This window comes from Rugamonas sp. GW822-FHT03B10 (genome assembly GCF_058801745.1).
This window is the reverse complement of the sequence record NZ_JBXANP010000010.1, coordinates 1-115,343: the sequence shown is the minus strand read 5'-3', so window position 1 is coordinate 115,343 and position 115,343 is coordinate 1. Positions and strand designations below refer to the sequence as shown.

At 66.7% G+C, this 115,343-nt stretch carries 94 protein-coding genes and 1 pseudogene (1 of these 95 running past the window's edge); 55 read left to right on the top strand and 40 right to left on the bottom strand.

The features are described from left to right. Window positions 1-780, bottom strand: the 5' portion of a protein-coding gene (gene tssK / locus AC1RQG_RS17370; RefSeq protein WP_493133266.1) for a type VI secretion system baseplate subunit TssK. The gene continues 579 nt to the left of window position 1, outside the view; only the first 780 of its 1,359 coding nucleotides appear in the window; its start codon is at window positions 778-780; its stop codon lies off the left edge, out of view. Between the two features lie 311 nt (window positions 781-1,091). On the opposite strand from tssK, the gene AC1RQG_RS17365 reads away from it, so the two are divergent. Genes AC1RQG_RS17365 through tssH form a run of 8 tightly spaced genes read left to right on the top strand, consistent with a single transcriptional unit; the run spans window position 1,092 to window position 10,224 of the window. Then, a complete protein-coding gene (locus AC1RQG_RS17365) occupies window positions 1,092-1,595 on the top strand; it encodes a tetratricopeptide repeat protein (RefSeq protein ID WP_493133265.1) in 504 nt (167 codons plus the stop codon). Window positions 1,596-1,611: 16 nt separating this feature from the next. Next, complete coding sequence (tssB, locus tag AC1RQG_RS17360) at window positions 1,612-2,124, top strand: type VI secretion system contractile sheath small subunit (RefSeq protein ID WP_493133264.1); 513 nt, start codon at window positions 1,612-1,614, stop codon at window positions 2,122-2,124. Window position 2,125: 1 nt separating this feature from the next. After that, a complete protein-coding gene (tssC, locus tag AC1RQG_RS17355; RefSeq protein ID WP_493133263.1) occupies window positions 2,126-3,607 on the top strand; it encodes a type VI secretion system contractile sheath large subunit in 1,482 nt (493 codons plus the stop codon). A 49-nt stretch (window positions 3,608-3,656) separates the two neighbouring features. Then, the gene (locus AC1RQG_RS17350; protein ID WP_493133262.1) at window positions 3,657-4,148 is read left to right on the top strand and encodes an Hcp family type VI secretion system effector; all 492 of its coding nucleotides are present in this window, start codon (window positions 3,657-3,659) and stop codon (window positions 4,146-4,148) included. A gap of 6 nt (window positions 4,149-4,154) precedes the next feature. After that, window positions 4,155-4,649, top strand: a complete 495-nt coding sequence (tssE, locus tag AC1RQG_RS17345) for a type VI secretion system baseplate subunit TssE (RefSeq protein ID WP_493133261.1) — start codon at window positions 4,155-4,157, stop codon at window positions 4,647-4,649. Window positions 4,650-4,651: 2 nt separating this feature from the next. Beyond that, on the top strand, window positions 4,652-6,496 hold the full coding sequence (gene tssF, locus AC1RQG_RS17340) for a type VI secretion system baseplate subunit TssF (RefSeq protein ID WP_493133260.1): 1,845 nt from the start codon (window positions 4,652-4,654) through the stop codon (window positions 6,494-6,496). Continuing rightward, window positions 6,460-7,545, top strand: coding sequence for a type VI secretion system baseplate subunit TssG (gene tssG, locus AC1RQG_RS17335; protein WP_493133259.1), 1,086 nt, complete (start codon window positions 6,460-6,462; stop codon window positions 7,543-7,545). The genes tssF and tssG overlap by 37 nt, the downstream gene beginning before the upstream one ends. Window positions 7,546-7,560: 15 nt before the next feature. Then, window positions 7,561-10,224, top strand: coding sequence for a type VI secretion system ATPase TssH (tssH, locus tag AC1RQG_RS17330; protein WP_493133258.1), 2,664 nt, complete (start codon window positions 7,561-7,563; stop codon window positions 10,222-10,224). A gap of 60 nt (window positions 10,225-10,284) precedes the next feature. Here the strand turns inward: tssH and tssA are convergent, their stop codons facing one another. Genes tssA through AC1RQG_RS17295 form a run of 7 tightly spaced genes read right to left on the bottom strand, consistent with a single transcriptional unit; the run spans window position 10,285 to window position 19,634 of the window. Then, the gene (gene tssA, locus AC1RQG_RS17325) at window positions 10,285-11,343 is read right to left on the bottom strand and encodes a type VI secretion system protein TssA (RefSeq protein ID WP_493133257.1); all 1,059 of its coding nucleotides are present in this window, start codon (window positions 11,341-11,343) and stop codon (window positions 10,285-10,287) included. 38 nt (window positions 11,344-11,381) lie between these two features. Continuing rightward, a complete protein-coding gene (locus tag AC1RQG_RS17320; RefSeq protein WP_493133256.1) occupies window positions 11,382-12,143 on the bottom strand; it encodes an OmpA family protein in 762 nt (253 codons plus the stop codon). 3 nt (window positions 12,144-12,146) lie between these two features. Beyond that, window positions 12,147-13,133, bottom strand: coding sequence for a type VI secretion system-associated protein TagF (tagF, locus tag AC1RQG_RS17315; protein ID WP_493133255.1), 987 nt, complete (start codon window positions 13,131-13,133; stop codon window positions 12,147-12,149). Beyond that, the gene (tssM, locus tag AC1RQG_RS17310; protein ID WP_493133332.1) at window positions 13,130-17,056 is read right to left on the bottom strand and encodes a type VI secretion system membrane subunit TssM; all 3,927 of its coding nucleotides are present in this window, start codon (window positions 17,054-17,056) and stop codon (window positions 13,130-13,132) included. The genes tagF and tssM overlap by 4 nt, the downstream gene beginning before the upstream one ends. Before the next feature lie 28 nt (window positions 17,057-17,084). Next, window positions 17,085-18,518: a hypothetical protein gene (locus AC1RQG_RS17305; RefSeq protein ID WP_493133254.1), complete on the bottom strand. Its 1,434-nt coding sequence runs from the start codon at window positions 18,516-18,518 to the stop codon at window positions 17,085-17,087. 3 nt (window positions 18,519-18,521) lie between these two features. Beyond that, the gene (locus AC1RQG_RS17300; RefSeq protein ID WP_493133253.1) at window positions 18,522-18,785 is read right to left on the bottom strand and encodes a PAAR domain-containing protein; all 264 of its coding nucleotides are present in this window, start codon (window positions 18,783-18,785) and stop codon (window positions 18,522-18,524) included. A 9-nt stretch (window positions 18,786-18,794) separates the two neighbouring features. Continuing rightward, a complete protein-coding gene (locus AC1RQG_RS17295) occupies window positions 18,795-19,634 on the bottom strand; it encodes a M15 family metallopeptidase (RefSeq protein ID WP_493133252.1) in 840 nt (279 codons plus the stop codon). A 265-nt stretch (window positions 19,635-19,899) separates the two neighbouring features. On the opposite strand from AC1RQG_RS17295, the gene AC1RQG_RS17290 reads away from it, so the two are divergent. The 7 genes from AC1RQG_RS17290 to AC1RQG_RS17260 all read left to right on the top strand — a co-directional run bounded on the left by AC1RQG_RS17290 (window position 19,900) and on the right by AC1RQG_RS17260 (window position 28,207). Then, window positions 19,900-20,613 carry a hypothetical protein gene (locus tag AC1RQG_RS17290; RefSeq protein WP_493133251.1) on the top strand — a complete coding sequence of 238 codons (714 nt, stop codon included), beginning with the start codon at window positions 19,900-19,902 and terminating at the stop codon, window positions 20,611-20,613. Next, window positions 20,610-23,606 (top strand): type VI secretion system Vgr family protein, encoded by a 2,997-nt coding sequence (locus AC1RQG_RS17285; protein WP_493133250.1) that lies wholly within the window; start codon window positions 20,610-20,612, stop codon window positions 23,604-23,606. The genes AC1RQG_RS17290 and AC1RQG_RS17285 overlap by 4 nt, the downstream gene beginning before the upstream one ends. A gap of 12 nt (window positions 23,607-23,618) precedes the next feature. Continuing rightward, complete coding sequence (locus AC1RQG_RS17280) at window positions 23,619-25,346, top strand: lipase family alpha/beta hydrolase (protein WP_493133249.1); 1,728 nt, start codon at window positions 23,619-23,621, stop codon at window positions 25,344-25,346. Next, window positions 25,343-26,317 carry a T6SS immunity protein Tli4 family protein gene (locus AC1RQG_RS17275; RefSeq protein ID WP_493133248.1) on the top strand — a complete coding sequence of 325 codons (975 nt, stop codon included), beginning with the start codon at window positions 25,343-25,345 and terminating at the stop codon, window positions 26,315-26,317. The genes AC1RQG_RS17280 and AC1RQG_RS17275 overlap by 4 nt, the downstream gene beginning before the upstream one ends. A 315-nt stretch (window positions 26,318-26,632) precedes the next feature. Continuing rightward, a complete protein-coding gene (locus AC1RQG_RS17270) occupies window positions 26,633-27,082 on the top strand; it encodes a DUF3304 domain-containing protein (RefSeq protein ID WP_493133247.1) in 450 nt (149 codons plus the stop codon). 207 nt (window positions 27,083-27,289) lie between these two features. Next, window positions 27,290-27,718, top strand: a complete 429-nt coding sequence (locus AC1RQG_RS17265; protein ID WP_493133246.1) for a hypothetical protein — start codon at window positions 27,290-27,292, stop codon at window positions 27,716-27,718. A 132-nt stretch (window positions 27,719-27,850) separates the two neighbouring features. Then, window positions 27,851-28,207, top strand: a complete 357-nt coding sequence (locus AC1RQG_RS17260) for a hypothetical protein (RefSeq protein ID WP_493133245.1) — start codon at window positions 27,851-27,853, stop codon at window positions 28,205-28,207. Window positions 28,208-28,268: 61 nt separating this feature from the next. Here AC1RQG_RS17260 and AC1RQG_RS17255 read toward each other — a convergent pair whose 3' ends face one another. The 6 genes from AC1RQG_RS17255 to AC1RQG_RS17230 form a co-directional block, all read right to left on the bottom strand. Then, window positions 28,269-28,766 (bottom strand): hypothetical protein, encoded by a 498-nt coding sequence (locus AC1RQG_RS17255; RefSeq protein WP_493133244.1) that lies wholly within the window; start codon window positions 28,764-28,766, stop codon window positions 28,269-28,271. Next, window positions 28,763-29,299, bottom strand: coding sequence for a hypothetical protein (locus AC1RQG_RS17250; protein ID WP_493133243.1), 537 nt, complete (start codon window positions 29,297-29,299; stop codon window positions 28,763-28,765). Before AC1RQG_RS17250 ends, AC1RQG_RS17255 begins: the two co-directional genes overlap by 4 nt. Continuing rightward, the gene (locus tag AC1RQG_RS17245) at window positions 29,296-30,246 is read right to left on the bottom strand and encodes a hypothetical protein (protein WP_493133242.1); all 951 of its coding nucleotides are present in this window, start codon (window positions 30,244-30,246) and stop codon (window positions 29,296-29,298) included. The genes AC1RQG_RS17250 and AC1RQG_RS17245 overlap by 4 nt, the downstream gene beginning before the upstream one ends. Continuing rightward, a complete protein-coding gene (locus tag AC1RQG_RS17240; RefSeq protein ID WP_493133241.1) occupies window positions 30,243-31,625 on the bottom strand; it encodes a LysM peptidoglycan-binding domain-containing protein in 1,383 nt (460 codons plus the stop codon). Before AC1RQG_RS17240 ends, AC1RQG_RS17245 begins: the two co-directional genes overlap by 4 nt. Continuing rightward, window positions 31,615-34,638 carry a type VI secretion system Vgr family protein gene (locus tag AC1RQG_RS17235; RefSeq protein WP_493133240.1) on the bottom strand — a complete coding sequence of 1,008 codons (3,024 nt, stop codon included), beginning with the start codon at window positions 34,636-34,638 and terminating at the stop codon, window positions 31,615-31,617. The genes AC1RQG_RS17240 and AC1RQG_RS17235 overlap by 11 nt, the downstream gene beginning before the upstream one ends. A 153-nt stretch (window positions 34,639-34,791) precedes the next feature. Then, the gene (locus AC1RQG_RS17230; RefSeq protein WP_493133239.1) at window positions 34,792-35,034 is read right to left on the bottom strand and encodes a hypothetical protein; all 243 of its coding nucleotides are present in this window, start codon (window positions 35,032-35,034) and stop codon (window positions 34,792-34,794) included. A 183-nt stretch (window positions 35,035-35,217) separates the two neighbouring features. On the opposite strand from AC1RQG_RS17230, the gene AC1RQG_RS17225 reads away from it, so the two are divergent. Both AC1RQG_RS17225 and AC1RQG_RS17220 read left to right on the top strand, forming a co-directional pair. Further along, window positions 35,218-35,562, top strand: a complete 345-nt coding sequence (locus AC1RQG_RS17225; protein WP_493133238.1) for an ArsR/SmtB family transcription factor — start codon at window positions 35,218-35,220, stop codon at window positions 35,560-35,562. Next, complete coding sequence (locus tag AC1RQG_RS17220) at window positions 35,552-36,055, top strand: SRPBCC family protein (RefSeq protein ID WP_493133237.1); 504 nt, start codon at window positions 35,552-35,554, stop codon at window positions 36,053-36,055. The genes AC1RQG_RS17225 and AC1RQG_RS17220 overlap by 11 nt, the downstream gene beginning before the upstream one ends. Before the next feature lie 19 nt (window positions 36,056-36,074). Here AC1RQG_RS17220 and AC1RQG_RS17215 read toward each other — a convergent pair whose 3' ends face one another. After that, window positions 36,075-37,007: an AraC family transcriptional regulator gene (locus AC1RQG_RS17215; protein WP_493133236.1), complete on the bottom strand. Its 933-nt coding sequence runs from the start codon at window positions 37,005-37,007 to the stop codon at window positions 36,075-36,077. Between the two features lie 93 nt (window positions 37,008-37,100). On the opposite strand from AC1RQG_RS17215, the pseudogene AC1RQG_RS17210 reads away from it, so the two are divergent. From AC1RQG_RS17210 to lpdA, 6 genes and pseudogenes are all read left to right on the top strand, one after another. After that, window positions 37,101-37,850 (top strand): annotated as a pseudogene (locus AC1RQG_RS17210) (SDR family oxidoreductase); the annotation flags it as partial. Further along, complete coding sequence (locus AC1RQG_RS17205; RefSeq protein WP_493133331.1) at window positions 37,839-38,270, top strand: ester cyclase; 432 nt, start codon at window positions 37,839-37,841, stop codon at window positions 38,268-38,270. The pseudogene AC1RQG_RS17210 and the gene AC1RQG_RS17205, both read left to right, overlap by 12 nt. Before the next feature lie 224 nt (window positions 38,271-38,494). After that, entirely contained in the window at window positions 38,495-39,727 is a 1,233-nt protein-coding gene (locus tag AC1RQG_RS17200) for a 3-methyl-2-oxobutanoate dehydrogenase (2-methylpropanoyl-transferring) subunit alpha (RefSeq protein ID WP_493133235.1), read from the top strand. Between the two features lie 28 nt (window positions 39,728-39,755). Further along, window positions 39,756-40,760 (top strand): alpha-ketoacid dehydrogenase subunit beta, encoded by a 1,005-nt coding sequence (locus AC1RQG_RS17195; RefSeq protein ID WP_493133234.1) that lies wholly within the window; start codon window positions 39,756-39,758, stop codon window positions 40,758-40,760. 2 nt (window positions 40,761-40,762) lie between these two features. Then, window positions 40,763-42,157, top strand: a complete 1,395-nt coding sequence (locus tag AC1RQG_RS17190; RefSeq protein ID WP_493133233.1) for a dihydrolipoamide acetyltransferase family protein — start codon at window positions 40,763-40,765, stop codon at window positions 42,155-42,157. A gap of 3 nt (window positions 42,158-42,160) precedes the next feature. Then, the gene (gene lpdA / locus AC1RQG_RS17185; RefSeq protein WP_493133232.1) at window positions 42,161-43,555 is read left to right on the top strand and encodes a dihydrolipoyl dehydrogenase; all 1,395 of its coding nucleotides are present in this window, start codon (window positions 42,161-42,163) and stop codon (window positions 43,553-43,555) included. A gap of 35 nt (window positions 43,556-43,590) precedes the next feature. On the opposite strand, the gene AC1RQG_RS17180 is transcribed toward lpdA, so the two are convergent. The 3 genes from AC1RQG_RS17180 to AC1RQG_RS17170 all read right to left on the bottom strand — a co-directional run bounded on the left by AC1RQG_RS17180 (window position 43,591) and on the right by AC1RQG_RS17170 (window position 45,653). Beyond that, window positions 43,591-44,622, bottom strand: coding sequence for a hypothetical protein (locus tag AC1RQG_RS17180; RefSeq protein WP_493133231.1), 1,032 nt, complete (start codon window positions 44,620-44,622; stop codon window positions 43,591-43,593). 246 nt (window positions 44,623-44,868) lie between these two features. Beyond that, on the bottom strand, window positions 44,869-45,273 hold the full coding sequence (locus tag AC1RQG_RS17175; RefSeq protein WP_493133230.1) for a hypothetical protein: 405 nt from the start codon (window positions 45,271-45,273) through the stop codon (window positions 44,869-44,871). 23 nt (window positions 45,274-45,296) lie between these two features. Continuing rightward, on the bottom strand, window positions 45,297-45,653 hold the full coding sequence (locus AC1RQG_RS17170; RefSeq protein WP_493133229.1) for a thiamine pyrophosphate-dependent enzyme: 357 nt from the start codon (window positions 45,651-45,653) through the stop codon (window positions 45,297-45,299). A 224-nt stretch (window positions 45,654-45,877) separates the two neighbouring features. On the opposite strand from AC1RQG_RS17170, the gene AC1RQG_RS17165 reads away from it, so the two are divergent. Further along, window positions 45,878-47,476: a methyl-accepting chemotaxis protein gene (locus AC1RQG_RS17165; protein WP_493133228.1), complete on the top strand. Its 1,599-nt coding sequence runs from the start codon at window positions 45,878-45,880 to the stop codon at window positions 47,474-47,476. On the opposite strand, the gene AC1RQG_RS17160 is transcribed toward AC1RQG_RS17165, so the two are convergent. The 4 genes from AC1RQG_RS17160 to AC1RQG_RS17145 form a co-directional block, all read right to left on the bottom strand. Next, window positions 47,473-48,321: a substrate-binding periplasmic protein gene (locus AC1RQG_RS17160; protein WP_493133227.1), complete on the bottom strand. Its 849-nt coding sequence runs from the start codon at window positions 48,319-48,321 to the stop codon at window positions 47,473-47,475. The two genes, AC1RQG_RS17165 and AC1RQG_RS17160, sit on opposite strands and share 4 nt — an antisense overlap. Next, window positions 48,318-48,692 (bottom strand): c-type cytochrome, encoded by a 375-nt coding sequence (locus AC1RQG_RS17155; protein WP_493133226.1) that lies wholly within the window; start codon window positions 48,690-48,692, stop codon window positions 48,318-48,320. The genes AC1RQG_RS17160 and AC1RQG_RS17155 overlap by 4 nt, the downstream gene beginning before the upstream one ends. A 78-nt stretch (window positions 48,693-48,770) precedes the next feature. Beyond that, a complete protein-coding gene (locus AC1RQG_RS17150) occupies window positions 48,771-50,480 on the bottom strand; it encodes a pyrroloquinoline quinone-dependent dehydrogenase (protein WP_493133225.1) in 1,710 nt (569 codons plus the stop codon). A 58-nt stretch (window positions 50,481-50,538) separates the two neighbouring features. After that, window positions 50,539-51,759 carry a hypothetical protein gene (locus AC1RQG_RS17145; protein WP_493133224.1) on the bottom strand — a complete coding sequence of 407 codons (1,221 nt, stop codon included), beginning with the start codon at window positions 51,757-51,759 and terminating at the stop codon, window positions 50,539-50,541. Between the two features lie 498 nt (window positions 51,760-52,257). Between AC1RQG_RS17145 and AC1RQG_RS17140 the strand changes: the two genes are divergently transcribed. The 9 genes from AC1RQG_RS17140 to AC1RQG_RS17100 all read left to right on the top strand — a co-directional run bounded on the left by AC1RQG_RS17140 (window position 52,258) and on the right by AC1RQG_RS17100 (window position 61,614). Next, complete coding sequence (locus tag AC1RQG_RS17140) at window positions 52,258-53,268, top strand: thiamine pyrophosphate-dependent dehydrogenase E1 component subunit alpha (RefSeq protein ID WP_493133223.1); 1,011 nt, start codon at window positions 52,258-52,260, stop codon at window positions 53,266-53,268. Between the two features lie 24 nt (window positions 53,269-53,292). Next, complete coding sequence (locus tag AC1RQG_RS17135) at window positions 53,293-54,342, top strand: alpha-ketoacid dehydrogenase subunit beta (RefSeq protein WP_493133222.1); 1,050 nt, start codon at window positions 53,293-53,295, stop codon at window positions 54,340-54,342. Continuing rightward, entirely contained in the window at window positions 54,339-54,584 is a 246-nt protein-coding gene (locus AC1RQG_RS17130; protein ID WP_493133221.1) for a lipoyl domain-containing protein, read from the top strand. Before AC1RQG_RS17135 ends, AC1RQG_RS17130 begins: the two co-directional genes overlap by 4 nt. A 6-nt stretch (window positions 54,585-54,590) precedes the next feature. Continuing rightward, on the top strand, window positions 54,591-55,298 hold the full coding sequence (locus AC1RQG_RS17125; RefSeq protein ID WP_493133220.1) for a 2-oxo acid dehydrogenase subunit E2: 708 nt from the start codon (window positions 54,591-54,593) through the stop codon (window positions 55,296-55,298). Further along, window positions 55,298-56,080 carry a lipoate--protein ligase family protein gene (locus AC1RQG_RS17120; RefSeq protein ID WP_493133219.1) on the top strand — a complete coding sequence of 261 codons (783 nt, stop codon included), beginning with the start codon at window positions 55,298-55,300 and terminating at the stop codon, window positions 56,078-56,080. The genes AC1RQG_RS17125 and AC1RQG_RS17120 overlap by 1 nt, the downstream gene beginning before the upstream one ends. 23 nt (window positions 56,081-56,103) lie before the next feature. Further along, window positions 56,104-56,682, top strand: coding sequence for a gluconate 2-dehydrogenase subunit 3 family protein (locus AC1RQG_RS17115; RefSeq protein ID WP_493133218.1), 579 nt, complete (start codon window positions 56,104-56,106; stop codon window positions 56,680-56,682). A 40-nt stretch (window positions 56,683-56,722) separates the two neighbouring features. Next, window positions 56,723-58,300 carry a GMC family oxidoreductase gene (locus AC1RQG_RS17110; protein ID WP_493133217.1) on the top strand — a complete coding sequence of 526 codons (1,578 nt, stop codon included), beginning with the start codon at window positions 56,723-56,725 and terminating at the stop codon, window positions 58,298-58,300. A 101-nt stretch (window positions 58,301-58,401) separates the two neighbouring features. Continuing rightward, window positions 58,402-59,445, top strand: coding sequence for a lipoyl synthase (gene lipA, locus AC1RQG_RS17105; RefSeq protein WP_493133216.1), 1,044 nt, complete (start codon window positions 58,402-58,404; stop codon window positions 59,443-59,445). Between the two features lie 174 nt (window positions 59,446-59,619). Next, window positions 59,620-61,614, top strand: coding sequence for a sigma-54-dependent Fis family transcriptional regulator (locus AC1RQG_RS17100; protein WP_493133215.1), 1,995 nt, complete (start codon window positions 59,620-59,622; stop codon window positions 61,612-61,614). A 59-nt stretch (window positions 61,615-61,673) separates the two neighbouring features. Here the strand turns inward: AC1RQG_RS17100 and AC1RQG_RS17095 are convergent, their stop codons facing one another. Together AC1RQG_RS17095 and AC1RQG_RS17090 are read right to left on the bottom strand one after the other, a co-directional pair. Continuing rightward, a complete protein-coding gene (locus tag AC1RQG_RS17095; protein ID WP_493133214.1) occupies window positions 61,674-62,999 on the bottom strand; it encodes a HupE/UreJ family protein in 1,326 nt (441 codons plus the stop codon). Window positions 63,000-63,004: 5 nt separating this feature from the next. Further along, a complete protein-coding gene (locus AC1RQG_RS17090; RefSeq protein WP_493133213.1) occupies window positions 63,005-63,595 on the bottom strand; it encodes a VOC family protein in 591 nt (196 codons plus the stop codon). A 407-nt stretch (window positions 63,596-64,002) separates the two neighbouring features. Between AC1RQG_RS17090 and AC1RQG_RS17085 the strand changes: the two genes are divergently transcribed. The 3 genes from AC1RQG_RS17085 to AC1RQG_RS17075 are packed head-to-tail and all read left to right on the top strand — an operon-like array spanning window position 64,003 to window position 66,920. After that, window positions 64,003-64,512 (top strand): KGG domain-containing protein, encoded by a 510-nt coding sequence (locus tag AC1RQG_RS17085; RefSeq protein ID WP_493133212.1) that lies wholly within the window; start codon window positions 64,003-64,005, stop codon window positions 64,510-64,512. Window positions 64,513-64,539: 27 nt separating this feature from the next. Further along, complete coding sequence (locus AC1RQG_RS17080) at window positions 64,540-64,746, top strand: hypothetical protein (RefSeq protein WP_493133211.1); 207 nt, start codon at window positions 64,540-64,542, stop codon at window positions 64,744-64,746. 14 nt (window positions 64,747-64,760) lie between these two features. Continuing rightward, window positions 64,761-66,920 (top strand): catalase, encoded by a 2,160-nt coding sequence (locus AC1RQG_RS17075; RefSeq protein WP_493133210.1) that lies wholly within the window; start codon window positions 64,761-64,763, stop codon window positions 66,918-66,920. Between the two features lie 27 nt (window positions 66,921-66,947). Here the strand turns inward: AC1RQG_RS17075 and AC1RQG_RS17070 are convergent, their stop codons facing one another. Next, window positions 66,948-67,091: a hypothetical protein gene (locus AC1RQG_RS17070; RefSeq protein WP_493133209.1), complete on the bottom strand. Its 144-nt coding sequence runs from the start codon at window positions 67,089-67,091 to the stop codon at window positions 66,948-66,950. 180 nt (window positions 67,092-67,271) lie between these two features. Here AC1RQG_RS17070 and acnB point away from each other — a divergent pair, with 180 nt between their 5' ends. Further along, on the top strand, window positions 67,272-69,863 hold the full coding sequence (acnB, locus tag AC1RQG_RS17065) for a bifunctional aconitate hydratase 2/2-methylisocitrate dehydratase (RefSeq protein WP_493133208.1): 2,592 nt from the start codon (window positions 67,272-67,274) through the stop codon (window positions 69,861-69,863). A 364-nt stretch (window positions 69,864-70,227) separates the two neighbouring features. Here the strand turns inward: acnB and AC1RQG_RS17060 are convergent, their stop codons facing one another. After that, window positions 70,228-71,376 carry an acyltransferase family protein gene (locus AC1RQG_RS17060; protein ID WP_493133330.1) on the bottom strand — a complete coding sequence of 383 codons (1,149 nt, stop codon included), beginning with the start codon at window positions 71,374-71,376 and terminating at the stop codon, window positions 70,228-70,230. Between the two features lie 154 nt (window positions 71,377-71,530). On the opposite strand from AC1RQG_RS17060, the gene AC1RQG_RS17055 reads away from it, so the two are divergent. Next, window positions 71,531-72,847 carry a methyl-accepting chemotaxis protein gene (locus AC1RQG_RS17055; RefSeq protein WP_493133207.1) on the top strand — a complete coding sequence of 439 codons (1,317 nt, stop codon included), beginning with the start codon at window positions 71,531-71,533 and terminating at the stop codon, window positions 72,845-72,847. A 12-nt stretch (window positions 72,848-72,859) separates the two neighbouring features. Here the strand turns inward: AC1RQG_RS17055 and AC1RQG_RS17050 are convergent, their stop codons facing one another. Next, window positions 72,860-73,795: a LysR family transcriptional regulator gene (locus AC1RQG_RS17050; protein ID WP_493133206.1), complete on the bottom strand. Its 936-nt coding sequence runs from the start codon at window positions 73,793-73,795 to the stop codon at window positions 72,860-72,862. A gap of 172 nt (window positions 73,796-73,967) precedes the next feature. On the opposite strand from AC1RQG_RS17050, the gene AC1RQG_RS17045 reads away from it, so the two are divergent. From AC1RQG_RS17045 to AC1RQG_RS17015, 7 genes are all read left to right on the top strand, one after another. Further along, on the top strand, window positions 73,968-74,741 hold the full coding sequence (locus AC1RQG_RS17045; protein ID WP_493133205.1) for a putative hydro-lyase: 774 nt from the start codon (window positions 73,968-73,970) through the stop codon (window positions 74,739-74,741). Window positions 74,742-74,781: 40 nt separating this feature from the next. Beyond that, window positions 74,782-76,056 (top strand): MFS transporter, encoded by a 1,275-nt coding sequence (locus AC1RQG_RS17040; protein WP_493133204.1) that lies wholly within the window; start codon window positions 74,782-74,784, stop codon window positions 76,054-76,056. Window positions 76,057-76,121: 65 nt separating this feature from the next. Then, the gene (locus tag AC1RQG_RS17035; RefSeq protein ID WP_493133203.1) at window positions 76,122-79,757 is read left to right on the top strand and encodes a hydantoinase B/oxoprolinase family protein; all 3,636 of its coding nucleotides are present in this window, start codon (window positions 76,122-76,124) and stop codon (window positions 79,755-79,757) included. Between the two features lie 91 nt (window positions 79,758-79,848). Further along, window positions 79,849-80,916, top strand: a complete 1,068-nt coding sequence (locus AC1RQG_RS17030; protein WP_493133202.1) for a porin — start codon at window positions 79,849-79,851, stop codon at window positions 80,914-80,916. A gap of 44 nt (window positions 80,917-80,960) precedes the next feature. Continuing rightward, entirely contained in the window at window positions 80,961-81,437 is a 477-nt protein-coding gene (locus tag AC1RQG_RS17025; protein ID WP_493133201.1) for a cache domain-containing protein, read from the top strand. 174 nt (window positions 81,438-81,611) lie between these two features. Continuing rightward, window positions 81,612-83,714 carry an alkaline phosphatase family protein gene (locus AC1RQG_RS17020; RefSeq protein WP_493133200.1) on the top strand — a complete coding sequence of 701 codons (2,103 nt, stop codon included), beginning with the start codon at window positions 81,612-81,614 and terminating at the stop codon, window positions 83,712-83,714. Window position 83,715: 1 nt separating this feature from the next. Then, window positions 83,716-84,360 (top strand): hypothetical protein, encoded by a 645-nt coding sequence (locus tag AC1RQG_RS17015; protein ID WP_493133199.1) that lies wholly within the window; start codon window positions 83,716-83,718, stop codon window positions 84,358-84,360. Window positions 84,361-84,376: 16 nt separating this feature from the next. Here the strand turns inward: AC1RQG_RS17015 and AC1RQG_RS17010 are convergent, their stop codons facing one another. The 3 genes from AC1RQG_RS17010 to AC1RQG_RS17000 form a co-directional block, all read right to left on the bottom strand. Continuing rightward, a complete protein-coding gene (locus tag AC1RQG_RS17010) occupies window positions 84,377-86,578 on the bottom strand; it encodes an O-linked N-acetylglucosamine transferase, SPINDLY family protein (RefSeq protein WP_493133198.1) in 2,202 nt (733 codons plus the stop codon). A 155-nt stretch (window positions 86,579-86,733) separates the two neighbouring features. Further along, window positions 86,734-87,360, bottom strand: coding sequence for a protein phosphatase CheZ (locus AC1RQG_RS17005; protein WP_493133197.1), 627 nt, complete (start codon window positions 87,358-87,360; stop codon window positions 86,734-86,736). Beyond that, complete coding sequence (locus AC1RQG_RS17000) at window positions 87,357-87,764, bottom strand: response regulator (RefSeq protein ID WP_493133196.1); 408 nt, start codon at window positions 87,762-87,764, stop codon at window positions 87,357-87,359. The genes AC1RQG_RS17005 and AC1RQG_RS17000 overlap by 4 nt, the downstream gene beginning before the upstream one ends. A gap of 304 nt (window positions 87,765-88,068) precedes the next feature. Here AC1RQG_RS17000 and AC1RQG_RS16995 point away from each other — a divergent pair, with 304 nt between their 5' ends. The 4 genes from AC1RQG_RS16995 (at window position 88,069) to AC1RQG_RS16980 (ending at window position 95,275) form a co-directional block, all read left to right on the top strand. Next, window positions 88,069-90,624: an EAL domain-containing protein gene (locus AC1RQG_RS16995; protein WP_493133195.1), complete on the top strand. Its 2,556-nt coding sequence runs from the start codon at window positions 88,069-88,071 to the stop codon at window positions 90,622-90,624. Window positions 90,625-90,718: 94 nt separating this feature from the next. After that, entirely contained in the window at window positions 90,719-91,990 is a 1,272-nt protein-coding gene (locus tag AC1RQG_RS16990; RefSeq protein ID WP_493133194.1) for a hybrid sensor histidine kinase/response regulator, read from the top strand. After that, entirely contained in the window at window positions 91,987-92,604 is a 618-nt protein-coding gene (locus tag AC1RQG_RS16985; RefSeq protein ID WP_493133193.1) for a response regulator transcription factor, read from the top strand. Before AC1RQG_RS16990 ends, AC1RQG_RS16985 begins: the two co-directional genes overlap by 4 nt. A 19-nt stretch (window positions 92,605-92,623) precedes the next feature. After that, entirely contained in the window at window positions 92,624-95,275 is a 2,652-nt protein-coding gene (locus AC1RQG_RS16980) for an ATP-binding protein (protein WP_493133192.1), read from the top strand. A gap of 688 nt (window positions 95,276-95,963) precedes the next feature. On the opposite strand, the gene AC1RQG_RS16975 is transcribed toward AC1RQG_RS16980, so the two are convergent. Together AC1RQG_RS16975 and AC1RQG_RS16970 are read right to left on the bottom strand one after the other, a co-directional pair. Beyond that, window positions 95,964-97,205, bottom strand: coding sequence for a CaiB/BaiF CoA transferase family protein (locus AC1RQG_RS16975; RefSeq protein WP_493133191.1), 1,242 nt, complete (start codon window positions 97,203-97,205; stop codon window positions 95,964-95,966). Window positions 97,206-97,209: 4 nt separating this feature from the next. Beyond that, window positions 97,210-98,388: an acyl-CoA dehydrogenase gene (locus tag AC1RQG_RS16970; RefSeq protein ID WP_493133190.1), complete on the bottom strand. Its 1,179-nt coding sequence runs from the start codon at window positions 98,386-98,388 to the stop codon at window positions 97,210-97,212. 181 nt (window positions 98,389-98,569) lie between these two features. Between AC1RQG_RS16970 and AC1RQG_RS16965 the strand changes: the two genes are divergently transcribed. Beyond that, window positions 98,570-99,490, top strand: coding sequence for a LysR substrate-binding domain-containing protein (locus AC1RQG_RS16965; protein WP_493133189.1), 921 nt, complete (start codon window positions 98,570-98,572; stop codon window positions 99,488-99,490). Window positions 99,491-99,578: 88 nt separating this feature from the next. On the opposite strand, the gene AC1RQG_RS16960 is transcribed toward AC1RQG_RS16965, so the two are convergent. Together AC1RQG_RS16960 and AC1RQG_RS16955 are read right to left on the bottom strand one after the other, a co-directional pair. Continuing rightward, window positions 99,579-100,631 carry a DUF2145 domain-containing protein gene (locus AC1RQG_RS16960; RefSeq protein WP_493133329.1) on the bottom strand — a complete coding sequence of 351 codons (1,053 nt, stop codon included), beginning with the start codon at window positions 100,629-100,631 and terminating at the stop codon, window positions 99,579-99,581. Beyond that, window positions 100,628-101,083 (bottom strand): hypothetical protein, encoded by a 456-nt coding sequence (locus AC1RQG_RS16955; RefSeq protein ID WP_493133188.1) that lies wholly within the window; start codon window positions 101,081-101,083, stop codon window positions 100,628-100,630. Before AC1RQG_RS16955 ends, AC1RQG_RS16960 begins: the two co-directional genes overlap by 4 nt. A gap of 97 nt (window positions 101,084-101,180) precedes the next feature. Between AC1RQG_RS16955 and AC1RQG_RS16950 the strand changes: the two genes are divergently transcribed. The 4 genes from AC1RQG_RS16950 (at window position 101,181) to bcaP (ending at window position 105,014) form a co-directional block, all read left to right on the top strand. Beyond that, window positions 101,181-101,990 carry a ferritin-like domain-containing protein gene (locus AC1RQG_RS16950; protein WP_493133187.1) on the top strand — a complete coding sequence of 270 codons (810 nt, stop codon included), beginning with the start codon at window positions 101,181-101,183 and terminating at the stop codon, window positions 101,988-101,990. 154 nt (window positions 101,991-102,144) lie between these two features. Beyond that, entirely contained in the window at window positions 102,145-102,702 is a 558-nt protein-coding gene (locus tag AC1RQG_RS16945) for an FxDxF family PEP-CTERM protein (protein WP_493133186.1), read from the top strand. Between the two features lie 83 nt (window positions 102,703-102,785). After that, window positions 102,786-103,364 (top strand): FxDxF family PEP-CTERM protein, encoded by a 579-nt coding sequence (locus tag AC1RQG_RS16940; protein ID WP_493133185.1) that lies wholly within the window; start codon window positions 102,786-102,788, stop codon window positions 103,362-103,364. Window positions 103,365-103,610: 246 nt separating this feature from the next. After that, complete coding sequence (gene bcaP, locus AC1RQG_RS16935) at window positions 103,611-105,014, top strand: branched-chain amino acid transporter BcaP (RefSeq protein ID WP_493133184.1); 1,404 nt, start codon at window positions 103,611-103,613, stop codon at window positions 105,012-105,014. 87 nt (window positions 105,015-105,101) lie between these two features. Here the strand turns inward: bcaP and AC1RQG_RS16930 are convergent, their stop codons facing one another. The 5 genes from AC1RQG_RS16930 to AC1RQG_RS16910 all read right to left on the bottom strand — a co-directional run bounded on the left by AC1RQG_RS16930 (window position 105,102) and on the right by AC1RQG_RS16910 (window position 110,826). After that, a complete protein-coding gene (locus AC1RQG_RS16930; RefSeq protein WP_493133183.1) occupies window positions 105,102-105,875 on the bottom strand; it encodes a flagellar brake protein in 774 nt (257 codons plus the stop codon). Window positions 105,876-105,998: 123 nt separating this feature from the next. Then, a complete protein-coding gene (locus AC1RQG_RS16925) occupies window positions 105,999-107,390 on the bottom strand; it encodes a multicopper oxidase family protein (RefSeq protein WP_493133182.1) in 1,392 nt (463 codons plus the stop codon). Between the two features lie 37 nt (window positions 107,391-107,427). Continuing rightward, on the bottom strand, window positions 107,428-108,804 hold the full coding sequence (locus AC1RQG_RS16920; protein WP_493133181.1) for a TolC family protein: 1,377 nt from the start codon (window positions 108,802-108,804) through the stop codon (window positions 107,428-107,430). Window positions 108,805-108,910: 106 nt separating this feature from the next. Further along, window positions 108,911-109,339, bottom strand: coding sequence for a hypothetical protein (locus AC1RQG_RS16915; RefSeq protein WP_493133180.1), 429 nt, complete (start codon window positions 109,337-109,339; stop codon window positions 108,911-108,913). 131 nt (window positions 109,340-109,470) lie between these two features. Beyond that, entirely contained in the window at window positions 109,471-110,826 is a 1,356-nt protein-coding gene (locus AC1RQG_RS16910; RefSeq protein ID WP_493133179.1) for a helix-turn-helix domain-containing protein, read from the bottom strand. Between the two features lie 356 nt (window positions 110,827-111,182). Between AC1RQG_RS16910 and AC1RQG_RS16905 the strand changes: the two genes are divergently transcribed. Next, a complete protein-coding gene (locus AC1RQG_RS16905; protein WP_493133178.1) occupies window positions 111,183-114,035 on the top strand; it encodes a TonB-dependent receptor in 2,853 nt (950 codons plus the stop codon). 96 nt (window positions 114,036-114,131) lie between these two features. Here the strand turns inward: AC1RQG_RS16905 and AC1RQG_RS16900 are convergent. After that, window positions 114,132-115,343: TonB-dependent receptor domain-containing protein (locus tag AC1RQG_RS16900; protein ID WP_493133177.1), on the bottom strand; the 1,212-nt coding region annotated here is incomplete at its 5' end.

Sequence of the window (115,343 nt, the reverse complement as noted above, 5' to 3'; positions counted from 1 at the left end):
GTAGTGCGTGAGCGCGGCGTAGGCCGAACTGGCCGTGTGCAGCAGCCAGAACGAGGACATGTCGCCCGAGCGGAACTCGATCACGTGCTTGCTCGGCTCGCGGTGATGGCCGTACAGCGCGCTGACCTTGGCCTGCAGCGCGTCGAGCAGGCGGCGCAGCTGCAGGAACAGCTGCGGCGCGCTGCGGATGGTCAGGCTGGGCGGCACGAAGGCGGCGTCCAGTTCGAAGCCGCCGGTCGCCGCGCGGCGCAGGCGCAGCAGCGGGAAGTGGGTGTAGGAGTCGCGCGGCTCGAACTCCGGTACCAGCCGCAGCGTTTTTTTCAGGTAGCTGAGCTGGGCCGGGGCGGCGTGCGTGTACAGGTCGGGCGTGTCGGCGTTGTGCTGCAGGTAGCGCACCGCGCTGGCGCCGTTGGCGGCCGGGGGGCGCTCGCTGCCGTCGCCGAAATTGCCACCGAACGATTTGAACGCGGGCAGGGCGGCGTAGTAGGTGACGCTCTGCTGCGACTGCGGCAGCTGGCCCAGGTCGACCGCGTCCGGCAGGTCGTCGGCGCCGGGGGCGTCGTAGAACTCGCCGTCCTGGAAGCGCAGCGACAGTTCCAGCAGCCGCAGGCTGTTGTTGGTCAGCGCGTCGCGGTCCACTTGCAGCTGGTTCACGCCCCAGGCATACGGATGCAGCATTTGCACGCTCTGGTGCAGCCGCTGCTCGTGGTAGCGGTCTTGCTGCTGAAAATGTTGTGGCCGGAGAAACAGTCCTTCACCCCAAAGTATCTTGCTGCTCATGCTGGTCCTTGTCCTTGTGCAGTACTTGTCTTTTGTAAAGTAGCAGAACAATAACATTTCTTTTTTTAAACCGTCGCACGGCTGTGTTCGTACCGTGCGCACGATTGAATTCAATTGAACGCGGTAAATAATAAATTTCTGATAACGTTGCGCCGTGGCAGTAAATTGTTGTTTAAATATCCTTTTTTGACATGAATTTGAGGCACCTCATGATGACCCATCATTCTCTGCGCCGGATGACCCAGTTGGCCGGTGCTGTCGCCTGCGTGGCGGCATTAAGCGCCTGTACCACTGCGCCGGTGGCGCCCCCTGTGGCCGTCAAGCCCCCGCTGCAGTCGATGCTGGCCCAGGCCGGCACCGCCTCCAGCGCCGGCCAGAAGGAGCAGGCCGTTGCTTTATGGAAAGAGGCGGCGCAAGCCTATCCGGGCGACAAGGCGCCGTGGCTGAACATCGCGCAAACCCGCTACGAGACCGGCCAGTACGGCGACGCCATCGTCAACGCGCAGGAAGTGCTGGTGCGCGATCCCAACGACACGTTGGCCAACAGCATCATCGCGATCAGCGGCCTGCGCCTGTCGACCCGCGCGCTGTCCGACCTGAGCCGCCAGAACAACCTGTCCGGGTCGCTGCGCACGGAGTCGCAGGACCTGGCCAAGCTGCTACGCGAGAGCCTGGGCGAGACCGTGCTGGTGCCGCCGCCGCCACCGCCGGCACGGCAGGCCGCCGCGCCCGCGCGTGGCAAGGCGGGCAGGAAGGTCCATGTCAAACAACGCCAAGACGACGCCAGCGCCAATCCGTTCGGCGCTTTGAAATAACCAGAGGGGAAACACCATGTCCAAAAGCACCAGTGTGCAGAAAAAGCTGCAAAAAATCCGCCCGCCGCGGGTCCAGATGACCTACGACGTCGAAATCGGCGACGCCATCGAGAACAAGGAACTGCCGTTCGTGATGGGCGTGGTCGGCGACTTCGGCGGCAACTCCGAAGTCGAGCAGAAGCGCCTCAAGGAGCGTCGCTTCGTCAACATCGACCGCGACAACTTCGACGAGGTGCTGAAGGGCGTGGAGCCGCGCGCGGCCTACCGCGTCAAGAACGAGTTGGGCGCGGAGGGCGGCGAGTTCGCCGTCGACCTGCGCTTCAAGGCCATGTCCGACTTCCGTCCGGAGGCGGTGGTGCAGCAGGTCGAGCCGCTGCGCCGCCTGCTGGAGGCGCGCACCAAGCTGGCCGACCTGCGTAACAAACTGGCCGGCAACGACAAACTGGAGGACCTCCTCAACGATGTCCTGCACAGCACCGAGAAGCTGGCCGTGCTGGGCCACCCATCCCTGGATCTGAAGGAGGAATGACATGTCGGCACAATTGATTCCGGCCGGCGCACCGGCCGCCACCGAAATGGCCTTGCTGGACCAGATCGTCGAGCAGAGCAAGGTCGCCAAGTCCAGCGTCGAGCATGAACGCGCCAAGGACCTGATCTCGGAACTGGTCAGCCAGGTGATGGACGGCACCGTGGTGGTGTCCGACAACCTGGCCGCCACCATCGACGCCCGTGTGGCGGAGCTGGACCGCATGATCTCTGCCCAGTTGTCGGCGGTGATGCACGCGCCCGAATTCCAGCGGCTGGAAAGCAGTTGGACCGGCCTGCACTACCTGGTCGGCCACAGCGCCACCGGCCACAACATGAAGATCAAGATGCTCAATGCGACCAAGAAGGAACTGGTCAAGGACTTCCAGTCGGCGCTGGAATTTGACCAGAGCACCATGTTCCGCAAGGTCTACGAGGAGGAATTCGGCACCTTCGGCGGTGCGCCGTTCGGCGCCATGATCGGCGATTTCGAGATCACCCGCCAGCCGGAGGACATGTACTTCATCGAGCAGATGTCGCACGTGGCCGCCGCCGCGCACGCGCCGTTCATCTCGGCCGCGTCGCCCGAGCTGTTCGGGCTGGAGAGCTACAGCGAACTGGGCAAGCCGCGCGACCTGTCGAAGGTGTTCGACACCGTCGAATACGCGAAGTGGAAGTCGTTCCGCGAATCGGAGGACGCGCGCTACGTCGGCCTGACCCTGCCGCGCTTCCTGGGCCGCCTGCCGTTCAACCCGGCCGATGGCGCCACCGTCGAGGGCTTCAACTTCGTCGAGGACGTGGACGGCACCGACCACCACAAATACCTGTGGTGCAACGCCGCCTATGCCTTCGGTACCAAGCTGACGGCGGCCTTCGAGGACTACGGCTGGTGCGCGGCGATCCGCGGCGTCGAGGGCGGTGGCCTGGTGGAAGACCTGCCGACCCACACCTTCAAGACCGACGAGGGCGAAGTCGCGCTCAAGTGCCCGACCGAGATCGCCATCACCGACCGCCGCGAGAAGGAACTGAGCGACCTCGGTTTCATCTCGCTGGTCCACTGCAAGAACACCGACTACGCCGCCTTCTTCGGCGCGCAATCGGCGCAGAAGGCCCGCAAGTACGCCAGCGACGCCGCCAACGCCAACGCCGTGCTGTCGGCCCAGTTGCAGTACATCTTCGCCGTGTCGCGCATCGCGCACTACATGAAGGCCATGATGCGCGACAAGATCGGCAGCTTCGCCGCCGCCGCCAACGTGGAGGACTTCCTGAACCGCTGGCTGACCCAGTACGTGCTGCTGGACGATAACGCCAGCCAGGAACAGAAGGCGCAGTTCCCGCTGCGCGAAGCCTCGGTCACGGTGGACGAGGTGCCGGGCCGCCCGGGCGTGTACCGCGCGGTGTCGTTCCTGCGCCCGCACTTCCAGCTTGATGAATTATCCGTTTCCCTCCGACTGGTCGCGGAGCTCCCCGCATCGACCAAAAACTAAGAAGTAGTGGCAGTACCCGTAAATTTACCAACTCATTGAAAGGATTAACATGGCTATCGACGTTTACCTGCAAATCGACGGCATCAAGGGCGAATCGGCCGACACCACCCACAAAGACTGGATCGAATGCCAGTCGGTCAAGTGGGAAGTGCTGCAGCCAAAATCGGCCACTGCCTCGACCGGTGGCGGCCACACGGCCGAACGCACCGAACACAAGGACATCGTCATCGGCAAGCTGGCCGACCTGGCCACGCCGCTGCTGCTGCAGAACTGCTCGTCGGGCAAAACCCTGCCGAAGGCCAAGCTGGAGTTCCTGCGCGCGGATGGCCAGGGCGATCGCGTCAAGTACTTCGAGATCGAACTGGAAAACGTGCTGATCTCCAGCGTGTCGCCAGTGGTCGCAGCGGGCAACATCCTGACCGAAGACCTGGCCCTGAAATACTCGAAGGTCAAGTGGAAGTACACGCAGCAGAAGATCGGCGGCGGTTCGGGTGGTAACACCTCGGGCGGCTGGGATCTGTCGGCCAACAAGACCGCTTAAGCTGCGATGAAGGGATTTACTCCGGGCCTGTTCGACCGCCTGATGGACGCCCCGCTGCAGGGCGGCAGCGGCACTGTGCCGCGCCTGTCGATCGAGGACCTGAAGGATGCGGTGGCGCGCGATCTCGAAGCGCTGCTGAATACGCGGGCCGTCATCCCGGAGCAGATCCTGAAACGCTTTCCCGAGTGCGGACGCTCGATCGCGACCTATGGCTTGAATGACTTTGCCGGACTGTCGCTGTCGAGCACAGATGATCGAGCCTTCATCTGCCGCAGCCTGGAGCAGGCGATCGCACGCCACGAGCCGCGCCTGCGCAATGTGCAGGCGTCGCTCGAACTGCGGGCCGATGCCGTCAACCGCCTGAACTTCAGCATCACCGCGCTGCTGGTGGTCCACAGCGCGCACGAACCGGTCAACTTCGATGCGATCCTGCAGCCCTCAAGCCTGCATTACACCATCAGCAAGGCGCGCCGCTTGAGCGCGACGCCGCTGGGAGCCTGAGATTGGAACAATTATTACCCTATTACGAGCGGGAGCTGGGATTCCTGCGCCGCTATTCGCGCGAATTCTCGGAACGCTACCCGAAGATCGCCGGCCGCCTGCTGATCGCCGGCGAGGTGTGCGAGGACCCGCACATCGAGCGCATGATCGAATCGTTCGCGCTGCTCAATTCGCGCATCGCCAAGCGTCTCGATGACGACTACCCCCAATTCACCGAAGCGCTGTTCGAAGTGCTCTATCCGCATTACCTGCGGCCTTTTCCCTCGTGCTCGATCGCGCGCATGGACTTCAGCGGCGCCGCCGCGCAGCTGACCACCGCCAGCGAGATCGCGCGCGGCACCCAGCTGACCACGCGCCCGGTGCGCGGGGCCACCTGCACCTTCCGCACCGCCTATCCGGTCACGGTGGCGCCGCTGGCGCTGACGGCCGCGCATTTCGCCGCCATCATCGCCGCGCCCGAGGCGCTGCGGCCGCCGCCGCAGGCCACCTCCAGCATCAGCCTGACCCTGGCCTGCACCGCCGACCAGGTGACGCTGGCGCAGCTGGGACTGTGCCGGCTGCGCGTGTTCATCGATGGCGAGCCGTCGTTCTGCGCCGCGCTGCGCGACGCGCTGTTCACCCGCGCGGTGGCGGCCTACGCGGAGGCCGACGGCGACGGGCGCTGGCGCGCGCTGCCCAAGGTGCCGGTCGCGCCGGCCGGCTTCGCCGACGACGAGGCGCTGATCGACTTCTCGGCCCGCTCGCACACGGCCTACCGGCTGCTGACCGAATACTTCTGCTTCCCCGAGAAATTCAACTTCTTCGACATTGACCTGGCCGCGATGGCCGCCGCGCTGCCGGCCGGCTGCAGATCGGTCACGCTGCACCTGGCGCTGTCGGGCATGCGCACCGACTCCAATCTGGCGCGCATGCTGTCCACGCTGTCGACCAACAACGTGCTGCTCGGCTGCACGCCGGTGGTCAACCTGTTCCGCCAGCGCGGCGAGCCGATACGGCTGACGCATGCGTCGGCCAGCTATCCGGTGCTGGCCGACGCGCGCCGCGCCTTCGCCTACGATGTGCAGGCCATCGAGTCGGTCAAGCTGGTGCGGCAAACCCCGCAGGGCGAATCGGTGCAGGAATTCCGCCCGTTCTATTCGCTGCGCCACGGCCAGACGCCGGATAAGAATGGCCACTACTGGGTGGCCCGGCGCGACGAGGAGATCGCCGGCAAGAGCCCCGGCTATGAGACCCGGATCTCGATCGTCGACATCGATTTCGATCCGGCCGAGGTGGAGACCGACACCCTCAGCCTGGAGCTGAGCTGCACCAACCGCGACCTGCCGGCCTCGCTGAGCTACGGGATGCGCGGCGGCGACCTGTTCCTGGAGGGCGGATCGAGCGTGCGCGCGATCAGCTTCCTGCGCAAGCCGACGCCGTCCTACCGCTTCGAGCGCGGACGCGGCGCGCACTGGCGCCTGATCTCGCACCTGTCGCTGAACCACCTGTCGCTGACCGGCGGCGGACTCGATGCCTTCCGCGAGATGCTGACGCTGTACGACCTGCCACGTTCGCCGGCGTCGCAGCGCCAGATCGGCGGCATCGTCGCCGTCTCGCACAAGGCCGCCAACACCTGGCTGCCGGGGAACCCGTTCGCCTGCCTGGTGCGCGGCATCGAGGTCACGCTGACGGTGGACGAGGAAGCCTTCGTCGGCAGCGGCATCCATGCGTTCGCGCAGATCGTCGAGCGCTTCCTCGGCCTGTACGTGCACGCCAACAGCTTCACGCAGCTGGTCATCAAGTCGGACAAGAATGGAGAGGAACTGCTGCGATGCTTGCCACGAAGCGGCGATTTGAGCCTGCTGTAATCGAGCGGCTGTTCGCGCAGCCCCAGCGTTTCGAATACTTCCAGGCGGTGCGCCTGCTGGAGCTCTGGCTCAAGCGGAACGGCGCGCCGCAGGAAGGCGCGGTCGCGAACTTCCTGCGCTTCCAGAATTCGACCTCGCTCAGCTTCCCGGCCAGCCAGTTGGAGGCGCTGCAGCCGGAACCGCGCGGCTTGCCGGCCGATGCGGCCAGCCTGGGCGCGGCGCTGCAATCGCAGCAGCTGCGCTACATCCGCATCACGCCGGCCTTCATGGGTTTCCTCGGAGGCAGCGGCACGCTGCCGGCCCATTACACCGAGCGCATCGCGGCGCACGCGCTGTACCAGAAGGACGATGGACCGCGCGCCTTCCTCGATACCTTTTCCAACCGCGCGCTGGCGCTGTTCTACGAGGCCTGGCGCAAGTACCGGCTGGAGCTGAAGTACCAGATCGACGGCAAGGACGGCTTCCTGCCGGTGCTGCTGTCGTTGGCCGGCATGCACCAGCCCTCGCTGCGGCGCCGCCTGGCCGATGACGGCGATGGGGTGCGCGATGAATCGGTGGCTTATTTCGCCACCGCGATGCGCCAGCGGCCGGCGTCGGCGGTGCAGATCGCGCGCGTGCTGGAGGAGTATTTCGGCCAGCCGGTGCGCGCCGAGCAGTTCATCGGCTGCTGGTACGACGTGCCGGCCGGCCAGCAGACCGCGCTCGGCATGGGCAACGCGGTGCTCGGTGGCGGGGCGATGGCGGGCCAGCGCGTGTGGCAGCGCGACCTGCGGCTGCGGCTGGTGATTGGGCCGCTGGACCGAAACGGTTATGAATCGTTCCTGCCGGGCGGGAAGGCGGCCAAGGCGCTGGAGAGCATGCTGACCATGTTCACCGGTGTGACGCTCGAATATGAAGTGCAGCTGGTGCTGCGCGCGGAGGACGTCGCCGGCGCCTGTCTGGAAGAAGGCGGCACCGGCGGGCGGCTGGGCTGGGACAGCTTCCTGGTCACCGAGCCGCAGCGGCACGACCGCAGCGACGTGCGCTACGAAATACACGCAGTGACTTGATAACAAGGATAAAACATGAACATCAACCTGAAAACGCTGATCGGCAAATTGAACGACAACTGCCGTGCCGCCGCGACGCGCGCCGCCAGCTTGTGCATATCGTTGGGGCACTACGAAGTCGATATCGAACACCTGCTGCTCGCGCTGCTGGAGCAGCCGGCCAGCGATCTCGCCATCATCGCGCGCCACTGCGACATCAGCCTTGGCCAGCTGGAGACGGATCTGCGCGCGGAACTGGGGCGCTTCAAGAGCGGCAATACGCGCACGCCGGTGTTCTCGCCGCGCCTGCCCAAGCTGTTTGAGAATGCCTGGCTGATCGCATCGCTCGATCTGCAGGAGCATCCACAGGCCCGCATCCGTAGCGCCCATCTGCTGCAGGCGTTGTTGACCGAGCCGGAACTGGCGCAGCTGGCGGCACGCAGCTCCAAATTATTCGCCCGCTTCGACATCGACCAGATCAAGCACCAGCTGGACCGCATCAGCGCCGGCTCGGACGAGGCGGTGATGGCTGCGCCGGCATCGCCGGCTTCGGCGGCTGGCGAGGGCGGCGATCCGGTTGGCGAACTGGCCGCACGCGCGCCCGGCAAGACGCCGGCGCTCGATCAATTCACCACCAACCTGACGCAGCGTGCGCGCGACGGCAAGGTTGATCCGGTGATTGGCCGCGACCAGGAAATCCGCCAGGCGATCGACATCCTGATGCGCCGGCGCCAGAACAATCCGATCCTGACCGGCGAGGCCGGCGTGGGCAAGACCGCCGTGGTGGAGGGCCTGGCGCTGCGTATCGCGCAAGACGACGTGCCCGATGTGCTGCGGGGCGTGGAGATCCACACGCTGGACATGGGCTTGCTGCAGGCCGGCGCCAGCGTCAAGGGCGAGTTCGAAAACCGCCTGAAGAATGTCATCGACGAAGTGAAGCGCAGCCCGCACGCCATCATCCTGTTCATCGACGAGGCGCATACCATGATCGGCGCCGGCGGACAGGCCGGCCAGAACGACGCGGCCAACCTGCTGAAGCCGGCGCTGGCGCGCGGCGAGCTGCGCACCATCGCCGCCACCACCTGGGGCGAGTACAAGAAGTATTTCGAGAAGGACGCGGCGCTGGCGCGGCGCTTCCAGGTAGTCAAAGTTGAAGAACCGAGCGAGGAACTGGCCTGTGCCATGTTGCGCGGCATGGCCCCGTTGATGGAGCGGCACTTCGGCGTGCGGGTTTACGACGAGGCCATCACCGAGGCGGTGCGTCTGTCGCATCGCTACATTATGGGCCGCCAGCTGCCGGACAAGGCGATCAGCGTGCTCGATACCGCCTGCGCCAAGGTTGCGCTGGGCCAGAACGCGACGCCGGCGCGCATCGAGCAGCTGGCGCGGCAGATTGAACGCATCGACGTGGAAGCGGCGGCGCTGGAGCGTGAGCAGAACGAGGGCGGCGCCGCGCAGAAGGCGCGCCTGCAGGAGCTGCGCGCGGCCCGCGCTGCAGCCGATGAACAGCATCGGTCGCTGGCGGCGCGCTGGGAGCAGGAAAAGGCATTGAGCGCGCAGATCATCGCGGCGCGCGCCGAAGCCTCCGCCAGCCCGACCGAGGGCGGCGGGCAGGGGCGTGACATTCAGGCCATGGTGGCCGAATTGCGTGCGCTGCAAGGCGAAACGCCGATGGTGCCGGTGCAGGTCGATGGCCACGTGGTGGCGGAAATCGTCGCCGCCTGGACTGGTATCCCGCTTGGCAAGATGGTCAAGGACGAGATCAAGACCGTGCTGGCCCTGAAGGAAACGCTGGAACAGCGCGTGCTGGGCCAGCCGCACGCCATCGAGGCGGTGGCGCAGCGCGTGCGCACGGCGCGCGCCAACCTGGACGATCCGAACAAGCCGAAGGGCGTGTTCCTGTTTGTCGGCCCGTCCGGCATCGGCAAGACCGAGACCGCGCTGGCGCTGGCCGATGTGCTGTACGGCGGTGAACGCAAACTGATCACCATCAATATGAGCGAATACCAGGAGGCGCACAGCGTCTCCGGCCTGAAAGGTTCGCCGCCGGGCTATGTGGGCTATGGCGAAGGCGGTGTGCTGACCGAGGCGGTGCGCCGCAATCCGTACAGCGTGGTGCTGCTGGACGAGGTGGAAAAAGCCCACCCGGACGTGATGGAGCTGTTCTTCCAGGTGTTCGACAAAGGCGTGATGGACGATGCCGAGGGCCGCGAGATCGACTTCAGGAACACCATCATCATCCTTACTTCTAATGTGGCGTCGGCGGCGATGATGCAGGCCTGCCTGAACCAGCCGCAGGAAGAGCTGCCATCACCGGAGGAGCTGGAACAGCTGATACGCCCGCACCTGATGAAGCAGTTCAAGCCGGCCTTCCTGGGGCGCCTGAAGGTGATTCCGTACTACCCGATTCCGGACGAAGTGCTGGTCGAGATCATCAAGCTCAAACTGGGCAGGATTGAACGCCGTATCGTCACCAACCACCAGGCGGAATTCAGTTACGACGAGGCGCTGGTCGAGGCCGTGCTGGCGCGCTGCACCGAGGTCGATTCCGGTGCGCGCAATGTGGACCACATTCTCAACGGTTCGCTGCTGCCGGAAATTGCGGAGTCGGTTCTGGCCAGGATGGCCGAAGGCGCTGCGATCAGTAAGATCAAGGTCAGCGCCAACAAGCAGGGCCAGTTCAAATACACGGTCAAATAAGCCGCATGCCGGTGCCGGGGCTGGTACCGGCACAGGGGCCGCGTTGCGCGGCCCCGCTGCTTAATTTGGTGGCTGCACGCCCAGCATCTCCTCGATGTGGGACAGCGACGATTCATCCTTGATGACGGAACGCAGCCACGTGTGCAGATCCTGTTCGCCCGCGTTGGCTGCCTTTTCGGCGAAATAGGAGACCGGGCTATGCGGCTCGGTCTCGCGGAAGAATTTCGCCACTGCGCGCAGCTGCGCGATGGCGTGCGTGCGGTTGCGGATCGGGCCGGAGGCGTTGTGTTGCACCTGCTGCTGCGCCGCGCCGATGTCGCCATCGTTGGATTGCTGCGCGATGGCGTGGCCGTCATCAAGACCATTGCCTTGCTGCGCGGCGCCATTGACTTTGGCGACCGCCGGCATCGCGTGCAGCATGCCCTGCACGGCGTCGCGCGCGGCGGCGAATCCCGGACTATCTGCCCCCAGCCTGGCATCGGCGACTTTCTCCAATTGCAGCAGGGCTTCCATGCAGTACTGCGCGTCGGCCGTGAAAGCGGCGCAGAACTGCGGCGAATTGGCGCGCTTGGCCGCCTCCATGTCGGCCAGCCTGGTCACGCCCGATTGATCGTTCTCGGCGCCGCCGTTGGCGCGCTTGCGGGCTGCCTCGAAGTCGATGGTGGAGTAGGCCGTATTGCGGCCTTCCGTCAGCGGCAGCTCGCGGATCAGCGTGCGGGTGCGCGTCAGGATCCAGCTCAGGTTACCGATGCGCTGTTCCTGGTCGCCGCCGTCGGCTTCCGGGTAGAGCCCAAGATCCCAATACTGCTCGCACAGGCCGGCCAGTAGCCGGTAGCCTTCCGCCAGGCCACGCAGATGGTGTTGCTTGGCGGCGGCCTCGGTCAGCCACACCGCCAGCCGTAGATCCTTGCTCTGTTCCGCCAACAGCGCGGTGCAGCGCTGTACGACGAAATCCCAGTCCGCCTCCTTCAATTCGGTGACCCACTCGCCCTGGTCGAGCGAGGGATCGTCAAACCGGCGTGCCTGGGCTATGGCGTCCAGCTCGGGCGAGAAGGACAGGTCCTGGCCGGCGGGCCGGCTGTCGCTGATGGGGATTAATAGCTGTTCTGCTGAAAGCATGATGTCCTCGGATGATCTTGTGGTCGTGTGCTTGCCGCTTATTGGGCCATGCGGAATTCGATGCGGCGGTTGCGTGCGCGGCCCTCGGCACTGTCGTTGCTGGCGACCGGACGGTCCGGCCCCTGGCCGCTGGCGCTCAGCAGGTCGCCGTTGATGCCATGGTTGGCCAGATAAGCCTTGACCGCCTCGGCGCGGGCCTGGCTCAGGCCCTGATTGGTGGCCCGCAGGCCGGCGCTGTCGGTGTGGCCGATGATCTCGACCTTGCGGTCCTTCAGCTTGCGCAGCGCCACCACCATTTCATCGAGGATGGCGCGGCCGGCCGGCGTCAGGTCCGCTTTGCCGCTTTCGAATTCGACGATGCGGTTGGCCAGCGCGCTATCAAGCACGCCCTGGTCGGCGGCCGACACCCGCAGGCCGTTGTTGACGGTGTAGGTCGGATTCAGGCTGGTGGCGATATTGCTGGCGATGCGCTGGCGCAGCGCCTCGTTGGCCACCTCGCCGCGCAGGCTGACGGTGCTGCCGTCTATCTTCAGCTGGCCCCGGCCGATCTGTTTCAGGTCGGCCGTGATCAATTTCTGCACGTAGTTGTTCCAGTTGGCCGGGGTGGCGACCTTGTCGACCGCGATCTGGTCGACCACCTTGTCGGCGCCGTACACCTCGCGCAGCTTGGCCAGCACGGCGGCCTTGCTGGCTTCATCGGCCACGGTGCCGGAGGCCAGCACCTGGCCGGGCTGCGGCGCGACGCCTTGCGCTTGCGCCGCACCGGCGGCCAGCAGCAGACAGAGAAGGAGAGTGCGCATGATTCAGGTTCCAATAAACGCCGCGCTGACGGAATCGCGCGCGGACTTGAGTGACAGGGATGGTTGCGACAGATAGGTGGAGAGCTTCCTGACGCCGTAGTCGCTGTCGGCCTGCTCCTCCACCCAGTCCAGATGTTCGAAGGCGATCATGCGCTCCTGCGCGGCTTGCGGATCCATGATGCCGTGCAGCGTGTGCGGCGATGCGCCGCTGAAGCCGACCAGCAGCACCGGCTGGTCCTGCAGCCGGGTCATGAACAGCGCCAGTTCGAAGTCGGCGCGCGCCAGGAAGGGCGTGATCAGGTGCATCCAGAACGCCGCTACCAGGTTGCGGTACATCGGATCCTGCGGCAGCGGCAGCAGCAGTGTCTTGTCCAGCCGGCTGGAACTGCTGGCCAGCACCGGCTGCAGCAGCATGCCCAGTGCCAGCAGCACCTGGCGCGCCGAACCCCGGAAGCCGGCTTGCGACAACAACGCATCGAGTCCGCCCACGGTCTGCAGTTCGAGGAAGTCGTCGAAGCTGGCCTGGTAAGCCGCGCCCCGCAGATCCAGTTCGATCGCCTCGCTGGCGGCCAGCTGCAGCGGCACCGCCGGATCGCCGGCGCCGACCACGTTGCTGCTCAACGCCGCCAAGCGCGTCCACAGTCGGTTGAACACCAGCGGCGCGGTGGCGACAAAGGCCGCCGGCTCCGCCACCTCGACGCTGCTCGTCATCAGGAACGGGAAGCGGCGCGACGACTGGTCGCTGCTGGCGACGATGTGGCCGGCGATCGCGTGGCGGCGGCGCGGGCCGACGAAGGCGAAATGCAGCGGCGCGACGGCGTCGTAATTGAGCTTCCAGCGCGCGTCGGCGCTCATCAGCTCCATAGCCTGGGCCAGCCAGTCGTCCAGCACCTTGATCAGGGCGGGGCTGTCTCCGCCCTTGACGAAATCGCCCCGGCCCGGCACCTTGCCGAAGTAGCCGATGTTGGCGGTGGTGGCGCCGCGGCTCATGGCTGCGCTCCCGCCGTGCGGAGCACGCCGGCCGGTGTTCGCGGCGGCGCGTTGCCCGGCGCCGCCGCCGGGGCGGGCGAGGGGGCAGGTAAGGGCGCAGGCGCGGCCGGGGCCTGCAGCGGCGTGGCGCCACTGCCGTTGGCGGCGGGCGTCACGGCGGCGGTCAGCGTGTCCGGCAGGCGCAGGCGTTTGAAGCCGTTCGACTGCGGCGCGGCCGCCTGGGCCGGCGCCGGCGTGGTGCCGACGATCTTCAGGTTGGCGGTGACGGCCACGCCGGCGTTGTCCCAGGTCAGTTCAAACGCGCCATTGTCCTTGCGTTTGCGTTTTGCGGCTTCGATCATTTTCTTCAGGCCGAAATGGCCAGGTTCGTTGAACAACACCACGCTGCGTCCCTCCGGCGTGATGGCGGTGACGCGCGCACCCGGCACACCCTGCGGATTCGGCCATGCCATGTGCACCCAGGGCTGCGGTTGGCCGCGCCAGCGCAGCGCCTGGCCGTCGATCTCGATGGTGAACTCGGTGGCGCTGACGGCGCCCAGCGCCTGCAGGTCGAAGTTGGTCTGTCCTTCGCCGCCGCTGGAGGCGGCCGCGTTGGCGACGCCGTTGGCGTTCAGCGGCGCGACCCAGCCGGGGAAGCTGGCCAGCACCGGCGGCGCCAGATTGATCCCCATGTTGGCCCAGGTCTTGGCATTGAGCGTGTCGCCGCGCCGCACCACCAGCGGCCCGACGGTGGTGTTGAAGAACTTGGCGATGGCGCCGTCCGGCCCGAACACGGTGGCGATTTCCGCGTTGCTCGCCTCCGCGCGCGATTCGGTGGCGAACGGATACTTGGTCGCCAGCGTCTGGCGGAACGGCTGCACCACCTGCGCCGCCCACACCTTGTTGATCTCATCCTCGGTCGGCTGCACGATGACGGCGAAGGTTTGCATCAGCGGGCGCACCAGCAGCGGCCGGACAGCGGCTTTTTGCGTGTCGGTCATCCCGGTCAGCATCTGCTCGTCGACATATTTGAGGGCGTCGGCCAGTTCCGAACCGCTGCCGTCCAGCGTCTGCTGCATCAACTGCTTGGCGCCCGGCCCCGGATCGCCCTGGTTCTTGATCTGGTTGAAGCGGCTGCGCAGCTTGGACAGCTGGTCGAGATAGCCGCGCATCAGCGAGGCATCCTTGTCCCTGGCCACCACCATGCGCGCCACCCCGGCGAACTCGCGGCCGACAGGGCCCAGCGGCATGGCGGCGGGCTGGGCGCCGCCGGGCGCGGGCAGGTTGACGTTGAGCTGCGACGGCTTCTGGCGCAGGATGGTCTCCCGGAACCAGCCGGCCACGCCGCGCTGCGCGCGCTGCAAACCGGCGTCGAACAGCGACGGGTTGTCCCACGAGGTTTGCTCGTAGACGGTGGTCATCAGTTTGTTCAGCGGCGACGATTGCGGATCGCCCAGGCGGTTGATGGCGCCGGCGGCCTGGTCGAAATTGTTCAGGTCACGGATGGTGACGCCCTGGATGAACTTCTGCCATTCCCGGGCGTAGTCGTTCTTGTACAGCTCCACCAGCGATTTCTGGATCTGTTCCGGGCTGCCCTCCAGCGTCAGGTCGTCGCGCGACGACGTTTTCAGCACCCAGTCCGCGCTTTGCAGTTCGCGGTTGGCGGCGTCGCGGAAGGCGTCCTGCACGAAGCCCTGCCAGGCCTGGCGGGTGAAGCTGCCGGGAACGGCGTAGCTGCCCAGCACCAGCTCCTTGTCCTGCTCGCCGACGATGGCGGCCACCGTCACCGCCGGGAAGCGGGTCGCGGCGCGCGCCTTGACGTCGGCGTACACGCGCTCGCGCGCCGGCATGCCGCGCACCACGCGGCGCAGGTTGTCGCGCGTCTGGTCGACCAGCGCCAGTCGGGTGTCGATGCGCGGCCACGAGGTATCGTTGACCTGCGCCAGGTAGAACGAGATCATGCGTTCGGCGCTGCGGATCATCTGCTCGCGTGACATGCTGCCGCGATTGGTGTCCAGCCACACGCGCCAGAAGCGGGTCAGCTGGTCGTTCAGGTGGCCGGCCTCGGCGCGCGAGCTGTCGCCCAGCATCAGGTAGGTCTTGAGCGCGTTGTAGGCGTCCTCCGCGCTGGTCGGCGAAGCGTCCTTGAACTGCTGCGCGCTGCTGTTGATGGCGGCTGCCGCCTCGGCCTGGCCGGGATTCGACGATGCCGTGCCGGCGCCCGGCGCGGCGCCGGCGGCGGCCACCGGCTTGGCCATCGGCTGCAGTTGCGCCGCGTTGTTGTTGACCTCCGCAAGGAAGGCCTCCAGCGACTGGCCGACCGGTTTCAGCATCACTTCGCGCACGCCGTTGAAGTATTCCTCGCGCAGCTTGCGGTCCAGCAGCGTGCCCTGGTACAGGCCCAGGCTGAGCGACAGCGGCCGGTGTTCTTCATATTTGTCCAGCTGCTCGATGCGGTCCTGCAGGATCTCCAGCGCGGCGAAGCGCGATTGCAGATCCATCGACTTCTCCTGCACCCTGATGGCTTGCTCCAGGTCGGCCTGCACGTTGGCCGCCAGCTGGCGGTTGTTCATGTATGACCAGCTCCAGCCGGCCAGCGCCAGGCCGGCCAGCGCGGTGGCGCCGAAGAAGGCGGCGTAGCGCATGCGGGTCTTGGCCGGACTGGCGTATTGCGCCACCAGATCGCGGTCGGCGAAGATCACCTTGCGGAACAGGTTGAGCAGGAAGTAGCCCTGCTGCTGGTGCGCCGCGTCGTGGTCGGCCGGTTGCAGCTGCAGGTCGAAGCGCTGCGCCACGCGCTGCGACGAGGCCGACACCGGCTCGCCCTCCTGCAGCGCGCTGGTGAAGTAGAAGCCGCGGAACACGGGCTTGAACTGGAACGGGTTTTCCTCGAACAGCGTGGCGATGAAGGTGCGCAGCGGCGCCTTGATCGCATTGAATTCGAGCGGGAAGGTGAACACGCCGGGCGGCATGCGTTCGCGCCATTGCAGCGCCATGTTGGCCGCGCTCTGGTCCTTCAGGCCTTCGTACAGTTCCTCGAAACGGGCGTCGAACTGGTCCAGCACCTGCTCGCTGCTGGTGCTGCGGCTGTAGGGCAGGGTGGCGCCCCAGACCCGGTCCCGCTCGGCGCGTTCGCTGTCCTGGAAAAATTCGTTGAAGCCGGTGATCAGATCGGCCTTCGTGAACACCACGTACACCGGCGCGTGCACCTCCAGCCGCTCGGTCAGTTCCTGCACGCGCTGGCGCAGATTCTTGGCCAGGTCGATGGCGAATTCGGCGCGGTTGCGGGTCAGTTCGGCCACGCTGGCGGCGATGATGATGCCGTTGATCGGCGCTTTCTTGCGGTATTTCTTCAGCAGGTCGAGGAAGCCGAACCACTCGCCACGGTCCTCGTCGACCACCGAGTAGCGTCCGGCCGTGTCGAGCAGGATGCCGTCGGTGGTGAAGAACCAGTCGCAATTGCGGGTGCCGCCCACGCCCTGCACGATCTTGCTGTCGGCGAAGGGGAATTGCAGGCCCGAGCTGGCGATGGCCGTGCTCTTGCCGGCCGCCGGGTTGCCGATCACCATGTACCACGGCAGTTCGTACAGCGCGGCGTTGCCGGAGGTCTGGCCGAGTTTGGAGTTCTTGATGGTGCCGATCGCCTCCAGCATGCGGGTGCGCAGCACCTCGGTCTCCTGGCGCTGCGCCGGATCGGCCTTGGCCGGGCGGGCCGCCTGCTGCTCCAGCATGTCGCCCAGCTGGCCGGCGGCGCGCTGGTGCCGGCGGCGGCGCCAGTACCAGAGCGCGGCGCCGAACGGCAGCGCCAGGCCCAGCACCGTCCACGGCACCGAGGCGGGCCACTGCAGCAGCGCGGCGGCGATGAACAGCAGCGCGGTGAAGGCCAGCCAGCCGATCACGGTCAGCGTGCGGCGGTGGGTCAGGAAGGACCAGAATGTTTGCATCATGATAGGACTCGGTTGCTGTGAGTGGTCAAGCCGCCAGCGCCGGGCGCAGCAGCGCGGCGTAGCGGCGGTAGGGATCTTCGTTGCCGATGCAGAGCACCGGCGCGGCGCGCTCCTGCGCTTCGGCGTCGGCCAAGGCCAGCGCGGTCAGCCAGGTGACGGCGCCGCAGCTGCCGCAGCTGGCGCCGACGCCGATCACGTCGGCGCCGGGATCGAGTTGCGGCATGGCGGCCGTCACCACCCGCATCAACTCGGTGACGCGGCTGGTGCGGTGGCCGGTGTCGGCGGTCACCATGGCGATGGCTTCCGGATTGGCCTGGCTGTCGTGCAGCACTTGGGTGGCGATGGCGGCCAGGCTGGTGTCGGTGTCGCGCTTGACGTCGTCGGCGGAGCTGGCGCGGTGGCTGGTGGCCACTGCCTGCAGCACGCTACCTGCGTCGAGACTGGCGCCGGCGGCATCGGCCAGCAGCAGGCCGGCCGCGCCTTCGCCCGGAATCAGGCCTTGCGGCCGGGCCGAGGTGAACAGCGCGTCCTGGTTCGACAGGCGGCTCACGCCTTCCTCGCTCAGGTGCGAGCCGGCCGCGATGACGATGGCCAGGCAGGGCTGGCGATCGTCGCTGCCGTGCGCCAGCAATGCGGCCAGGGCCCGGCCGGCATCGTCGTTGCTGTCCTGCTCCGGCGCGGGTGCGGCCAGCAGCGCTTGCGGCCAGCCGGCCTCGATCGCCAGATGGCGCAGCCATCGCGTGGCCAGCTGCCGTTGCGCGGGCCGCCATTCGTCCGGCCACAGCGCCTGTATCCGCAGGGCCGGTGGCGCGGGCGCCGGGACCGCGCCGGGCGGCAATCTGCCCTGCATGCGCAGCTGTTGCTGGTCCAGCCATGGGGCCAACTGCGGATGGGCGCAGGCCTGCGCGGCCAGCTCGCCCAGCACCGCGCTCGCGGCGGACAAGGCGCGCCACTGCGCAAGGTCGAAACGGGGATCGTCGAGCGCCTGCAGCCGGCGCCACTGTTCCAGCTGCTCGCGCCGGGCGGCGTGGCCGGGCTCCGGCAGGCGCGCGCTCAGGATGGGATAGCCATCGTCGTCATACAGTTCGGGATCGAGTCCGGGACGGGCGCGGTTGCCCGCCAGCGCGGCGCGCAGTTCCGCCACCGAGTCGCCATGCGGGGCCCGCACCGCTGTCGCGGCGATGGCCAGCGCCACTGGCGGCGGTGCTGCGGCCGGCGGCTCGGCGGCGGCCGGCTGCGGCGTGGCTGCGCCGCCCATCGTCGCCGGCATGCTGACGCGGTCCCAGGCCTTGCGGCCCAGCCACCACGCGGTCAGCAGGGCCAGCGGCAGCACCAGCATGGTCAGCGCCAGTTCGCTGGTGGCCGGCATGCGGTTGGTTTCGCGCCAGTACCAGATCGCGCCGCCCCAGCTTCCGCCGAAGGCAACGCCGGTCAGGGCGAGGTTGCGCAATACGGTCATCGTCTACACCTGGTCCAGGGTGGCCTGCTGGGCCGCGATCAGGGTCGCGCCGCAGGAGGTCTTGTCGCCATGGCGTGCGACCGGCTTGCCGTCGACCAGCATGCTCGGATCGCCGCTGCTGATGGTGCCGTCGCCGTGGCGCGGGCAGGTGATCTTGTCGCCAACGCGGGCAATGCCTTTGCCGCCGCTGTCGCTCATTTGTGAAGCCTCGACCACGGTGCCGTGGTGCGATGTCTTGTCGCCTAATACGATGACTGGTCCAGCCATGCTGCTCTCCTATTTTTTCATGACGCCGGCGCGGCGCAGTTCCGTGTGCCCGAAGTCCATCAATTTCCAGCGGCCGCCCCAGGTCAGGCCCAGCGACTCGGCCACCTCGCCATACAGCTGGTAGCCGCGCATGGCCCACGGGTCGCGCTCGGAAATCACCAGCTTGCCGTCGCGCAGGAAGGCGCAATCGGCCGCCATGCCGTACTGGTGCCAGCTCTGGAACGCGGCCGCGTTGGTGACGCCGCTGCCCAGCGCCGCCAGACGGTCCTGGCGCTCGGGGCTGCGGTAGCCTTCCAGCAGCGCCATCTCGTAGCCGTATTTTTCCTTCATGATGCGGAACGCCATCAGCAGACGCTGCGCGTAGGCGTTGTCGAGCAGGGCCCAGTCGCGGCTGGCGGAGACCAGCATCGGACGTTCCAGCTGCACCTCGTTGGTGCTGAACACCAGCGGCGGCAACGCGGGCGGCGGCACCAGCTGTTCACCCTCCAGCAGTCCCGCGACCTGCGGGTTGATCTCGCGGGTGGAGGCGTCGTAGCCGCTCAATGCGGGCTTGCCCGCCAGCAAAACGGCCAGCAGCGGGGGCACGCACAGCAAGGTCAGTCCGGCCATGCTGGTCAGGTAGTGGCGGGACAGGAAGGTGCCCACGCTGCGCACCGAGCCGCGTCCCGACTGCGCCAGTGCGCCCAGTTCCTCGCGGCGCCGGCGCGCCAGCCGGCCGAGTCCTTGCTGCAGCCGCGCGCCCGCGCCGGCCAGCGCCGCGCCGACCAGTTCGCGGCCGGACGGGAACAGCACGAGCCAGCCGATCAGGCAAGCGAGCACGAAATATAGGGATACCGCTAATAACAACACGTCAACCTCGATACGCGCCTGAGGCGCCAATTTTAGTGTCCAAAAAGCATTGCTTTGAAGTATATATTAAAGATATGACAAGCCTGCGCACGATTGAATAGCCGTGTTCGCTATCCGTGCGGCATGTTTTTCTTGAATGTCGTAAAGTAATGCGAAATTAACAAGGGAGCATATTTTGCAACGTGATGACCAACGCCCGCCGGCCTCCGGTCGGCCCAGTCTGCTATCTGAAGCGCCACAGCCGGACACCAGCCGCAGCGGCATCTTGCACGGCTTGGAAGGCGGCAGCCGGCCTGCGACAGCGGCGCCTGCCCGTCAGCGCAAGCGCAAGAGCCTGGTACTTGCCGCGGCCGGTGCCGTGGTGGTGCTGGTAGTGGCCGTGGCGGCGCTGGCCTGGCCGGATGGCGCCGTCGAGCCGGCATCAGAATTGGCCCTGACGTCACCGCCGGCCCCGCCCGCAGCCGCGCCAACCGAACCGGTCGAACCGGCCGTCGCCGCGCCAGTCGCGGCCATCATTGAAGACAGCGCCGCCGCTAGTCCTCCCGTCGACCACACGCGCGCGCTGAAAGAGGTGCTGAACGACACGCCGGCCAAGACCGAACACGACGAACTGACCGCCGCGCTGGAACGGCCGCACCACGCGCCGGCCCCGGCCAAGTCCAAACTCGCCGAGCACAAGAAGTCGGACAAATCGGCCAGGAGACATATTGAGCTGGCCAGGAAGACGGAACCCGCCGCCAAACGCCAGGCGGCGCGGCAGGACAGCGACGTGAAATTGCTGGCCGCGTTGATGGCGCACGTGCAGACCAACCAGCCGGGCAAGGCGCCGTCGACGCCCGGCTACCAGCTCAAGCAGTGCGGGCTGATGAACGAGGCCGGCGCCGAGCAATGCCGCGAACATCTGTGCTCGACGACCGCGCGCAACGAGCCCGAATGCAAGCGGCGGGCGACGGCCGCCAAGGCGGTTGACGCGTCATGAGCATTGCCTTGATTGAACAGGTAGTGACTGCGCTGGCCCAATTCTCCAGCGCGACGCGCTTGTACGAACTCGCCCTCGACGACGACAGCGGCGCCGACCTCGGCGCCGGCGGCCTGCTGGTCGAGGCCTTCGCCGCCGACGACCAAGTGCAGGGCGTGGGCGCGCGCGACCTCATCGTGCTCTCCACCAATGCGCTGATCGACCTGCAGCCCCTGCTGGGCCGGCGCGCCAGTCTGGCGGTGAGCCTCGCCGACGGCAGCCGCACCCAGTTCCACGGTGAAATCACCCAGGCCGCCATGCTGGGCAGCGAAGGCGGACTGGCCCGCTTCCGGCTGCGCCTGACACCGTGGTTGTGGCGCCTGAGCCAGGTGCGCAACAGCCGCGTATGGCAGGACAAGACCGTGATCGAGATCGTCGACGCCGTGTTCGAGGACTACGCGCCGCTGGCGCAATGGCGCTGGAGCGAGGAGGCCGAGCCGTTCATGGCCGACGCGGTGGCGCGCAGCTATTGCTGCCAGTACCGCGAATCTGACCTCGAATTCGTGCAGCGTTTGCTGACCGAGGAGGGCCTGGCCTGGCGCTACGAACAGCTCGACGACGGCGTTGGCGTGGTACTGTTCGCCGACAGCAGCCAGGACTGCGCGACGCCGCAAGACCCCAGCAGCGAGGCCGGCGGCGGCATCCGCTTCCATGGCGTGCGCGCGGGGGAAGCGTCGGACACCATCCAGGCGCTGCAGGCGCGGCGCAGCGTGACGGCTTCGCTGACGACCTTGCTCAGCTACGACTACAAGGCCAAGCAGGCCGTAACGGCCAGCACGCCGTCGCAGCTCACCTCCGGCAAGCTACCGGCGCTGGAGAGCTACGACGTGCCGGGCCAATACGCCTACGCCAGCGGCGCCCAGGCGCAGCGTTATGCGGACCTGCAGATGCAGGGCAGGGAAGCGGCCGCCCAGCTGTGGCGCGGCCGCTCGACGGTGCGCACCATGATGGCCGGCACCCGCTTCACCCTGACGCAGGGGCCGCTGCAATCGGTGGCGGATAGCGCGCCGGCCTACGTGCTGCTGCGGGTGCGTAGTGTCGGCGTCAACAACCTGCCATCGCCGGCGCAACAGGCGCTGGCCGAGCTGTTCGGGCCGATCCCGGAACTGCTGGAGGAAATCGCCACCGACCTGCCCGACGACTACGCGCTGACCATCGCCCAGGCTCGCCAGACCGGCTACGCCAACAGCTTCGAGGCGGTGGCCGCCGACGTGACCTGGCGTCCGCAACTGCCCGGCAGCGACGGCCGCAGCCATCCCAAGCCCACCGCGCGCGGCGCGCAGAGCGCGATCGTGGTCGGCGCCGATGGACTGGCCCAGCCATCGGGTGCGGACGAGCTGTATTGCGACAAGCTGGGGCGGGTGCGCATCCGCTACCACTGGCAGGACAACGGCGACGCCACGTGCTGGGTGCGGGTGGCGCAGCGCTCGGCCGGCGGCGGCATGGGCAGCCAGTTCCTGCCGCGCATCGGCCAGGAAGTGCTGGTGCAGTTCATCGAAAACGATATCGACCGGCCCATCATCATCGGCGCGCTGTACAACGGCCAGGGCGAGGGCGGCGTGACGCCGACGCCCGGAGCGCAAAGCGCCGGCGCGGAGGGCGCGTCGCGCTTCCGGCCGGCGGCCGATCACGCGCCGTCGGGGCAGGGCAATCTGGCCGGCGGCAACAGCCCGCTGTGGCACGGCGCCTCGGCCGACAGCGCGGGGCATCGCAACGCCGCCGCGCAATGGGGCGTGCGCAGCAAGGAGTTCGGCGGCGCCGGCTACAACCAGCTGCTGTTCGACGACACCGATGCGCAAGGCCGGGTGCAGCTGCGCTCGACGCACGCGGCGAGCGAACTGACTCTGGGTCATCTGATCCACAGCGCCGACAATTATCGCGGCAGCCTGCGTGGGCATGGCGCCGAACTGCGCACCGACGCGTATGGCGCGGTGCGCGGCGGCGCGGGGCTGCTGGTGAGCAGCTACGCGATCAATCACGGCGCGGACGCGCGCGACCCGGCCGGCGACAACGCGGCCGGCATCGCGCTGCTCAAGCAGGCGGTCAAGCTGGGCGAGACGTTCAGCGAGGCGGCCAAGACCCATCAGACGGTGGCGCTGGCCGGACACGTCGGGGCGGCCAAGGCCAACGCCAGCGCGCTCGATGACAAGGCGGCGCCGTTGCAGGCGATGCTGACGGCGGTGTCCGGCATGGTCGGCAACGCCAGCCTGGACGCGGCGCGTGCCGACGCGGCCGATAAGAAGACCGCGCCAGGCGACGATCAGTTGCCGCACGCCAGTTCGCCGATCATCGCCATCAGCGGTCGTAGCGGCATTGGCGTCACGGCCGGACAGGCGGTACAGCTGGCCAACGGCGAGGCGATTGCATTGATGAGTGGCGGCGACAGCCAGTTCGTCACCGGCGGCCAGATGCGCGTGCACAGCGGCCAGGCGATCGGCGTGCTGGCTGGGGCCGTCAAGCCGGGTGAGGGCGGGATGGGTTTGCAGATGATCGCGGCCAAGGATGCGGTCGATATCCAGGCCCAGGCCGACGAGCTGAGGGTGCAGGCGCGCGACGGGGTCAGCGTCATTAGCGCGAATGCGGAGGTGGATTGGGCTGCGGCCAAGAGCATCAGCTTGTCGACGGCGGGTGGCGCCAACATCACGATTGAGGGCGGGAATATTACGGTGCAGTGCCCGGGAAAATTGATGATCCAGGCTGGCAAGAAGAGTTTTACTGGACCCGCGAGCTTGAGCAACGAGATGCCAGTACTGCCACGCGGCACGATGGCATTCGACGAGAAATTCCAATTGCTGGATCCGGCAGGCGATCCGGTGAAGAACATGCGATATGTGATCCTGAAAGACGACGGTGGCCGCACGGAGGGTGTGACGGATGCCGAAGGTCACATCCCTTTGCAGCAAGGCTTCTGCCCGGAAGATCTCAAGATCGTAATTTTGGGCGCGGTTAATTAACAGGAAAAATGTATGGCAATTGTTCCAAAAGAGAAGGAACGCGGCCAGCTGGCTCGGCCGGATGAACATGGTAAGCCAACTTTTACGTGGCAGCTGACAGGAACCAACCTGCAGGATACCGTTAAGCTGACCATGCCGCCGATGTTGTCGCTTCCTATCGTTTTTGTGCCGGGGATCATGGGGAGCAACCTCTGTGATCATTCACCAGAACGCACACCAGTTTGGTTGTTAAACAGTACCGGAGGTAAGCCATTGAGCTTGGTCAAGCGGTGGATTGGCCAGAATGCAGGTCCCCGCCAGACTGTGCTTCATCCTGATCGGACCGAGGTCTTCGCAAATGGCAATGTCCCCACGAAATTAGTGGGTACAGTGTCTCAGCAGGAGGTCTACAGGCAGCGGGGATGGGGCGAGGTGAGTGAAATGAGCTACCATGAATTTCTGTTGTGGTTAGAAGATAAAATGAATGGTCAGGGCTTCAATCCAGCCAAATGGGAAGACTTCCTTTATCAGGCGGTCAGTGCCATACCTCAACCCGGGACGCACGCCCCAGAGCCAAGACTCTACCCTGGTATTCCCATGGAGATGAGCGGACTTCCGACTGTGGCCGAGCAGGGGCATTCAACCGAGCCAGTTTTATCCGACGATTTGTTGAAGCGGGCGAAGTGCCGGTTTCCGGTATACGCATTTGGTTATAACTGGCTGGCTTCAAACGAGGTTGCGGGCAAACGGCTCAAGATGCGGATTGATCAGATCATCGCCGAGAACAATCGTGGTGCGTTCAAGTGTCATCAAGTGATTTTGGTAACTCACTCAATGGGTGGGTTGGTGGCGCGATATTGTGCGCAACTACCAAGTATGGAAGAGAAAATCGCAGGGATAGTGCATGGGGTCATGCCTTCGGTAGGGGCTGCCGTTGCTTACCGCCGTTGTAAAGTCGGGATGAAGGATGAGGATTTCGGCGCTGCGTTAGTCATCGGCTTGACGGGACAGGAAGTGACCGCTGTCTTCGCGCAGGCACCCGGTGCGCTGCAGTTGTTGCCATCACAAGGGTATCAGTCACGATGGCTTCATGTAAAGGATGAGCATGGAAAAAGCATCGTGAATTTGCCCGTAGCCGATCCCTACACGGAAATTTACCTGGTCAAGGATAGATGGTGGGGCCTGATCAGAGAAGAATGGCTTTCGCCAGACCAAGGTACGCCGATTCGTTGGAAAGAGTTCTCGGTGAACATAAAGCTTGCCAAGGATTTTCACCGCCAAATTGCGGGAAAATACCATCCACACACTTTTGTCTACTACGGCGCTGGTGATGGGGAACAGGCCAGCTTTGAGACCATTAAATGGAGTATGGGAAAGGGAACGCTGCCTGCATCAGGAACGCGGCCTGCAGAGCAGGATACTGTAACCTACACGCATCAGATGGTCCGGGAGCAAGGGAGAAACCAAATATTCATCGGTGGCAAGACTGAGATGCAGATCGTGCCGACGGCCTACGGAGTCTACACCTCCACTTATGACACGAGTTTTTGGGAAATCAGGTGCAATTTGCCGGATGGCAGGGGCGACGGGACGGTTCCAGCAAGTTCCGGCATGGCTCCGCGGCGAGACGGTGGCGCGCACATTCGGCAACAATTTCGCCTGGAAGGGTTCTCGCATGAATCGTCCTATAAGAACCCAACCGCGCAACGAGTAACACACTACGCCATCACAAAAATATGCGCATTGGCCAAATCAGCATGAAACACATCCTGACACTCGTCCTTATCGCGCTTCTAGCAACAGGGTGCGACACCAAAAAAAATGAAAACATTTCTACTCCAAAAATGAACTTAGCGATGAAAACGCACTGCATTGGACATAGCCTGATAGATCTTCCCGATGGGTACGCCCTGGTGGGGGGCGCCTTGGGCATATTCACGCCAGATCAGAATGAAGTTGAGGAAGCAAGTATCGATTTGATGATTTCACCACATATCACGACAGCCGGTTTTGAAGAAAAACTATCAGCTCGGCATGCTGAACTCGCAGCAGTGAGTGGTGACACGACGAACAAATTAGTTTTGGTGAAGAAGACTGAGGGGGGCGGCACCTTGCTTCGCACTTTGGTGATAGACGATGCATACAAGAGCGAAGTCCATTTGTTGGCCCATGATAGTTATGTGGTCGCTAAAATCAGCTCCTACGACAATCAAGTGGAGAAGGCCGAGGCGTTGGCACTTGCCATGCTTTCCAAAATAGAACCTGTTCAACAGCTCGCCCATCGGCGTCCGGAGATCTTTTGCTATGGTGGACTGGGTATCAACGGGAAATTCCGGTCGGAGTCTGCAAGGCTGCGTTTCGTTGACAAGGCGCGGCCGGAGGTAACGTTCACTGTTGGGGTGGATACCTATGCGCCCACTACAGGGAATACTCTGCTGCAACGAATAGATGGACCGAATTCTCTTTTGAAGAAGTTCGACTTGCGCGAGTCCGTATTGCGCAAGGGCGAATTGAAGGTTGCCGGAATGCGAGCTCAAGAGTGGCTTGGATCCTTCAAGATGGGCGAAAACCGTGACGAGAAAGAGTTGAATTTTTATATGGAGACCATGCGGTCCACTCCATCGCCGGCGGCGCCTGAAATTCATCTTGAAATGGAAGTGAAAGGAAATAGTGCGCTCGATGAGAAGGGTGCGATGGCATTATGGGATAGCGTCTTAAAGACAATACGCTGACCGCACGCGCCTGTATTTTTCATCCACAAGCTCCAGCTTGAATTAGGTGCTCCACATTACTTGGGGCGTCGGAAATTCAACTGAAGATGGACGTGAATACTGAACAAGCCTTGGATGAGAAAAGTATCATGCAATTATGGAGCGCTATGAACGGATCGTTTGGAAATACTACGTTAAGCGATGCGGTAGCGAAAAGGGAAAGTGAGCTCGTAAGTGCAGTCTAGAATAAAAATTATCCCTATATGGTCGGCAGCGCTGCTGTTGGTCTTGTTGCCCGCCTGTGGCCATGTCGCTACGGCGCAGAACCACGGTCGCATGACATCTCTTGCAATTGTAGGTTACAACTACACCAACAGGTCAATTGGATCTCTCAGCATAGACGGGCAGGGCGGTGGCAACATTCACGTTAGTTCGCCAACCAGTGGAGGCGGCGGTGTCGTGTGCTGTGCGCTCTATCATCCTGATGCAAAGATTACGAAAGTCCGAGTGCGATGGCAATCTGATGGGTGCTATTTCTCAAGACAGTACTCTATGTCCAAGCAAATGCACGACGTGCTGTACAGGTTTTATAAGGAGCAGGATGCGCCGCTGGAGGTTCTCGCGGCGTCCGATCCTCAATACATGGAAGTACACTTTTACCCTGATGGTTCGATCAAGGCTGCAATAACGTCCGAGCTCTCTTTGCCTCGCTTGTCACTGGATCAGCGGCGGCAGGAGCAAAATCCTTATCCACGGTGCCCCAATGACCAAGAGCCCAAAGAATGACTCGGTCGGCGACGAAAAGAGTCCGCCTCTGAGGGCCAGATAGCGCCGCGTTGCGCGATGCCATCGATCAAACGATGACGATGATTGCGGAGCCTGCGTTGAAGCTGAAAGTACTGTCGCCAACTGCCAGTATGGCGTCAGTTGGGATGAATAAGCACAGTAATGTCGCCAAGTTGTATCGGTGCCACAGACGGGATGAAGTTGGCAGTGGACTTTATCGAATCTATGTTCCGGGCGTTGGTACGTATTTCAAGGATGTCCACGACGATGGCGGGAGCGCATTGGGTCGCAATACGCGATATTTGTGCTCCGGGAAATACGCTCGGTAGCAATCCCTCCGAAGGCAAACGGCAAGACTTACGCCCACATTACAAGGTGCTAATGGATGCGTACGAGAACGAGTACATCCACAACATTGGTTTGAAAGACGAAAAGATCATTTCGTTTTTTGACAGCCTGGTACATGACTCGTTGGCGGGATTTGCAAAGGATGCGACGCTGCCTTCTGATCCTCGGGTGGTCTACCTTGGTGGAGATGAGAAGTACCGCTATGCAGTGATAGAACAACTGCGGGAGCACAGGGCTTCGGAATACGCGAGCACCCATCGCAGAACTCCAGAAGAGATTGACGTTTAGCGGTGTCGGGAGGCTGCTACGGGATTATCCCAAGGGGGGACAATGAAAGAACCGGGAAATAGCTTTTCGTGTACGCGCCGATTGAGCCTGCGAGCGATGCTATTGGCGTTAGCCGCATGCACTGCCAAGGCGATGAACGTCACTCTCAACATGGTTGTCTTTAGCTATTTGGATCGGCCGATCTTCGATGTATTTGTTGACGGCAAGGGTGGTGATAGCTCCGGTCCGTATCCTCAGACCGGCGGCAGTTCGATTTCCGGAGTGACGCTGAATATCGGTCCGCAAAAAGTGACCTGGGTGCTAGGCGGCCCCGAAGGCGCGCCGCACAATGGCGAGACTATCGTGGCGACAAACCAGCCAGTGTTGCGGCCGGTCGAGGGCGCGCGATATTTGGCTGTGCACATCTATCTGGACAATTCAGTAGAGCTGATCACCTCAAAATTCTATCCGGACGAGAGTCCTCGGGGAATAAAGGAACGATCGAGGTAAATCTACCCGGTTAAATTTCGTCGAAGACGCTCAGCGATGGATCGTTAATCTCTAATCGCTCCTAGCGATCCAAGCCAGCCGATTTTGCGATGTCGTAGTCGTTGCCATAAAACAGCGACTCGACCAGCCAGCCGGACTTCTTATCGTAGACGAAGTTGTAGTCTTCGATCCGGGTTGGACCGACATACGCGCATTTGGATTCGTCGAATTTCACCTGCGGCACATATTCCTTGCCGGTGGTTTTTTTCATTGCGGTCAGCAGGCCGACTTCGCTGTCGGCTGGGCTGTGCTGGAACAGCTCGGCGTAGTTCCTGATGAACATGGGGCGGGCGATCTTCAGCGGCGTTTCGCCATCCATCGGCGACAGCAGCTTGAGGGGGAAGCGGTAGTAGCGCGCCGCGTCCTCCGGCTGGCCCTGCAGCGTGGCGGCGCGGAACGCCTTCCAGATGGCGGGCAGCGCGGCTGGATCGGGATGCGCGCAGGGCTCGGCATTGGCCGGGGAGACCAGGCAGCCGGCAAGGCTCGCGTTGCACACGACCAACATCAGCAATGTCTTCATTGCTCGAATTCTATATCGCGCACGGTGTTGGTGATTAAGTAGACCGGCACCTGCCGCCAACTCGGCTCGCTCTTGCTGATGGCGTTCTGCTCCGTGGCTGGGATTGATCGCCAGTACTTGCCGTAGCGCTTCCAATTTCCATCTAAGCCCATGATGGCCTCGGTTTCGCAGGTCTCGCAAGCGCCGCCCGTGTCGAGCGAGAGCAGCAGATAGTATTGCCTGCCTGCTGCCACGCATCGCAGCGCGGTGGCGACGTGAAAATCATCGCCCACCGGTTCGTGCTCCAGTAAGTCGCGGACGACGCGTCGATGTCCGGGCCGCACAATGACCAGTTGTTGTTCGGCACAGCCGGTGTTGCGCTGCCGCGCCGCATTGGCGTGTTGCGATGCCTCGCAGAGGGAGCGCACTTTGACTAACGCGCCGCCACATTCGGTGGGGTTGGTAAACCAGACCGCACCAAGCGAAGTTGCAAGCGCCGCGGGTGCGCAGACCCAGAGCAGCGTAATATGCCTGATCGCTGTTAATGGCGTCATTTGTCCTTTTTTCTCTCCACTTCCGCCAGATAAGCCTTGAGCGATTTGATATCGGCTACTTTACGCGTGGCAGCGGCGGACAACGCTAGTTCCTTTTCGGCCCGGACAGCGGAGGTATTTTTCGCGATCGAGAAAATGGCAATTTTCGTTGAAGCGTCGCCGCCTTTGAACATGCCTAAATAGTAGGTTTTGTCCGGGGCATCGAATTTGCTTGAAGCGAGATAATCTTGGCAGGAACGATGCTCCGCGAAGAGTTCGCTACTGTAGGTACTCAGTTCGATGCCGTTGTCGAGCACGAACGAACAGGTCGCGGAGGATTTATTCAGAAATACAGCAAAGGCCCCCTTGTTATCTGCGATCAGATCACGCGACTGCAGCTCCAGCGTGGGCTGTGACTTTTTCATCATGTACGTGCGCGCCAGGCGGACGCCATCGATGGCTTTCAGTGCAGCATTGGCGCCAGCTTTCTTGGCTGGCAATTCGTTGGCGGCGTTACCTGCCCCCTGGTTGAGTTGCTCGTCTGTCGAGTAATCTCCGGTCTTGTCTTTAAAGACGTAGAAAAATTGCTCATAAGTCTCATCCCGCGTATCACGATCCAAATACCCAAACACCAGGTATTCTTTTCCCGCCAATTTGAAGGCTGCAGCGTCATTGATGCCGGCGCAATGGGGATACTGTTCTCCGGTCTCCGCCGCCAGTATCTCGATGAACCTTGGCGTGCCGGTAGCAGCGCTTAACAAGCCACAGCTCGGCACATTCATTCCTTTGCCGTAGTACATGACCGGCGCAATATCCTGGCTGGGATTGGCGAATTTGGCTCGGTTCTCGAAGGCTGTCCATCCTTGTTGGGACAGATACTTCGCTACATCCGGTCCAGTTGCGGCAGCGGAGCATGCGTGTATTGCTTCCGACATGGAGAGCAGAACGATAAGGGAAAGTCTTTTCATTTGGTGCGGTCCGTAGCTAATTTAATCATGTCTTCCGTTTTTTTGAAGCCGAAGCGTGGCTTTTTGATGGGTTTTTTTTCATTCAATTCAAGAAATCGCGCGTAGCCGGCGTTGGCGGCCGCCGCATTTTTCGCCAGCCCTTTTTTGGAGGAGTTCGGGTCGTTCCAGTACCCCCAGGCGAAGGCGACATCGCGCTGATCGTAAATCTTGCTCTTGTCAAAGCCCAGATATTGCGCGCTCCGATTTGCTATGACTTTACAGGATGGACATAGCAGAGCCGCATGGGCGCGCCGGAAGATCGCCGCGCGATCATCGAAGCCGTTAAAGGCGCCATTGATGGACGTGGAAATCTGTAGCAAATCGTTTTTGTCCGCATAGGGATTCAGGTCCTCTGCCGCGCCGTTACTCCAATACCACCCTGCGGAATCAGTGGCGTCATCGATTTTTTCAAGGTTGGCCTTGTTTTTTTCCAGATAGTCTTTGCCGACAAAGTTACCGTAGCGTTCGTAATTTCTTTTGTAAGTAATCTGAATCAGGCCTCGTCCTTTATAGCCGTCGTAGACGTCTGCTTCCTTCACTCCTTTTGGCAGTACTTCGGCGAGATACCGCAAGCCGCCCGACTCGTGTCCGATCTGGGCGAGCGCGTGGCTTTTGCGCAAACACGAGTTGATGGCGTATTTGCTCATCATGGCATTCATAGGCACCAAAAATGGCTTCAAGTCCGCTTTCTTTCGGCTCGAAAAAATCGCAGCAAGTTGATCGATGGTGATGTCCTTGCCGCATGCGCAATCCCCGGGCAGCAGTTGATGTTCCGGCTGTGCTTGCGGATTGCTATCCCTGGCATGGTCCACACCTTGATCGTTCGCTTTTGTTGCCGGCAGCGTCGCTGGCTTGCCGGCCGGCGGCTGCGGCGACGCCGGCGTTTTCGGATGCGGGGAAGTGCCGCTCGGGAGCTTGGCGCTATTTATCCGGAGTAGCATGACCGGATGACGGCGGCTGACCACCAACTGCGCCACCTCGTTCAGGGACGTCTCGCCTAAGCGCTGGGCGTCGACCGACAGCCGGTCGCCTTCCGCTACCAGCATATGGGCCTCGTTCTCTGTCTCGCTTACCTTGCCGGCAACGAGTAGCTTCGGTCCAAGCCGGATCCTATAGCGCACCCCGGCCGGCGGCCGGTTGGCCAAGTTGATGAATCGCAGTGTGAAGGAGATCGGCTTGCCTGGAATGCGGACACGCTGACCCTGCGCCAGCATATTGGGGTTTTTAATCTGCGGGTTGGCCGCCAAAAGTTCCTTCACGCTGACATCATTTTTTGCAGCAATGTTGGACAGTGTGTCGCCGGCTTCGACACGCACCATATCGGGTGCTTCAACCTTCATAGCCGTCTCCTTTGGCGCTTGGCGTGACAGCTTCCTCGGGAGTCACGACTTCCCAACTGGCGTCGCCCACCAGGATATGCAAATCCTCTTGTTGCTCAGTAAACAGGCGCGCTGACATCCCAGTATCATCGAACTGACCCGATGCCAGCATCACTGGTTTGCCTTTTTGCCAGACTTGATAAGGCATTCCGGCAAATTGCCTGTATCTGGTGATTAGCGCGCTCGCGTTGATCTGCTGACTGAAGATCGGGTTCGGTATCGCATCAATGATTTCCTGGCTCTTTGGTAGCGCTGGCAACGATATGCTGCTGCTTGCCGGGCCGGTCAGCTCCTTCATGCTGGCCTTGAAACTCATCGTGCCGGGGCCATGCACTTCGATGTTGCCGCCTTCCAGCTTCAGCCACGCGCCTTGCGCGGTCAGCATCACGTGCTCTTTGGCGGCGACGCGGATGTCCTTGGTGACGCTGGCGAAGGTGACCGTGCGGTCGGCGGTGAGGTTTGTGGCGTCGTTCTGGCTTTGCAGGCTGACCTTGCCGCTGGCGGCGTGCAGCCGGATGCCGGTCTCCTGATTCGGCTTGGTGGCGCTGCTGGCTTTGCCGTAGGTGAACAGGCTGATACCGTCGCGGACCGCGTGCAGACTGCTGCCTTGGGTCGCCAGATTGATGTCCTGGCCCGCCACAAGGCTGCTGCTGGTGCCGGCGGCGAGGATGGCGCTGGCCGGCGTGACGGCTGCGATGCCGGCGGGTGTCGACAGTTGCAGCATCGCGGCGCCGTAGGCGCTGGCCTGTCCGGCGCCGCCGCCGCCGTTGCCACCCATTCCGCCGGCCGTGGCCGCCAACGCCTGCGCGCTCGCCTGCATGTGCGCGATGGCTGGCAGCTCGCCGGCATCGGCGTTCGTGGCGGTGGCCGGTTTCAGCACGGCGTTCTGGGCCTTGGCGGTGTTCGCCAGCGTGGCTTGCAGCTGCTGGCTTTGTTCGATCTGCGATTGTGCTTCGCGTGCGTCGAGCTGGCCGCCGGCGCCGCCGCTGCGCAAGTCGGCCGAGAGCAACATGCCACGGCCGGCCCGCAGCGCGGTGCTGTGCTCGGATTTGAGTTCGGCGCCAAAGCCGGCCGGCTGCAGGCGCTGGTTGTCGGTCTGGTGGCGCAGGTGGCCGAGGTTCAGTTCGTCCGTGCCCTGATGCGGCGCGGCGTGGCGCTGCAGGCCGAGGCGCGGCTGGCCGGGCGTGTCGTCGAACACCAGCTGGCTGTAGGCGCCGGCGCCGGCCTGGCTGGCCGCCATCGCCTGGCTCTTCAGGCCGGACAGCGTGGCCGGGTGCGCGTGGGAATCGGCCTGGCCGGGGAACCAGGCCGGCGCGTTGCCGGTGCTGGCGCCGCCGCCCTGGGCCACCTGGTTGTGCTGGGCGTCGTCCTGGCCCTTGCCGTTGTAGACGGCGCCAATCACCACCGGGCGGTCGATATTCCCGTCGAGGAAGTCGATCAGCACTTCCTGTCCGACGCGCGGCACGGCGTTGCTGCCCCAGTTGGCGCCGGCGACCGGGGCCAGCGGGGTGGCGATGCGCACCCAGGTGCCGGCACTGTCGTCGCCGGGCGCGCCGCTGTGGCTGTCCGGCGCCGGATGGTTGAGGCGGCTGTGGCCAGCGTCGCCGCGCTGCCAGTGGAACTGCACTTTGACGCGGTGGTCACGGTCGGTGTGGATGGCGGCGCCGGACGGGCCGACCACGATGGCAGTCTGCTGGCCCTGCACGGTGGGGCGCGGATGCAGCAGGCGGCCTTGTCCATCCGTGCCGCTGGCACGGTAGGGCACGCTGCTACGGATGGCGTCGATGCGGTTGCGGTACAGCGGCCGCTCGCCGGCCTGCTTGCCGGTGGCGTGCAGGCTGCCCGACTGTTCGGCGGCGATGGCTGCGCCCAGCGCGCTTTCGCCGAGTCGCTGCATCAAGCCCGCGTGCAATTGGGCGGTCAGGTTGTTATGCATCTGGTGCAGCACGCGGGTTACGAGGAAGTTGCTGTCCTGCGTGTCCGACAGCGCGTGCTCGCTCAGTGTGAAGGTGGTCCCCGGCGACAGCGTGCGGACCGTGCCGGCGCCGGTGAACACTTCGCGGCTGGCTTCCAGCGCCTGCCATTGCTGGTCGGCGATGCGCTGGCCCTGCGCGCGCGAGGCGTAGGCATAGGCGCCGGGCGCGTCGCGGCTGGTCAGCACGTGTTCGGTCTGGCCGCCGGCGCCGACCGGGCGCTGGTCCAGTGTGCGGTAGTCCCAGCTTTGCAGTTCGATCGCGTTGGTTTGCAGCCGCAGTTCGCTGCGCCAGCGGTCCATGCTGTCTTCTCGCATGACGGCGCCGGGCTGGGTGTAGCGCACCTGCGCCTGCGGGTTGGGCTTGAAGCTGCTGTTGTCGTCGGCGATCACCATCTCGTGGGTGCCGAAGCTGGGGCTGTTCGGGTCGCCCGTATGGACAAAGTAATGGAACAGGCCTTCCTCATGCATCAGCCGCGAGGCGAAGGCGAGGTCGCTTTCCTGGTATTGCGTGGTCAGGCTGCGCACCGGGTAGCGGCCGGGGTCCTGCAGGTCGAAACGCCAGGCCGGCACCAGCTTTCCCTGGCCTTGCCACGCGCCAAACACGGCGTCGAGGATGGCGGGCACGGTCATGTCCTGGAAGATGCGGCTGTCGCGGTTGCGGCCGAGAAAGACTGTCCATGGTTCCAGCGTCAGCGTGTAGCGTGCCAGGCCGCCGTTGGCGCCGTCGAAGGCGGCGGCCGTGATGTGGCCGTGGAAAGGGCGCATCTGGCTCGGCGCCTGGCGCGTGGTTTGCAGCTCCAGCAGCGCCGGCTGACCGATCAGCGCGCGCAGCGACAGCGCGGCGTCCTGCGACAAGGCCGTGATCTGGAAGCGGTAGCCGCCGCTCAGGGCTTCCTCGCCGCGCACGCACTCGGGGATCAGCAGGTCGGCACCCAGCGGTGTGGTCAGGCGCAGCAAGCGCGTCTGTTGGCTGAACAGGGAAAGCAGGTCGCGGAGCATGAGTTGTAAAGTTAATATGTTTGCATTCCGCATTACACCCGATTCGGCCGGACTGGGCAAGAGTGATTCAATTGAAATCTTGCCCAATGAAAATGCCCCGCCGGGCTGTGAAGCCGGGCGGGGCATGGATGATCGTCCTGCTATGCTTTGCCGTTACAGGTAGTTCAGGTCCAGGCCGAGCATGTTGCTGAAGGCGAAGGTGACGAACCCGAGAGCAAGGAGCACCACCATGAAGACTGCGGCCGCTTTGCCGCCCGCGCGCAGCACGGCGCGCGGCTCGTACATGACCTTGTCCTCCTTCTTGCCTTGATCGTAATGCCACTTGATGGCGTAGAACATGCCGATGCCGAGCACGATCACTTTGAATGTTGCTAAGAATATTGGGACCCAATTCATGATGTGGCGTCTTTCCTGATGATTGCCCGACTCGATCTGTCGCGATGGAAGCATAGTACCTAAAAACACTGGCCATTTCTTATGACAAAATGTCCCAGTTGAAACCAAGCAAAGCTGGAAAGGGTGTCATTTTTCTATCGAAAGGTGTTGCGTTCCCATTTTTTTGCGCCTATAGTTAGCCATATGGATAACTATTCGGTTGCGCTGGACGCGATCTTCCACGCGCTGTCAGACCCAACACGCAGGGCCGTGGTGCGCCGGCTCGGCGCGGGTCCGGCGACGGTCAGTGAATTGTCGGAACCGTTCGACATGGCGCTGCCATCGTTCATGAAACACATGCGGGTGCTGGAGGCGACCGGCCTGGTCAGCAGCAGCAAGAGCGGACGGGTGCGGACCTGCACGCTCGAGCAGGACAAGCTCGCCGCGGCCGAGCGCTGGTTCGAGGAGCAGCGGGCGCTTTGGTGCAGCCGGTACGAAAATCTGGACAACCTTTTGGAACAATTGCAAGGAGACGAGCATGGCAGCTAAGCTTCAATTCGATTTTGTGGTCGACAAGGAAAACAGCACGCTCACCGTGAGGCGGGAGTTCGCCGGCCCGCGCCAGTTGGTCTGGGACTGTCATACGCAGAGCGCTTTGCTCGACCGCTGGTTCGCGCCCAAGCCGCTGAGCACCCGGACCAAACACATGGCGTTCAAGGAGGGCGGCCACTGGCACTACGCCATGGTCACGCCCGATGGGCAGGCTTACTGGAGCCGCGTCGATTACCTGGCCATCCACCCGATCGACAGCTATGCGGCGCTCGACGGCTTCACCGATGAGACCGGCGTCGTCAACGTCGACATGCCGCGTTCGCGCTGGGACGTCACGTTCTCGGATCTGAGGGAACACACGCTGGTCACCACGGTCGTGCAGTACAACTCGCCGGAAGACGTGCAAAAGGTCATCGATATGGGCATGAAGGAGGGCATGGCCTCCACCCTCGAACGGCTCGATGAACTGTTGCTGACGCTGCGCGCGTGACACGCGCACGGTCAAGCCATCAGGCGGCAGCCGCTTCTTCCGGTTCGCTCTGCGCATAACGCCGGGGCGGCATGCCGACGTGCCGCGTGAATGCGACGCCGAACGCGCTGACCGAGCCATAGCCGACGCGCTCCGCGATGTCGGCGATCTTCAGTTCGCGGCGCCGCAACAGCTGCCTGGCGAGCGCCATGCGCCAGGCCAGCAGATAGGTCATCGGCGCCACGCCGACGGCCTGGCTGAAACGCTCGAAGAAGGCCGAACGCGACATAGCCGCCGCGCGCGCCAGTTGCGCGATGTTCCATGCGGCGGCGGGGTGCTCGTGCATGGCGCGCAGCGCGATCGCCAGTTTGGGGTCGGCCAACCCGCGCACGAGGCCGGCCGAGGCGCCGGTGTCCGCCGTCGACCTCAGCGCCTCGATCAGTAACACCTCAAGCAGCCGGGACAGCACAATGTCGCGCGCGGGCCGGTCGGCGCGCGATTCATCGCCCACCATCTGCACCAGCGTTGCCAGGCGCGGCACGCCGCGTATGTGCACGTATTGCGGCAACAGCGAGACGAGCAGGGCGGAATCGGGCGAACCAAACTCGCAATGACCAACGAGCATGCGCACATCGACCGGGCCTTGCGGATCGCCCACGCGCGCGCCGCCCGGCATCGGCGTGACCTGCGTGATGACCTCTTCATCGGGGCCGGGAGGTTGCCGGTCGAGGCTCGATGTCGAAAAGCTGCCGGCTGCGGGAACCAGGGCGAAGTCGCCTTCGTTCAGCGTGATCGTCTCGCTGTGCGTTGGTCCATCCACAGTCAGGTGGCAGCCGCCTTCCAGGACGACGAAATAGAAAGGGCGCCCGGTCGCGGTGCGGCGCACGGCCCACGGCGCCGACGCGACGACCAGCTTCGAGAACGGCGCGCCCGGCTGCAACAAGGTCACGACTTCTGCGAGTGGATCAATCATTGGACGATCTCAACAAAAATATGGACTTAAAAGTATAGCTGGTCCGGGTGCTTATCTCTATCGTACGGACTTCACCAACCCGATGGAGTTTTCATGTCCTCTGTGCCTGTTGTTCTTATCACTGGTTGCTCGTCCGGTTTCGGTCTTGAAACCGCGCGGCTCTTTCTCGACCGGGGCTGGCGTGTTGTCGCGACGATGCGCACGCCCGACGACAGCCTGCTGCCGAACGCGGAGCGCCTGCGCGTGCTGCCGCTCGATGTGACGGACGCGGACAGCATCCGCCACTGTCTTGAAGCGGCCGGCCCGATCGACGCGCTGGTTAACAACGCCGGTGTTGGCCTGCTGTCGCCGCTGGAGGACAGTACGGCGGCGAATATCCGCCAGGTGTTCGAGACCAACACGCTCGGCACGATCGCCATGACGCAGGCAGTGTTGCCGCAGTTTCGGCAGCGGCGTGCCGGTGTGGTCGTCAACGTGACGTCGAGTGTGACGCTCAAATCCCTGCCTTTGCTGTCGGTTTATACGGGCAGCAAGGCGGCGGTCAATGCGTTCACGGAATCGCTGGCGCTGGAGCTGGCGCCGTTCGACGTCCGCGTGCGGCTCGTGCTGCCCGGTCGCTCGCCGGAAACGCGCTTCGGCGACAACGCGCGCCGGCTGATGGGGCAGGGCGGGCACGCGGCCTACACTGAATTCCGGCAGCGCATGCTGGCCAATGTGCAGAACATCGATGCGCCCGTGACGCAGGCACGCGACGTCGCCGAGGCGGTGTGGCGGGCGGTGACCGATCCCGCCGCGCCGATGCGGCTGATGGCGGGGGCCGACGCGCTGGCAATGGCGGCGTCGCCGGAGGAGGACGACGGCGACCGCAAGGCGATAGTCGCGCGCTTCAACCGTGAAGTGATCGGGGAAGGCAACCGGGCGTCGTTCGACGCGCTGATGGCGCCGGATTTCGTCAACTGGTCGGCGCCAAGCGAGGCCCTGCGCGGCGCGGAAAACATGTGGCGCACGTTCACGACCGTGTTGCGGCCCGCCATCGGCGATCTGCAGGTGCACATCCATGAGCAACTGTGCGAGGGCGACAAAGTGATCACCCGGAAGACCATCTCGGGCAAGCACATCGGCGCGCTGCTTGGCGTCGAGGCGACGGGCAGGGAGATTGCGATCGATGTGATCGATGTCGTGCGCGTGCGCGATGGCCGCTATGTGGAGCATTGGGGTGTCAATACGCTGGCCGCCGCCGTCGCACAACTGCGGCAAGGTTGAACTTTTTTTGCAACCTTGATTTTCACGTCTTTTCCACCACTTTCCAGTGCGCATGCGCGCTGGAAATCATGTTACCCTAGCGTTGCTTTTGAGGAAAATTTTCGTGCCCGCTTTGCGTTCCGCAACGGGCGGTTCCACAGTCCAGGCAGCCCGCCGCTATCCGCAGCGGGCGCGCCGCGATTGACCACACCAAGTGCGACACCATCGCACATGAAGGAATCTGAATGAGCAAGGCTGAACCATTGCGCCTGCACGTGCCCGAACCGACGGGACGTCCAGGTTGCGCAACCGATTTTTCTTATCTCCGCCTGTCGCCGGCCGGCGCCGTGCGCCGTCCCGAGGTCGACGTGGCGCCCATGGATACGCGCGATCTGGCCTATTCGCTGATCAGCGTGATCGATGCCGAGGGCAACGCCGTCGGCCCCTGGGTGCCCCAAATCGACGTCGAGCTTGTGCGCAAGGGCTTGCGCGCCATGATGAAGACCCGCATCTTCGACAGCCGCATGCTGATGGCGCAGCGCCAGAAGAAGATGTCGTTCTACATGCAGAGTCTGGGCGAGGAGGCCATCGGCACCGCGCAGGCGCTGGCGCTGAATGTGGACGACATGTGCTTCCCCACCTATCGCCAGCAGAGCATCCTGATCGTGCGCGACTATCCACTGGTCGATATGATCTGCCAGCTGATGTCGAACGAGCGCGATCCGCTCAAGGGCCGGCAATTGCCGGTCATGTACTCGGTGAAGAAGGCGGGCTTCTTCTCCATCTCGGGCAACCTGGCGACGCAATACATCCAGGCCGTGGGCTGGGGCATGGCCTCGGCGATCAAGGGCGATACCAAGATCGCCTCCGCATGGATAGGCGACGGCGCCACGGCCGAAGCGGACTTCGACACCGGACTGACGTTCGCCCACGTGTACCGCGCGCCCGTCATCCTCAATGTGGTCAACAACCAGTGGGCCATCTCGACCTTCCAGGCTATCGCCGGCGGCGAGAACACCACCTTCGCCGCGCGCGGCGTAGGCTGCGGCATCGCGTCGCTGCGTGTCGATGGCAACGACTTCCTGGCTGTGTACGCGGCGTCGTGCTGGGCCGCCGAGCGGGCGCGCCGCAACCTCGGGCCGTGCCTGATCGAGTGGGTGACCTACCGCGCCGGTCCGCACTCGACGTCGGACGATCCGTCCAAGTACCGTCCCGGCGACGACTGGTCGCATTTCCCGTTGGGGGATCCGATCGCGCGCCTGAAGCAGTACCTGATCAAGGCCGGCGCGTGGTCCGAGCAGGAGCACGAGGAAACCCAGAAGCAGTTGGAGGCCGAGGTGCTGGCCGCGCAGAAGGAGGCCGAGCAGTACGGCACCATGGCCAGCGGCCACACCTTCAGTCCCGCTGAAATGTTCGATGGCATCTACAAGGAACTGCCTGAACATCTGCGCGTGCAACGTCAGCAACTGGGGATCTGAGATGGCGGAAAACATAACGAAAACATCGATGACGATGATCCAGGCGCTGCGTTCGGCGATGGACGTGATGATGGAGAAGGACGACAACGTCGTGGTCTTCGGACAGGACGTGGGCTATTTTGGCGGCGTGTTCCGCTGCACCGAGGGCCTGCAGAAGAAATACGGCACCTCGCGCGTGTTCGACACGCCGATTTCGGAAGGCGGCATCGTCGGCGTGGCCATCGGCATGGGCGCCTACGGCCTGCGGCCGTGCATCGAAATCCAGTTCGCCGACTACATCTATCCGGCGTATGACCAGATCGTGTCCGAGGCGGCGCGGCTGCGCTTCCGTTCGGCGGGCGATTTCACCGCGCCGATCACCATCCGCACGCCGTGCGGCGGCGGCATCTACGGCGGTCAGACCCACAGCCAGAGCCCGGAGGCCATCTTCGCCCACGTGTGCGGCCTGCGCACCGTGATGCCGTCCAATCCTTACGACGCCAAGGGCTTGCTGATTTCCTCGATCGAGAATGACGATCCGGTGATCTTCCTCGAACCGAAGCGCCTCTACAACGGGCCGTTCGACGGCCACCACGACAAGCCCGTGGTGCCGTGGTCGCAGAACCCGCTCGGGGAGGTGCCCGAGGGCTATTACACCGTCCCACTCGACAAGGCGGCCATTTTCCGGCCGGGCACGCAGCTGACCGTGCTCGCTTACGGCACCATGGTCTGGGTAAGCGAAGCGGCCGCGCGCGAGACCGGCATCGACGCCGAGATCATCGACTTGCGCAGCCTGTGGCCACTGGACCTGGAGACGATCGTCGCGTCGGTCAAGAAGACCGGCCGCTGCGTGGTGGTGCACGAGGCCACGCGCACCTGCGGCTTCGGCGCCGAACTGGTGTCGCTGGTGCAGGAACATTGCTTCTACCATCTGGAAGCGCCGATCGAGCGTGTGACGGGCTGGGATACGCCTTATCCGCATGCGCAGGAGTGGGCGTATTTCCCGGGGCCGGCGCGCGTGGGCGCGGCGTTCAAACGTACGGTGGAGGCATAACGATGGGTATTCACGTCATCAAGATGCCGGACATCGGCGAGGGCATCGCGGAAGTTGAACTGGTCATGTGGCATGTCAAGGTGGGCGACGCGGTCACGGAGGACATGGTGCTGGCCGATGTCATGACCGACAAGGCCACTATTGAAATTCCTTCGCCTGTGCACGGCACCGTGGCCATGCTCGGCGGCGCGGCGGGCCAGGTGATGGCCGTGGGGTCGGATCTGATCCATATCGAGGTGGAGGGCGCAGGCAACCAGAAGGCGCCGGGCGGCCAGTCAGCCGCGCCATCTGCGGCGCCGAATGCCGCGCCATCTGCCGCGCCGGCGACGCCGGCCGCTCCGGCGCCGGTGCCTGCGGCGCCGGTGGGGCGCGGGGCGGTTCCGGCGCATATCGCGGCAGCGCCAGCGGCATCTGCGGCACCAGTGGCGTCGCCGGCACCAGTGGCGTCGCCGGCACCGGCGATGTCGGCGTCCGCGTCCACGTCCGCTCCCGCGCGCGTGGCGCGCGCACCCGGCGAACGTCCGCTCGCGTCGCCGGCGGTGCGCAAGCGCGCATGGGACATGGGCATCGAGCTGCAGTTCGTGCACGGCAGCGGCCCGGCCGGCCGTATCCAGCACGCCGACCTGGACGCCTACGCCGCGCGCGGTGCGCAGGGCGTACCGTCCGCGTCGCCGCTGGCCGGCGGCTACCGCGAGATCCACACGGAACAGGCCATTCCGCTGGTCGGACTGCGGCGCAAGATCGCACAGAAGATGCAGGAGGCGAAGCGTCGTATCCCGCACTTCTCCTACGTCGAGGAGATCGACGTCACCGAGCTTGAGGCCCTGCGTGCGCGCATGAACGAGCAATGGGGCAAGGAGCGCGGCAAGCTGACGGTGCTGCCGTTGCTGGCCCGCGCCATCGTGGTCGCACTGCGCCAGTTCCCGCAGATGAATGCGCGCTTCGATGACGATGCCGGTGTCGTGACGCAGTACGGCGCCGTCCATCTGGGTGTGGCCACGCAGACCGATGCCGGGCTGATGGTGTCGGTGATGCGCCACGCCGAGGCGCGCGACCTGTGGTCGTGCGCGGCGGAGATCGGGCGGCTTGCCGAGGCCGCGCGCACCGGCAAGGCCACGCGCGACGAGTTGTCCGGTTCGACCATCACCATCTCCAGCCTGGGCGCCCTGGGCGGCATCGTCTCCACGCCGGTGATCAATCATCCCGAAGTGGCCATCATCGGCGTCAACAAGATCGTGGAGCGGCCGATGGTGCGCCAGGGTGGGCTGGTCATCCGCAAGATGATGAACCTGTCCTCCTCGTTCGATCACCGCGTGATCGACGGCATGCACGCGGCCCAATTCGTACAAGCCATCCGCGCCTTGCTGGAATGCCCAGCGATGCTCTTTGTGGAGTAACAGATGAACCAACACACAACGACACTGCTGGTGATCGGCGGCGGTCCTGGCGGCTATGTGGCGGCCATCCGCGCCGGCCAGCTCGGTATCGCCACCACGCTGGTGGAAGCCGCTGAACTGGGCGGCACCTGCCTGAACGTCGGCTGCATCCCGTCGAAGGCACTGATCCACGCCGCCGAGGAATTCGACAAGGCCAGTCATTACGCCAGCGGTTCGGCGCTTGGCATTTCCGTGCAATTGCCGCGCATCGACATCGGCCAGACCGTGCTGTGGAAGGACGGCATCGTCGGGCGCCTGACCGGCGGCGTGGCGGCACTACTGAAGAAAAGCGGCGTGCGCGTCGTCAAGGGATGGGCCAATATCGTCGATGGCAAGACCGTCGAAGTGATCCGCGACGGCGAGAGCCCGCAGCGCATCGGCTGCCAGCACCTGCTGCTGGCCACGGGATCGTCCGCCGTCGAATTGCCGTTCATGCCGTTCGGCGGGAAGGTGATCAGCGCCACGCAGGCGTTGTCGCCCAAGACCGTGCCGGACAACCTTGTGGTGGTGGGGGCCGGGTATATCGGCCTTGAACTCGGCATCGCCTATGCGAAGCTGGGGGCGCAAGTGCACGTGGTGGAGGCGCAGGAGTGCATCCTGCCCGCCTACGACGCGGAGTTGAGCCGTCCGGTGGCCAATACGCTCAAAGGTCTGGGTGTGGAAACCAGCCTTGGTAGTTCGGTGCTGGGCCTGGACGGGGAAGGCGCGGTGCACATCCGCAATGCGGCCGGCGAAGAGCTGTCGCTGGCGGCGGATCAGGTGTTGGTCGCCGTTGGCCGGCGTCCGAACACGCGTGGCTTTGGCCTGGAAAAACTGCGCATCGACATGGATGGCCACTTCATCAAGGTCGATGACCAGTGCCGCACCTCGATGCACGACGTGTGGGCCATCGGCGATGTGACCGGCGAACCGATGCTGGCGCACCGCGCCATGGCCCAAGGTGAAATGGTGGCCGAGATCATCAGCGGCAAGCGCCGCCATTTCAGCCCGGCGGCCATCGCGGCCGTGTGCTTCACCGATCCGGAGGTGGTGGCGGTGGGCGCCACGCCCCAGCAGGCGCGCGCGCAGGGCATCGATTGTATCGACGCGCTGTTCCCGTTCGCGGCGAACGGGCGCGCCATGTCGCTCGAAGCCAAGGATGGTTTCGTGCGGGTGGTGGCGCGGCGCGACAACCACCTGATCGTCGGCTGGCAGGCGGTCGGCAAGGCCGTGTCGGAGTTGTCCGCCGCGTTCGCCCAGTCGATCGAGATGGGGGCGACGCTGGAAGACGTGGCCGGCACCATCCATGCGCATCCGACCTTGGGCGAGGCGATCCAGGAGGCGGCGCTGCGTGCTCTGGGGCACGCGCTGCACATCTGATGACTGGGCTGGCGCGCGGCGACGAAGCGCCATCGTCAGACATCGAGTCGAATGTCGGTGGTCGCCGCATGGACGAAGCGCGGATATTCGCGCGAGGCGTCGATGCAGCCACCCTCGGCATAGACACCCTTCGGGTCGCGCATGCGCATCATGCGCGCCACGATGGCGTCGACCTCCTCGGCGCCGGCCAGTGAACGCTGGACCCGGTCATTGACCTCCTGCTCGTTCATCCGAGGCTCGCCCTCGTCGTCCACGTAGACGCCGTGGCGCCAGTGGTAAACCTCCAGGCACTTGCGTTCCAGTGTGTAGGGCGCGTCCGGCTGCCAGAAGTTCGAGAACAGGCCGCCGCCCAGGTAGATGACCCAGGAGCCCTCGTAGCCGCTGATGTCGGACGACGCGGCGTCCGGGTTGCGGAACCAGACCCGGTCGCCCGGCACGTAGTAGCGCGCTGGCACCGGCTGCTCGATCGAGCCATGCTCGACCAGGAAGGCTTCATGGAACGCGCCCGACATGATGGCCTTGCGTTCCCAGCGCTGCTGGAGTCGTCGCAACATTTCTGGGTTGGACTGCGCCAGCTCGCGCGCCAGGCCCAGCAGGATCACGTACTCGGTGGCGCGGTAGCAGGAGAAGGCGTAGCGCGGGCCGGCCGGCGCCGGCTGCGTGGTCCGGACCAGTGCCTCGATGAGCGGCACGCCCGGGCGGATCGTGAAGCCCAAGTCCTCCGAATAGTTCCAGCAATCCCGGGGACGTTCGATCGCCCGCGTGTCGAAGGCGAGCTGCGTGCGGGCCGCGGCCTCGGCGATGTGGCGCCGCGTGCGTACGGAGGACTCGAACTCGGCCCAGTCGGGGAAGGCCAGCGTCAAAGGCGAAGCCAGGAGCGCGGCCAGAATCTCGCGTTCGAGCGCCGGCGTGCCGGACGCCTGGGCGGGCGCCAGCCGCGCCGCGATCTGCAGCGTGTCGGCGCCGGCGGCGATGCGCGTCGCGACATTGCCTTTCAGGGCCAGGTGCAGGCCGGCCTGCGTCTCGTTCAGTTCGACGGCGTCGGCCAGTTCAAGCCGTTCGAGCATCCGGGTTACGTGGTGGAGCGTGTCGCACGTGGTTGTGCGGATATTCACGCCGGGCTTAGCCTGCGGCGCTGTTGCAAATGGCGTGTGCATGCCATCCTCGATGTTGTTGCCGATGGCGCGGAGAGGCGATGGCGCCGCTGGACTGCGGGCGATAAGGACCGCTCGCCCGAACAGCTGGCGCCGTGCCTGACTCTCGCGCGCCAACGGCTGCGTTTGTGTTGTCTGACGCTCGGGAGCGTCAACGGATCAAGGCAAGGAGGAGGCGGGGTGCCTGGGGGGCTCGAAGATGGCGAACACCAGCCCCCATTCCGGGAGCGCGGTGATCGCGATCGCCAGCGCGCCGCCGTTCGGGCGGGCCAGCCAGTCCGTCGAGATGGTGGGGACGAAGATTCCGCTCAGATGCAGGAACAGATTGAGTAAGTTGACATGGTGCGCGGTGAGCGCGGTCGCGATGTGATGCCCATCCGCGGCGGCACGGGCCATCGGTGCGGTCTCGTGGTCATGCCGTACCACGTTGGCATAGAACTCAGCGCGCTGCAGCGCCGCGCGCACGAAGATGCGACTCCCCGCCAGCGGCGTGAGCACCACAAAGCACATCAGTAGCAGCACTACCGCGCGCAGACTGCGTTTGCGTTGAGTCAGGAAGAGCATCGGGTAAAAGTAAGCGAGGCCGGTTAGGCTTTCGTGGAGCCAACTGGATATTCTACGTGATTTCGCTCCTGTATTCCAGCTCGCTGGGGTAGTTGAGGCTGTGCACGAGGCGCACTTTGCATGGCCTCTTTGCTGCTGCCGGATCCTGGTCCCGCCGTTGGGTGGGGCGTCGGCCAGGGCCCGTATTTGTTGTCCTCGCAGTTGAACACCGGCGGCAGCTTCCGCACGGCGGCCAGGTTCAGCGATTCATGGAATGCGCCTTGGTTGGCCGCGCTCTCGCCGAAGAAGGCGATCGCGACCCAGTCCTTGTCCAGCTCGCGCGCGGCAAAGGCGGCGCCGCAGGCCTGGGGCGCGTTGGCGCCGACGGTGCCGCTATCCATTGTCTTTTTGGTATGGCGTGACGGGCGTGGTCAATCGCACGCCCCCGCGCCGATATCGGTCCGGATATCGGCAGGCCGAAATTATTCATTAGTTCCACCTGTCGACACTCGCTACGATGGCCGGAATGCGGCAGAAGTGTGGCATGGCCGCCTGGGCAGGCCCCGACGCTGCGCCCCTGGCACTGCTCTGTGCTGATCATCCTGAATGTCTTGCTGGCGGAATAATGAAAAATATAAAGACTCGCACCCGTTTGGCCGCTGGTTTCGGCGCCGTGTTGTTGTTGATGTTGTTGGTGGCAGGGATAGGCATCTGGCGCCTGCAAGCGGTGGCTGAAGCGACGCGCGCCATGATCCAGACTTCGCTGGCCAAGGAACGCCTGATCAGCGATTGGGATGCCGTGACCAACGCGGCGGTCGCGCGGACCACGGCGGCCGCCAAGAGCAACGACCCCAGTCTGATCGCCTATTTCGACACGGCCACCCACGAGGCCGCCGCCCGCTCCGCAGCGCTGCAGCAGAAGCTGGCCGGGCTGTTGGCCTCACGCGAAGAAAAGGCATTGTTTGCCGAGCTGGTCGCCAGTGGCGCCGTTTATCAATCGTCGGGCAAGGAAGTGTTCCAGCTGCGCACGGACGGCCGCCTGTTCCAGGCCCGCACGGTGTTCGAGAGCAACTATCTGCCCGGCGCCAAAAAATACCTGCTGCAGATGCGGCAGTTGCTGGCGCTGCAGCGCGCCGCCATCGACGCCACCAGCGCCGACATCGACGCGACCTACCGCAACGGCCGCACGCTGCTGTTGCTGCTGAGCGCGGCGGCGGTGATCTGCGGCATAGGTGCGGCGCTGCTGCTGACCCGCATGCTACTGCGCCAGCTGGGCGGCGAACCCGATTACGCGCGCGCCGTGGCCCAGCGCATCGCCGCCGGCGACCTGGGCGGCGAGATCACCGTGCGACCTGGCGATACGGCCAGCCTGATGCACGGCATGAAGCACATGCGCGAAAGCCTGGTGCAGATCGTGTCGCAGGTGCGCAGCGGTACCGAACTGATCGCAGCCGCCGCCATCGAAAACGCGGCCGGCAACCAGGACTTGTCTGACCGCACCGAGCGCCAGGCCAGTTCGCTGGAGGAGACGGCGGCCTCGATCGAGGAACTGACGGCCACCGTCAAGCGCAACGGCGAGCACGCGCGCCAGGCCAATCAGATGGCGATCAGCGCCTCCGGCGTGGCGGAGGAGGGCGGCGCCGTGGTGGCCGACGTGATCGAGACGATGACTGCGATCCATGCCTCGGCAAACAAGATCGCCGACATCACGTCCGTCATCGACGGCATCGCCTTCCAGACCAATATTCTCGCACTGAACGCCGCCGTGGAAGCGGCCCGCGCCGGTGAGCAGGGCCGTGGTTTTGCCGTGGTCGCAGCCGAGGTGCGCAACCTGGCGCATCGTTCGGCCACCGCAGCCAAGGAAATTAAGGCGCTGATCGGCGATTCCGTGGACAAGGTGGAAAGCGGCAGCCGGCTCGTCGGTCAGGCCGGCGCCACGATGGGCAAGATCGTCGACAGCGTGCGGCGCGTGGCCGACATCATGGTGGCGATCACGGCGGCCGGCGGCGAGCAGGAGCGCGGCATAGACCATATCTGCGTGGCGGTCACGGAGCTGGAGAACGTGACGCAGCAAAACGCGGCGCTGGTGGAGGAGGCCGCCGCCGCCGCCGAGACGCTGCAGTCGCAGGCCGACGGCCTGGCGCGGACGGTCGATGTGTTCCGGCTCGGCCATGCCCATGGCGGCGCGATGGCGGCTATACCGCAGCGCAGCGCATCGAGCTAACCGTTGCGTGCCACCCCATGGCGCGCGGCGGGAGCGGGCGGCGGCGCGTCGATGCCGTACTTCGCCAATATCGCCGCGATCACGCCGTCATCGCGCAACTGGCGCATGACCGCGTCGATCCGGTGCAGCGTCGCCAGGTTGGTCCGCCGCAGGGCGATCGCGACATCGAACCGCAGTCCGGGCGCGTCGAGCACGTCAGCGACACCGACCAGCGCGGTCGTCGGATGGTTGCGCCGGTACCATCCGTAGCCGATCTGCGAGACCACGCCGGCGTCGGCCTGGCCGCCTTGCACCGCTTCCAGGATCTCGGCGTCGTTGTGGAAGCGCACCCACACCGGCACGCCGGCCTCGTTGAGCACCTGGTGCGCCACCGATCCGCTGGGCACGGCGACATGGCCACGGCGCAGGGCTTCCAGCGATGGCGCCCCGGCCGGCTGGCGCGGATAGACCAGCAGCGAGGCGACCCGCATGTACGGTATCGTCAGCAGCCGTGGCCTCAGTTTGTCGAGGTCGCCGCCGTCGCGCTCCGTTTCCTCCCCGGGCGCGGGGGCGCCCATCACGGCGTCGCATGCGGTGAACCTGATCTGCTCGCTGGAGGCGAGCCAGACCACCTCCAGTTCCAGCCCCAGCGCCTTTGCGATCTCGGCGGCGATCTCGAGATAGAAGCCGGGCGCGGCGCTGTCGTTGCGCGAGTACGGCAGCGCGTTGTCGGCCGCGCAGACCGAAAAGTGGTGGGAGGCGATCATCGCGTCGAGCGGACGGGCGGCGGCCGCGCCCGTCCACAGCGCGAAGGCCCCCAGCAGGCAGGCATGGCCGAACCAGCGGCCCGGACGGGGGGCGCTCATTTCTTCGGACCGACGTCGCGCAACGACAGGATGTAGCTGCCGAGTTCCCAGATCTCCTGCTCGGAGAAAGCTGCCTTCCACGCCGGCATGAGCAGGCTGCCGCGCGTCTTGCCGTTGCTGATGGTCTGGAAAAGATACTCGGGGGTCAGGTCGTGGCGGCCTTGCAGGGCCGCGCCTTTGCCGCCGGAGCCTTGATTGCCGTGGCAATAGACGCAATTCTGGTTGAAGCGCTTGGCGCCGGCCGCGATGGTGGCGGGGTTGTCCAGGTCCGGGCGCTGCGGGGCGTCGGCGAGGGCGGGGCGGGGCGCCGCGGCGGCGGCGAACAGCAGCGGCATCAGGCCGCGCTGGATCGAAGTGGGGATGCTGCGCATGGGGTGACTCCTGTCGTGGGTGATCGTCGATGGGGTGGCGGGCCATAGGCGGGCGGCCGGGGCCGCCCGCCATGGGGCTTAATCCAGAGCAAACACGACCATCGCGGCGCCGCCGGTCAGGTCCTTGATTTTGGGGAAGGCGCTGGCCATGAAACCGGGCGCCAGCGAGCCCCAGCCACTGGGCACGGCGATGTACTGCTTGCCGTCGACGGCGTAGCTGATGATGCCGGCGCGGATGCCCGAGCCGGTCTGGAACTTCCACAGTTCGGCGCCGTTGTCGGCGTCATAGGCGTGGACGTAGCCGGCCGGGTCGCCGTTGAACACCAGGCCGCCGGCCGTCGTCAGCACGCCGCCCAGGCCGGGGATCGGATACTTCACGCTCCATTTCAGCTTGCCGGTCAGCGGGTCGCGCGCGTCCAGCCGTCCCTCGGCCGGCTGGCCGGGCGGCGCCACGGCCTCCAGCTTGTCGACCCCCAGATAGAGCGAGGCGATGCCCATGCCCTTGGTCTCCTGCTTGCCCGGCACCACTGTTTCGCACACCTCCATCGCGTTGGTGTACCACAGGCCCGTCTTCGGGTTGTAGGCGCCGGGGTTCCAGCTGCGGGTGCCCAGCAGATACGGGCACAGCACGCTTTCCTTGCCGGCCGGGAGCTCCTTGCGGCCGATCAGCTCGCCCGTCTTGGGATCGATGGTCTTGACGAAGTTGTAGGTCTGGCTCAGCGGCCACACGTTCTCGAGTTTGCCGTCGGCCTTGTCCATCACGAACACGAAACCGCTCTTGTTGAGGTGGACGATGACGTCCTTGCCGTCCTTCTTGAGGATCAGCGCCTCGTAGGCCGAGTCGTAGTCGAAGGTGTCGTGCGGGATCTCCTGGCGGTGCCATTTGAGCTTGCCGGTCTTGGGCTCCAGGGCCAGCAGGGTGGCCGTGTACAGGTTGTCGCCCTTGCGGCCGTCGCCGTAGAAATCGGGCGCGGCGTTGCTGGTGCCGATGAACACGGTGTCGGAGGCCGCGTCGTAGGTGCCCGGCAGCCAGGCGCCGCCGCCGGCCACCTCGCCGGTGTCGCCCGGCCAGCTCTTCGGATCGTCGCGGATGGTGTCGAAGGTCCACATCTTCTCGCCGGTGATGGCGTTGACGGCGTAGATCTTGCCCCGCTGCGGCTGGTCGCCGCCGGTGGAGCCGCCGATCAGGACGTCGCCGGCCAGGATCGGGGACGAGGAGAACAGGCAGCCGAAGCACTTCTTGAGGTCGGTCAGCTGGGTCGACCACACCTCCTTGCCCGTCTTTTCATTGATGGCGACGAAGCGGCCGTCCATGGTGCCCAGGTAGATGTTGCCGTGCCCCATGGTCAGGCTGCGGCTCAGGGTGGCGTAGAAGCTCTGGGACGAGACCGGATCGAGCTTGGGCTGGTAGGCCCACAGGCGCTCGCCGGTGGCGGCGTTGAGGGCGAACACGTTGTTGTTCGGCGCCACGTAGTACATCACGCCGTCCTTGACCAGCGGGGTCGAGATCAGGCCGGCGGTGATGTCGCCGGGCTGGTGTATCCACGCCGTCCTGAGCTTCTTGACGTTGCTCTTGTTGATCTGTCCCAGCGGCGAATAGCGCCAGGCGTTCGAGGTGCGGTGGTACTGGGTCCAGTTGTCCGGGTCGGCGTCGCCGGGGCCGGCGATCGCATGGGCCACGGCGCCGGCCGGCGCCGGCGCGCTGAGGGTGGCGGCGGCGATGATGGCGACGGCGGCCATCGGCCACAGGGTGGCGGGGTGCAGGGACTTGCGCAGGGGGTGGTTCATTTGTCTTCTCCGGTGATGATGTGGTGTTTGCTCTTGTTGGTCTGGTGCTCGGGGACGGTCACCACATGAAGCGCGCGCCGACGGTCGCGTAGTTGGTGTCGGTGCTGGTGTTGAACACGGGATTGCGGCTGAACCGCGAATTGGCCAGTTCGCCGTACGTGGTCAGGTATTGGTTGACGGCGTAGTAGACGCCGACGATGTTGGAGCGGGCCACGTGGCCGGGCGTGGCGGCCGTGTCGTCGATGGTGGTGCGGCCGTAGCTGTAGCGCAGCGACAGCGCGGGCGTCGGGTGGTACACGAGCTGGGTGAACAGGCCCCGGCTCTTGCGCTCGCGGCCGTCGGCGTCGAGCGCGTCCAGGTCCTGCATCAGCAGCGAGCCCAGGCCCTTGGCGCTGAAGCCGGACAGGTGGAAGTTGAAGGCGCCCAGATCGACCGTGGTACCGGCGGACACGCCGGAGGTCGTCACCTGGTCGCTGGCGCATGGCATGCCGGCGGCCGTCTTGCAGTCCTGCGCGCGCTGGTAGGTGGCGTCCGCGTACAGCTTGACCTTGGCGTCGCCCAGTTGCGGTTTGAAGTAGACGCCGGCCTCGACGCGCGGCGAGGTGGTCTGGTCGGCGCCGCTGCCGACGAACACGTTGCGGATCTGGCTCGGATCGTAGATGCCGACGGAGAAGGTCAGCGGCTCGCTTTGTGGCGAGTTGTAGCGCACGCCGGCGTTGAAGTTGGTGTACAGATAGCCGGCGTTGAAGGTGGCCGCCAGCGCGTTGGTGGTGTTGACGTTGTCGTAGCCGGTCAGGCCGCCGGCCAGCACCGAGGCGTCGGCCAGCACGGCCTCGCCCTGGTAGATGCTGTAGGCCTTGCCGAAGATGACCTCGCCCCAGCTGGCCGCCGCCTTGCCCCAGATCTCGCGCGGGTCCAGCGCCTGGGCGCCCGTGTTGCCGACGTTGCCGGCGTTGCGGAAGTTGCCCTCGCCCGACTGGGCGTTGATGTACAGGCCCACGCGGCTGCTGAAGGTCACACCGTCGACGGCCGGCGCGGTGACGTTGAACGCGATCAGGCTGGGCGTGGTGCCCGAGGTGATGCGGAAGCCGGTGGTGTCCTTGGTCTCGCCGTTCTGCTTGTGGGCTTGCACGATGATCCAGCCGTCCGTGCCGAATTTCCAGCCGGACGGCGTTTCGAATTCCACGGCCGCGCCGGCCTGGCTGGCGATGGCGGCGCCCACCAAGACGGTCAGGGCCTTCCGTTGGATTGCGGTGCTGCTGCTGATTCCTTTTCTCACGACATCTCCTTGAGTTTTTTTTTGGTTCCCCGAGCATGGGCTGCGGAGGTGGGCCGTTCCGTCGGTGCGCCCGCGTGGCGGACGGCTGCGGCGGTGTCGGCCAGCAAGCACTGAGCAAAATCGGTGCCACTTGCAAAAAAGGATGCGCGGCGGCGCTGCCGCGCTCTGGGCGGGCCGCTGCGGGGGCGGGGCGCGGCGCCGCGCGGCGGAGACAGGTGTCGCACGGCGCCCCGGCCCCTTGCGACAGATGGCGCCGCCATGCCGCCGCGCGGCGGCCCCGGCGGCCCGGCGGCGGCCGTCGCCACGGCGGCGGAGTTTGGTCCGCGCGAGCCGCAACACCAGTGCTGGCGCGGCCTGGCGGCCCGTTGCCGCCTGCGCCGCAGCGCGCCGCCGGCCGGGTGGCATTGATTTTGCTGAATGCCGGTAAGCCGAGTCAGCCGCATGCGCGCCGCTGGCGACGCGCCGTGCCACCAAAATTCTTGAAGGAGACCTGCACTTATGAAACCGACACCGCAACATTTATTGTGGATGTACGAAAAGATGATCGAGATTCGTGAATACGAAGAGACGATGTCCAAGGTATATCTGGAAGGCAAACTGCCGCCCAAGATCCAGAAGGGCCTGGCCTTCGATATCGGCGCCGGCCCCGTGCCCGGTGAAATGCACCTGGCCGCCGGCCAGGAGCCGGTGGCCGTGGGCGTGTGCGCCCACCTGGGCGCCGACGACAGCGTGGTGGGCGCGCACCGCTCGCACCATTTCGCCATCGCCAAGGGCGTGCCGCTGGACGCCATGACGGCCGAGCTGTTCGGCAAGGTGACGGGCCTGGGCCGGGGCAAGGGCGGCCACATGCACCTGTTCCACCCGCCCACCAAGTTCTCGTGCAGCGGCATCGTCGGCGCCAGCGCGCCCCAGGCCTGTGGCGCCGCGCTGGCCGCGCGCAAGCTGGGCAAGGACTGGGTCGCGATCGCCTTCTTCGGCGAGGGCGCCGCCAACCAGGGCGCGTTCCACGAATCGCTGAACCTGGCCGCCGTGTGGAAGCTGCCGGTGGTGTTCATCTGCGAGGACAACAAATACGGCATCTCGGTGGAGAAATCGGTGTCGACGGCCGTGGCGTCGAACGCGGTGCGGGCGGCCGCCTACGACATGCCGGGCGTGCTGGTGGAGCGCAACGACGCGGTGGCCGTCTACGAGGCGGCGGGCGAAGCGATCGCCCGCGCCCGGCGCGGCGAGGGCCCGAGCCTGATCGAAGTGCAGACCGACCGCTACTTCGGCCATTTCCAGGGCGACCCCGAGACCTACCGCGCCAAGGACGAGGCGGCCAACCTGCGCAAGGGCGACCCCATCGTCCGCCTGGGCGCCGAGCTGCGCGGCGCCGGCCTGCTGGACGACGATGCCGACCAGGCGCTGCGCCAGCGCATCGGCGCGCGCGTCGAGGCGGCTTACGCGTTCGGCCGCGGCAGCGCCTATCCGGCGCCGGACGAGGCCCTGCTGCACGTGTTCGCCGACTAACCGCATCCACCACAGGAGATTGATATGCAAAGCAGTAACCAACGCACGCTCACCATGGCGCAGGCGATTTCGGAAGCCATCGGCCAGGAGATGGAGCGCGACGCCTCCGTGTTCGTCATGGGCGAGGACATCGGCAAATACGGCGGCATCTTCAGCGCCACCAGCGGCCTGCTGGAGCGCTTCGGCGCCGAGCGCATCATGGAGACGCCGATCTCGGAGACGGCCTTCATGGGCGCCGCGCTCGGCGCCGCCGCCGAGGGGCTGCGCCCGATCGCCGAACTGATGTTCGTCGACTTCTTCGGCGTGTGCTTCGACCAGATCTACAACCACATGGCCAAGAACAGCTACATGTCGGGCGGCGCGCTCAAGCTGCCGATCGTGGTCACGACCGGCATCGGCGGCGGCTACAACGACGCGGCCCAGCACTCGCAATGCCTGTACGCCAGCTTCGCCCACATGCCGGGCCTGAAGGTGGTGGTGCCGTCGAACGCCTACGACGCCAAGGGCCTGATGACGCAGGCCATCCGCGACAACAACCCGGTCATCTTCTGCTACCACAAGGGCATCATGGGCCTGTCGTGGATGTCCTACTTCGAGGGCAGCACCAACGAGGTGCCGCGCGAAGCCTACGCCATCCCGTTCGGCCAGGCCCGCGTGGCGCGCGCGGGCGAGGACGTGACCATCGTCACGCTCAGCCAGATGGTGCAGAAGTCGCTGCTGGCGGCCGAGCAGCTGGCGGAGGAGGGCATCTCCGTCGAGGTGATCGACCTGCGCACCATCGTGCCGCTGGACCGCGACAGCGTGCTGCGCTCGGCGGCCAGGACCGGCCGCGTGCTGATCGCCGACGAGGACTACCTGAGCTTCGGCCTGTCCGGCGAGATCGCCGCCACCATCGCCGAGCACCTCGACACGGTGCGCCTGCGCGCGCCCGTGCGCCGCCTGGCCGTGCCGGACGTGCCGATTCCGTTCAGCCGGCCGCTGGAGCAGGCCGTCATTCCCCAGGTCGGCAACATCGTCGACCAGGTCCGCGCGCTGATGCGCGCCACACTCAACGAACAAGGAGCAGCAGCATGACGGACGTATTGATGACGGGCGATGTATGGGACGACGTGGAACCGGGCACGGAAGCCCTGCTGCAGGACTGGCAGGTGAAGGAGGGCGACCAGGTGGCGGCCGGCCAGGTGCTCGTGTGCGCCGAATTGGTCAAGACCACCCATGAGATCACGGCGCCGGTGGCCGGCCGCGTGGTCGCCCTGCTGGCGGCCGAGGGCGACACCATCGGCCCGGCCACCGTGCTGGCCCGCCTGGAGGAGTAGCCCATCATGAGCCAAGCTACCGTGGCGGCGCCGGCGCCCGCCGCCCGCAACACCATCGCGCTGGCCGGCATGCGCGCCGCCATCGCCCGCAACATGGAGGCCGGCTGGCGCGTGCCGCGCGTGGCCCAGTCGATCGAGGTCGACGTCGCGGCCGTCGAGCGGCTGCGCGCCGCCTGGCCCGCCGGGCAGGACGGGCCGCGCCCCAGCCTGACGGCCTACGTGCTGCGCGCCGTGGCGCTGACGCTGCGCGACCATCCGCGCCTGAACGCCCGCATGCTCGACAAGGAGATCGAGCTGATGCCGGAGATCAACCTCGGCCTGGCTGTCAGCCTCGACGAGGGACTGATGGTGCCCGTGCTGCGCCGGGCCGACGCCAAGAGCGTGGCCGAGCTGGCCGACGAGGCGCGCACGCTGGCGGCCGGCGCCCGCGCCGGCACGCTGGGGGCCGGCCTGTACCAGCGCGGCACGTTCACCGTGACCAACCTGGGCACGACCGGCATCGACAGCTTCACGCCCATCATCAACGCGCCGCAGGTGGCCATCCTCGGCATGACCCGGGTGGCCGTCCGGGCCGTGGTGCGGGACGGCGCCATCGTCGCCGCGCCCATGATGGGCCTGCACCTGGTGTTCGACCACCGGGCCGTGGACGGCTACCCGGCGGCGCTGTTCCTGACCGACCTGCAGCGCCGACTGGAAACCGCCGAGGGCTTGTGATGGACGCCAAGATCGTGTTCGTCGACACCGTCACGCAGCAGCAGGAACAGCTGTGGAACGCGGCCCAGCTGGCCCGCCCGGTCACCGAGCCGAGGCTGCGGCTGTGGACCTACCGCGTGCCCGGCGTGGTGCTGGGCTGCTCGCAGGCGGCCCTGCGCGCGCGCATCGACAGCCGGCACGCGCTGGCCGCGTCGGTCGTGCAGCGCGGTTCGGGCGGCGGCGCCGTGCTGACGGGGCCGTGGATGGTGAGCGCGTCGATCGTGCTGCCGCCCGACCATCCGCTGATGGCGCACGGCACGGTGGCGAGTTACCGCTGGCTGGGCGCGCTGCACGCGGGCCTGCTGCGCGACGCCGGCATCCGGGCCCACGCCATCGCGCCCGAGGAGGTGCGCCTGCACCAGGCCGACGCGCGCCTGAAGTGGGCCTGCTATGGCGGCTTGTCGCCGTGGGAGGTGGTGGTCGGGCAGCGCAAGATCGTCGGCCTGGCCCAGCTGCGCAGGCGCACCGGCGTGCTGATCACGTCGGGGACGCTGATCGCCCGGCCCGACTGGAGCCTGCTGTGCGACGCGCTGGGCCAGCCCGGCGACGCCGGCCTGCTCGGCGAGTGCACCACGTCCTACGCCGAGCAGCTGGGCGCGCCCGTCATGGCCGAGGTGCTGGCCGAGCGCCTGCACCACATGCTCACCGACGTGCTGGGCGCGGGCTCGGACGCGGCCCTGCACCGCCACAGTCCCTTGCCGGCGGCGGGCGGCGGGCCGGCCCTCAATGTATTTCAACATTAACCATGACGTACCAAGGAGGAGATATGAAGGACCAAGATTCGAGTACGCAAGCCGGCGCCATGCGGGTGCTGCCCAAGGTGGTGACCTGGTCGCGCCGCGGCTTCCTGCGCGGCGGCGGCATGGCCCTCGGCGCGGCGGCGGTGGCGCCGGCGGCGCTGGCCATGCCGGCCGCCGACGGGCTGGTCGGCGACTTCCACACGCTCGGCCCGGCCACCGGCAAGACCTTGCTGCGCATGGCGCGCGACGTGTTCCCGCACGACCGCCTGGCCGACCGCTACTACGTCGAGGCGATCGCGCCGTATGAGCGCAAGGCCGCCAAGGACGCGGCGCTCAAGACCCTGATCCAGGACGGGGTGGCGCAGCTCGACCGCGCCGCCGGGAGCCGCTACGGCCGGCCGTACGCCGAGGTGGCGGCCGAGGGCGACCGGGTCGCGCTGCTGATGGAGATCGAGAAGGGGCCGTTCTTCCAGAAGATCCGCGGCGACATGGTCACCAGCCTGTACGACAACAAGGCCGTCTGGCCATTGCTGGGCTACGAGGGCTCGTCGTGGGAGAAGGGCGGCTATCTGCACCGTGGCTTCAACGATATCGACTGGCTGTGACGGCGGCGCGGCATAACAATTATTAAGGAGACAGGACATCATGGGTAAGCAATTCGATTTGAACGATGACGGCGTGGTGGTCGTCATCGGCTCCGGCGCGGGCGGGGCGACGCTGGCCAACGAGCTGGCGCAGCGGGGCGTGGACAAGATCGTCATCCTGGAGGCCGGCAAGCACTTCACGCAGGCCGACTTCGAGAACGACGAGTGGGCCATGTTCAACAAGATATCGTGGCTCGACAAGCGCATCTCGGCCGGCGGCTGGCACCACACCAAGACCTATCCCAACCTGCCGGCCTGGATCGTCAAGGCCGTCGGCGGCTCCACCGTGCACTGGTCGGGGGTGGCGCTGCGCTTCCAGGAGCACGATTTCCACACCCGCAGCATCTACGGCCAGGTCGAGGGCGCCAACGTGCTGGACTGGCCGATCACGCTGGCCGAGCTGGAACCGTACTACGAACTGGCGGAGAAGAAGATGGGGGTGGCGGGCACCCGGGCCAGCGGCCTGCCGCCCATGCCCGAGAGCAACCAGTACAAGGTGGTGGCGGCCGGCGCCCGCAAGATCGGCTACCGGAAGATCATCCGCCCGGTGGCGTCGAACTCGGCGCCCTACGATGGCCGCCCCGGCTGCCAGCAGATCGGCTTTTGCATGCAGGGCTGCAAGGTCGGCGCCAAATGGTCGACCTTGTACACCGAGGTCCCGCGCGCGATCGAGACCGGACGGGTCGAGCTGCGGCCCGAGAGCATGGTGTTGCAGATCCAGCATGACAAGAGCGGCAAGGTGAACGGCGTGCTGTACGCGGACCGCAAGGGCCGCCACGTGCTGCAGAAGGCCCGCGTGGTGTGCGTGGCCGGCAATTCGATCGAGTCGCCGCGCATGCTGCTCAACTCGGCCTCGAACCTGTTCCGCGACGGCCTGGCCAATTCCTCGGGCCAGGTGGGGCGCAACTACATGAACCATTCGACGGCGGCGGCGGTGGCGATCCACCGCAAGCCGGTGTACATGAACCGCGGCTTCGACATCGGCGCCGTGGTGGCGGACGAGGTGGCGCTCAACACGGGACGCGGCTTCAACGGCGGCTACTACCTGGAGGGGCTGGCCCTGGGGCTGCCCTACACGGCCGCCTTCATGAAGCCGGGCGGCTGGGGCCGCGACGTGACGTCGGCGCTGGAGATGTACGACCACATGACGGCCGTCTGGGTCTGCGGCGAGGACATGGCGCGCGAACAGAACGGCATCACCCTGCATCCGACCGAGAAGGACCAGTACGGCCTGCCGATCCCCATCGTCAGCAAGACCTACCACCGCAACGACGAGGCGATCGCCGCCCACGGCCTGGTGCAGTTCCGCAAGCTGTCCGAGGCCGTGGGCGCCAGCCGCGTGATCGACATGCCGGCCTATCCGGCCAGCCACAACCTGGGCACCAACCGCATGAGCGCCAACCCGCGCGACGGCGTGGTCAACAAATGGGGCCAGAGCCACGACGTGAAGAACCTGTTCATCTCGGACGGCAGCCAGTTCACCTCCAGTTCGGCGGCCAATCCGACCCTGACCATCGTCGCGCTGGCGATCCGGCAGGCCGAGCACATCGCCAACCAGCTGCGGCAACGGGCAATCTGACACGCCAGTCTCCTCTGTGCAGTGTTTGGAGCGGGCGCGAGCCTGCTCCTTTTTTCCATTCCAGGGGCGGCCACGGTGGCCGCCCCCCCAGCAGGTGAACCATGAACCCAACCACTGAACCGGACCCCATGGCGGCCGGACCCGGGCCGCGGCGCGCCGGCAAGCCCGCGCGCGCGCCGCTCATGTTGCGGGCCGCCGAACGGCTGCCCAAGCCGGACTGGATCCGGACCCGGGCGGCGCCGCCCTCGGGGCGCTTCCAGCAAATCCTGTCCCTCCTGCGCGCCGACGGGCTGACCACCTTGTGCGAACAGGCCGGCTGTCCGAACATCGGCGAGTGCTTCGGCGACGGCGGCGCGACCTTCATGATCATGGGGCGGCTGTGCACGCGCCACTGCCCGGTCTGCGCCGTGGCCCATGGCAGACCCGACGCGCCCGACCCGGCCGAGCCGGGCCGGCTGGCCGCCACCGTCGCCGCGCTCGGCCTGCGCCACGTGGTCATCACCTCGGTCAACCGGGACGACCTGCGCGACGGCGGCGCCGCCCACTTCGCACAGTGCGTCGCCCAGCTACGCGCGCTGGCGCCGGGAACGCGGGTGGAACTCCTGGCGCCCGATTTCCGTGGCCGCGTCGGCCATGCGCTGGCGGCGCTGGCGGCCGCGCCGCCGGACGTGATGAACCACCATGTCGAGACCGTGCCGCGGCTGTATCCGCTGGTGCGCCCGGGCGCCGGCTATGCCCATGCGTTGGCGCTGCTGCGCCGCTTCAAGGCCCGGGTTCCGGGCGTGCGCACCAAGTCGGGCCTCATGCTGGGCCTCGGTGAGACGGACGACGAGGTGCTGGAGGTGTTGCGCGCGCTGCGCGCCAACCAGGTCGACATGGTGACCATCGGGCAGTACCTGGCGCCGTCGGCCGAGCACCTGCCGGTGCAGCGCTATGTCGCCCCCGCCACGTTCGACTTGTTGCGCCGGCGCGCGCTGGCCATGGGCTTCGTGCACGTGGCGGCCGGGCCCCTGGTCAGGCCGTGCCTGCGCGCCGACCAGCAGGCGCTCGCGGCGGGCCTGGACGGCGAGGGCGCCTTCGCCGGCGAAATACGGCGGCGCCAGCCGGCGCCGCGCGTCTGGGTGGAGGGGGACGATATTTACTGATCGCGCAACACCGGGCGCGCGGACCGATGAACTAGCGTAATATTGGTCGGCGCGGCAAGATAGAGAGCCACATAGAGCCACATAGAGCCACATAGAGCCACATAGAGCCACATCGAAGTGGACAGGGTGACGCCCGGTTGCACCGGCGCGGGCCTGGAGAGCAGGAGACAAACAATGACTAATCGAGCACAGACAGAACACATCCAGAACGTCATGTCGGTCGCGACCCGGATGGGCGGCGCCGGCGCACTGGACGACCAGACCCTGATCCACAAGTCCTGGAACCGCTGCGTCAACGACTACGGACTGGATCCGTCCCGTCTGCGGGCGCCCAATATCGTGACCTCGGACATCCTGCGCGAGCACCAGGAGCAGATCGAGGAATTCATGCTGGTGGCGCGGGTGGGCATGGAACAGATGTACAAGCGCGTGTCGGGCCTCGACTACGTGCTGCTGCTGACCGACGCGCAGGGGATCGCGGTCGACTACATCGGCAACGAGGCGCGCGTGCGCGAACTCAAGCATGCGGGCCTGTACCTGGGCGCCGAATGGAGCGAGCAGACGGCAGGCACCTGCGGCGTCGGCACCTGCCTGGTGGAGCAGACGGCGCTCACCTGCCACCAGGGCGACCATTTCGACCCGACCCACATCGCGCTCACGTGCACCGCCGCGCCCCTGTTTGATCCCGAGGGCAAATTCCTGGCCGTGCTGGACATGTCGGCGCTCACCTCGCCCCTGTACAAGGAGAGCCAGCACCTGGCCCTGCACTTGACCGTGATGTACGCCCAGATGATCGAGGACGCCAATTTCCTGCGCCATTTCGACGACCGCTGGATCCTGCGCCTGGGCACGGCGTGGGGGCTGGTCGAAGTGAGCGGCGAGATCATGCTGGCGTTCGACGACGATGGCGTGGTGGTGGGCGCCAACACCGGCGGCCGCCAGTTGTTCCGGCGACGCGACGCCACCTCCGGCAACGAACCGGTGGGACGGCTGGCGAGCGAACTGTTCAACCTGTCGACCGACGAGTTGTGGCGGCTGGCGCGCTCGGGCAACGGCGGCGACCGCTCGGTGGTGACGCGCGATGCGAACAAGATGTTCTATGCCAGCGTGGCCGCGCCGCGCCGGCGCAGGGCGGCGGCCCAGTCCAACGCCACCCCGGCCGCCGGCCAGGTGCTGGAGAACGCCAGCTATCCCGTGCTCGACCGCCTGGCCGGCGACGACAAGACCATGCGCCGTCTGCTCGACCAGGCCAAACGCCTGCTGAACCGCAAGCTGAACATCCTGATCCATGGTGAGACGGGCACCGGCAAGGAGGTGATCGCCAAGGCGCTGCATGAATCGAGCGCGCGCGCCGGCAAGCCGTTCGTGGCCGTCAATTGCGGCGCGATCCCGGAGTCGCTGATCGAGAGCGAGTTGTTCGGCTACACGGCGGGCACCTTCACGGGCGGGCGCAGCAAGGGCATGAAGGGCTTGATCCTGCAATCGGACGGCGGCACGCTGTTCCTGGACGAGATCGGCGACATGCCGCTGCATCTGCAGACGCGCTTGCTGCGCGTGCTGTCGGAACGCGAGGTGCTGCCGCTGGGGGCCGACAAGCCGGTGGTGCTGGACCTGACCGTCATCGCCGCCTCCCACCGCGACCTGCGCAACCTGATCAGCGCCGGCAGTTTCCGCGAGGACCTGTATTACCGCCTGTGCGGCGCCACCTTGCACCTGCCCTCGCTGCGCGACCGCACCGACAAGCGCTATCTGATCGAGAAGGTGCTGCTCGAGGAGGCCGAGTTGCTCAACATCGAGGCCAGCATCTCGTCCGAGGCCATGTTGCGGATGTTGTGCTTCGGCTGGCCGGGCAACATACGGCAGTTGCGCAATGTGTTGCGCTTCGCGCTGGCCGTCATGGAGGGCGACATGATCATGCCGGCCGACTTGCCGCAGGAATTCAGCGACATGTTCGGCCCCCAGGGCGGGGAGGACGAGGGCGGCGCCTTGCCGCTGGCGCCCGCCGCCGAAGGCAAGGGGGGCGAGGAATGCGACATGGAACAGCTGCTCGCCTCGCTTGCGCGCAACAAATGGAACGTCACCAAGGCAGCGGACGAACTGGGCTTTTGCCGCGCCACCTTGTACCGCTACATGAAGAAATATGGCATCGTGTCGCCCAACCAGCGCTAGCGTCGCGCGGCCGGGGCGTTGACCGTTCCGGCGCCAGGCGCCGGAACGGGGACGGCGCGCTAGGCCGGGGCCGGGGCCGAGGCCGCGTACAGCGCGTTCCACGCGGGCGGCGCGCGGTCGCCGACCCAGCACAAGGCGACCGCGGTGGCGGCCAGCGCGATGCCGACCCGGATCCGCGCCGGCCCTGGCCTGGGCGCGGCCTGCGCCGCGCGCAACAACAGCCAGACGGCGGCGCCGACGGCCAGCTGCCCGAGTTCGACCCCGACGTTGAAGGACAGCAGCGAGGTGACGATGTTCGGGCCGCTATCGGACAGGATCGCGCGCAGGCCGATGGCAAGGCCGCAACCGTGCACCACCCCCACCAGGAAGGTGAGCAGGGCGGGATGGGCGGCGCCGCGCTGGCGCGCCAGCATCAGGGCCGCCCCCAGCACCGACAGCGCGATCAGCAGTTCGATGACCGGCTCGCTCCATTCGGCCTGCGGCAGCACGCCATAGAATCCCGCCACAATGGACAACGCGTGTCCCGCGCTGAAGGCGCTGATTTTCAGGGCGATCGCGCGCAGACGCAAGTCGCCCGCCACCAGGCAGATGACCAGCAGCAGGTGGTCGTACCCCTCGAGGATGTGGGCGGCGCCGGCGCGCACGAATTGCAGGAAGGCCTGCAGGAGGGGCGGATTGACCGTGATCGCCTCGGCCAGCACGCCGCTGTGGCCATATTGGGTCGTCGCGCCGCCGGCATGGGACAGCAGCACGGTGTGGATGGGTGCATCGTTGAGCTGCCCGGCCTGCAGCGGGCTGCTGAACGCGAAGGGCGCGTCCGGCCCGACAGCGGGGTAGAACACGGCCGCGTCCAGCAGCATGTCGCCGATCTCGACCAGACCGTCGCCGTGCGGCGGCGGGCTGGCGGGGGACGATGGACCGCGCGTCGCCAGCCGCGCCTGCTCCGCGTTGGCGAATGGCGGCACGGCGCCTTTCACGTGGATCACCGCCGACAGCATGTGGGGCGCGACGCTGGCGCCGTTCAGCGCAACGGCATGGCCGGCGGCCAGCGCGGCCGCCGCCATGCCCGCGGCGCTGTCGAGCGCGTCCGCGCGCACGTAGTGGAACATGCGGCCGCTTTCGCTGCGCGCCATCGCGTACGGCGCGAGCGCGCCGGTGGGGCCGCGCGCCAACAGCGCCAGCGACACGCGGTAGTACGCGGTCATGCCGGCAGCGTCGTAGGTGAAATGGACGACCCGGATGTTGGCCCGGCCGTCCGCATGGGCCCATGCGGCGCCGGGCGCGGCCCATAGCCAGGCCGGCAGCAACAGGGCCAGCAGCAGCCGCCATCGCGCCGGCCTGCGGTGCTCGAGGGCCATGGCGCGCGCGCCGATCGTGCTGTCCATGGCGCTTATTTTGCGGGGAAGCGGGGGTCCCACAGCACGCGCTTGGCCCCTTTTTCGTAGGCCATGCCCTTGGGCGTGCTGACGATCTCCAGCTGCATGCCCCACGGCGCGAGGAAATACATCCAGGTCAGGCCGGCCGCCGGCCCGTCCTTGAAGGTACTGGGCTCACCCAGCGTCCTGACGCCCTTGGCCTTCAGGTAGGCGGCGGCCTTGTCCATGTCATCGACATAGAATGCCAGGTGATGGCCGCCCACGTCGCTGTTCCTGGGCGGCGCCTTGGCCTGTCCGGGCGCGCCGTACTCGAAGATTTCAAGGTTGGTGCCGTGGCCGCAGCGCACCATCTGAAAGCGTTTGATCTCAGCCCGCGGATTGACGTTCAGGTGCACATTCATCCAGTCGTCGGCGAACTTGAAGGCGCCGAGCTTGATCGACGCCTCGCACCCGATCACGTCGACGAAAAAGCGCACGGCATCGTCCATGTTGGGCACGGTGATGCCCAGATGCTGCGCGCCTTCCATGCCGGGCATGCCGGCGTAGGCGCCGATGGGAAGCGTCATGATGGCCGCCGCGCAGGCGAGTGTGTGTTTGAAGCGCATGTTGTCTCCTGTCTTGGTTGGAAATTCGCCGGCCCGGGTGGCCGGCTATTCACTCAATGCAAGATGTAAGCCATCCATCGCTCATGGGTGCTGAGGCCGCGCGCGCGGGGTGTGCACGGCGCAACGGCCTTCCGCGCCGGCATCGGCATGCGACGGGTGTCGCAGGCATGCGTCTCAGCTCGGGGCGGGCGTAAAAGTATTCCTCCTTGTTCTGACTGAAGGCGATGCGCCAGCTGCCACGCTCGCACGACCAGATCGGGAAGTTGCAAACACACTGGCCAAACTCCTACGTCGCCATCAGAAGGTCGCTCATGACGCAATCAGCTCGTCAAACCTAAGATGAATGCTCGCCATCGCGCTGCAATCGCAGACGGCGGCGTGCTTTTCATATCATCAAGGAGAACGAGATGGCTACATCGAACCAAGGCGGTAATCAGGACAACGATCGCGGCAAATCACAGTCGGGCGGCTCGCAACAGAGCGGCGGCAGCCGCGATACCCAGGGCGGCCAAGGTAGTTCCGGCAGCCGTCAATCGCACAGCGGCAGCGACAACAAGCAGTCGGACCGTGACGACGACAATACGCAGGGCGGCGGCGGACGCGGCTTCGCGTCGATGGACCCCGACCGTCAGCGCGAGATCGCGGCCGAAGGCGGCCGCGCTGCCCACGCTTCGGGTCACGCGCACGAATTCACCCCGGAAGAGGCGCGTGAGGCCGGCTCCATGAGCCACAAGAATGACCCCAATCGTCAGAGCGAGGATGAGGACAGCGGGTCGCGCAGCAAGAGCGGCAGCCAGGGCAGCCAGGGCAACCAGGGCAGTCAAGGCAGCCAGGGCGGCAGTCATGGCGGTCAGGGCGGCCAAGGCAGCCAAGGCGGTTCACACGGCGGGACGCAGTCCGGTTCGCGGTCGAAATGACGAACGCGGGGAGCGCAGCGCGTGCCCATGGCGCGCGTGATCCGCGCTCCCTGCGCTGGCGAGGAGAACATCATGGCCAAGCAAAAGACAGACAGTGGTAACAAGCAGGAGGCCGGTGCCGGCCGCTCATCGCAATCGGCCCAGCCGGCTCAGACAAAATCGGGCAAGGAGGCGGCCAGCCCGGACAAGGGCGGCGGCAAGGGCGGCGGCGCCAAGAAGAAACGCAAACACTGACGCCGGAGGAGACGATGAGCGAGCAGACCAGGCAAGACGCCGCCGCCACCGGCGCCGGTGCGTCCAAGACGGGCGGCGCGGCTGCGGGTGTCAACCGCGGCAATGCGTCGCTGGACCGGGTGCGCGTCGACAGCGCGGGACAGGCGTTGACGACCAATCAGGGCGTGCCGGTGGCCGACAACCAGAGTTCACTGAAGATCGGGCTGCGCGGCCCCACCGTGCTGGAAGACTTCATCCTGCGCGAGAAGATCACGCATTTCGACCATGAGCGCATCCCGGAGCGGGTGGTCCACGCGCGCGGGGCCGCCGCCCATGGCTGGTTCGAGTGCTACGGCGATCTGAGCGACCTGACCCGCGCCGCGCCGTTCCAGGGCGCCGGCAAAGTGACGCCCGTGTTCGCGCGCTTTTCCAACGTGGCCGGCGAGCGGGGTTCGGCCGACACGGCGCGCGACGTGCGCGGCTTCGCCGTCAAGTTCTACACGGACGAGGGCAACTGGGATTTGGTGGGCAACAACATGCCCGTCTTCTTCATCCAGGACGCGATGAAATTCCCCGACCTCGTGCACGCCGTCAAGCCGGAACCGCACCACGCGATGCCGCAGGCGTCCAGCGCCCACGACACGTTCTGGGACTACGTGTCGCTGACGCCGGAATCGACCCACATGCTGCTGTGGCAGATGTCGGACCGCGCCATCCCCCGCAGCTACCGCATGATGCAAGGCTTCGGCGTGCATACCTTCCGGCTGGTGAACGCGGCCGGCGCCTCGGTGTTCTGCAAATTCCACTGGAATCCGCTGGCCGGCACCCATGCGCTGGTGTGGGATGAGGCGTCCCGCATCATGGGCGCCGACCCCGACTTCCACCGGCGCGACCTGTGGGAAGCGATCGAGGCGGGCGCCTATCCGCAGTGGGAACTGGGCGTGCAAGTGTTCACCGAGGAGCAGGCCAGCCAGTTCCCGTTCGACGTGCTCGATCCGACCAAGCTGATCCCGGAGGAGTGGCTGCCGGTGCGCGCGGTGGGCCGCATGACCTTGAACCGCAATCCCGACAATTTCTTTGCCGAGACCGAGCAGGTCGCGTTCTGTCCCGCCCATCTGGTGCCGGGCATCGATTTCAGCAACGATCCGCTGCTGCAAGGACGTGTCCATTCCTACCTCGACACGCAGATCTCACGCCTGGGCGGCCCCAACTTCCACGAGCTGCCGATCAACGCGCCGTTGAGCGAGGTGCACAACAACCAGCGCGACGGCATGCATCGGCAGGCCATCCATCGCGGGCGGGTCAGCTACGAACCCAATTCGCTGGGCGGCGGTTGTCCGTTCCAGGCCGGCGCGCGGGGCTTCCTCTCGTTCCCCGAGCATGTCGACGAGGACAAGGTGCGCGGCAAGCCGGCCAGATTCGCCGAACACTATGGGCAAGCGCGGCTGTTCTATGAAAGCCAGACGCCGCCCGAGCAGTCGCACATTGCCCAGGCGTTCCGCTTTGAATTGAGCAAGGTGACAACGCCGGCCGTGCGCGCGCGCGTGGTCGCCCACCTCGTGCATGTGGCCCCCGACCTGGCCGCGACGGTGGCGGAGGGGCTGGGCATGGAAGTGCCGCCCGCCGCGCCACTGGGCGATGCGGCGCCGCCGCCGGCCTATGCGCCGTCGCCGTCGCTGTCCTTGCTGGCGCGCCCCGGCACGACCGGTGCCGCCACGCGGCGCGTGGCGATCCTGGTCAGCGACGACGTCGATGGCGCAGGGGTGGGCACGGTCTGCGCGGCGTTGCGGCGTGCGCAGGCGGTGCCGCTGCTGGTGGCCATACGGCTGGGACCGTGCGCCGTGGCCGGCGCCGACAGCCTCGAGCCGGACCTCACGCTGGAGGCGGCTCCGTCGGTGCTGTTCGACGCCGTGGTCGTGCCCGATGGCGCCGGGCGCGGTGCGCTGGCCGGCGCGGGACAGGCGCTGGAATTCCTGCGCTTGCAGTTCCGCCATTGCAAGCCGATCTTCACCTGGGGCGGCGGCGCGGCGTTGCTGGCGGCGGCGAACCTGCCGGTGGCACCCGGCGGCGCACGCGCCGACCCGGCCTTGCTCGTCGCCGCGCACGCCAATGACGAGGCAACGCTGAACGCCTTCCTTGCCGCCCTGGGCGGGCACCGCGCCTATCTGCGCGAGACCGATCCGCCGCGCGTTTGACGGGGTACCGGACAGACCACGTGCGGTTCAGGCCGGCTTGGACCGCACGGTGGCCTGCCGGTCCTGCGCGAACACGGGGCGCGTGCGCCATTTCACGTGTTCGTCCATCGCATTCCCACCCTTCGTTTCATATTTTTTCTGCAATTTTTCTCGTCGCAGCGGCGCCGCCATCGTGCGCTCACGATGCCGGGCGGCAAGGGCAGGCGGGGGCGCCGGCGGCCTTTTGTGGCAAAAATATCTGTCTGTCTCGTGTTATATGTCTTATATAAGACTTGTTGAGGTACAATAGCGCTCAGTACTGGCGGTCACTTGTCCGCTTTTCCTGCAATCTATCCTGACTGAGAGATTTTCATGCTAGCTTCCTACCGCAACCAAGTCGCCGAGCGCGCATCCCTGGGCATCCCTCCGCTGCCGCTGACCGCGGCCCAGACCACGGACCTGGTCGAACTCCTGAAGAATCCTCCAGCAGGTGAGGAAGCATTCCTGGTCGAGCTGATCACCAACCGCGTGCCAGCCGGCGTGGACGACGCCGCCAAGGTCAAGTGCGCCTTCCTGGCCGCCGTGTCCAAGGGCACGGAAAGCTCGCCGCTGATCTCGCGCGAACTGGCGACCCGCCTGCTGGGCACCATGCTGGGCGGCTTCAACATCAAGCCCATGATCGACGTGCTGGACGACGCCGTGGTCGGCCCCGTGGCCGCCGAAGGTCTGAAAAAGACCCTGCTGATGTTCGATTATTTCCACGACGTCAAGGATCTGGCCGACAAGGGCAGCGCCCGCGCCAAGGAAGTGCTGCAATCGTGGGCCGACGCCGAGTGGTTCACCTCGCGTCCCGAAGTGCCGCAAAGCCTGACCCTGACCGTGTTCAAGGTCTCCGGCGAAACCAACACCGACGACCTGTCGCCGGCACCGGACGCCACCACCCGTCCCGACATCCCGCTGCACGCGCTGGCCATGCTGAAGAACCCGCGTCCCGGCATCAACCCGGACGTGCCAGGCTCGGTCGGCCCGATCAAGCAGATCGAAGCGCTGAAAGCCAAGGGCAACCTGGTCGCCTACGTGGGCGACGTGGTGGGCACCGGCTCGTCGCGTAAATCGGCCACCAACTCGGTGCTGTGGTTCACGGGCGAAGACATTCCATTCATCCCCAACAAGCGTTTCGGCGGTGTGTGCCTGGGCGCCAAGATCGCCCCGATCTTCTACAACACGATGGAAGACGCCGGCGCGCTGCCGATCGAGCTGGACGTGTCGCAGATGGAGATGGGCGACGTGGTCGAGCTGCGTCCATACGAAGGCAAGGCCCTGAAGAACGGCGCCGTGATCGCCGAGTTCAAGGTCAAGTCCGACGTGCTGTTCGACGAAGTGCGCGCCGGCGGCCGTATTCCGCTGATCATCGGCCGCGGCCTGACGTCCAAGGCGCGTGAAGCGCTGGGCCTGGCCCCGTCGACCCTGTTCCGCCTGCCGCAGAACCCTGCCGACACCGGCCGTGGCTACTCGCTGGCCCAGAAGATGGTCGGCCGCGCTTGCGGCATGCCGGAAGGCCATGGCATCCGTCCAGGCACCTACTGCGAACCGAAGATGACCACCGTGGGCTCGCAAGACACCACCGGCCCAATGACCCGCGACGAGCTGAAAGACCTGGCTTGCCTGGGCTTCTCGGCCGACATGGTGATGCAGTCGTTCTGCCACACTGCCGCCTATCCGAAGATCGTCGACGTGAAGACCCACCGCGAACTGCCAGCGTTCATCGAGAACCGTGGCGGCGTGGCGCTGCGTCCTGGCGACGGCGTGATCCACTCGTGGCTGAACCGTCTGCTGCTGCCTGACACCGTCGGCACCGGCGGCGACTCGCACACCCGTTTCCCAATCGGTATCTCGTTCCCGGCCGGCTCCGGTCTGGTGGCCTTCGCCGCCGCCACCGGCGTGATGCCGCTGGACATGCCAGAATCCGTGCTGGTGCGCTTCAAGGGCAAGATGCAGCCCGGCGTGACCCTGCGCGACCTGGTCAACGCGATTCCGCTGTACGCGATCCAGCAGGGCCTGCTGACCGTGGACAAGAAGGGCAAGAAGAACATCTTCTCCGGCCGCATCCTGGAAATCGAAGGTCTGCCAGACCTGAAAGTGGAACAGGCGTTCGAACTGTCCGACGCTTCGGCTGAGCGCTCGGCCGCCGGCTGCACCGTGCACCTGGATAAGGCGCCGATCATCGAGTACATGAACTCGAACATCACGCTGATGAAGTGGATGATCGCCACCGGCTACCAGGACAAGCGCACGCTGGAGCGCCGCATCAAGGCCATGGAAGCCTGGCTGGCCAAGCCCGAGCTGCTGGCACCGGACGCGGACGCCGAATACGCTGCCGTGATCGAGATCGACCTGGCCGACATCCACGAGCCTATCGTCGCTTGCCCGAACGACCCGGACGACGTGAAGACCCTGTCGGAAGTTGCCGGCGCCAAGATCGACGACGTGTTCGTCGGTTCCTGCATGACCAACATCGGCCACTTCCGCGCCGCCTCCAAAGTGCTGGAAGGCAAGTCGGATATCCCGGTCCGCCTGTGGATCGCGCCGCCGACCAAGATGGACGCGCAAGTGCTGACGGCCGAAGGCCACTACGGCACGCTGGGCCGCACCGGCGCCCGTATGGAAATGCCGGGCTGCTCGCTGTGCATGGGTAACCAGGCGCAGATCCGCAAGGGCGCCACCGTGATGTCGACCTCGACCCGTAACTTCCCGAACCGTCTGGGCCTGGACACCAATGTGTACCTGGGTTCGGCCGAACTGGCAGCCGTCTGCTCGGCGCTGGGCCGCATCCCGACCAAGGAAGAGTACATGTCGCAGATCGGCGTGCTCGACAAGAGCGCCGACCAGATCTACCGTTACATGAACTTCGACCAGATCGAAGAGTTCCGCTCGGTGGCCGACAAGGTGGAAATCGGCGCCTGAGAGACGGTAAAGCCAGCGCGGTAAGCTGAGCAGAACCCCGGTAAGTTGGCGACAACTTACCGGGGTTTTTTGTTCGAACAGAGAGTAGGGGGGATGTGGTGCAGACCTCGTGTTTTATAAACGCCGCTCATCCCCCGGAGAGCTCACTACAGGGCGCTATCGGCTACTAAAATGACCGCTGCGGCAATACTATTTTTCGCTAAACGCCTCTATCGTCGTTAGTGGCATATCGAGTGTTTTAGTAATGCGATTTTGCTCTAATCAGAGCGAAATCGTCGCGTCCATCGTGGTTTACTGCGGAATCGCGTGTTTTAGTAAAACCGAAGCATATGGAGCACCCATGGGAGTGGGCGCCGCCTGCTGTCTAGGTGCAAGTCTGGCCGGCCACGGTCATCCGTGCATCATCGAACCTGCAGCGGATCGCGGCGTTCGCCGGATCGGACAGGTAGCGCGCCACCGCCGCCGCGATCAACGCAGTTGACGCGAGGAACAGCATCAGCCAAGGCAAATGGGCTGCATAGCTCAGCTCTTTTCCCTGAATCAGGTTGCGCATCGCGCCCAGGACAATGATGTGGAACAGATAGATTTCGTAGCTGTGCGCACCGAACCAATGCAGCGGTGTGCGGCGCGGTGCGGCCTGTGGATGCGCGGCGCGCGGCGTGCTGCCGAGTAGGAAGACGGCGCTTGCCAGCGCGACCAGCGTGAAGCCGAATACCTCGTGGCCCGCGATGCCGCGCAGATATAACGCCGCCAACGCGCAGCAGGCGACGATCCGTATTCCCCGGGCCTGCCCGGCGTTGAGCCGCACGGCGCCACGGTGCGCCAACAGCGCGGTCAGGCAACCGATAGCGATGGCGTCGAAACAGGCTGGATAGCCATACATGAAGAAAATCTCGTTATCGGTATGCAGGCTACGGTAGACGGGGCCGGCGATAATGGCGGCGAGGCACAGCAGAACGATCAGCCACTGGCGACGCAACAGCAGACAACTCACCGGCATCAGCAGGTAGAACGCCTCTTCCACCGACAGTGACCAGTACACGTTCAGGCAATAGTTAAAATACCCCGCGCTCTGCATCAACACGTTATGCCAGAAGGTGAGCACCGAAGCGACAGCGACGACGAAATAGCCCGCTGATTGGGGAACGTCGCCGTCGGAATTGGAAAAGAATGGCACATCAAGACAGCCCAGCGTCACGATGATCGCCAACGCCAGCAGCAGGGCAGGCAGGATGCGCGCGAAACGGTATAAATAGAATGCGCGCATATCGATGCGCGCCAGGGCGCCCCAGCGCCGCAGTGACATCCCCGTGATGAGGTAGCCGGAAATGGTGAAGAACATCGTCACGCCGAAATTACCCTGATACGCCGCGCGCAGCAACCAGGGCGGCAGTATCGTTCCCAGCGGACTGTTCTTCAATCCATAGGCGAGCGTGAAGTGCAGGATCAACACGCACAGGATGGCGACGCCCCGCAGGGCGTCAACGTGAGGGTTTCTTTGAGTAATTACCATGCCCGCATTGTAGGTGTGATGATGCAACTACGGCAATGTTTTCATTGCAGCTCGTATGGGCCGCGCTCGCTCGGTCAGCGCGCGGGAATTCAGTGGCGCAGCTAATGGGAATGTTGACTCCGTGGCATATTTATCCGCTTGGCAATTATCATTTATGAAAAGTATAATGCGGCCCGGCGCCGACCCGGCCGCTTTCGACAAGTACAGCAAGGCATTCGCGCACCAGCATGCGCTGACCGAGGCCCGCCTGGCGACGCTGAAGACGGAACTGGGTCTGCTGGGACTGGAGACGCAGCGCGCCGACCAGGCCATGCATGCGCACCAGACCCTGTTCGGCCAATACCAGCAGGCGCTCAAACAATACGATGGCGGCAGCGCCGACAGCGCCCACGTGGTCGATGGCCTGGTCAAAGGCATGGACCGGCCGGTCAACCAGCAGATCGACGACATCGTCGCCTACGTGCTGGAACAGGCGCATGGTTCGATGGCGGCCGCGCGTGCAGAGTTCGCGGCGCGCGACGCGGCCGGCAGCCGGGAGTTGCTGGCCATGGTGGCGCTGGCCATCGTGGTGGGTACGGCCATGATGGCGTGGCTGGTGCGCGGCATCGTGCTGCCGCTGCAGCGCGCCATCGGCGTGGCCGAGACGGTGGCCAATGGCGATCTGACCAGCCAGATCGCGGCCGCCGGCGCCGACGAGTCGGCCCAGCTGATGCACGCGCTGCGCACCATGAACGGCAGCCTGGCCCGCGTGGTGGCGCAGGTGCGGGCCGGCAGCGTCGGGATTGAGCTGGCGGCCGGCGAGATCGCCCAGGGCAATCTGGATCTGTCGGCCCGCACCGAGTCGCAGGCCAGCGCCCTGCAGCAGACGGCGGCCTCGATGGTGCAGCTGACAGGCACCGTGCGCCAGACGGCCGACCATGCGCTGCGCGCCAACCAGCTGGCGCTGGCCGCCTCGGACGTGGCCGCGCGCGGCGGCGAGGCCGTGGCGCAGGTGGTGACGACGATGGGCGCCATCGACCAGGCGGCGCGCGGCATCGCCGAGATCACCGGCGTGATCGACGGCATCGCGTTCCAGACCAACATCCTGGCCCTGAACGCGGCCGTGGAGGCGGCGCGCGCGGGCGAGACGGGACGCGGCTTCGCCGTGGTGGCGACGGAGGTGCGCAACCTGGCGCAGCGCTCGGCCGCCGCCGCCCATGAGATCAAGGACTTGATCGACAATTCGGTGCGCCAGGTGCGCGCCGGCACCGAGTTGGCCGACCACGCCGGCGCCACCATGCGCGACCTGGTGGACAGCATCGGTCAGGTGACGGGCATCATGGCCGAGATCAGCGCCGCCAGCCGCGAACAGTCGCAGGGGCTGGAGCAGGTGAGCCGCGCCATGGTGGAGATGGACGGCGTGACCCAGCAGAACGCGGCATTGGTGGAGCAGGCCGCCGCCAACGCCGGCGCGCGGCGCATCGCGGCCTGACCTTGCGCGGGCTTAACCCAGCGATTTGATGTAGCGCCCGTCCACCTGGGCGCAGTAGCCGGCGCAGGCCAGCCGCGCCGCGTTGGCCGCCGCGTGCACCACCATTTCCGCGTTGGTGTGCAGGCACATGGAGACGATGATCGACGGCGGCTCCGGCTGCACCGCCAGTTGCACGAACTCACCGCTCTCCAGCTGGCTGCTGACGAACAGGCTGGGGATGGCGGCCACGCCGTAGCCATCCTTGATCAGCTGGACGATGGCCGCCACCGACGGCGAACACGTGATGCGGGTCTGTTCGAGCGGGATGGCGGCCAGGTTGGCCATCTTGCTGACGATTTCCTCCAGCGCCCGCTGCGGCGCCGTGCCCCGTCCAAACGTGAGGATGGGCAGCGCCAGCAGGCGCTGGTGCAAGCCCTCCTTGCGGCCATCGATCAATCCCTTGCGGGCGATCCAGTGCACCGGGTAGACGGCCAGCGCCTCGGACACGATGTCGCTGCTGTCCACGCCTTCCACCTGGATCACCAGATCCAGCTCGCGCGCGCGCAGGCGCCGTTCCAGCACGTTGCTGACGTCCACCGCCAAATCGATCTCCAGTTCCGGATAGTCGGCGTTCAACTCGCGCATGTACTGCGCCAGCCAGCTGTGCACCACCGATTCGATCACCCCCAGCCGCAGCCGTCCGCGCACGGCGCTGTCCTTGCGGGCCGCCGTTTGCAGGCGGCGGGTGGCGTCCACCACGGCCTTGGCGTAGCTCAGCAGGTATTCGGCCTGGGCCGTGAGGCGGAAGTCCTTGGCCTCGCGGTCCACCAGTTCGGTCTGCAATTCCTCCTCCAGCGCCTTGATCCGCAGCGAGATGGCGGCCGGCGTGGCGTGCAGCGCGCGCGCGGTGGCGCGGAAGCTGCGCAACTGGGCCAGCGTGACGAAGGTTTCGAGGAAGCGTGTGTTCATGGCGGGGCGGGTTGGGACAAGAATACCTTAACCATAGTCGCGCGCCTAGCGCACAACGATAAGAAAAACTATACAACAACAGCAAAAATTACTAGATAGCCCGGCAACGGCTTCGAGCATATTCTTACTGCATCACTTTTTTTCATCATTTCGACCAGTAGCGGGAAAGAACATGACACCACTCGAACTCAGACACGCGGTACGCAACGGCCAATTCCGCCTGCCCACGGCGGGCCAGTGCGGCGACTATGCCCAGGCCAACCTGGTGATCCTGCCGCAGGCCCACGCCGACGCCTTCCTGCTGTTCTGCCAGCGCAATCCGAAACCGTGCCCCTTGCTGGCCGTGGGCGAGCCGGGCCAGTGGAACGTGGCCGCGCTGGGCGCGGACATGGATTTGCGCGCCGACGTCCCCGGCTACAACATCTACCGTGACGGCCGGCTCGCCGAACAGCCGCACGCGCTGCATGAGGTGTGGCGCGACGACCTGGTGGCCTTCGCCATCGGCTGCTCGTTTTCGTTCGAGCAGATGCTGATGGACGCCGGCATCCCGCTGCGCCACGTGGAGCAGGGCAGGAATGTCGCCATGTACCGCACCAATATCGACAGCCAGCGGGCCGGCCCGTTCGGCGGCAAGCTGGTGGTGTCGATGCGGCCGATGAAGGCGCGCGACGCGATCCGCGCGATCCAGATCACCAGCCGCTTCCCCGCCATCCACGGCGCCCCGGTGCACCTGGGCGACCCGGCCCTGATCGGCATCGCCGACATTAGCCGGCCCGATTACGGCGACGCCGTCGCCATCGCCGACGACGAGCTGCCCGTGTTCTGGGCCTGCGGCGTCACCCCGCAGGAGGCGATCCGCGAGGCGCGCCTGCCGTTCGTCATCACGCACCGGCCGGGCTACATGCTGGTGACGGACATCCCCAACACCAGCCTGGCCGCGTTCTGAATTCACACAACAGCAGTTAAAACAACGACGGAGACAAGACATGAACACCAGAGTCATACCCAGCATCGAGCAGGAAGGCTATTTCGCGTGGTTCCACGCGCTCACGGGCAAGGAGCGTCGCACCTTCTGGAGCTGCAAGATCGGCTACGCGCTCGACGCCATGGATACCCAATTCCTCAGCTTCGTGATCCCCACGCTGATCACCAGCTGGGGCTTGTCCAAGGGCGACGCGGGCCTGATCGGCACCGTCACCTTGCTCACCTCGGCCATGGGCGGCTGGCTGGCCGGCATCCTGTCGGATCGCATCGGCCGCGTCCGTACGCTGCAGCTGACCATCCTGTGGTTCGCCCTCTTCACCGTGCTGTGCGGGCTGGCGCAGAACTTCAACCAGCTGCTGCTGGCGCGCGGCCTGATGGGCTTTGGCATGGGCGGCGAGTGGACGGCCGGGGCCATCCTGATCGGGGAGGTGATCCGCGCCAAGGACCGGGGCAAGGCGGTCGGCATGGTGCAGGCCGGGTGGGCCATCGGCTGGGGCGTGTCGGCGCTGCTGTATGCGCTGATGTTCTCGCTGCTGCCGCCGGAATGGGCGTGGCGCTCGCTGTTCCTGCTGGGGATACTGCCGGCCATGTTCGTGATCTTCATCCGCCGCTTTGTCGATGAGCCGGAGCTGTTCGTGGCCCAGCAGAAGCAGCAGGAGCGCGGCGCGGAGCGCGCCTCGTTCGCCGAGATCTTCTCGCCGGCCATGCTCAGCATCACGCTGCGCGCCGTGCTGCTGACCACCGGCGCCCAGGGCGGCTACTACGCCATCACCACCTGGCTGCCCACGTTCCTGAAGACGGAGCGCCACCTGACCGTGCTGGGCACGGGCGGCTACCTGGCGATGGTGATCGTCGGTTCCTACGTCGGCTATATCGTCAGCGCCTTCCTGACCGACCTGCTGGGCCGCAAGAAGAACTTCATCCTGTTCGCCCTCGGTTCGCTGTGCATCGCCTTGGCCTACACCCGTCTGCCCGTGACCGACAACGTGATGCTGTTCCTGGGCTTCCCGCTCGGCTTCTTCGTGTCCGGCGTGTTCAGCGGCATGGGCGCCTTCCTCACCGAATTGTTCCCGACCCGTGTGCGCGGTTCGGGCCAGGGCTTCAGCTACAACATGGGCCGCGCCGTGGGCTCGCTGTTCCCGCTGATGATAGGCCTGACCAGCCACACCATGGCGCTGGGCGAGGCGATCGGCCTGTTCGCCGGCGCCGCCTACGGCGTGATGATCCTGGCCGCGTTGACGCTGCCCGAGACGGCCGGCAAGAAGCTCGAAGCTTGACCCATCAAGTATCGCCAGTACCTAGAACCATGAGCATCAACAGAACCACATCGAGAGACACCATCATGAAAAACGACATCCCCACCCACCAACTGCGCTGGCAATTCTGGGTCGACCGCGGCGGCACCTTCACCGACATCGTGGCGCGCCGCCCGGACGGCAAACTGGTGACGCACAAGCTGCTGTCCGAATACCCGGAGCGCTATGACGACGCCGTCACCCAGGGCATGCGCGAGATGCTGGGCCTGCAGACGGGCGAGCCGCTGCCGGTGGAGCAGATCGAAGTGATCAAGATGGGCACCACGGTCGCCACCAACGCGCTGCTCGAACGCAAGGGCGCGCGCACGGCGCTGGCCATCACCCGTGGCTTCGCCGACCAGCTGCGCATCGGCTACCAGGACCGGCCCGACATCTTCGCCATGCGCATCGACCTGCCGGACCTGATCTACGAGGAGGTGATCGAGGTCGATGAGCGCATCGGCGCCCATGGCGAGGTGCTGGCGGCGCCGGACGAGGAAGTGCTGCGCACGCAGTTCCGCCAGCTGCGTGCCAAGGGTATCGACGCCATCGCCATCGTGCTGATGCACGCCTACCGCTATCCGCAGCACGAGCAGCGGCTGCGTGCGCTGGCCGAGGAGGCGGGCTTCGGCCAGATCTCCGTCAGCCACCAGGTCAGCCCGTTGATGAAGATCGTCGGCCGGGGGGACACCACGGTGGTGGATGCCTACCTGTCGCCGGTGCTGCGCGATTACGTGTCGCGCGTTTCCGCCGACACGGGCGCCGTGCGGTTGATGTTCATGCAGTCGAACGGCGGCCTGACGGACGCCAGCCGCTTCCAGGGCAAGGACGCCATCCTGTCCGGCCCGGCCGGCGGCATCGTGGGCGCCGTGAAAAGCTGCGAGGCGATCGGCCTGAAGCAGGTGATCGGCTTCGACATGGGCGGCACCTCGACCGACGTGGCCCATTACGACGGCGCCTACGAGCGCGTGTTCGAGACGGTGGTGGCCGGCGTGCGGGTGCGCGCACCCATGATGCACATCCACACGGTGGCGGCGGGCGGCGGCTCCATCTGCAGCTTCGAGCATGGCCGCTTCAAGGTGGGGCCGGAATCGGCCGGCGCCAATCCCGGCCCGGCCAGCTACCGCAAGGGCGGCCCGCTGACGGTCACCGACTGCAACGTGATGCTGGGCCGTATCCAGCCCGAGCACTTCCCGCACGTGTTCGGCCCCAACGGCGACCAGCCGCTGGACCGCGACGAGGTGGTGCGCCGCTTCACCGCGCTGGCCGCGCAGATCGAACGCGAGACGGGCACCAGCCTGTCGCCGTCGGCCGTGGCCGATGGCTTCCTGGCGGTGGCGGTCGACAACATGGCGCAGGCCATCAAGTCGATCTCCGTCGAGCGCGGCTACGACGTGAGCCGCTACGCCATGTGCTGCTTCGGCGGCGCCGGCGGCCAGCATGCCTGCCGCGTGGCCGACGTGCTGGGCATGACGCAGATCGTGATCCATCCATTCGCCGGTGTGCTGTCGGCCTTCGGCATGGGACTGGCCGACATCCGCGCCATGCGCGAGGCGGCCGTCGAGCAGGTGCTGTCCGACGCCACGCTGGCGGCGCTGCAGCCGCGCTTCGGCGCGCTGGCGAGGGACGCTGAGGCGGAACTGCTGGCGCAGCAGGTGGCGCCGGCCGACATCAAGGTGGAGCTGTGCGCGCGCGTCAAATACCAGGACAGCGACTCGGCCTTCGTGGTGCCCGTCGGCTCGCTGGTCGAGATGGCCGAGGCGTTCGCCATCCAGTACCGTGGCCGCTTCGGCTTCGTGATGGAGGGCCAGCCGCTGGTGATCGAGTCGATCTCGGCCGAAGCCATCGGCGAGGGCAAGGGCGCCGACTTCGTGATCGAAGTGCCGGCCGGCGAACAGGCCGGGGCGCCCGGCGAGGTGCTCAGCTACGTCGATGGCGACACCGTGCCCATCGCGCTGCACGTGCGCGCCGCGCTGCCGGTGGGCAGCCGCATCGCCGGCCCGGCCATCATCCGCGAGGAGATCGCCACCACCGTGGTCGATGCCGGCTGGAGCGCCAAGGTGCTGCCCGACCACACGCTGCTGCTGGAGCGCACCGTGGCCGCCGGCAGCATGCACAAGATGACGACGGCCGTGCACCCGATCCACCTGGAGATCTTCAACAACCTGTTCATGGCGATCGCCCGCCAGATGGGCACCACGCTGGAGAACACGGCCTATTCGGTCAACATGAAGGAGCGGCTGGACTTCTCGTGCGCGGTGTTCGACCGCCACGGCAATCTGATCGCCAACGCGCCCCACATCCCGGTGCACCTGGGCTCGATGAGCGACAGCGTGCAGTGCGTGATCCGCGAACATGGCGACACCATGATGCCCGGCGACGCCTACGTGCTCAACGTGCCCTACAACGGCGGCACCCACCTGCCCGACATCACGGTGGTGACGCCCGTGTTCAGCACCGAGCACCACGCGCCGCCGTTCACGTCGCGGCCGCAGCCGCTGTTCTACGTGGCTGCGCGCGGCCACCACGGCGACGTGGGCGGCATCACGCCCGGCTCCATGCCGCCCAACAGCACCACCATCCTGGAGGAGGGCGTGCTGCTCGATAACATCAAGATCGTGGACCAGGGCGTGTTCCTTGAGCCCTTGGTGCGCGAACTGTTCGGCGCCGGCCCCTGGCCGAGCCGCAACATCGACCAGAACATCGCCGACCTGATCGCCCAGCTGGGCGCCTGCGAGACCGGCGCCAACGAGCTGCTCAAGGCCGTGGCCACCTATGGCGAGGATGTGGTGCTGGCCTACATGCAGCACGTGCAGGACAACGCCGAGGCGGCGGTGCGCGACGCCATCAGCGGCCTGCGCGACGCCAGCTTCGAATACGAGATGGACGACGGCGCGCTGCTCAAGGTCAGCCTCACCATCGACCACGCCAGCCGCAGCGCCACGGTGGACTTCACCGGCACCAGCGCGCAGCGCCCGAGCAACTTCAACGCGCCGCTGTCGGTGTGCAAGGCGGCCGTGCTGTACGTGTTCCGCACGCTGCTCGACAGCGACATCCCGATGAACGAGGGCGTGCTCAAGCCGCTCAACCTGATCATCCCGCAAGGCTCGATGCTCAACCCCGTGTATCCGGCGGCCGTGGTGGCCGGCAACGTGGAGGTGTCGCAGTACGTGACGGATGCGCTGTATGGCGCGCTGGGCGTGCTGTCGGCCTCGCAGGGCACGATGAACAACTTCACGTTCGGGAACGCCGAGCACCAGTACTACGAGACCATCGCCGGCGGCTCCGGCGCCGGCCCCGGCTTCAACGGCACGGCGGCCGTGCAGACCCACATGACCAACTCGCGCATGACCGATCCGGAAGTGCTCGAATGGCGCTTCCCCGTGCTGGTGGAGACGCATGCGATCCGGCGCGGCAGCGGCGGCGCGGGCCGGCACGCGGGCGGCGACGGGGCGCTGCGCCGCATCCGCTTCCTGGAGGGCATGACGGCCAACATCCTGGCCGGCCACCGCCGCGTGGCCCCGTTCGGCCTCGATGGCGCGGCGGCCGGCGCGCTGGGGCGCAACTGGGTCGAACGCAGCGACGGCAGCGTCGAACACTTCGGCGCCACCCACACGGCCGAGATGCGGGCCGGCGACGTGTTCGCCATCGAGACGCCGGGCGGCGGCGGCTACGGCGCGTAACGCCGACAGTAATCCGCCGGCGGCGCGGTCAGGGCTCGCGGCGCCGCCGGTTATTCCACCGAGCCCGTATCACACTGGGGACACCAACAAAATGAAGAAAACTATGCTTGCGCTCGCACTGGGCGCATCGGCAGGGATGGCTGCGGCCCAATCGGCCGTGACCGTGTATGGCATCGTGGACATGGGGCTGGTGCGCGAGAGCGGCGCCGCCGCCGGCGCCAGCACCAAACTGACCAGCGGGGTCGCGTCGGGCTCGCGGCTCGGCTTCAAGGGCAGCGAGGACCTGGGCGATGGCATGGCCGCCATCTTCCTGCTGGAGAACGGCTTCCAGGCCGACACCGGCGCCATGGGGCAGGGCGGTTTGCTGTTCGGCCGCCAGGCCTACGTGGGCCTGCGAAGCCGGGCCGGCACCGTCACGCTGGGTCGCCAGTACACGCCGCAGTACCTGGCGGTGGCCGCCGTCGATCCCTTCGGTTCCGGCCTGGCGGGCGACACCAAGAACCTGATGGCCGCCACCGGCAACAGCGCCAGCCGCATGGACAACGCGATCAAATACGCGAGCCCCGTACTGCATGGCGTGAGCGCGGAGTTGGTGTACGGCGCGGGCGAGGTGGCCGGCGACAACGCGGCCGGCCGCCAGTTCGGCGGCGCGCTTGGTTACGCCGGCGGCCCGCTGGCCGTCAAGCTGGCGTACCACAACCGCAACAACGATACGGCGGCCGTGAAAAACAACAGCAGCGCGCGCAACACGGTGCTGACGGCCACCTACGATTTCGGCCCGGCCAAGGCGCACCTGGCCTATGGCACGGACAAGGGCGGCAACAGCGCGCCCCTGCGCAACGCCACCAACCCGTTCGGCTACGCGGTGGCGCCCACCGCGTCCACCGACAGCGCCGACCTGCTGCTGGGCGTGACGGTGCCCGTGGGCGTGCAGACCTGGATGGCTTCCTACATCCGCAAGAATGACAAGACGGCATTCAACCAGGATGCCGAACAGTTCGCGATCGGCTACCGCTACTATCTTTCCAAACGCACCGATGTCTATACTGCTTATGCGCGCATCCGCAACAAGAACGGCGCCGGCTACACGGTCGGCAGCGCGATCGAGGGCGGCACGGGCGACCGCGCCGTCAACCTGGGACTGCGGCACGTGTTCTGAGCCCGGACGCCGCATTGATCACATCAAAAAAGGGGAGACGCATCATGGGTAAGTGTTACAGGAACTTCATCGTCGCGCTGGCCGGCATGGCCATGGTGTTGCTGTCGTTGACGGCCGGCGCGGCCGAGAAGGGCACGGCCGACGAGGCGGTGGCCATGGTCAGGAAGGCGGCCGAGTACCTGAGGAAGAACGGCAAGGAGAAGGCCTACGCGGAGTTCAACAATCCCAAGGGCCAGTTCATCGACCGCGACCTGTACATCTTCAGCTTCTCGGCCAATGGCGACGGCATCGAGACGGCCAATGGCGCCAATCCCAAACTGGTGGGCAAGAACGTGTCGGAAATGCGCGACGCCGACGGCCGCTACATGATCAAGGACATCCTCGCCATCGGCATGGGCAAGGCCGGCAAGGGCTGGGTCGATTACAAGTGGCCCAATCCCAGCACCGGCAAACTCGACGCCAAACGCACCTACGTGGAACGGGTCGATGACGTGATCATCGGCTGCGGCATCTACAAATAGCGCTTGCCCGCACGTGGCGCGCCGGGCGTTGTCCGGCGCGCCACCGCCGTCATCCCTGCCTTCCCGCCCCGCCGGGCTGTCCGGCTTTCTTGTCAGGTCATCACAATGTCATTTTTGGTCACTATAGTGGCGCGGCCCGCCCGTGCGGCCCAACAATGACCTGAAGAGAAAAATATGCGTTCTTCCCTGCTTTTCCTGAGCATGGCCGCCACGCTGGCGACCGTGACCGCCTGCGGTGGTTCGAGCTCCACCGCCACCGCCCCCGAAGTCGTCACGGCACCTGCCCAGCGCACCATCATCATGGTATGGGATGGTCTGCGTCCCGACGCCGTCAACCCCGTCGATACGCCCAACCTGTACGCGCTGCGCCAGGCCGGCGTGCATTTCGTCGACAACCATTCGACCTATCCGACCTTCACCATGATGAACGGTTCGTCGTTCGCCACCGGCTCGTTCCCGAAAACGAGCGGCTTCTACGGCAACACGTTCTGGACCCCGCCGCAGGCCGGCGCGGCCCAACCCATCCCCGTCGGCAAGAGCGCCGGCGGCGGCAGCCAGGACTACAACGCGCCCGTCTTCACCGAGGACTACGCGGTGCTGAGCACCCTGAACGATTACTACGGCGGCCAGCTGCTGCTGGTCAAATCGCTGTTCAAGACGGCGCAGGACGCCGGCCTGAAGACGGCCACCATCGGCAAATCCGGCGCCGCCTTCATCCAGGACCTGGGCCGCGGCGGCATCTTCCTCGATGAGAACACGGTGCTGCCGGCGTCGCTCGTGACCGACCTGCAGGCCGCCAATTTCGCGCTGCCCAAGAACACGCCCTACGCCTATACGGCGGGCGCCGTCACGCTGGCCGCCACCAACGGCGACCCGACGGCGCGCGCCAGCGCGCTCAGCTTCGCCTTGCCCAACGGCCTGCTGGCGAAGGACGTCACCGATGCCACGCAAGGCAATCCGGAGGACGCGGCCAACAAGTACATGATGAAGGTCTACACCGACTTCATCCTGCCCAAGAAGCTGCCGGACCTGTCGCTGATCTGGTTCCGCACGCCGGACAACACGGAGCACGCCTACGGTCCCGGTTCGGCCAACTACCGCAAGGCGCTGGCGTCGCAGGATGCGCGCCTGGGCGAGCTGCAGGCCGCGCTGAAGGCCAACAAGATGGACGCCAACACCAACATCATCGTGGTGTCCGACCATGCGCACAGCAACGTGTCCGGCCCCACCAGCCTGTACCCGCTGCGCGCCATCACGGCCAGCACCTCGGTCGCCAACGGCGTGACCAACGCCGTGCTGGGCAACCGCGACGCCATCAACGGCTACTCCGTGTCGGGCGACGTGCGCACGGCCGACCTGCTGACCTACGCCGGCTTCCGCGCGTTCGACGGCAACGGTTGCAGCACCTCGGCCATGTACGGCATCAAGGCCGACGGCAGCAACGTGCAGCCGGTGGGCGTGGACACCACGGGCGCCCTGTGCGGCACCGCCAACGCCAAGTACCAGGCCATCAGCGCCACGCTGCCCACCCCGGTGGCCAGCTTCAAGGTGCCCGCCACCATGCCGGCCAAGGGCATCGTGGTGGCCGCCAACGGCGGTTCCGACTACCTGTACATCCCCGACCATGACGCGGCCACCGTCGCCGCCGCCGTGCGCTTCCTGCAATCGCGCGAGGAATACGGCGCGATCTTCGTCGACAGCCGCTACGGCGCCATCGCCGGCACGCTGCCCATGTCGATGATCAACCTGGAGAACGCCACCCGTTCCGGCAAGGGCCAGCCCGACATCGTCGTCAGCTTCAACTGGGACGCGCAGCAGCTGGTCAACGGCGTGCCCGGCATCGAGTTCGAAAGCACGGGCGCCAACCGCGGCATGCACGGCAGCTTCAGCCCGATCGACGTGCACAACACGCTGATCGCCGCCGGCCCCGCGTTCAAGACGAACACCGTGATCAGCAACCCGACCGGCAACGTGGACGTGGCGCCGACCGTGGCCTACCTGCTGGGCCAGTCCATGCCGCAGGCCGATGGCCGCGTGCTGAACGAAGCGCTGGTGAAGCCGGCCAGCTCGGCCAGCGCCAGCGTCAAGTCGGCCGTCGTCAACCCGAGCGCCCCGGCCACCGGCCTGACGTTCAAGGTGCCGACCGACCTGACCGGTGCCACCGTCGACACGGCGCTCAGCAACGGCAGCTATTCGGTCAACCTGATGGTCAAGGACTTGACGGTCGACGGCAAGACCTACCGTTACTTCGACTACGCGCAACCAGTGCGGAACTAAGATGATCGACACCCGGGCTTTCTTCCTGGCCGGGATCATGGCGGCGGCCGGTAGCCAGGCCGCCGACCTGGATTTCGACAAGACCTTCAGCAGCGAGGGCGAGGCGCGCCAGCTCCATTACAGCGCCACCTACCTCGCCGACGGCCGAACCCACACGGTCGAAGTATGGCGCGACGGCGCGCAGCGCCTGAAACGCCGCACCGACGACAAGCTGGAGACGCACATCTTCAAGCCGGCCGGCCAGACCGAGTGGCAGATGGTGGTGCTGGACCTGCCGCGCCAGATCCGCACCGACATCGAACGCACCAATCTGTACCGCATCGGCCATTTCACCGACTGGTTCAGCATGGCGCACGCGCTCACGCGGCCGGCGGGACCCTACCGCCTGACGGCGTTGCAGCAGGCGCCGGCCGGCGAGGCGCCGCTGGGGCCGTGCCGCTGGTATGCGCTGGAGCGCGCCGGCGCGGTCAGCAAGGTGTGCTGGAGCGGCCAGTTGCGCCTGCCGCTGGTGATCGCCGATGGCGGCGGCAAGACCGTGTGGCGCGTCACCGCCGCCAGCACGGCCGCCTTGCCGCGCGCCGCGTTCGCCCTCAACGACGCCGGCTTCGTGCACAACAACGCCAACGCCGACATCCAGACCGACTAGCCGCGCGGCAGCGTGGTCACGCCGCCGATGGCTGTGCGAGGTGGCGTTCCAGTTCCCGGATCGGCGCCGTATCGCGGTACAGCACGTCGCGCCGCGATACGATGGCGGCGCGCACGCTGTCGCGCAGGGCCGCGTCGGCGGCCAGCCGGCACGCGAGGTCGACGTAACCGGCGCTGTCCGGCTGCACCAGATGGTCGAGGCCCATGCGGCGCAGGATGGCGCTGCCGAAGCGGCCGCGCATGAAGCGGCCTTCCACCGTCACGATCGGCAGCGCGCAGTCCACGGCCTGCATGGCCGTGTTGAACCCCGAGAAGCCTATCGTGTCGAGGAACACGTCGGCCTGGCGCAGGATGCTGTAGAAGCGGGCCGGCGGCTGCCACGGGATGCTCACCAGGTGCTCGTCCGGCGCCAGCCCCGTGTGCGCGAACGCTTGCGCCACGCGCGCGCGCAGCAGGTCGGTCAGGTGGCTGGCCTGGGGATTGGAGAAGAACAGGAACTGGCAGGGGCCGCAGCGCCGCGCGATGTCCACCAGCACGTGGTCGTGTTCAGGGCCGTACTTGAACGGCGAGCCGGGGCAGACGAACAGCGGCACGCCCGGGCGCAGGCCCAGCGCCGCCAGCTCCACGTGCTCCGTCGCCACCGGCGGCGGTTCGTAGTGGCAGCCCAGATTGGGCAGGCGCACCAGTTGTTCGCAATAGTGGTCCTGCGCGTCGTCCGCCTCCAGGCCGGCGGCCGACAGGTAGCCGTCGATGGTGGGCAGGCCGGTGGTCTCGGGGTGGCCCCAGGTGGCGAGCTGGCGCGGGGCCAGCCGCAGCGCGGCCAGCCGGGGCGCCATCGCGTCCATGCCCAGCTCCGGGTAGATCAGCACGTCGAGGTGGGAGCCGGCGATCAGGCGCGCCCATTCCGCTTCCGAACGCGTCCCCTCGTGCATGGCGGCGGCACGGCCGCGCGCGTAGGCCGTCTCGCCATCGTCCTTGGCGCCGAGGTAGAACACATGCAGTTCGAAGCGTTCCCGGTCCAGCTCACTGAACCAGCCGCGCACGATGGCGCGCCACACCGGATGCTCGACGACGTGGGCCGACACCACGCCCACGCGGATCGGCGCGCCGGCCTTGCGGGCGGGGGCGGCGGCAGGGGCGGCGGGTGCGGGGGCAGGGGCCGGCGCCGGGACGATGGCGGGCAGGCCGCGCTGGGCGGCCCACTGGCCCATCAGGCGCGCGCACATGGCGCCGTACCGGGCCAGCAGCGCGCGGTTGTTGCGCTCGTGGTAGCTGAGGTAGAACGGGTGGCAGCCGCCCACCACGGCCAGCGGCTGGGCCACCTGCCGCTGCCCCAGCCAGGCGTCGAACGCGTCGAGGTCGTGCGCGAAGGCGGCGCGCTCGGCGTCCAGATCATGTCCGGCCGGACGGATGATGTGCAGCTTGACGACGGCCTGCTTCAGGCGGATGTCGGCCGCCTGCGGCGCCAGCGCGGCCGCTTGCTCCAGCGCCGCCAGCGCGTCGTCGCGCCGGCCCATCAGGTACAGCGCGCCGGCCTTGTGGTTCCAGGCCGCCAGGTGGGCCGGGTCGCAGCCCAGCGCCGCCTCGAAGCACAGCAGGGCGTCGTCGCGGCGCTGCAAGGTCTGCAGGATGGTGCCGCGCGCGTTGTGCAGCTCCGGCGTCGCCTGCAGCGCCAGCGCGCGGTCGATGGCCTCCAGCGCGTCGTGCGCGCGCCCCAGGCGATTGAGCACGTCGGCGCGGGCCGCCTGGGCCAGCGCGAAGCGCGGCCGCAGGGCCAGCGCGCTGTCGTAATCGGCCAGGGCCTGCTCCAGGCGGTGCTGGTCGCGGTGCACATTGCCCCGGTTGTTGAGGGCGTCCGGGTGGCGCGGATTGAGGGCCAGCGCCCGCGCGTAGCTGTCGAGCGCCAGCTGGTGGCGGCCATTGCCATGCAGGGCCAGGCCCAGGTTGGAATGGGCCTCGGGATTGTTCTTGTCCTGGTTGATGGCCTTTTTGATCAGCTCCACCGCCTCCTGGTGCCGGCCCTGCTGGTAGCGGATCACGCCCAGGTAGTGCAGGCATTCGGCCTGTTTCGCATGGCGGGCGAGGATGGCCGTGTACAGGCTCTCGGCGGCGGCGAGCTGGCCTTGCTGGTGCAGGCCCAGCGCCCGTTGGACTTGCAGATGCAACGGAACGCCGGGCTGGAAGCCGGCCGCCGCCTGATTCGGTGTGATGCCTGACATCGTATCTCGTCCCCTTGTGTCGCAGACCAGCAAGGGCGCATCTTGCCAAGAATGCATGTGATAGGAAGGCGATTGTATGCGATCCGCGCGGCGCCGGGCGGGACGCGGGCCGGCTTAGAGGCATTGCTCTAGCGCCGGCGCAACAGCTCAGAAGCTCAGAAGCCCAGCTCCCCCAGCAGGTCGTCCACGCTGGTCTGGTCGAGCGCGACGCCGCCATGGGCGCCGGGGCCGGCCGTCAGCTCGTCGCGCGCCTGGGCGACCATGGCGCCGGGCGGGGCGGCGTCGATCAGCAGCTTGAGCAGGTTGTCCTCGGTGCTCTCCATGAGCACCACCACCTTCTTGATCAGCTGCCCGGTCAGGTCCTGGAAGTCCTGGGCCATCATGATGTCCGACAGGGCCGCGCGCGTGCTGCCGCAGCCGCTGGCCACGTTGGCCAGGAACGACGCGACGCGGTCGGCCGGCACGGCGCCCGCCTCCAGCTCCGCCAGCAGGGACTGGGCATCGCGCGCCAGCTGTTCCTGGGCCGGGCCGTGCTGCTCCACCTTGCTGAGCACCACGTTGGCCGCGTTCTCGGTCAGGTCGGCGATGTGCAGCAGGCGTCCGCGCGCGCACGGGAACTGGCTGGCCGCGTCCGCGAGCACGCCGCCCGCGCCCAGTTCGCGCAGGGTGTCGTGCAGTTCGCGCACGATCACGCCCAGCCGCTCGTAGACGGCGCTGGTGTCGGGCGCGCCCGGCTGGTGCGGGAGGGGCTGCGGCCGGTGCGCGGGGAGGATGGCGTTCATGCTGGTACTCCTTTTCGTTGCAGGATGGTGTGCAGTTTCTGCTGCAGGGTCGTCGCGTTGAACGGCTTGACGATGTAGCCGTCCGCGCCCGCCTGGGCAGCGGAGATGATGTTTTCCCGTTTCGCCTCGGCGGTGACCATCAGCACCGGCAGGCCGGCCAGGCGCGCGTCGCGGCGTATCGCCTGCAGCAGCTCCAGGCCGTCCATCTCCGGCATGTTCCAGTCGGCGATGACGACATCGACGGGCGAGGCGCCTTCCAGCTCCGCCTCCAGGCACCGCAGCGCCTTCTTGCCGTTCTCCGCCTCCAGCACCTTGGTGTAGCCCATTTCCCGCAGCAGGGTGGCCAGGATGCGGCGCATGGTTTGAAAGTCGTCGACGACGAGAAATTGAAGCGCGCTTGCCATGGGGGTTCCTTGTCTGCGCGCGCCGGGATCCCGTCCGTCGGCGCGCCGTGTTGCATTACGTTAAAATCAATTGCCTTGCACCAATTATAGCGAATTTGTGGCGTAAATGTCGAATTTGAGGAATTCAATTTAAATTCGTTACATTCATTGCTTTTGATCGGCGCTGGCCGTGGCAGGGCCAGGCCGCCGGCGCCGGCGCCGCGTGTTGCTGCACGGCTACAGATTTGATCTGACGCATAGAATTTTCCTCCGGCATCGACCATACTCGCGGGAAACTTTCTGGGCGCCCACAAGGCGCAAGGCCATGCTTCTAAGTTGCGAATTCCCCATCAAGCGGCTCGTCACGCGCGACTTGCTCACGTGCGGGCCCGATACGCCGCTGCTTGAGGTGGCCAGGCTGATGGCGACGCGCCGCTGCAGCTCCATCCTCGTGCTCGACGGCGAAGCGGCCGTGGGCATCTTCACCGAGAGCGACGTGCTGCACTTCGACCTGTCCAACCCGTCGCTGGCCACGCTGCCGGTGTCGTCGGCCATGAACGGGCCGGTGCAGACCATCCAGGGCGAGCTGCTGGTGGGCGAGGCGGCCGTGCAGTTCAAGCGCAACGGCATCCGCCACCTGCTGGTGGTGGACGAGCGGGGCCAGCGCCTGGGCATGCTGTCGCAAAGCGACGTGGTGCTCAACCAGGGGGCGGAATTCTTCCTGCGCATGCGGGCCGTGAGTTCGATTCCCTGCCACACCCCGCTGGTGCTGGCCGAGGAGATGGCGCTCGACGAGGCGGTGGCCGAGATGCGCCGCTGCGGCCGCGACGCCGCCATCGTCTCGTACGCCGACGGCGGCCACGGCATCTTCACCCAGCGCGACATCGTGCGCCTGATCGCCAACGGCGGCGCGGCGCAGGGCACGGTGGGCCGCCACGCCAGCCGCCCCTTGCGTAGCGTGCAGGCCAGCCAGAGCCTGTACCTGGCCCGCAAGACGCTGGCCCAGAACAAGATCCGCCACCTGGGCGTGCTGGACGACGACGAGCGCCTGGTGGGCCTGCTCAGCTTCAACGACATCCTCACCAGCATCGAGGACGAGTACGTGTCCGAGCTGGGCGCGGCCCTGCGCGAGCGCGACCAGGCGCTGTGGGAGTCGCGCTACCACCTGCGGCTGGCCGACCGCGTGTTCGAGTCCACGCTGGAGGGGGTGATGGTGACGCGCGCGGACGGCACCATCGAGCGCGTCAACCCGGCCTTCGAGACGCTGACCGGCTACAGCGCCGAGGAGGCCATCGGCCGCAACGCCAGCATGCTCAGCTCCAAGCGCCAGACGCCCGAGTTCTACCAGAAGATGTGGGCCCAGCTCAGGGAGACCGGCTGCTGGCAGGGCGAGATCTGGAACCGCCGGCGCGACGGCGAGCTGTATCTGGAGCACCTGACCATCTCCAGCATCTGCGACGACGCCGGCGTGTGCACCCATTACGCGGCCATCTTCGCCGACATCACCCAGCGCCGCATGGCCGAGGAGCGGCTGAACTACCTGGCCACCCACGACGCCCTGACGGGACTGCCCAACCGCTCGCTGTTCGGCGAGCGCCTCGAGCACGCGCTGCGCTGCACCCAGCGCACCCAGCACCGCATCGCCGTGCTGTTCCTGGACCTCGACCGCTTCAAACTCGTCAACGACAGCCTCGGGCACGGCGTGGGCGACGAGCTGCTCAAGATCGTCGGCGAGCGCCTGCGCGCCTGCGTGCGCGAGACGGACACCGTGGCGCGCCTGGGCGGCGACGAATTCACCCTGCTGCTGGAGGACGTGGGCGACGCCCGCCACGTGGCCCACATCGCGCAGAAGCTGCTGGACGCCATCGGCGCGCCGTTCCACATCGGCGGCGAGGAGATCTACGTCACGCCCAGCATCGGCGTGAGCATGTATCCGGACGACGGCGAGGACGCGCAGACGCTGGTGCTGCACGCCGACCGCGCCATGTACGAGGCCAAGGGCGCCGGCAAGAACAACTTCCAGTTCTTCATCGGCCAGATGAACACCGACACCAACGAGCAGCTGCAGATCGAGAACGACCTGCGCCAGGCGCTCGAGCGCGATGAACTGGTGCTGCACTACCAGCCCAAGGTGGACCTGGCCGACGGCGCCGTGGTGGGGCTGGAGGCGCTGGTGCGCTGGCAGCATCCGCAACTGGGCCTGCTGGCGCCGGGGCGCTTCATCCCCATCGCCGAGGAGACGGCCCTCATCATCCCGCTCGGCCAGGCCGTGCTGCGCGAGGCGTGCCGCCAGGGGCGCTCCTGGCTCGACGCCGGCCATGTGTTCGGCACCATGGCCGTCAACCTGTCGCTGCGCCAGCTGCGCTGGGAGGGCTTCCTGCACGACGTGGACGCGATCCTGGCCGACACCGGCTTCCCGGCCGAGTGCCTGCAACTGGAACTGATCGAAAGCCAGGCCATCGACGGCTGCGAGCAGTGCGAAGGCGTGCTGCAGGCGCTGGCCGCGCGCGGCATTTCGCTGGCCATCGACGACTTCGGGGTCGGCTACTCGTCCTTCGTCTACCTCAAGTCGCTGCCGTTCGACACGCTCAAGGTGGACCGCTCGCTGCTGGCCGGCACCGGCCACAACGGGCGCGACGTGGCCGTGCTGCGCGCCATCCTGGCCATGGCCGACGCGCTCGACATGACGGTGGTGATGGAGGGCGTGGAGACGGAGGACGAGGCGGCCATGCTGCGCGGCATCGGCTGCCCGCAGGTGCAGGGCTGGCTGTTCGGGCGCGCGCAGCCGGCGCACGAGCTCGCGCCGCGCCTGGCCCGTTCTCTCGACGCGTCCCGCGCGGCGCCGGCCGTCCGCCCGCAGCCACCGTCGCTGGTCCGCTAGCCGTCCGCGGGCGCCGTCCGCGCATTTTTCCCGCCACCGCCGCCCATTGCGGCTATCATGCGGGAATGGTGACAGGCGAAGCGAGTGGCGCGGTATGACGAATCCGGGGGCGCAGGCCCAACTTGTTCAGGAGCGGCACGCCAGGGGGGACATCCTGGTGGTGGAGGACACGCCCGCATCGCTGCAACTGCTGACCGGCCTGCTGAGCGAGGCCGGCTACCGCGTGCGGCCGGCGCCGGACGGCCCGCTGGCCCTGTGGTCGGCGCGCGGCCAGCCGCCCGAGCTGGTCCTGCTCGACATCCGCATGCCGGGCATGGACGGCTACGAAGTCTGCCGCCAGCTGAAGGACGACGCGACGCTGCGCGACGTGCCCGTCATCTTCCTGTCCGCCTGCACCGACACGGACGACAAGCTGCGCGGCTTCGCCGTGGGCGGCGTCGATTTCATCTCCAAGCCCTACCAGTTCGAGGAAGTGCACGCGCGCGTGCAGGCGCACCTGGAGATCGCGCGCCTGCGCCGGCGCCTGGCGTACCAGAACGAGCACCTGGAGCAGCTGGTCGAGGCCAAGGCCGAGGCGCTGGCACAGGCCAGGCTGTCGCTGCTCAACGAGCGCCAGCTGCGCGATCTGGCCGAACGCGAATCGCGGCTGCGCCTGTCCGAGATCGCCCACATGAACCGCAACGCCAGCGCTTCCGTCTATTGCGCGGCGCTGGTGCACGAGTTGAATCAGCCGCTGGCGGCCATCCTCAGCAACGCCGAGGCGGCCGGGCTGTTGCTCGAGATGGAGCGCCCGCCGCTGGCCGAGGTGGGCGAGATCGTGGCCGACATCCGGCGCGACGACCTGCGCGCCAGTGAGCTGATCCTGCGCATGCGCGACTTGCTCAGGAAGTCCGAGCCCGTCACGGCCAGCGTCGACCTGAACGACGTGGTGCGGGTGGCGGCCATGCTGCTGGCCAGCGAGGCCAGGATGCGCCGGTGCGCGCTGACGCTGGACCTGGCCGCGCCGGCGCTGCCGGTGGCGGGCGACCGCGTCCAGTTGCAGCAGGTGATGGTCAACCTGCTGCTCAACGCCATGGACGCCGTGGGCGCGCTGCCGCCGGACCAGCGCCGCATCGTCATCGCCGCCGGCGCCGACGGTGGCGCCGCCCGGGTCGACGTGCGCGACCATGGCGCCGGCTTCGCGTGCGACCCCGAGCGCGTGTTCGAGTCGTTCTTCACCACCAAGCCGGCCGGCATGGGGCTGGGGCTGTCGATCGCGGCGGCCATCGTGCGCGCGCACGGCGGCCGGATCCGGGCCGGCAATTGCGCCGGCGGCGGCGCCGTGGTGGGCTTCCACCTGCCGCTGGAACAGGCCGGCCGGCCATGACGGCGCCGCCCGTGATCCACATCGTCGACGACGACGCGTCGTTGCGCACGGCGCTGGGGCGGCTGCTGCGCGCGGCCGGCTACCGGGCGCTGGCCCATGCCTCGGCCAGCGCCTTCCTGGACGCGCCACCCGGCGACGGCGCGGGCTGCATCCTGCTCGACGTGCAGATGCCGGGCTTGACGGGGCTGCAATTGCAGGACCACCTGGCGGCGCGCGGCAGCATCCTGCCCATCGTGTTCCTGACCGGCTGCGCCGACATCGCCACCAGCGTGCGCGCCATCAAGTCCGGCGCCGAGGACTATTTGCTCAAGCCGATCGCGCGCGAGGCGTTGCTGGACGCGGTCGAGCGGGCGTTGCGGCGCTGGACGGCGGCGGCCGCGGCGCAAGCGGGGCTGGCGGACCTGCGCCAGCGCCACGCCAGCCTGACGGCGCGCGAGCAGCAGGTGTTCGCCCTGGTGATCCGCGGCTTGATGAACAAGCAGATCGCCTACGCGCTGGGCAACAGCGAACGCACGGTCAAGGCGCAGCGCCAGGCCGTGATGGAGAAGCTGGGCGCCGATTCCCTGGCCGACCTGGTCGCCATCGGCATGCGGCTGGGGGTGCTCGAGGGATGAGCGGGCAGGGGAGCATGCCATGACACGGCTGATGGGCGTCGCGCGCGCGCGGCTACGGGCCGCGCTGGCGGCGCTGGCCGTGTCGCCGGCGCGCCTGTGGCGCGCCCTGCCGGGGCGGCCGGCGCCGGAACCGTCGATCGCGCTGATCGTGAGCGCCGCGCTGACGGCCGTGGTCACGCTGGTGCTGCTGGCGTTCGCCGTGCTGTACTACGACATCGAGCGCGAACGGCGCTGGGACGAGCTGCATCAGACGCTGGCCGCCAGCGCCGACCAGCTGGCCGTGGCGGTGGCGCTGCCGGTGTGGAATTTCGATCCGAGCCAGATCGAGGTGCTGTTGTTCAGCGCGCTCAGCAACCGCAACCTGCAGGCCTGCGTGGTGCGGGCCGAGCCTCGCGGGCTCGATTACGTGGTGCAGCGCGACGCGAACGGCGCGCTGCGCGGCGGCGGCCCCGCGCCGGCGACCGATGGCCTGCTGCGGGCCGCGCGCCCCATCGTGGTGGAGGGGCAGCGGGTGGGCGAGGTGGCCGTGTATGCCACCCCGGCGCCGCTGCTGGCCCAATTGCGCCAGCGCCGCTGGGCCATCGTCGGCATCATCGTGGTGCTGGACGCGGCGCTGGTGGCCAGCGTCTACCTGCTGTTGTGGCATCTGATGCTCAAACCGCTCAAGGCCGTGCGCCAGTACGCGGCCTCGGTCGAGGCGGGCGGGCCGGGCGAGATGCGCCAGGGCGTGCGCTTCTACGGCGAGCTGCGGGCCGTGAGCGCGTCGGTGCGCAACATGGTGGCGCTGCTCGACAGGCGCTACCGCGACCTGCAGCAGGGCAAGGAGCGGCTGCAGATCGCCACCCGCGCGGCCGACGTCGGGATCTGGGACTGGGACGTGGTGCGCGACGAGCTGGTGTGGGACGACAAGATGTTCGAGCACTTCCACGTGCCGCGCGAGCGCTTCCGCGGCGCCTACGAGGCCTGGAGCGCGGTCGTGCTGCCGGAGGACTTGCCGGCGGCCGCCGCCGAGGTGGCGGCCGCGCTGCGCGGCGAGCGCGAATACGCGGCGGAATTCCGCATCCGCTGGCCCGACGGCAGCATCCGACACATGCGCGCCGAGTCGCTGACCTTCCGCGACGCGCACGGTCGCGCGCTGCGCATGGTGGGCGTGAACTACGACGTGACGGTGGCCCGGCTGGCCGAACAGGAGCTGCTGCGCCACCGCAACCACCTGGAGGAGCTGGTGGCCGAGCGTACGGCGGCGCTGCAGGCGGCGGCCCGCGAGGCCACGGCCGCCAACCGCGCCAAGAGCGTGTTCCTGGCCACCATGAGCCACGAGTTGCGCACCCCGCTCAACGCCGTGATCGGCTTCTCGCGCCTGATGGGCGAGTCGGCCACCATGTCGCCCGACGAGAAGCGCAATCTGGCCATCATCCACCGCGCCGGCCAGCAGCTGCTGCGGCTGATCAACGACATCCTCGAACTGTCGAAGATCGAAGCGGGGCGCGTGGTGCTGCAGCAGCAGGTCGTGGACGTGGCCGAGCTGGCGCGCGAAGTGCTCGACATGGTGCGGGCGCGCGCCAGCGAGACCGACGTGGCCCTCACGCTGCGCTGCGACGGCGCGCCGCCGGCCGTGCGGCTCGACGGCGCCCGGCTGCGCCAGGTGCTGCTCAACCTGATGTCGAACGCCGTCAAGTTCGCCGAAGGGGGCGCCGTGGTGCTGGAATTGCGGTGCAGCGACGCCGGCGACAGCGGCCATCTGCTGGCGTTCGCCGTGCGCGACACCGGCATCGGCATCGCCAGCGCCGACCAGGCCCGCATCTTCGAACCGTTCTACCAGGCCGACGATGGTGCCGACAAGGAGGGCACGGGGCTGGGGCTGGCCATCTCGCGCGAATTCGTGCGGCTGATGGGCGGCACGCTGGCCGTCGCCTCCACGCCCGGCCACGGCGCCGTGTTCAGTTTCACCATCCGGGCCGAGGCCGCGCCGGCCCGCCGGCTGGCCGCGCCGCCGTCGCCGGCCGTACGGGGGCTGGCGCCGCAGCAGCGCGGCAAGCGTATCCTGGTGGTGGACGACAACGCGGACGGCCGCCAGCTACTGGTCAGCATGCTGGCGCCGCTCGGTTTCGTCGTCGAGCAGGCGGCCGGTGGCGCGCAGGCGTTGCGCGTGCTGGCGCTGGCGCCGGTCGACCTGTTGCTGGTGGACTGGCGCATGCCCGGCATCGACGGGTTGGAGGTGACACGCCGCCTGCGCGCCGGCGCGGCCGCGGCGCCGGCGCAGCCGCGCGTGGTGGTGCTGACCGCGTCCGCCTTCGAGGAGGAGCGCCAGCAGGCGTTGGCGGCCGGCGCCGATGGCTTCCTGCGCAAGCCGGTCGAGCAGGAGGCCTTGTTCCAGATGCTGGAGCAGCAGCTGGGCGAGCTGTTCGAGCGCGGCCAGCCGCAGGCTGACACGGGCGCTGTGAGCGGGGTGCCGCCGGCCACGGCGCGGCAGTTGGCGTGCCTGCCGGCGTCGGTGCGCGCGGCACTGCGATCGGCGCTGCGTGAACTGAACCAGCCCGAGGTGCGCGCGATCCTGGCCCCGCACCGGGCCGTGCACGCGCCGCTGGTGGCGGCCGTCGAGCACATGCTGGAACAGCACCAGTATCGCCAGCTGTGCCAGTTGATCGATGAGGCGGAAGGCGCGCCATGATGGCTGACGACCAGATCGATTGAATTGACTCAAGGGCTACTTTTTTTGAATCCAAATGACGGACGTCACATTTTGATGAATTGAAGTGAGAATTGGTGATTAATAACCGGAGTGGCGCTGATAATCTCGAGACTGCCATATTTTCTAGGCAAAAATATAATTTCTAGAGTGAAATTCCACGTCTCTGTGCACTTGAAACTGTGAGAAATTAATTATTAATCACTATTAACTGAAATCATGAAGCCTATTCAATCTATTGTAATTTTCTCGTCAATTCTACTGCTATCTGCTTGCGCATCGCCGCCAAGATATGACTATGTAAAAGAAGGAGCTTCCGGTTATCAGAAGACTGATGCCATCTCAGAGTGCCAGTATCAAATCAAGCTCAATAAGACACGGGAGGTTGAGCAAGCAGAACTTCTGACGCTGTGCATGCAGGGAAAAGGTTATCGATACCGGCGGGTTGGATAAATCAGGCGTTTCGATTTTCGGAACGATTTTGTGTTCATGCCGTCTTGATTTCGACGGCATTTTTTTTCAGTTTTCCTTATTACCAATGGATTAAATTTATTAAACAGAAATGTTTATATAATTTATAAGAAAATGAACGTTTGCTTCGGATGAGGTGGGAGCGCGGGCGCCGCCGGCATCGCGGCGGGCGGCATGTCGTGTGCGTGAAAAGACGTGGTTACAGGATCGCCCGCTCGCGCAGGTCTGCAAGTTGGGCTTCCTCCAGCCGCAGCCATTCGCGCAGCACTTCATCCGTGTGCTGACCCAGCGTGGGCGGGGCCAGCCGGTAGGCGACGGGCGACGCGGCCAGGCGCATCGGGTTGGCCACCAGCGGCACGGCGCCCAGCGTTGGATGCTCGACCTCGATGCGCAGGCCGCGCGCGCGCACGTGCGGGTCGGCGAACACCTGGTCGATGCGGTTGATCGGGCCGCACGGCACGCCGGCCGCCTCCAGCGCCGCGATCCAGTCGGCCGTGTCGCGCGTGATGGTCACTTGCCGCAGCTGCCGTATCAGCACCACGCGGTTGGCCACGCGCTGCGGATTGGTGGAGAATCTTTCGTCGGTCGACCATTCCGGATGGCCGGCCACGGCGCAGAACTTGGCGAACTGGCCGTCGTTGCCGATGGCGAGGATCATGTCGCCGTCGGCCGTGGGGAAGTCCTGGTAGGGCACGATGTTCGGATGGCTGTTGCCCATGCGGCCGGGCAGCACGCCGCCGGCCAGGTAGTTCGAGGCCTGGTTGGCCAGCCCGGCGATCTGCACGTCCAGCAGCGCCAGATCCACATGCTGGCCCAGGCCGGAGCGTGCCCGCTCGGCCAGCGCGGCCTGGATGGCGATGGCCGCATACAGGCCCGTCATCACGTCCGTCAGCGCCACGCCCACCTTCTGCGGACCGGCGCCCGGCTCGCCCTCGGCCGCGCCGGTCACGCTCATCAAACCGCCCATGCCCTGGATCAGGAAGTCATAGCCGGCGCGCGCCGCGTACGGGCCATCCTGGCCGAAGCCGGTGATCGAGCAGTAGACGAGGCGCGGGTTCAGCGCCAGCAGGCTGGGTGCATCCAGGCCGTAGCGGGCCAGGCCGCCGAGCTTGAAGTTCTCCAGCACCACGTCCGCCTCCTTGGCCAGCTGGCGGATCAGGGCCTGGCCCTCCGGCTGCGCCATGTCGATGGTGACGGAGCGCTTGTTGCGGTTGGCGCACAGGAAGTAGGCGGCCGCGTCGCGGTGTTCGCCACTGGCGTTGTGCAGGTAGGGCGGGCCCCACGCGCGCGTGTCGTCGCCCTGGCCGGGGCGCTCGACCTTGACCACGTCGGCTCCCAGGTCGCCCAGCACCTGTCCGGCCAGCGGGCCGGCCAGCACGCGCGACAGGTCCAGTACCTTGATGCCGCGCAGCGGCGCGGCCCGTTGTGCGGTCGCCTCCATGGGATTACGAGAAGGCGGCCAGGCCGGTGATGGCGCGGCCGAGGATCAGCGCGTGCACGTCGTGCGTGCCCTCGTAGGTGTTGACCACCTCCAGGTTGACCAGGTGGCGCACCACGCCGAATTCGTCGCTGATGCCGTTCCCGCCCATCATGTCGCGGGCCATGCGGGCGATGTCGAGCGACTTGCCGCAGCTGTTGCGCTTCATGATCGAGGTCAGTTCCACGGCGGCCGTGCCTTCATCCTTCATGCGGCCCAGACGCAGGCACGATTGCAGGCCGAGCGTGATCTCGGTCAGCATGTCGGCCAGCTTCTTCTGCACCAGCTGGTTGGCCGCCAGCGGCCGGCCGAACTGGGTGCGGTCCATCGTGTATTGGCGGGCGCGCGTGCAGCAGTCCTCGGCCGCGCCCAGCGCGCCCCAGGCGATGCCGTAGCGGGCGCTGTTCAGGCAGGTGAACGGGCCTTTCAGGCCGCGCACGTCGGGGAAGGCGTTCTCCTCGGGGCAGAACACGGCGTCCATCACGATCTCGCCGGTGATGCTGGCGCGCAGGCCCATCTTGCCGTGGATGGCGGGCGCGCTCAGGCCCTTCCAGCCTTTCTCCAGCACGAAGCCGCGGATCGCGCCTTCATCGTCCTTGGCCCACACGACGAACACGTCGGCGATCGGGCTGTTGGTGATCCACATCTTGGCGCCGGTCAGCTCGTAGCCGCCGGCCACCTTGCGGGCGCGCGTGATCATGCTGCCGGGGTCGGAGCCGTGGTTCGGTTCCGTCAGGCCGAAGCAGCCGATCAACTCGCCGGTGGCCAGCTTGGGCAGGTATTTCTGCTTGGTCGCTTCCGAGCCGAATTCGTGGATCGGCACCATCACCAGCGACGACTGCACGCTCATCATCGAGCGGTAGCCGGAGTCCACGCGCTCCACTTCGCGCGCGGCCAGGCCGTAGCACACGTAGTTCATGCCGGCGCCGCCGTAGGCTTCCGGGATGGTCACGCCCAGCAGGCCCAGTTCACCCATCTCGCGGAAGATGGCGGGGTCCGTCTTCTCGTGGCGGAACGCCTCCAGCACGCGCGGGGCAAGTTTGCCCTGGCTGTAGTCGCGGGCCGCGTCGCGCACGGCGCGTTCGTCGGCCGTCAGCTGTGCGTCCAGCAGGAACGGATCATCCCAGTGAAATGCGGCTTTGCTCATGTTTGTCTCCTGGTGGGGTAGGCCGGCGCGGGGCCGGCATGGAATCGGATGGCACCATCTTAGTGTCGGCCGGGCCGGTGCGCAAACGATTTATTCGCACTCAGATATGCATGGCGCTCATATCTTGAGGCATACTGGCGACGTCGATACCCCTGAAACCCTGCAAACACCACGGCCAGACATGACGAGAAAAATCCCGATGCTGCAATCGCTGACCTGCTTCGAGGCCGCCGCGCGGCACGAAAGCTACACCCACGCGGCGCGCGAACTGGCGCTCACGCAGGGCGCCGTGTCGCGCCAGGTGGCCAGTCTGGAGAGTTTTCTCGGTGTGCGGCTGTTCCAGCGCACGCGCCACGGCGTGGCGCTCACGCCGGCCGGCGCGGCCTACGCGCAGCAGGTGGCGCTGCGGCTGGCCGGGCTGGAACGCGACACGCTCGACACCATGGCCCGCCAGGGCAGCGGCGGCGTGGTGCGGCTGGCGTCGGTGCCCACCTTCGCCACGCGCTGGCTGCTGCCCCGGTTGCAGGATATGCAGCGCGTGCATGCCGAGCTCACGGTCCACATCGACGCCCAGACCCGTCCCTTCATGTTCACCGAGACCGAGTACGACGCGGCGCTGTACGCGGCCAGCCCCGAGCAGATCGCCAACTGGCCCGGCACGCGGGCCGTGCTGCTGATGCACGAGACGGTGGTGCCGGTGGCCAGCCCGCGCCTGCTGGCCGGACGCAAGCGGTGGACGCCGCGCGACATCGCCGCCTTGCCGCTGCTGCAGCAGAGCACCCGTCCCGAGGCATGGCGCCAGTGGTTCGAGGCGATGGAGGTGAGCGCGGAACACGCGATGCAGGGCCCGCGCTACGAGCTGTTTTCCATGCTGGCCACGGCGGCCACGCACGGCCTCGGCGTGGCGCTGCTGCCGGCCATGCTGGTGGAATCGGAACTGGAACGGGGGGAGCTGCAGCTGGTGTGCGACCGTCCGCTGGGCGGGGCGCGCGCCTACTATCTGATCACGCCCGACATCGCGCATGAGAAGCCGCCCGTCGAACAGTTCCGCCGCTGGCTGCTGGCGCAGGCGGGGCAGGGCGGGCCTGCGGACGGACAGTGACGGCGCGCCGGCCCGGTCGAACGTTGCGCCGGACCTCCGTCGTTCCCGCCTGCGCGGGAAGTCGTTGCTCCGGGGGAGCAACGACGTTTTAATTGAACGGGACCACGCGGTCGTCCGGGCCCGGCACGCAGCCTGCGGCCACGGGGTCCCAGCCACGGTGCACCACCACCTGTTTGTCATCGTGGCAGATTTCCACCCGCTCGCTGTCGGGCAGGCGCTGGCGCATGAAGGTTTCGAGCGAGGCGGGCAGGCTGACCCGCAACTGCAGGGCCTCGCGGTCCTGCTCAGGATGGTCGTCCAGGTTGAGCAGGGGGATGAACCACGGCGCCAGCATCAGCAGCCGCGAGCCCACGTCCACCGGCTCCGGCATGTAGCCCTGCGCGCGCAGCCAGTCCTGGGCGCGCGCGCGCAGGTCGTCCGCGTCCGCCATGCCGGACCAGGCCACGGCCAGCATCTCGATCAGCCACTGGTTGCAGTTCTGGTAGGCGAGGCCGTAGGCATAGGCGTTGGCGCTGTAACGGTCGGCCAGCAGGTGCAGCGCGCGCGGATTGTCGAGCAGGGCCGCCCGCAGCGGCGGCGTGGCGGCGGCGGGCAGGCGCAGCAGCGCGATGTAGCCGAGCGCCGGATCGTCGGTGCCCATGGCGAAGCCGGCCAGGCCCTGGTCGTAGATGCGGGGCCGGCTTTCGTCGCAGGCGTAGTAGAGCTGGCGGGCGGACCAGGCGCCGTGCTCCCGTGACGCGGCGCCATCGGGGCCGCCATCGGGGCCGCCATCGGCCAGGGCGGCGGCCATCCCGTTGGCCGGGCCGGCCACGCCATCGGCTGGCGGTGGGGCGCCGGCCCGCCACGCCAGCGCCGCGTGGGAATAGCGGATGCCAAAGCGCGACAGGTCCAGGCCCGAGCGGCTGATCAGGGCCACGCCGCCTGCGCTGGCGTCCAGTTCCTCGCGCACCACGGCCGCGAAGCGCAGCAGGTGGTCCTGTTCGGTCGCGTTCAATTCATGCGGGCTGTCGCAAAAGCGCGATGCGCCGGACAGGCCGGCCGCGTGCGCGGCGCCGGCGCACGCGAACAGGCCCGCCAACGCGCCCGCGCAGGCCAGCGCCGCGCCGGCGCACCGGCGCCTGAGAGCGCGGCGCAAGGTCAGATGCCGACGGGGCGGGCGGCCAGTTCGCCGTACCAGTCGTCGGCCAGCACCAGATAGAACGGTTCGTGCGTGTCGTTGCGGGCGAAGGCGATGCCGTAGGCGCGGTTTTGCGCGTAGATGTAGTCGCCCTTGTCCAGGTGCTGCTGCGCGAACGTCTGTTGCGGCAGGTCCAGCACCACGTGCTGCGACGGCAGCTCGCCCTGCATGGTCACGCGGGCCATGCCGGCGCGCTGCGGCGTGGCGGCGATGTCGATGATGCGGTAGGCGCCGTCGGCCACCTTGTTGCCGCCCGACGAGCTGTTGCTGGAGTCGCCCAGCGAGGTGGAGATGCTGCCGCTGGACGCGGAACCGGCGCTGGAGGCCGAGGAGGCGAAGCTTTCGGCGTGGGCGTTCAGGCCCAGCGCCAGCGCGCCTGCCAGCGCTGCGAGACGAACCGAGGTAGTAATTTGCACAACAATATCCTTCGTGGTGAGAACTGCGACGCGACATCATAACTGACCCCGGCGCCGGTTTGGTACACTGCGCGCTTTTCAGCGATCGGGACCGAGCATGGCGTTGCCAAATGATTTACGCGCGTGGGCGCTGCGTTGCCTGCTGGAGTGCGATCCGCAGGCCAAGGTGGACGCCGTGGCCGCGATGGCGGCCGCCCATGCGGACGGCGCCTGCACGCTCGACGTGGACGCCGACCTGGCCGCCGTGGCCGCGCCGGACGGCATCCCCGGCCGCCCGGCGCGCCCCGAGCTGGTGCCGCCGCGCCTCGTGGGCCGGCGCTCGATGGTGACGGTGGAGGGGCGCGCCATGCTGGTGCACGCGCTGGCCCACATCGAGTTCAACGCCGTCAACCTGGCGCTCGACGCGCTGTGGCGCTTCCCCGGCATGCCGCAGCCGTACTACACGGACTGGCTGCGCGTGGCGCGCGAGGAGGCCATCCACTTCTCGCTGCTGGCGGCGCACCTGTGCGCGCTGGGCCACGCCTACGGCGACTTCCCCGCCCACGGCAGCCTGTGGGAGATGGTCGAGAAGACCTGCGGCGACGCGCTGGCCCGCATGGCGCTGGTGCCGCGCACGCTGGAGGCGCGCGGGCTGGACGCGATCCCGCCGCTGCGCGCCAAGCTGGCCCAGGCCGGCGACCAGGCGGCCGCGCGGATCCTCGACATCATCCTGCGCGACGAGATCGGCCACGTGGAGATCGGCAACCGCTGGTACGGCCACCTGTGCCGGCAGCGCGGCGTGGACCCGTGCGCGACCTACGGGGAACTGCTGGTGCGCTACAAGGCGCCGCCCGTGCGCGGCCCGTTCAACCGGGAGGCGCGCCGCCAGGCCGGCTTCACGGACGGGGAGATGGACGCGTGGTCGTGAGCCGCGCGCGGGGGAAACTTGCCGCATGAAAAACATGACAAAATTCCATTTTTCATGGTAATCTTCGCCCCGGTGATTTAAGTGCAACTTAAGTTACACTTTATTAATACGGCAGGCGGAGCAGACGCGCCTCCTTTTCAATAGTAGGGAATAGATGAAAAAGCAAATCCGCGCCCTGGCGATGACCATGGCCACGCTGGCCGCCGCGACCGTGGCGGGCGGCGCCCAGGCCGCCGTGATCGACATCAGCTCCGCACCGAGCGCCATCGCGCTGGCGCCGAACGGCAGCGCCCATTTCGGCGACAAGTTCAAGAACAACCTGAAGAATGACATCTTCGCCGACCAGTTCACGTTCACGACCACCGGCAGCACCAAGCTGGACCTGATCCTGACCTCGACCAGCACCAGCGCCCTGAACGGCCTGAACATCACCGGCTTCAGCCTGTACAAGGCCGGCGGCGCGCTGGCCGTGGCCGGCAGCCAGGTGCAGACCGGCGCCAGCGACAAGTGGACGCTGGGCGACGCCAACCTGGCGGCCGGCTCCTACTATGTGCAGGTGAGCGGCAACGTCGTCTCCAACGCCGGTGGCGCGTTCGCCGCCAACGGCACCATCAGCGCCGTGCCGGAACCGGAAGGCGTCGCCATGCTGCTCGTCGGCCTGGGCCTGATCGGCCTGGTCAAGCAGCGCCGCAAATCCGCGCCGTTCGCCTGATCCATCGCGCCGCCCGCGCGCCCGCGCCGATCCGGCGCCGGCGGGCGGCAACCGTATTCCACCTATCACTTCCGGTGCCATCTATGAAAAACATCACCCAACGCCTGCTGGCGACCGTCGTCCTGGCCACTTCCTGCATCGCCGCGCACGCCGCCGTCGACCTGAGCCAGGCCACCATCGACATCACCCAGGACCTGGCCGATTACTCGAGCTCCGATTTCGGCCACACGTTCACGCTGGGCCAGGGCCAGCATGCCGGCGAGCACAACAACTTCTTCTCCGACAAGTACACGTTCTCGATCGCGGGCGTGAACGACGTGGTGGGCCTGATCACCTCGCTCAAGGCCGGCAACAACGGCCTGGCCATCACCGGCTTCGACCTGCGCGACGGCGCCAACGGCATCGTGTTCCACGGCACCCAGGACGTGACCAACTACCTGCCAGGCGACCAGGCCTGGAGCTTCGCCTCGGGCCTGCATCCTCTGTCGGCCGGCGACTACACGCTGGAAGTGGACGGCTACGTGGCCACGGCCAACGGCGGCAGCTACAGCGGCAACATCGCCGTCGCGGCGGCCGTGCCGGAACCGGCCACCTACGGCATGCTGATGGGCGGCCTGGCCCTGCTGGGCGTGGTCGCGCGCCGCCGCAAGCAAGCGCAATAATCGTCCGCGTCGTCCGCGTCGTCCGCGACGCACCCTGTCCGCCCGCGCGCCGCATTCCGGCCCGCGGGCGGTTGCGTTTACGGTCGCGCGCGGCCCCGTCCCGGCTTGCCGTTTGCTCAATAAATTGTGGGGAAATTGCCGAATGGCGCGGGAAAACAGTGTAGACTGCGCAGCCATACCGGCCACGGCCAGCGATGGCGTGCGCGCGGTGACATAACAACGCAAACCGATTAGTGGAGATACTACTTGAGCCTTTTCCGAACCAAGAATCTGGACCACATGGTGGCGCAGGGACGCGCCGAGGGTGGTCTGAAAAAAGTGCTGGGGCCGCTGGACCTGGTGCTGATGGGCATCGGCGCCATCGTCGGCACCGGCATCTTCGTGCTGACCGGCACCGGCGCGCTGACGGCCGGCCCGGCGCTGACGCTGTCGTTCGTCATCGCGGCGCTGGCCTGCGGCTTCGCGGCCATGTGCTACGCTGAATTCGCCTCGACCGTGCCGGTGGCCGGCTCCATCTACACCTACAGCTACGCCACCATGGGCGAACTGGTGGCGTGGATGATAGGCTGGGACCTGATGCTCGAATACGGCCTGGCCACGTCGGCCGTGTCGGTCGGCTGGTCCGGTTATTTCCAGTCGCTGATCGGCGGCTTCGGCCTGCACCTGCCGGCCGCGCTGACGGCCGCCCCCGGCGCCGTGCCCGGCGTGCACACGCTGATCAACCTGCCCGCGTTCCTGATCATGATGTTCCTGACGGCCATGCTGTCGTGGGGCGCGCGCGAGTCGGCGCGCATGAACAGCATCATGGTGGCCATCAAGATCGCCGTGGTGCTGCTGTTCATCGCCGTCGGCGCGCGCCACGTGCAGCCGGCCAACTGGCATCCGTTCATGCCGTTCGGCATGAGCGGCACCATGAGCGCGGCCGCGCTGGTGTTCTTCGCCTTCATCGGCTTCGACGCCGTGACCTCGGCGGCCGAGGAGGTCAAGCGGCCCGAGCGCGACCTGCCGATCGGCATCATCGGCTCGCTGGCCGTGTGCACCGTGCTGTACGTGGTGGTGTCGGCCATCATGACGGGCATCGTGCCGTTCCAGAAGTTCGCCGGCATCGACCACCCCGTCTCGCTGGCGCTGCAATACGCCAACGAGAACTGGGTGGCCGGCTTCGTCGACCTGGGCGCCATCCTCGGCATGACCACCGTGATCCTGGTGATGAGCTATGGCCAGACCCGGGTGGTGTTCGCCATGTCGCGCGACGGCCTGCTGCCGGCGCGTCTGTCCACGGTCCATCCGAAGTTCGGCACGCCGTTCTTCGCCACCTGGATGGTGGGCATCATCTTCGGCCTGATCGCCGCCGTGGTGCCGCTGGACGTGCTGGCCGAGCTGATCAACATCGGCACGCTGGCCGCGTTCTGCCTGGTGTCGGTGGCCGTGGTGGTGCTGCGCAGGAAGCGCCCCGACCTGCACCGCGCGTTCCGCTGCCCGGGCGTGCCCGTGGTGCCGGCGCTGGCCGTGGTGTTCTGCGTGGCCCTGATGACGTTCCTGAGCCGCACCACCTGGATCGCCTTCACCATCTGGCTGGTGATCGGCCTGGTCATCTACTTCGGCTATTCGCGCCGCAACGCCGTGCTGCACCCCAAGCGGCCGTCCTAAGGCAGGTCGACGGCGGGGCCGCTGGCGGCCCCGCCGTCGTGCTCATCGCCGTCGTGTTCATCGCCGGCGCGCTTATCGCTGTCGTGCCTAGCCGCGCTTGATCTCGTCCAGCACGCGCTGGATCTTGTCTTTCTCCTCCGCTTCCAGCTTGGTGAACATGCAGCCCAGATGGACTTGTTCGCCCAGCAGGAACGAGCGGAACGGGCGCGTGTAGCGCACTTCCAGTTCCGCCACCTCGACCGTCTCGTCGCCCAGTTCCAGCACCACGTCATGCACCTTGCGACCCTTGATCAAGCCCTTGGCGTTGAGCTTGGCGCAATGCAGGCTGATGCCGCCCAGCGACAGGTCGAAGATCGGCAACTCATAGCTGTGCGTGTTGTTGACCACGTTGATCACAAACGAGGCCATGCAGGTGGCGCCCAGCGGGATTTCCAGGCGCTCCGTGGCGCGCCGGTTCAGCACCGCGCAGGTTTCCGGGAAATCCATCGGAATCTGCTGCGGCTGGCCGGGCAGCGCCTTCCAGTCCTTGCTGGACAGGCGAAACTGCAGCTTGGCCGAACGCAGCCAGGTGACGAAGGTTACCTTGCCCGGCTGTAGGCTCATGCCTTCGTTCAATTCCATCACGAAATGCGGCTGTTCGGGATCGACCGACAGGACCCGTCCCAGCACCACCTCGCGGCTGCCGGGTACATAGATCGAGATCGGGTCGCCGCTTTCGGCCAGTTCGGTCAGCATGTCGCCGATCTCGTCCTCGGTGGTCAGCTCGTACGCGTTGGCGTTGGCCGGGATCTGGCTGATCGCGTCTTGAGGCCGTGGCGGTCCCTTGCGAATCGGGACTGGGTGGAGTTCAGTGAGTGACATGATGTGATGAGCGAAATGTTAGACATGGTTTGGGTCCGCATGCGTTCATCATAGGTCGAGTTTTGCCTAATGGCAACCTATTTCGGATTATGGGAAGGTCGCCATCAGGGGCGCGATGGCCGCTCAATGGTGGTGATGGCCTCCCTTGGTCGCCTCGAACGGGGGCGTTTCCGTCGACGAGGCCGCTGGTGCCGCGCCGGGTGCTTGTGGCGCGGCCGGCAGCGCGCCGGCCTGGCCCTGGTATTCGTAGGCCAGCGTGCCGGGCGGATGGCGGTACCAGCCCGGATCGCGGTAGTCGTGCCGGGCCAGTCCCTTGCGCACCTTGACGGTGGTGAACATGCCGCCCATGCCGATGGCGCCGAACGGACCCGTGCCCGTCATCATGGGCAGGGTGTTGTCGGGCAGGGGCATGGGCATGGCGGCCATGTCGGCCATGCCCTTGTCGCCCATGGCCATGTAGTCCGGCACCAGCCGGTTGATCCTGGCCAGCACGTCGCTCTGGTCCACGCCGGTCATGGTGGGCACGTCGTGGCCCATGGCGTTCATGGTGTGGTGCGATTTATGGCAGTGGAACGACCAGTCGCCCGGCTCGGTGGCGTCGAACTCGATGGCGCGCATCTGGCCCACGGCGACGTCGGTGGTGACCTCCGGCCAGCGCGCCGATGGCGGCACCCAGCCGCCATCGGTGCCGGTGACGGTGAATTCGTGGCCGTGCAGGTGGATCGGGTGGTTGGTCATGGTCAGGTTGCCGACCCGGATCCGGACCCGGTCGCCCTGCGCGGCCACCATCGCGTCCACACCGGGGAAGGCGCGGCTGTTGAAGGTCCACAGGTTGAAGTCGAGCATGGTGTTGACCCTGGGCGTGGCGCTGCCCGGCTCGATGTCGAAGGCGTTCAGCAGCAGGCAGAAATCGCGGTCCACCGGCATGAAGCGCGGGTCCTTCGGGTGCGTGATCCACAGCCCCATCATGCCCATGGCCATCTGCATCATCTCGTCGGCGTGCGGGTGGTACATGAAGGTGCCGGCCCGGCGCGCGACGAATTCATACACGTAGGTCTTGCCGGGCGCGATGCCGGGCTGGGTCAGTCCCGTCACGCCGTCCATGCCGTTGGGCAGGCGCTGGCCGTGCCAGTGGATGCTGGTGTGTTCGGGCAGCTTGTTGGTGACGAAGATGCGCACCCGGTCGCCTTCCACCACCTCGATGGTCGGCCCCGGCGACTGGCCGTTGTAGCCCCATAGTTGCGCCTTCATGCCGGGCGCGATCTCGCGCACCACCGGCTCGGCCACCAGGTGGAATTCCTTGACGCCGGCCTTCATGCGCCATGGCAGGCTCCAGCCGTTGAGGGTGACGACCGGGTTGTAGGGCCGGCCGTTCGGCGGCGACAACGGCGGCTGGGTGGCGGCGTTGGCCATGCTGGCCGCTTCCGGCAAGCCGGCGGCGCCGGCCCGGCTCACCAGGGCCGTGCCGACGGCGGCGGCGCCCGCGCCGCTTAAAAAGTTTCTGCGTGTGACCATGTCTGTTCCTTGTTCTGTGTGGGTTGGCGTTCAGCGCTCAGCGGGCCGAGCGCGGACTGTCGCCGTCCGCGCCGCCCGTCATGGCCGCCTGCAGGGCCGCATCGGCCAGCCAGAAATTGCGCTGCGCCTCGATCGCCGCGTTCACGCTCAGCACCTGCTCGCGCGCGTCGGCCAGCAGTTCGAACACGCTGGTGAGCATGCCGTTGTAGCGCAGCAGCTGCTCGTCGGCGATGCGCTTGCGCAGCGGGACGATCTCGTCGCGGTACTGGCGCGCCAGCGCGTAGGCGCTGCGGTACGCCGAGTAGCGCTCGCGCACCTCCGAGCGCGCGTCGATCGCGCCTTGCGCGGCGCGGTGCAGCGCCCGCATGTAGGCCGACTCCGCGCGGGCCACGCGCGCGCCGCCCCAGTCGAACAGGGGCAGCTGCCACTCGATCTCGACGCCGCGCGCATGGCCGCCGTCGGCGCCCGTGTTGCGCTGGTAGCCGGCGTCGAGCACGTTGATGAAGCGCGTGGTGCGGGTCAGGCCCAGCGCATCGGCCAGGCCGGCCAGTTCCTTTTGCGCCATCAGGATATCGACCCGGTTGGCCAGCGCCTGCGCCTCCGCGTCGCCGGCCTCGCGCGGCGCGGCGGGCAGGTCGGGCAGGCGCTCGGGCAGCGTGAAGGTGGCGCCCTGGCCGGACAGGCCCAGCAGCCGCACCAGCTGCTCGCGCGCGGCCACCTCCGCGTGGCGCGCGGCCGTCAGCTGGGCGGCGGCGTCGGCCAGGAACACCTGTTCGCGCGCCTCGCGCAGCTGGCTCCAGTTGCCGGCCGCCGCCATGCGGCGCGCCAGCTCCGCGCCCGCCTCGGCGGCGCCCTGGACCTGCTCCAGATAGCTGACCGACTGGCGCGCGGCGACGGCGCCGTAGAAAGCGCGCCGGGTCTGGTCGGCGATGCGCAGCACGTCGCCGGCCACGGCCAGCTGGGTTTGCTCGTAGCGGCGCTGTTCGATGCCGCGCACGGCCGGCATGGTGAGGATGCCGATCACGGGCAGCATCAGCTTGCGTTCGATGTCCAGGCCCTGGCCGTCGGTCAGGCGGGAAAAGGTCAGCGTGGGATTGGGCAGGCGCCCCGCCTGGACCAGATCGGCTTCGGCGATGCCCAGTTCCGCGTAGCTCGCCTGCAGCTGGCGGTTGTTGAGCAGGGCGATGGCGACGGCGCTGTCGGCGCTCAGCGGCGCGCCCAGCAGGGCGGCGACGCGCTGTGCGGCGGCGCCGTCCGCGCTGGCGTCCATGCGCGTCAGCGGCTGGCCCGTGGATGGCCTGGTGATGGCCTGCACGGCGTCGAGGCCGCCGTCCGGCGAAAAAGTGGCGCAGCCGGTCAGCGACAGCGCCAGCGCGCCCGCCAGGGCGGTGCGCAGGGTGATGGATTGATGCATGGTGACTCCTGATACGGGGGCGCAGGCCATCGGCTGGCCTGCGTGGCGTTGATGCTGGGGCAGGGGGCACGCCGGTATGCTGGCATGCCGTCCGCCGTGCGCGGTGTCAGGCGAAACTGGTGTGGGGCGGTCGTTCGGGGCCGGCGGGAATGTGCGCGCTCATATGGCGCACGCGGTAGGGAATGGCTTCCGAACCGGCGGGCCGCAACGGCGGCGGCGCGCAGGCCGCAACCGGAACCGCCATGACGCCGCCCACGCAGCATGACGCGCAATTGGCGCAACCGCTGCCAGTGCCGCAGCTGGCGCACTTGGCCTTGGCGGGGGCCGCGTCGCAGTGCGCGTGGCTGGCCTGCGCGCGCATGGCGCAGTGGTCGGCGGCCGCCGCTTGTGGCGACACGGCGGCGTTGCGACCGGCTTCGAAGGTGGCGGGCGCAAGCCGGAGCGGCATGGCCATGAACGAGGACACGGCCGCGTATCCCTGCAACGGGAGCGCGGCCAACAACAGCCAGAGCAGCAGTGTCTTGATGTGGTTCATGGTGGCGCGAGTGTAGCACAGGCATGCGTGCCTGTGCCGCAGGAGCAGCCAGTGCTGCCGGCGCTGCCGCCGTTGCCGCCGTTGCCGCCGCTGCCGCCGCCGCTGCCGCTGCCGCTGCCGCCGCTGCCGTGTCAGGCCGCGCGCTGTCGCCGTTCCGGTTCCGCCGTTGCATGCGCCTCGTGCGCGCACGGGACGTGCGGCGCGTGCGCCGGCGACTGCGCGTGGAGCGCGCGCCACTGCGAGGGCGCCAGACCGCTGGCGTTCTTGAACGCCGTGTTGAAGGTGGACTTGCTGTTGAAGCCGGCCGCGTGGGCCAGTTCCAGCAGCGTGCGCCCGGCCCCGGCGGGGTCGCGCATCATGTTCTGGACTTCGGCGATGCGCAGGCCGTTGATGTAGTCGAAGAAGCTCAGCCCCAGCATGTGGTTGAGGTATTGCGACAGCAGCTGCGGGGTCGTGCCTATGCGGTCGGCCAGTTCGTTGAGGCGCAGGTCGCTCTCCAGGTAGTCGCGTTGCTGCGCCATGCGTCGTTGCAGGCGCTCGCCGATCAGGCGCCGGGCCGCCTCCGTCATGCCCGAACGCGCGTATTTCTCCCGTTCCGCCGCCGGGATGGTGGCCACGGCGGCGCCGGCCGCCAGCACCGGCGCCGTTTCCGGCGCGTGTTCCACGGGCCGTGCGGGTTGCGCCATGCGGTCAGCCGCCGTCAGGTGGTCCGCAGGGGGCGTCGTTGCAGGCACGTGCGCCGGCGGCGACGTTGAACCGTGCATCCGCGCCGGTGCCGGCGGCACATGGCGCGGCGCCTCCCGCGCCAATGGCGCCGCAGCGGTGGGATTGAACACGTCGGCGCGGCGCAGCCCGTACCAGCCGACGAGGTAGAACGTGGCCAGCCGCCCCGCCACGAACATGGCGGTCCAGTTGCCATGCAGGCGGATGGCCAGCACCCAGCTGATCCACAAGACCGCCAGCACATAGGACAGCGTCGTCAGCCAGCGCAGGTCGTCCGTGCCGGCCGTGGCGTCGCCGGCGCGCAGCCGCGCGCGGTGCTGGCGCAGCCGCAGCAGCACCGCGCCCAGGTAGAAGGCGCCCTGGCACTGGTAGAACGTGGCCGCCCCGGCGCCACGCTCCCAGTCCGCGAAACTTGGCAAGAACCCGCTGCCGGACAGCAGCGCCGCCAGCGCGGCCGCCAGGTAGCAGGCCAGCGGCACAAAATGGATGGTTTGAAAGCGGCCGTTGCCGAGCCCCGTCATGCTGCGCACATAGCAGTAATAGAGCACGTCGACGGCCAGGTTGGGCCAGGCCATGCCGTGGACCCAGGGCAGGCGCTGGTAGAGGGCGTAGTCCTCCAACGAGGCGGCGGAGATGGTCAGCACATACAGCGCCAGCCACATGCTGGCCGGACGTTTGCGCGCCAGCGCCATCAGCGGCATGGCGAGGAACAGACCCAGCACGCCGGTCCCGAGGGACAGGTTCTCAAGCGAAATGAGGCTCATTCGGCTTTTTCCTTAAAAATACAACAACATTGCCGGCAACTCCCGGCAATCGCGTCCATCCATCGCATCCGCCCCTCGTCCGGCCCGGGGCCGCGCCGATCCGTCCGGACAGGGCCGTCGCGCACTGCGTTGTGTTCTTAATACAAGCCGTTGCCGCGCGGTGCGCGCCGATCCGTTCAGACGATACCGCCGCCGGTCCCGTACCAGACTGTCCTGGCGGATGCCGGCTGCGCAGGCGGCGTCCGCCCGCAGCACGCCATGAGGAGGCGATATTAGCATAATGATATGCCTGCCGGATTGGCTACACTAAATAGCAACACTCAAATCAACAGAAGGAGTATTTGATGAGGTTAAGAATGAAATCGATCCCGCTGGCCGTGGCCCATATCCTGGCCACTGGCGCGCTCACGGCGCTGGCGACCCACACGGCCCAGGCGCAGGATGCGGCGGGTGACAACCAGGCCATCAAGCGGGTGGTGGTGACGGGCTCCTACATCAGCCGCGCCGACCAGGAGACCCCCAGCCCGGTGCAGGTGATGACGGCGGCCGACCTGAAAAAGTCCGGCTACACGAGCGTGTCGGAAGCGCTGCGCGACATCACGGCCAACGGCCAGGGCACGCTGGGCCAGGGCTTCAACCAGGCCTTCGCGGCCGGCGCCAGCGGCGTGTCGCTGCGCGGCCTGACCGTGGGCGCCACCCTGGTGCTGATCGACGGCCACCGCATGGCGCCGTACCCGCTGTCGGACGACGGCCAGCGGCCGTTCGTCGACATCACCTCGATCCCGATGGAGGCGGTGGAACGCATCGAGATCCTCAAGGATGGCGCCTCGGCCGTGTACGGCTCGGACGCCATCGCCGGCGTGGTCAACGTGATCCTGAAGAAATCGTTCCAGGGCACCAGCATCGCGGCCGAAACGGGCACCACCCAGCATGGCGGCGGCGCCACCCACCACCTGTCGCTGGTGCGCGGCTTCGAGCTGTCCGACAACACCGACGGCTACGTGGCGCTCGAATACCGGCACCAGGACCAGATCCGCCTGGAGCAGCGCCACGATTCGTGGACCCGCATGGACTGGAGCGCCGACGACGGCGGCCAGGATCTGCGCCCCGGCGCCCGCAACGATTTCATCACCAACCCCGTCACGCTCACGCCCTACCTGCAGAACCCGGCCCTGGGCAGTGCGCCGGGCGCCTACGCTTTCCTGGGCAGCGGTTGCGACATCGCCCGTCGCAACGCCAACCAGTGCGTGTTCAACAACAACTGGGCGCAGCTGCAACCGCGTTCGGAAAACCTGGACTTGCTGGCCAGCCTGAACACCCGCTTCAACAAGGACTGGACGCTGGGCCTGAAGGGTTCCTACTTCGACAGCAAGAGCCAGCAGGTGGTGCGCGGCTCGACCGTGCCGAGCGGCAGCTTCGGCGGCGTGACGGCCATCGGTCCGGGCCAGGCGCCCGCCATCGTCGGCTTCGTCGGTCCTGGCAAGTACACGGTGCCGGCCAGCTATCCGGGCAATCCGTTCGGCGTGCCGGTGAACGTGCGCGCCCTGATCCCGGACCGCCTGTTCCGCAGCAGCGACCTTGACACCAAGTCCTACCGCGCCGTGGCCGACCTGAACGGGACGGCCGGCGGCTGGGACCTGGCCGCCTCGCTGGGTCTGACCCGGGTCGAGACCACGGGCACCTACAACGGCTACATCAATCCGACGGCGCTGCTGGCGGCGCTCAACGACCCGGTCAACCCGTTCAATCTGAACGGCGGCAACAGCCCGGCCGTGATGGCCCAGGTCACGCCCACCGTGTCGAACAAGGCGACCGACGATCTGAACTTCATCGAACTGCGCGCCTCGCGCGAGCTGACGCAGCTGGACGGCGGGCCGCTCAGCCTGGGCACGGGCCTGAGCTACGTGCACAAGTCGCTCGATTCGCCCAACCCGTATGAGGCGCGCACCGGCAGCGTCCTCGGCTTGCCCACGGCCTTCTCGGGCGGCAAGGAGAACAACAGCGCGCTGTACGCCGAGCTGGCCGCGCCCGTGCTCAAGTCGCTGGAGCTGAGCGGCGCCGTGCGTGCCGACCACTACGACACCTACGGCCATTCCACCACGCCCAAGGTCGGCTTCAAGTTCACGCCCTCGTCCATGTTCTCGTTGCGCGGCACGGCCTCGCGCGGCTTCCGCGCGCCGTCGGCCACGGAGAACGGCGATGCCGGTTCGCTGTACAGTTTCAACGCCATCCGCGACCCGCAACTGTGCCCGGACCTGAACGCGGACGGTACCCCCAACACGCACTCGCCCAACAACGTGCCGGCCCAGTGCAAGGTCAACCCGACCTACATGCAGACCACCACCAAGGACCTCAGCCCGGAGAAGTCGAAGTCCTACACGCTGGGCGTGATCATCGAACCGATCAAGAACTGGTCGACCACGCTGGACTACTACAAGATCACCGTGGATAACCAGATCATTTCGGCCTCGGCCCTGTCCACGTTCGATCCGATCAAGTATGGCGTGCGCGGTGCGCCGGAAACGGTCACTTTTGGCGACGGCCGCGTTGGCACCTCGTCGGTGGGCACCATCCAGTACATCGCCACCCCGTACGTCAATGGCCAGACCACGTCCACGGCCGGCGCCGAGTTCGAAACGCGCTACCGCATGAAGCTCGACGACGCCAGCAAGCTGACGGTGGGTCTGCAGTGGTCGCACATGTTCAACTACAACATGACGTTGAACGGCAAAACCTACAACCTGGCCGGCACCCACGGCCCGGCCATCGTATCGGGCGACACGGGCAACCCCAAGGACCGCGCGCAGTTGACGCTGTCCTACGACCGCGGCCCGTTCGCGATCACGGCCACCACCAACTACGTCAGCAGCTACGACGTGACCGACCCGTCCAACGGCTTTGTCGATTGCGACAGCAGCCTGCAAGGCTACAACTCGCGCTGGAACGGTTCGTCGCCACCGCAGTACTGCAAGGTGTCCTCGTTCACCTACACCAACCTGTCGATGACGTACAAGATCAACAAGGCGTGGACGCTGAACGGCTCGATCACCAACCTGTTCGACAAGGCGCCGCCGATCGACGCGCAAACCTACGGCGGCACCGGCTCCAACACCAGCAGCAACGGCACCGGCACGCCGTACAACCCGTCGCTGCACCAGGCGGGCGCCGTGGGCCGCTTCTTCAACGTGGGCCTGAACTACAAGTTCTAAGCCGGTTCATGCCGGCGCGCGGATCGGCCGGCATGAAAAAAAAACGGCACCCCCCGCCCAGGCAAGGGGTGCCGTTCTCATTTGCTCAGGCCTGCTCTAGAACTTGACCCACAGGCGGCCGAAGTAGGAGGCGCCGTTCAGGCCGAACTGCACGCTGTCGTACTTGAAGCCGTTGTCGGTCTCGTTCGGATCCTGCGCGGTCGGTTTGACGTTGAAGATGTTGGTGCCGCCGAAGGTGAACTTGGTGTTCTTGTTGATGCTGTAGGTGAACGCCAGGTCGGCCGAGGTCTTGGACGCGTAGTGCGCGTTCGGCACGCCGGCGGCCGTGCCGTCGAAGGTGCCCAGCGTCTGCGGGCCGTAGTGGATCACCTTCAGGTCGGTGTCGAGCGCGCCGGCCACGTAGTCGAAGCCGAGCGTGAACTTGGAGCGCGGGCCGCCCTGTTCGATGAACAGGCGCTCGCGCTCGGACAGCAGCACGTCCTCGAAGCCCTTGAGCGAGGCCGGCGCGTGGATGCCCGTCACCTCGGTCTTGCTGAAGTTGGCCGCCAGGTAGGTGGTCATCTTGTTGGGGCCGAAGTTGGTCTTGTGCGAGGCCGTCAGGTCCAGGCCCGTGGTCTTGGTGTCGACCGAGTTGACGAAGAACTGGGCCTCGCCCACGCCCAGCGTGGACAGCTTGGCCGCCAGCTCGGGGTAGTTGCTGGCGTCGAAGCGGCCCGACAGCACGATGCGGTCCTTGATCTTGATCTGGTACAGGTCGGCCGTCACGGAGGCGTTGTTGGTTGGCGTCCAGGTGGTGCCCAGCGTGAAGCTGGTCGACTTCTCCTCCTTCAGCTTGGGGATGCCGGCCAGGTTGGCCACCGGGCCGCCGTTGGGCGCCAGCACCACGTCGGTCGGCACGCCGGCCACGAAGTCGGTGAAGGTCGACGAGAAGTACTTCTGCTGCAGCGACGGGGCGCGGAAGCCGGTCGAGGCCGAGCCGCGCAGCAGCACGTTGTCGGCCGCGCGCACGCTGCCGGCCAGCTTGCCGGTGACGGTGGAGCCGAAGTCGCTGTAGTTCTCGTAACGGACGGCGGCCTGGGTCTTGACGAGCGGGTTCACATCCAGTTCCAGGTCCACGTAGCCGGCCGAGCTGTGGCGCTTGGCGTTGGTGGCGTCGCCGGGCTGGAAGCCGGGGAAGCCCTGGCTGCCGGCGTTGCCGCCGAAGCCCACGCCGTCGGCGTCGTTGTAGGAACCGGGTTCGCCGGCGAAGATCTTGTAGGTCTCGCTGCGGTACTCGGCGCCGAAGGCCACGTTCAGGCCGCTCATCAC

Bases quoted from the DNA above. Each gene is read 5' to 3' on its own strand.
- tssB (WP_493133264.1), top strand. From the start codon at position 1,612: ATGTCCAAAAGCACCAGTGTGCAGAAAAAGCTGCAAAAAATCCGCCCG.
- tssC (WP_493133263.1), top strand. From the start codon at position 2,126: ATGTCGGCACAATTGATTCCGGCCGGCGCACCGGCCGCCACCGAAATG.
- AC1RQG_RS17350 (WP_493133262.1), top strand. From the start codon at position 3,657: ATGGCTATCGACGTTTACCTGCAAATCGACGGCATCAAGGGCGAATCG.
- tssE (WP_493133261.1), top strand. From the start codon at position 4,155: ATGAAGGGATTTACTCCGGGCCTGTTCGACCGCCTGATGGACGCCCCG.
- tssG (WP_493133259.1), top strand. From the start codon at position 6,460: ATGCTTGCCACGAAGCGGCGATTTGAGCCTGCTGTAATCGAGCGGCTG.
- tssH (WP_493133258.1), top strand. From the start codon at position 7,561: ATGAACATCAACCTGAAAACGCTGATCGGCAAATTGAACGACAACTGC.
- tssA (WP_493133257.1), bottom strand. From the start codon at position 11,343: ATGCTTTCAGCAGAACAGCTATTAATCCCCATCAGCGACAGCCGGCCC.
- AC1RQG_RS17320 (WP_493133256.1), bottom strand. From the start codon at position 12,143: ATGCGCACTCTCCTTCTCTGTCTGCTGCTGGCCGCCGGTGCGGCGCAA.
- tagF (WP_493133255.1), bottom strand. From the start codon at position 13,133: ATGAGCCGCGGCGCCACCACCGCCAACATCGGCTACTTCGGCAAGGTG.
- tssM (WP_493133332.1), bottom strand. From the start codon at position 17,056: ATGCAAACATTCTGGTCCTTCCTGACCCACCGCCGCACGCTGACCGTG.
- AC1RQG_RS17305 (WP_493133254.1), bottom strand. From the start codon at position 18,518: ATGACCGTATTGCGCAACCTCGCCCTGACCGGCGTTGCCTTCGGCGGA.
- AC1RQG_RS17300 (WP_493133253.1), bottom strand. From the start codon at position 18,785: ATGGCTGGACCAGTCATCGTATTAGGCGACAAGACATCGCACCACGGC.
- AC1RQG_RS17285 (WP_493133250.1), top strand. From the start codon at position 20,610: ATGAGCATTGCCTTGATTGAACAGGTAGTGACTGCGCTGGCCCAATTC.
- AC1RQG_RS17280 (WP_493133249.1), top strand. From the start codon at position 23,619: ATGGCAATTGTTCCAAAAGAGAAGGAACGCGGCCAGCTGGCTCGGCCG.
- AC1RQG_RS17275 (WP_493133248.1), top strand. From the start codon at position 25,343: ATGAAACACATCCTGACACTCGTCCTTATCGCGCTTCTAGCAACAGGG.
- AC1RQG_RS17270 (WP_493133247.1), top strand. From the start codon at position 26,633: ATGACATCTCTTGCAATTGTAGGTTACAACTACACCAACAGGTCAATT.
- AC1RQG_RS17260 (WP_493133245.1), top strand. From the start codon at position 27,851: ATGAACGTCACTCTCAACATGGTTGTCTTTAGCTATTTGGATCGGCCG.
- AC1RQG_RS17255 (WP_493133244.1), bottom strand. From the start codon at position 28,766: ATGAAGACATTGCTGATGTTGGTCGTGTGCAACGCGAGCCTTGCCGGC.
- AC1RQG_RS17250 (WP_493133243.1), bottom strand. From the start codon at position 29,299: ATGACGCCATTAACAGCGATCAGGCATATTACGCTGCTCTGGGTCTGC.
- AC1RQG_RS17245 (WP_493133242.1), bottom strand. From the start codon at position 30,246: ATGAAAAGACTTTCCCTTATCGTTCTGCTCTCCATGTCGGAAGCAATA.
- AC1RQG_RS17240 (WP_493133241.1), bottom strand. From the start codon at position 31,625: ATGAAGGTTGAAGCACCCGATATGGTGCGTGTCGAAGCCGGCGACACA.
- AC1RQG_RS17235 (WP_493133240.1), bottom strand. From the start codon at position 34,638: ATGCTCCGCGACCTGCTTTCCCTGTTCAGCCAACAGACGCGCTTGCTG.
- AC1RQG_RS17230 (WP_493133239.1), bottom strand. From the start codon at position 35,034: ATGAATTGGGTCCCAATATTCTTAGCAACATTCAAAGTGATCGTGCTC.
- AC1RQG_RS17225 (WP_493133238.1), top strand. From the start codon at position 35,218: ATGGATAACTATTCGGTTGCGCTGGACGCGATCTTCCACGCGCTGTCA.
- AC1RQG_RS17220 (WP_493133237.1), top strand. From the start codon at position 35,552: ATGGCAGCTAAGCTTCAATTCGATTTTGTGGTCGACAAGGAAAACAGC.
- AC1RQG_RS17215 (WP_493133236.1), bottom strand. From the start codon at position 37,007: ATGATTGATCCACTCGCAGAAGTCGTGACCTTGTTGCAGCCGGGCGCG.
- AC1RQG_RS17205 (WP_493133331.1), top strand. From the start codon at position 37,839: ATGGCGGCGTCGCCGGAGGAGGACGACGGCGACCGCAAGGCGATAGTC.
- AC1RQG_RS17200 (WP_493133235.1), top strand. From the start codon at position 38,495: ATGAGCAAGGCTGAACCATTGCGCCTGCACGTGCCCGAACCGACGGGA.
- AC1RQG_RS17195 (WP_493133234.1), top strand. From the start codon at position 39,756: ATGACGATGATCCAGGCGCTGCGTTCGGCGATGGACGTGATGATGGAG.
- AC1RQG_RS17190 (WP_493133233.1), top strand. From the start codon at position 40,763: ATGGGTATTCACGTCATCAAGATGCCGGACATCGGCGAGGGCATCGCG.
- lpdA (WP_493133232.1), top strand. From the start codon at position 42,161: ATGAACCAACACACAACGACACTGCTGGTGATCGGCGGCGGTCCTGGC.
- AC1RQG_RS17180 (WP_493133231.1), bottom strand. From the start codon at position 44,622: ATGCTCGAACGGCTTGAACTGGCCGACGCCGTCGAACTGAACGAGACG.
- AC1RQG_RS17175 (WP_493133230.1), bottom strand. From the start codon at position 45,273: ATGCTCTTCCTGACTCAACGCAAACGCAGTCTGCGCGCGGTAGTGCTG.
- AC1RQG_RS17170 (WP_493133229.1), bottom strand. From the start codon at position 45,653: ATGGATAGCGGCACCGTCGGCGCCAACGCGCCCCAGGCCTGCGGCGCC.
- AC1RQG_RS17165 (WP_493133228.1), top strand. From the start codon at position 45,878: ATGAAAAATATAAAGACTCGCACCCGTTTGGCCGCTGGTTTCGGCGCC.
- AC1RQG_RS17160 (WP_493133227.1), bottom strand. From the start codon at position 48,321: ATGAGCGCCCCCCGTCCGGGCCGCTGGTTCGGCCATGCCTGCCTGCTG.
- AC1RQG_RS17155 (WP_493133226.1), bottom strand. From the start codon at position 48,692: ATGCGCAGCATCCCCACTTCGATCCAGCGCGGCCTGATGCCGCTGCTG.
- AC1RQG_RS17150 (WP_493133225.1), bottom strand. From the start codon at position 50,480: ATGAACCACCCCCTGCGCAAGTCCCTGCACCCCGCCACCCTGTGGCCG.
- AC1RQG_RS17140 (WP_493133223.1), top strand. From the start codon at position 52,258: ATGAAACCGACACCGCAACATTTATTGTGGATGTACGAAAAGATGATC.
- AC1RQG_RS17135 (WP_493133222.1), top strand. From the start codon at position 53,293: ATGCAAAGCAGTAACCAACGCACGCTCACCATGGCGCAGGCGATTTCG.
- AC1RQG_RS17130 (WP_493133221.1), top strand. From the start codon at position 54,339: ATGACGGACGTATTGATGACGGGCGATGTATGGGACGACGTGGAACCG.
- AC1RQG_RS17125 (WP_493133220.1), top strand. From the start codon at position 54,591: ATGAGCCAAGCTACCGTGGCGGCGCCGGCGCCCGCCGCCCGCAACACC.
- AC1RQG_RS17120 (WP_493133219.1), top strand. From the start codon at position 55,298: ATGGACGCCAAGATCGTGTTCGTCGACACCGTCACGCAGCAGCAGGAA.
- AC1RQG_RS17115 (WP_493133218.1), top strand. From the start codon at position 56,104: ATGAAGGACCAAGATTCGAGTACGCAAGCCGGCGCCATGCGGGTGCTG.
- AC1RQG_RS17110 (WP_493133217.1), top strand. From the start codon at position 56,723: ATGGGTAAGCAATTCGATTTGAACGATGACGGCGTGGTGGTCGTCATC.
- lipA (WP_493133216.1), top strand. From the start codon at position 58,402: ATGAACCCAACCACTGAACCGGACCCCATGGCGGCCGGACCCGGGCCG.
- AC1RQG_RS17100 (WP_493133215.1), top strand. From the start codon at position 59,620: ATGACTAATCGAGCACAGACAGAACACATCCAGAACGTCATGTCGGTC.
- AC1RQG_RS17095 (WP_493133214.1), bottom strand. From the start codon at position 62,999: ATGGACAGCACGATCGGCGCGCGCGCCATGGCCCTCGAGCACCGCAGG.
- AC1RQG_RS17090 (WP_493133213.1), bottom strand. From the start codon at position 63,595: ATGCGCTTCAAACACACACTCGCCTGCGCGGCGGCCATCATGACGCTT.
- AC1RQG_RS17085 (WP_493133212.1), top strand. From the start codon at position 64,003: ATGGCTACATCGAACCAAGGCGGTAATCAGGACAACGATCGCGGCAAA.
- AC1RQG_RS17080 (WP_493133211.1), top strand. From the start codon at position 64,540: ATGGCGCGCGTGATCCGCGCTCCCTGCGCTGGCGAGGAGAACATCATG.
- AC1RQG_RS17075 (WP_493133210.1), top strand. From the start codon at position 64,761: ATGAGCGAGCAGACCAGGCAAGACGCCGCCGCCACCGGCGCCGGTGCG.
- AC1RQG_RS17070 (WP_493133209.1), bottom strand. From the start codon at position 67,091: ATGGCGGCGCCGCTGCGACGAGAAAAATTGCAGAAAAAATATGAAACG.
- acnB (WP_493133208.1), top strand. From the start codon at position 67,272: ATGCTAGCTTCCTACCGCAACCAAGTCGCCGAGCGCGCATCCCTGGGC.
- AC1RQG_RS17060 (WP_493133330.1), bottom strand. From the start codon at position 71,376: ATGGTAATTACTCAAAGAAACCCTCACGTTGACGCCCTGCGGGGCGTC.
- AC1RQG_RS17055 (WP_493133207.1), top strand. From the start codon at position 71,531: ATGAAAAGTATAATGCGGCCCGGCGCCGACCCGGCCGCTTTCGACAAG.
- AC1RQG_RS17050 (WP_493133206.1), bottom strand. From the start codon at position 73,795: ATGAACACACGCTTCCTCGAAACCTTCGTCACGCTGGCCCAGTTGCGC.
- AC1RQG_RS17045 (WP_493133205.1), top strand. From the start codon at position 73,968: ATGACACCACTCGAACTCAGACACGCGGTACGCAACGGCCAATTCCGC.
- AC1RQG_RS17040 (WP_493133204.1), top strand. From the start codon at position 74,782: ATGAACACCAGAGTCATACCCAGCATCGAGCAGGAAGGCTATTTCGCG.
- AC1RQG_RS17035 (WP_493133203.1), top strand. From the start codon at position 76,122: ATGAAAAACGACATCCCCACCCACCAACTGCGCTGGCAATTCTGGGTC.
- AC1RQG_RS17030 (WP_493133202.1), top strand. From the start codon at position 79,849: ATGAAGAAAACTATGCTTGCGCTCGCACTGGGCGCATCGGCAGGGATG.
- AC1RQG_RS17025 (WP_493133201.1), top strand. From the start codon at position 80,961: ATGGGTAAGTGTTACAGGAACTTCATCGTCGCGCTGGCCGGCATGGCC.
- AC1RQG_RS17020 (WP_493133200.1), top strand. From the start codon at position 81,612: ATGCGTTCTTCCCTGCTTTTCCTGAGCATGGCCGCCACGCTGGCGACC.
- AC1RQG_RS17015 (WP_493133199.1), top strand. From the start codon at position 83,716: ATGATCGACACCCGGGCTTTCTTCCTGGCCGGGATCATGGCGGCGGCC.
- AC1RQG_RS17010 (WP_493133198.1), bottom strand. From the start codon at position 86,578: ATGTCAGGCATCACACCGAATCAGGCGGCGGCCGGCTTCCAGCCCGGC.
- AC1RQG_RS17005 (WP_493133197.1), bottom strand. From the start codon at position 87,360: ATGAACGCCATCCTCCCCGCGCACCGGCCGCAGCCCCTCCCGCACCAG.
- AC1RQG_RS17000 (WP_493133196.1), bottom strand. From the start codon at position 87,764: ATGGCAAGCGCGCTTCAATTTCTCGTCGTCGACGACTTTCAAACCATG.
- AC1RQG_RS16995 (WP_493133195.1), top strand. From the start codon at position 88,069: ATGCTTCTAAGTTGCGAATTCCCCATCAAGCGGCTCGTCACGCGCGAC.
- AC1RQG_RS16990 (WP_493133194.1), top strand. From the start codon at position 90,719: ATGACGAATCCGGGGGCGCAGGCCCAACTTGTTCAGGAGCGGCACGCC.
- AC1RQG_RS16985 (WP_493133193.1), top strand. From the start codon at position 91,987: ATGACGGCGCCGCCCGTGATCCACATCGTCGACGACGACGCGTCGTTG.
- AC1RQG_RS16980 (WP_493133192.1), top strand. From the start codon at position 92,624: ATGACACGGCTGATGGGCGTCGCGCGCGCGCGGCTACGGGCCGCGCTG.
- AC1RQG_RS16975 (WP_493133191.1), bottom strand. From the start codon at position 97,205: ATGGAGGCGACCGCACAACGGGCCGCGCCGCTGCGCGGCATCAAGGTA.
- AC1RQG_RS16970 (WP_493133190.1), bottom strand. From the start codon at position 98,388: ATGAGCAAAGCCGCATTTCACTGGGATGATCCGTTCCTGCTGGACGCA.
- AC1RQG_RS16965 (WP_493133189.1), top strand. From the start codon at position 98,570: ATGACGAGAAAAATCCCGATGCTGCAATCGCTGACCTGCTTCGAGGCC.
- AC1RQG_RS16950 (WP_493133187.1), top strand. From the start codon at position 101,181: ATGGCGTTGCCAAATGATTTACGCGCGTGGGCGCTGCGTTGCCTGCTG.
- AC1RQG_RS16945 (WP_493133186.1), top strand. From the start codon at position 102,145: ATGAAAAAGCAAATCCGCGCCCTGGCGATGACCATGGCCACGCTGGCC.
- AC1RQG_RS16940 (WP_493133185.1), top strand. From the start codon at position 102,786: ATGAAAAACATCACCCAACGCCTGCTGGCGACCGTCGTCCTGGCCACT.
- AC1RQG_RS16930 (WP_493133183.1), bottom strand. From the start codon at position 105,875: ATGTCACTCACTGAACTCCACCCAGTCCCGATTCGCAAGGGACCGCCA.
- AC1RQG_RS16925 (WP_493133182.1), bottom strand. From the start codon at position 107,390: ATGGTCACACGCAGAAACTTTTTAAGCGGCGCGGGCGCCGCCGCCGTC.
- AC1RQG_RS16920 (WP_493133181.1), bottom strand. From the start codon at position 108,804: ATGCATCAATCCATCACCCTGCGCACCGCCCTGGCGGGCGCGCTGGCG.
- AC1RQG_RS16915 (WP_493133180.1), bottom strand. From the start codon at position 109,339: ATGAACCACATCAAGACACTGCTGCTCTGGCTGTTGTTGGCCGCGCTC.
- AC1RQG_RS16910 (WP_493133179.1), bottom strand. From the start codon at position 110,826: ATGAGCCTCATTTCGCTTGAGAACCTGTCCCTCGGGACCGGCGTGCTG.
- AC1RQG_RS16905 (WP_493133178.1), top strand. From the start codon at position 111,183: ATGAAATCGATCCCGCTGGCCGTGGCCCATATCCTGGCCACTGGCGCG.